Here is a 114978-nt window from a genome sequence, read left to right as displayed (position 1 = left end):
GATGATAGATCAAAAAGCAGTCGCTGTGGTGCGCGGCAGTTCCGTGGAAGAAGCAGAAATGGTTGCAGAAGGATCACTTAAAGGCGGTATTTCTATTCTGGAAATTACGTATACCGTTCCAGGTGCATCAGCCCTCATTTCTTCTTTGGCTGAGAAATTTCCGGATAAGGCAGTAATTGGAGCCGGTACTGTTCTCGATGAAGTCACTGCCAGAATTGCGATTCTGGCAGGAGCGGCCTTTATTGTATCACCCAGCTTTAATAAAGAAACAGCACTCTTATGCAATCGTTATAGTATTCCTTATATTCCCGGTTGCTATACAGTAAAGGAAGTAATAGAAGCGTTGGAATATGGATCGGATATTATTAAAATTTTTCCTGGAAATACAGTGAGTCCCTCGTTTATTTCTACAATAAATGGACCAGTACCCCAGGCGAAACTTATGCCATCCGGCGGGGTGAACGCTGAAAATGCGAAAGAATGGATCAATAAGGGTGCCGCGGCTATCAGCGTTGGAAGCAGTCTGTATAAATCTACGGTAGAAGAAGTGGAAGCAGAAGCACGTAAGGTAATGGAAAATATACAAGGAACCAATTGATAATAAATCTAACAAAAAAGCAAAAATCCTGTCTGTCAGGATTTTTGCTTTTTATATGTTTAATAACAGTGCCTGATCGTCCATTCATACATAAGCTGCACGGCCTGATCGATGTCCTCCCAGCGGGACAGTTCAGCCGGGTGATGGCTTTTGCCTCCGATGCTCGGCACGAACAGCATGACCGTTGGAATGAATTTGCTGATATGCATGGCGTCATGCCCGGCGCCGCTGAACATGGTGGTGTAGGAGAAGTTCTGCTCCCGGCAGATGGATTCCAGCTCTTCGAGAAAAGGTTCGTGGAATGTAACCGGAGGCATATAGGAGAGTGAAGTCTCCTCCCAGCTGCCCGGTTGCTGCTCCATTGTTTGTTCCACGAGTGCCATCATCTCGACAAGACGCTCGTCCAGCACCGTCTTATCCGGATGGCGGATATCGACGCTGAACACCGTTTTTCCCGGTATCACATTAATAGTAAACGGCTCTGTTTTAATCTGGCCGAAGGTGATGGTCGTCTGGTCTTCCAAATGGAGGACCCATTCATGAAGAGCAAGCATTACTTTCATAGCCATAATACCGGCGTCTGCCCGGGAGGCCATCGGTGAGGGTCCGGCATGATCGGCGTCTCCAACAATCGTGAATTCATTCCATGATAACCCCTGGATGCCTTTCACGATGCCGGTCTGCCTGCGTTTATCTTCGAGCACGGGCCCCTGCTCGATATGAAGCTCCAGAAAAGCATACGCCCGCTGCAGCCGGTTGGCTTTGTCCCCCTGCAGATCGAACCGCTTCAGCTCCTGCTCTATCGTCACGTGATTCTGGTCCGGCAGGTTCATCATTTTTTCGGTTGCATACGTGCCTGACAGTACCCCTGAGGAAATCATTGGTATAGGAAAACGGGCGCCTTCTTCGTTTGTAAAATTGACGAGCAGAAGAGAGCGCTTCGGCGTTTGGCCGGTGTCCCGCACAGACTGAAGTACTTCCAGTCCGGCGAGAACACCGATGACTCCGTCGAACGTACCGCCGTTTGGAACGGAGTCGAGATGGGAGCCGAGTACAATTGGATCGAGCGCAGGGTCGGTGCCGGGAAGAAGACCGTACATGTTGCCGAGGTCATCCTGCGTTATGTCCAGGTCGAGCTCCTCCATCCACTGATGCAATACGTCTCTTGCCTGTTTGTCTTCGTCACTCAGCGCCAGCCGGGATACTCCGCCGCCGGAAAGCGCTCCGATGCCGGCGATCTGGGCGTGACGGTCACGGACGCGGTCGATGCTGATACGATGTGTCATGACAGGTTCCCTTCCCGTTTTTTCAATCCGCACCAGTATGCCAGAAAAGCGGCGTATACTTTCGTTACCTGTTTCACGCTTTCCAGATCGACCCATTCATCGCCGCCGTGCATATTGCCGCCGATAGGGCCGTAGCAGGTAGCCGGTATATCATAGTACAACGTGTAAAACCTGGTGTCAGTCGTCGCCGTGATCGGCTGGAAAGAAAGAGCGTCCTCATGTATCGTTTCGTGAGCCCGTCCGAGCGTCTGCATCATCGGGGAGTCTTCCTCTACGGAAGCGCCTTCGGCATGAAAACCGAAAAAATAAACGTCAGGCGGATGGGAAGCGAGCCACTCGTCTTCTTTTACGTACTCGAGAACCCAGGCTTTGAGTTCTTCTTTTATCTCAGCGGGATCCTGACCCGGAAACAGTCCAGCCCTTCCTTCAATAACGGTTTCGGCCGGGACGCTCGAAGGCCAGTCGCCGGATTGAATCGTGCCTATATTAATGTTCAACGGATGGGGATGATCTTTATAGGCATCCGGCCGCTCACGTTTGTTGATCATCTGTTCGTAGCTTTTCAGCGCTTCAATCACTTTATAAGATTTTTCAATCGCATTGACGGCTTCGCTTGCCCGCTCCGTATGGGCGCCGGCGCCGAGGACCGTAATGCGGAACCAGACGACGCCTACCTGAGAGGTGGAGGCTTTCATGCCGAAGGGCTCCGGGATCAGCACGGCATCGGAGTGCCAGCCTCTGTCAAGCGCGGCGAGCGCTCCGTTGCCGGTGCATTCTTCTTCAATCACCGTCTGCAGCATAAAAGGAGCATCCGGCTCGTAGCCTGCCTCCCGAATGGCGCGGTAGGCAAAAATCATTGCCGAAGCGCCGGATTTCATATCCTGCATGCCCCGGCCGTATAGTTTATTGCCCCGCTGGACGGGGTCCCACGGATTGGTTGACCAAAATCGGAGTGCCCCGGGAGGAACTACATCAATGTGGCTCTGGAACAGCAGACTTTGGCCGCTGCTGCCGTGGTCTTTGGAAACGGCCGCGACGACTTCCCGTCCATCATACGGGTGCTCCGGGATAGAGAAGCCCGGATGGGAGGAAAGCTTTTTCACATCCGGTGTGAAACGATCGACTTCCATGTCGAGCGTTTTTTCCAGGTAATCGGCGATATAGGACTGGAGCGGCTGTTCATTGCCAAGCGTGGAAGGGTAGCGTCCGATTTCTTTCAAAAAATCAAGCTGTTCTTCCCAGTGGTTATCAATGGCTTGATGAATATCAGTAAGAGCGGTCTGTAAATGAGGCATAGAACATATCTCCTTTTATAGTGGGATTTAAAAGCCGAGCATCATCAGGAAGTAGCCCCAGACAATCGCAGCGATAAACACAAAGCTGATGCAGATGATCATGGTTTGTTTGTACTGCTTTTTCAACTGGGCCAGGCCATCCGGACGGCTGGCAAAGTCTTTAATCGTGATTGCAGACATGCTCGTCTGCTTCATTTTTTTGTAAAAAGCCTGTTCGTGGGCGGAAGGACGCGTCGAGAAGCCGACAATAAACAGCGTCAGCACGCCGACCGCAAAGGCTACCATTAAGGAGTCAATGTGAACCGGAAGGGTAATAACCGCCCTTCGCACAAGTTCATCTACAAGAATAAAAGCGCTCGTTCCGGCGAGCATACTGCCAATAGCAGCCTGACTGTTCATGCGTTTCCACTCGAGCCCCCCTACGACAGTAGGCAGCCAGCCGACACCGAAAATCGCGCCGGCATAAATGGAAATCCAGTAAATCGCCGCCGGCTGCATAATCGCGATCACGCAGACGACCGCGGCTACAAGCACCTGGGCGTAGCGTCCGACACGAAGGCTGCGTTTTTCGCTCAGCTTTTTATCAAATAAATGTTCATATAAATCGCGCGCAAGCGCAAATCCTGTCAGAACAAACAGGGTGGAGGCCGTGGACATAATAGAAGCCATCAGACCGGCCAGGCCGAGTCCGCCCAGTGCTTCCGGTACATGGTTCATAAATCCAATAATCATCACGTTATCGGTTGTTTCAATACCAGGCTGAATTACCTGCATGCTGCCGGCTGCCAAAAAGACAATTACCTGCATAAAGGGCGCCAGAAACACGCCGATAACCGCAGCTTTTAAAATAACAAAATCGTTTTTGGCCGGGAACACCCGGGATACGAGTGCCGGTGTGCAGGAAAAAAACAAGATCCAGACGAGAAACTGTGAAATCGACCAGCCCAGCGGACGCTGCTCTGCCCCGCCGATCGTCCAGTAGAATGGAATGGTCTCGCTCAAGGCTTTCATGTTTTCAAAACCGGCCTGGCCGATTAACAATGGTGCAATCAGGCAGGAGATGGCAAGCATCGTGAACAGCATAATAGTGTCTGTTACGACCACGCCATACATGCCGCCGAGGGCACAGAACACAAGCAGAGCCAGCGTGAACAATACGATCATGAAAGGAAAAGAAATGCCGGTAACCTGGCTCAGCACAAGCCCCGCCCCAATCAGCTGAATTACACCGTAGCCAAGCAGCCCAACGATCATAATGATAAGCGCAATAATGCTGACTGTTTTGTTTTTAAAGCGCATTTCGAAAAAATCGGGCATCGTCATGCAGCCTAATGCTTTCATCTTACGGCCGATATAGACAACGGCAATCAAGGTGCCGATCCAGGCTCCGAAGGAACCAAGAGCTGCGATAACGAGCGGTCCTTCAGCATAGGACTGCCCGGCAATGCCGAGAAGCGTCACGGCACTTAAGTATGTAGCACCAAGCGTACCAACGATTAAAAGCGTGGAGCCTTTTTCCCCCATCACGTAGAAATCGGATTTGTTTTTCACGAGCCGGGCGACAAGACCCCCGGCCACTACATAAAAGATCAGTACAACAAAAAATATCGTAGTAGTCACTGGGTGCCGCTCCTCTCTGATTCAGGCTGCTGCCTGGATTTTTCCTGCTCCTGCTCCATCCGCCGGATAGCGGGAAGGTATTTTCTTCTTAAGATAATTACAACAATAACGGAAGAAATGAGTGTGGTTAAAAACGCATTTAAAAATAACACGAATACATCAATATTCATCACGTTCACCTCCTGATTCGTTTCTACCTATATACATAAGCAAAAAGCATGCCAACTTTTACCGGGCTTATCAGCTTCCAAAACCTGTTTTGACAGGTTATTAGGGAATCGGTACACTAAAAGAAAGATAACAATAGTCATATTCGGTTCGTTTGAACCGAATATGATTCGGCTGTGTAAACAATTTTGAAGCATTGAACCAATAACGACTCAAAATGAAAGAATAGTCTAAATATTAATGATTATCTGCAGGGAAGAGGAAAAAATGAAGCTGAAAACATTATTTGAGACACCAATGATTAAAGATCTATTCAATGCGCTGGAAGACGGCTTTTATTTTTCAAATGGAGAAGGAGAAACGCTCTGGAATAATGATGCGAGCGAAAAAATTCTCGGTTCGAAACGAGAGGACCTGAAAGGAAGGAGTGTATGGGAGCTCGAAGGCAGAGGGATTATGAATCCTTCGATAACAAAAATGGTGCTTGAAGCAGGCGAATCGGTGAGCTCTGTGCAGACGACGCAGCAGGGCCGTCAGTATTTCGTGAGCGGCTATATTATTCCGTGGGAGCAGGAAAAGCTGGTCGTTGTGCTCTCCCGTGATATTACAAAAGACATGCAGACGACCAAGCAGCTCGAGCAGGCGGAAAACCTGCTTCGTTTTTACAGCCAGGAAGTCCGGGGCATCCGCCTGCAGCGCAACAAGGAAAAAGGCGGGCAGTTTACCGGGAAAAGCAAAGCCTTTACCAATACGCTCGACCTGTTGAAAAAAGTAGCAGCAGTAGACACGACCGTGCTGCTGTCCGGCGAAACAGGAGTAGGAAAAAGCTCGGCTGCCGGTAAAATTCACGAATTCAGCGATCGGCATGAAGGGCCATTTATTTCAATCAACTGCGGATCGATTCCGGAATCATTAATGGAGTCTGAGCTGTTCGGCTTTAAAAAGGGATCATTTACAGGCGCTTACCAGGGAGGGAAAGTCGGGCTTGTGGAACTGGCTGATAAAGGAACATTGTTTCTGGACGAAATTGGAGAAGTGCCAATGCACATTCAGTCCAAGCTTCTGCAGCTCGTGCAGCACAAGACGTATCTGCCGATTGGGGAAACGGCGCCGCGGACCGTCGATGCCCGTATCGTAACGGCAACAAATAAAAATTTAAAAGAGATGATTGCCCGCAAAGCCTTCCGCGAGGATTTGTACTACCGGCTGAACGTGCTACCTGTTCATCTGCCGGCGCTGCGCCACCGCCAGGAAGATATTTATCCGCTCCTGCAGGTGGCCCTGGATCGTTTTAATACGCAGCATGCCAAACAGCGCCACTTTACTTCCGGTGTGCTGAAACTGCTTCAGGACTACTCGTGGCCCGGGAATATCCGCGAGCTGGAGAATGTTGTGGAGCGGATGGTCATTACAGCAGAGACGGACAACATGAATACGAGCGACCTGCCCGATGATATTATCCGGGAGGTATCGCGAGGAGAGAGTGCGTTTGCCTATGGATTAAACCGGACTCTCGCGGAGGCCGTCGAAGAGCTGGAGCAGAAGCTGATTCTGGAAGCCGAGGCGAAGTATTCCTCCACCCGTAAGGCCGCTGCCGCACTAGGTTTGTCGCAATCCTCCTATATGCGGCGAAAAAAGAAATACATCACGGATTGAACCTTCTTTTCTTTTTGGCAGAAGCGTATAATAAAAGAAAGAGTATGTTTCTCCAAACAGAACGTAAAGGCGGGTAAAAGATGAGACATAATATGTGTTGGATCGTTCCGGTCGCGATTATTGTCGGCGCCAATTTCTTATCTTCTCAAGCCGGCATTAGTCTGGGGTTTCTAATCTGGCCGACCATTGCTTTTGGACTGGCCTATTATTTTTATAAGGGAGGATCGGGCTGGCTTTCCTTATTGTTTATCGGGCTTGCGGTTATTCATCTGGCCCGTCATCTGGAAGGAACATTTTTCGTGCTCGTCATGGCAGTTATACTTGCAGCCGCGGCGGTGGCAGGAGGCATGTTTATTTACTCAAGACGCAATCCGGTTGTTGATATTGACCGGGATCTGCCGGGAGGACGCACGGAAAAAGAAGAAGAACCGGCCGATATTCCACTCTCAGCAGGGATGAAACAAAAAAAGATGCTGCTTGGGGAAATCAAATGGACGAAAATCCCATTCAAACTTCCGCCGACAGCCATTCAGTTTTTCATTGGGGAAGTGACGATTGATCTGTCCAAGGCAGACGTTCAGGAAAAGGATGTGCACCTGCACATTAAAGGAGCCGTCGGCGGGATCAAGATTTTTCTTCCCGACACGTGGGATGCGGATGTTTATACAAAAGTAGGGATAGGTGAAGTAAACATGCTCAAGCAGAAAGAAGGCGGCATGTTTTCCAACTCCCACTTTGAACACCATACGCCTATGGATCCGGAGCATAAGCTTTATCTTCAGGCCGATATCGGCGTTGGAGAAATTGTCATTAAGAAATCCAGGTGGTAGCCATGAAACGGCAAACACCCTCCAGCTTATCTAAGCTGGAGGGTGTTTATTAGTACATTAAGTGCATAAAGAAGGCAATCACAGGGATGGCGATTAGTGTTCTTTGGAAAAAGCATACAACCAATTCCCAAAGCTTGATAGGAAGCCGCGTGGCATTGATCACAACAATAGATTCAGAGAAGAAAATAATTTGCACTAAAGACAATGTCGTTACAAAATAAATAGCTCCCGGTTCCAGAATACTCAGTTCTCCGGCTATTAAAAGCACAGGAAGAAACATTTCTGCAATTCCTACCGGTATGGAAGGCGCAATGAGCTCAGCATTTGGTACATTTAATAATTCGAGTAAAGGAATAAAGGGAAGACCGAGCCAGTTGAATACAGGTGTGTATTCCGCCACAATCAAACCAGTTATACCAATGGAAGCAAGCATGGCCAGCACTTTTGGAAGAACAGCCAATGCTCCTTTTAAACTAACCTTCATTTCATGAAGCAGGGAGTCAGCCGAATAAGCTCTTTTAGCTGCTCTTGAAATCCCTCTTGGAAGAACAGCCAGTTCAAACTTTGCTTCATTGGATCTTTCTTCTTCCGACTGCATGCTGCCGTCATAGTAACGGTCGGACTGCCTGGAAAGAGGCGGAATCCGGATCATGAAGAATGAAACAATAAATGCGATCAGAAGTGCGGTGAAATAGATTTGAATAAAATCACTGCCCATTTCAGCAGTGTTAATAACTAAAATAGCGAACCCGACGCTTACTGCACTAAAGCTTGTAGCGATAGCAACTGCTTCTCTTTTTGTGTAAATATTCATTTTGTAGAGATTGCTTGTAATAAGGATAGCCACAGAAGAAGAGCTGATAAAACTGGCAATAGCATCAATGGCGCTTTTCCCGGGTACTTTAAACAATGGCCGCATAATCGGCTCCAGGATAGAACCGACAAAATCGAGTGCTCCGTAGTTAAGGAGCAGGGGCATTAAAATCGCAGCTACTGGTATAATCCAGGCAACCGTCAATACAATCGAAGGAATAACGGTGCCACCGGTTCCCTCTCCGACTATCCATTCCGGTGCAGAAAATCCTGCCCAGCCTGTATGAAGCACGTAAACGTTGATATAGAAAGCACCTAGTAAATAAAAAAACGTATGAATAACAGAATCCTCTTCATAATACGTCCGAAGCGTTTTGTTCTTAAAGGAACCAAAATGAGCATACGTGCTGAAGAGAGAGTGCACCGTTACAAGCAGAGCCGCTCCCCATAAGCTGAAAGGGCCTGACAGAGTAAGTAAAAAATTATACATATAACCAAAAACGACATCAACCTGTCCATCTATAGTGATAGGAACAAAAAAGCAAATAACAGCAATTAATGAATAAAGAATAGATTTTCTTAATCCCGTGCGGAACATTTTCTTATCCATTTCTAATTGATCCAGGTCTTTTCCATCAGTGGAGCTTTTAATAGAGTGTTTATCAAAATTCAGTTTTTCTCTAGTCTCTACTGTTTGTTGTTTCATGAGCTTCCTCCTCTTATTTTGTAAAAAATAAATAACGAGGAATAACAGAAGCTCTCCTACATGCTCTCTCTTACTTTAGTTTTCTATAGGCGATCATGGACATGAATTCAAAGCATACATTAGCACCCAGATAAGCAGTAATTTCTGCATGATCATAAGCGGGGAGGACCTCTACCATATCGAATCCGACAAAATCTATGTCCTTTACTTTGCGAATAAGATCCAGGGCTTCAAACGAAGTGAAGCCTCCAACTTCCGGCGTGCCGGTACCCGGTGCATAAGCAGGATCAACAAAATCAATATCAAAACTAAAAAATGCTTTATGGTCACCGACACGTTCTCGAATCATCTGGCCTACTTTTTCAAAACCAAGCTCTCTTACTTCGTGAGCCGGGATCAGCTTTAAACCAAGCTTGGCAGCTTCTTCGAATTCATCAGCAAAATAAAGGGAGCCCCTCATTCCAATCTGAATAGAACGGGAAGGGTCAATTAGTCCTTCCTCAATGGCACGTCGGAAAGGGGTGCCGTGATTATGCTTTTCTCCAAAGACCGTGTCATTAATGTCTGCATGAGCATCATAATGCACCAAAGCGACTGGACCATGTTTTTTTGCAATCGCCCGAAGTTCGGGAAGAACGATAGAATGATCGCCGCCTATGGTGATAGGTACAGAATCGTGGCTCAGTATGGTATCTAATTCCTTTTCAATGTTTTGGAATGTCGGCTCCATATACCCTGGAACGATTGGAATATCACCGTAATCTCCTCCTTTTAGGTGATCGAGCACGTTTACCTTCAGCTGAACGTTATTAGGCTTGATCATTGCAGAAATAGTACGGACGGCATTGGGGCCAAAGCGTGAGCCTGTCCGAAAGGAGGAGGCGGTATCGAAAGGGATTCCTACTACAACAAAATCCGTATTCTCAGCAGTCGTTATGTGAGGCATTCTCATAAAGTTGCCGGTGTTGGAAAATCTGGGAGAGGTCAATCCATTTGTCGTTGAGTTGTTCATATCTCATCCTCCTTTGATTAACAAATAGTTATTGCAATTACCGTGCCACTATTAAATCCCGTTAAATAAAGGCAATTTATAAAAAAAGGAGGCAGAACTGCCTTCCAAATATTTCAATGAATCTTTTCCCCTGATAGATAAGGGAATTAGAAAAGAAGGCAAAAAAGCCTCTGCAGGATTTTCTGCCTTCTAGTTATTTCCTTTTTCGGGAAAAGGAATGGCATGTTTTTTGAATTTTCGTCGTATGGTGCTTCTATCCAGGCCGAGCCAGTCCGCAGCTTCTTTCGTATCTCCTGAGACAGAAGCTATTTTTGTTAGTATATTTTTTTCATGGCGCTCCATCAATTTTTTAAGCGGGAGCGGTTCATGCAGAAGCAGCTGCGTATCTTCAGGGTCTTCCGAAGTGAGGAGAAGATCAGGCAGTTCTTCTTTGCTGATGAGGTTTTCTTTAGACGTAACGACTAATCGTTCAATAATATTTTGAAGTTCTCTAATATTTCCGGGCCAGTCGTAGCTGGTGAAATAGGGAAGTGCTTCCTGCTGAATTTCTTTTTTCAAATGGTACCGTTTATTGAATTGTTCTAAATAATAAAATACAAGAGGAAGAATTTCTTCTGTACGCTCCTTTAAAGGAGGAATGAGAAAAGGCACCACGTTTAAACGGTAATATAAATCCTCCCGGAAGGTTCCTTCCTTTATCATTTCTTCGAGGTTGCGGTGGGTTGCCGCTATGACACGAATATTAATAGGCTGCGGGGACTGTCCGCCTACAGGAATAAAGGTTCTTTCCTGAATGAGCCGCAGCAATTTAGGCTGAAGCTGAATAGGAAGTTCGCCAATCTCATCCAAAAACAAAGTACCGTTTTCGGCCAGCGCTACCAAGCCTGGTTTGCCTTCAGAGGCTGCTCCGGTAAAGGCCCCTTTAACATAACCGAACAACTCGGACTCCAATAAGTTTTCAGGAATGGCAGATACATCTATTTTTATAAAAGGTCCATCCGCACGTTTGCTGTTCTTATGAATATATTTGGCGACAACCCCCTTACCTACACCGGATTCTCCAAACAACAAAATATTGGAATCGACGCCTGCCACCCGGGAGGCTATGGAAAAGATGTTCTGCATTTCTTTATTTTTAATAATAGTATCGGGAAGATTGAGTGTTTTGTTTCGCAGTATCTGAAGCTCTTCTTTAATGTATTCTACTTTTTTCACTTCGTTACGCAGTTTATTTAATTCCGTAATATCGCGGGCGTTTACTACTACTCTATACAGCCGGCCATCTTTAAAGAAAGGCGTGCCGGTAGCCAATATTTCTTTATCATTATTTACAGACTGTGTTATCGTAACAGGCTTTTGCAGTTTAAGAACTTCCATAGCCGCTGATTTCGAATATAAAGACTGATCCACCATTTCTTTCATACTTTTACCTAAAAGCTGCGAAGGGGAGAGCCCGTCAATCGTTTCACTCGATCGGCTCATTCTTAATGTAGTTCCTTTTTCATTCGTTACCTGCACCACATCATGGGAGGTTTCCAAAATCATTTCATATTCTTCATTGATTTCTTCCAAATGTTTCTGCTTGTAATGAAACAATTGAGTGATCTGAATAATCTGCTGAAGGTGAGATAGAGATATAAATCCAATATATGTACCATCTTTACTAATTACAGGAAGGATTGGCTGTGTAAGGTCAGCGTATGTTTCCAGCAGGTCTTCAGGATGTGCAGAAATGACAGCAGCAGATGAAGCTTGAACAGAAATAGTCGAATGACCGCTGTTTTCTATATCGGATAGAGAAAGCAGATTGACCAATTTATTCTTTTCCACTACAGGAAGCGTAAACGACTCATTATGATAATAATATGTTTTCAGTGTTGAAAAGGGCATGCTGCCGGTGGGGAGATATCCTTCATTCAATACAATATCGCTGAGATGCATGACAGCCTCCTAAGTTTTATGGTTAGATCTATTATAGTATGGGAAGAAAAGAAGAGTGTAGACAAAGTGCTTGAAAATTCTAATAAAAAAGGAGAACTTGGACCGATACTAAACATTCTGAATATATGCTTTAATAGAGAGACGGATAAAAGGAGGGTTTTTCAGATGAAAAAAGCAGGTACTGGTTTGGCAGCCGCTCTTACTGCGGTGGTTCTGGCATGGCCGCAGGCGGCAGAAGCTCAGGAGAACTATGGAGATACGGCAATGGAGCATATGCGCTATTTATCCCAGGATATCGGGGAACGTCTGGCAGGAACAGAAGGTGAACAAGAAGCGAAAGCATACATAGAGACAGCGCTTGAAGACATGGGGTATGAAACCCAAACGGAGGCATTTACATTTACAAGAGACGGCGAAGAGCTTGAATCCGAGAACCTCTCTGTCGTGAAGCCGGGAAAGTTTAAAAAGGAAATTATTGTTGGTGCCCACTACGACACCGTAGCAGATGTAGAAGGCATTGACGATAATGCATCCGGCGTCGGCGTAATGCTTGAAACCGCTGAGCGCCTGGAGGACATAGACGTTCCCTTCACGGTTCGGTTTGTTGCCTTTGGTGCAGAGGAAGGCGGCTTACATGGATCGGAACAGTATGTAGAAAACATGTCCAATAAAGAAAAAAACAATACGCTGGCGATGATTAATCTCGACAGTTTGGCTGCGGGCGATCATATGTATATACATGGAGGCGAAGGAAGAAGCGGATGGTACCGGAATTTTGCCCAGCAGCTGGCTGAAGATGCCGACATTGATATGAAGATCAACCCCGGCCTGAATCCTGAGTACCCGGAAGGCACGACCGGGCTGTGGAGTGATCATGCCCCATTCCAGGAAGCGGGTATGGATATCGGCTATTTCGAAGCAACCAACTGGGAAATCGGGGAACTGGACGGCTATACCCAGACAGAAAAGCATGGCTCGATCTGGCATGAGCCGGAAAAAGACAATCTGGCATTCATCGAATCCGAATTTCCCGGCCGGATGGAAACGAATATTTCCGGATTTTCTGAAGTACTGACCGAATCGTTAACCGAAATGGAGCCACGCACGAAAGCCCACTACCAGCAGTGGAAATAAGACAGCGGCACCAGCAGAGATGCTGGTGTTTTTTTATGCATAAAGAAAAAAGGAATTGTCGAAAAGAAGAGAACGAGGTATGTTTAAAACAAAGGTATTCCGTTGGAAAAAAAGCTGGATGGTATTGTCTGTCTATTGATCGTTTATCAAAAAAAATAAAGAGTGGAGTGCTGCGAAATGCATACGAAACATGTATACCTTTATGTCTTTGACACGATGGCCGACTGGGAATATGGATACGTTACGGCGGAGCTGAACTCGGGACGGTGCTTCAAAAAAGAGGTGGCACCTTTAAAAGTAATCACAGCAGGAGCTGACAAAAAAATGGTTACGACGATGGGGGGCGTGAGCATCCAGCCGGAAATTTCTATGGAGGAATGCTCGACTGCGAAGGAAAGCCTGTTCATCCTGCCCGGAGGAGATACGTGGGGAGAAGGAATTCACGAACCAGTCCTGCAAAAAATCGGGGAAGCGATTCAGAACGAAGCTGTCGTTGCTGCGATCTGCGGGGCGACGGTGGGCCTTGCCCAATCGGGATACCTCGATACGAGAAGGCATACAAGCAATGATCTGGAATATCTTAAAATGGTCTGCCCGGATTATAAAGGGGAACCGTTATACGAAACAGAGCCCGCCGTAACTGCTGGAAATGTCATTACGGCAACAGGAATAGCCCCCTTGGAATTTGCGAGGGAAGTGCTGAAGGCATTGGATGTATTTACACCAGATGCGCTGCATGCGTGGTATCACTTGAATAAAACGCATAAACCTGAATACTACCATCAGTTAATGAATGCGACGAGTTGAATGGGAACACAACCTTTTTTGCATAAAAGACTTAATTTTCCGAATATTGGGAGTATAATGATGATGTAGCATTGTAGAAAAATATAATAGAGAGGTTGGTGTAATGATGAGTAAGACAGCGGTAATCACAGGTTCAGGTCAGGGTATCGGACGGGGCATCGCTCATCGGCTGGCGGGCGACGGATTTAACATCGTTATTAGTGATATTGACGAAAACAAAGCAGAAGATGTTGTTCAGGAAATTCAAAACAATGGCGGCAAGGCCGTGGCAGTTAAAGCGAATGTGACGAGCAAAACGGATATTCATCATCTTGTGCAGCAGAGCGTGCAGAAGTTTGGAAGTGTGGATGTGTTTGTGAATAACGCCGGCATTGACCAGGTCGCGCCTCTATTACATGCAACAGAAGAAGACATTAATACGATTTTCAATGTGAATGTGAACGGAACAATATATGGCATTCAGGAAGCCGCGGAACAAATGAAAAAACAGGGGGGAGGCAAGATTATTAACGCCTGCAGTATCGCCGGCCACAAAGGATTTGCCCTGCTCGGTGTGTATTCAGCCACTAAATTTGCGGTGCGGGGGTTAACCCAGGCGGCGGCCCAGGAGCTGGCACCGGAAAAAATTACGGTTAACGCCTACTGCCCTGGCGTGGTCGGAACCTCGATGTGGGAACGAATCGATGCCAGACTGGTAGAAGAAATGGGACTTGCTCATTCCGGGGATGCCTTCAAAAAATTCACCGAAGGCATTGCACTTGGACGGGCCCAGACGCCGGAGGATGTGGCGAACTTCGTATCCTATCTCGCCTCACCGGATTCTGATTATATGACCGGACAGTGCGTGCTCATTGATGGCGGCATTTTGTACAACTAACAGAAAAAAGCGCGGATCGATTTAACTATCGATCCGTGCTTTTTTTATGACATAGATACATCGTGACATTAAGCTGCTGTCCGGCATGCTTCTGCACAATCAAAGCAGGCTTTGGCACACTGCTGACAGTGGTCATCATCATGCTTTTCGCATTCTGTGGCGCAGGCTTCGCAGATGGTCGCACAGACAGAAGCCAATTCTTTAACAAATGGGCTTTTTCTTGTAATCGCCTGTTCCAGATAACCACACATATCAGCGGATTCTCTCGCCAGACGGATACATTCGGCCATCATTTTGACGTCGTCCTCCTGCAGGCATTCGCTGAAGCAGTTGTTGGCGGCCGTCATGCTGTCATGCAGTGTGCGGAGCAGATCTTCGTATTTTTCATGAGCCATATCGCATTCACTCCTTTATATCCAGTGTTCTATTGTTACTATTACCGGATAAAAGGAAGATAAAACTACTTTACAATCCCATCGAAAGATACTTGGTTTCTAAATATGGAGCAATCCCTTCGCTGCCGCCTTCACGGCCAAGCCCGCTTTCTTTCATGCCGCCAAATGGCGCTTCCGCAGCTGACGGGGCGCCGTCGTTCCACCCAACAATACCGTAATGAAGGCGCTCGTGCAGATAATGGCCGGTACGGTAGTTTTCCGTGAAAAAGTAAGCCGCAAGACCAAATGGAGTATCGTTGGCCATGTCGATTGCTTCGTCCAGAGTGGAAAAAGACACGATAGGAGCCACGGGTCCGAAGGTTTCCACATGCATAATGTCCATGGAGCGGTCGACGTTGGTGAGTACCGTTGGGTAAACAAAGTAGGTGCCTGCTTCTGCATCTTCCTCGTAGCGGCCCCCTGTAAGCACAGACGCCCCTTTTGCTTTTGCATCTTCAATCTGGCCTTTTACTTTTTCAAATCCCTGGGCGTTAATAAGCGGGCCGATATCGGTTCCTTCTTCGAGTCCGTTTCCAACCTGAAGCGCTTCTGCTTTTGCAGCAAGCTTAGCGGCATACTCTTCGAGCACGTTCTCCTGCACGAAAATACGATTGGCGCAGACGCACGTCTGGCCGGCGTTGCGGAATTTAGAAGCCATCGTATGCTCTACAGCGAGATCGATGTCGGCGTCTTCTGCTACGATCAGCGGCGCGTGTCCGCCAAGCTCCATCGACACATGCTTGACTGTGTCTGCACTGTTTTTAATTAACAGTTTGCCAACCGGAGTGGAGCCGGTGAAAGTAATCTTTCGGATAAGCGGACTACTCGTAAACACGTCGCCGATCTCCGCACCGTCGCCGTTTACAAACTGAAGCACATCTTCCGGAATACCGGCTTCATGGCCGAGGCGCACAAGCTCCATGGCCGTCAGCGGGGTATTCGGGGCGGGCTTAATAACAAAGGTGCAGCCTGCCGCAAGGGCTGGTGCCGCTTTCCTCGTAATCATAGCTGCCGGGAAGTTCCACGGAGTAATCGCTGCAACCGGGCCGACCGCTTCTTTTGTAACGTATAACCGTTTATTGGCGGCTCCCGGAAGCGTTTTGCCGAACACCCGCCGTGCTTCTTCGGCGTAGTATTCAATATAGTTTGCTGCATATATCACTTCGCCGCGTGCTTCCTTTAACGGCTTTCCGTTTTCCTTCGTAATAAGAGAAGCAAGCATGTCCTGATTTTCCAGAATAAGCTGGTGCCATTTTTTCAACAAACCGGCGCGGTGGGAAGCAGCCTGGCGGGACCAGGCAGGGAACGCTTCGTGCAGACGTGTAACAGCCGCTTCCACCTCTTTTTTGGAATGAAGTGGAACGTTTTGGATTGCTTCTCCGGTAGCTGGGTTTTTAATCGTAACAGTCGATGACATACATAACTCCTCCTTCTTCTTTGTACCTTTTATTATCCTGTTATTTGGTTGGATAAAAAGAACCAAAATGAAAATATTTATGGTACCAGAAAAAGCCGCCGGCTGACAGACCGACGGAGCAGGATAACGATTTTTATTTGTTGGATTGATTATAGGCCTCCAGATCGGACTGCCGGAGTGAAAATCCCTGAAACCCAAAGGGTGGACGCGGATCGGTAAACACCCGGCCTTCGTCGGAGCTGGTTTCGTCTACAATTAATTCCCATGTCCGGTTGTTGGATTCAAAGGACACTTCAGCAAGCTGGGGAAAGCGCTCGAGCACGCGCAGGCCGATGTAATAAATCAGGCTCTGGATGCTCGGGGAATTCAATTCGTGAAAGAGCGTGCGGGCAATGCCTGCGACCTGTTCGGAGCTGACATAGCTGTTCAGGTCATCACGGCTGTCTTTATAGATCCAGTTAATATCAAGGTAAATAAAGAGGGGGCGGTCCGTCGTTTCCGGAAGGGTCGTGTATTCGTCTTTAATATATCCCTGAAACGAACTGCCCTTTACTTTAATCAAATGAAGGTCTTTCACGCCGCTCTGCCGGGAAACAATCGCATAGTCGTTATCTGCGGTGCGCTCTGTTTCAAGCGAAGCGACCGGCAGCTCCCGTTCTTTTTCTTCAAACACGAGCGGACTTTTCCGGAGACCGGATTCATCACCAATGGCAGCTTCAGTAAACAGCTTCTGCACAGCGGATACGACGATACCGTCAATATGGCTGTATGTTTCATAAAAACGTTCGCTGATATATTCCAGAAACCCTTCCATCGTGGCGCCTTCAAAGCTGCCGGCATGGCGAAGAATAAAGTTTTTCATCGAATCGGTCGCAATCACTTTGGAGTTGTCGCCTTCTGAAAAGGAACTGAAAAAGGCATCTCCTTTTAAAGCGATTTGAATATCCATCGCAAAGATAATGTTACTGCGCCCTTCAAAAGAAGATTCAGGGATCGGCTGGATGTTTTCAAGTGGAGTGGCATAGGTCCGGTAGACAAACACATCTCCCTTTCCGTAATACATCGTGCGGCTTTGTTCGTTTTGATGCTTCACTGCTTCTGTTTTTTTTATTTTCGTTTCCATGTTGTATCCCATCCTTTTTTAAGAATTAAGTGCGCGGTGGTAAGGGGGCTGGTAATAATTTTCTCAAGCGTAATAAAAAAAGCCGCAGAAAAAGCCTGTAATGAAACTTACAGAGTCTTCGCTGCGGCTTCGGCCTCCCGTCAGGTGCTGCGTCATGACGCAGCACCTGACAGCGGCCAGATTATGTATGAAGCAGAATACCCGTACAGGAGGTGTTCGTGCCCTGATCAAAATCTTTGTAAATAGCTTTTGCCGCCAGGTCAAATTCGCTGACAGAAGTAAAAATGGTAATCCGGCGTTCGGAAATCTCAACTTTCCGGCTCTTTACGCCTTGCTGGTATCATTCTTTATTCATTTCATTGTAGTGGAGGGCCCGTTCTTTTTTGGAAATCTTAAGCACGAGGCTCACCTGCTTTGCTGCAATTCATGGAAGTATCGTATCACGGGGGAAAAAATCGTTCAGCGGAGTTGTAAGATAACGTGACACGTTTTTTAGAGACAATGAAAAAAATCATAAAAAAACAGAAGCTATGTAACACACTCCTGTTTCGTGTGCTTATTTCTCAAAGTAATTCACTGCATTATGAAGCGCCTGATCAGCAAAACGTTCGAGCACTTCATAGGTGACGTAGCCGATGTGAGGCGTAAGAATGACGTTGTCGCAGTCGTGAAAGGCGTGTTCCCGGACAGGTTCTTCCTGAAACACGTCCAGCCCGGCGCCTGATAAATGACGGGTGCGTAGAAGGTGGGCGAGAGCGGTCTCATCTACAAAAGCACCGCGCGATGTATTAATAAAAATAGCACCCTTTTTCATTAACGTCAGCTTTTCTTTGGTTAAGAATCCTTTCCATTCCGGAGCAAGGCGCATGTGAAGGCTGATTACATTGGAAGAGCGTAGAATATCCTCAAGGGACATCTGCTCAATGCCAAGTTCCTTTTCGGAGCCATCTCCGCCGGTAGGGCGCCACACTTTAACGTTCATTCCCAATGCCTGGGCAACGCGTGCGGTTTCCCTGCCGATAGCTCCAAAGCCTAGTATCCCAAGCTGCTTGCCATGCAGTTCGGTTCCGGTATGCTGAATCCATTGATTTCGGCCAAACGCTTCCTGATGAGCCGGGAACTGCCTGGCAGCCCCGATCATCATGCCAATCGTTAATTCGACAACGGACGGCCTGGAACCGCCGGGCGTTGTCGCAATATCGATTCCCTTTTTTTCAAGTGCCCTCATATCTATGTGGGCGACACCTTTTCCGGTTTGGGAGATCAACTGCACATCGTGAAGCTGATTAATCACCGCAGCCGCTAGAGGCGTGCGCTCCCTGACAAGAATAATGGCTTTTTTGCCTTCCGCAAGCGAAGGGATCTGTTCCGGTTTGACCGGAATGGTAACAGCCTCCACGTTCCAGCCCTTTTGATGGAGCAGGCGGGCGGCGGGGGAGGAGGAATAAATATTTTCATAATCACCAAGCACGAGAATATTCAAGAAAATCCCTCCTTATTCGGCGGGCCGCAGCCTGTACCGATTCCAATTTAAAAGATAGTTGTATAGTCTTAGATTCCCTTTTTAAACGATCCGTAACCGCAGCCATCTTCCATAAAAAGGGAGGGGATATAATTAATTTTCCAAATATGGTATGATGTTCTTAATAAAGTATATGGGGTTCGATATGAGAGGATGCTGACGGGTGATTAATTTATACTCTAAAATCGTTCTGGAAAAGCAGGAGCTGCAAGAGCCCTGGGCGGAAAGCCTGGGAATTGCTGAACGAGCCGTGCGAAACGGCATTACGAGTTTTGTGAATGCTCCGCCTTTTTTCATGCGGGGAAATGGACATCCGACCGGCCTGACGGTGGAAGATCAGCAGGAGCTGCAAGAGCTTCTGGAAGAAAAAAGCCTGAAGCTGACGGTGCTTTCCGGCCATTGTATCCGTTCGCGCAGACGTATTTCGGAAGAAAAGAAAGAACAGAAGCTTTTGACCGTAAACAAAACGTCGTATGTGTATGTGGATTTAAGCGGGTTTTCGTCTGCTGTTTTTGCAAAAACGCTTTTGGACCGGCTGCAGAAAAAGAACTATCGCCCGGTTCTGGTATTTCCTGAATTTGTACCAATGTTCATCAGCAATCCGGGTTTTCTGCATTATTTTGTCAATCGCGGTGCCGTCAGCATTCTATCAGCTGAATCGATCCTGCGCATTCACGGAAGAGATACCCAGCAGCTTGCGATAAAGTTTCTGCAGGGAAACCTTTCCCATGCTCTTTCTTCTTCCCCACGTTCGGCTCAGGAGCCTTTCCGTTTGAAACAGGCCTATGACCATATGGATCTGGAGTTCGGCACGGACTGGACCGAATTCCTGCAGACGAATGCCGGGCATATTATCGCGGATCAGCCGGTCGTCACGTATGAACCCCAACCTATGTCAAAAAGCAAAAGGCTTTTTCCGTGGGGCAGGGGATAGAATGCCCGCAAGCTTTCTCTATAAAAGAGGAAGCAATATTTTTTTATTTTATGTCATCCGGTTGACATAAAGGAAAACCGGTAATATACTAAGATCAGAAAACGCTTACAAATAGGGAGTGATGAAGTTGAGAGTTTTGGTAGCAGGAATGGTTTCCACTGCTTTACTGCTGTCTGCCTGCGGGAATCAAGCAGAAAGTGATGGGAACGATAATGAAATCAGTCTATGGGTGCAGACATCGAGTGAAAGTCCCGAAGGACAGGCTATGCAGGGATCGGTGGAACAATTTAATGAAAAATTTAAGGGGACGTATACTGCTGATATAGAATTTATCCCACGCGGCGGAGGCGGCGGAGGATACGAAGACAAAGTAAATGCCGCGGTTTCCACTGGAACACTGCCGGATGTACTGACGCTGGATGGGCCAAATACAGCAGCTTATGCAGAAGCGGAAATTATTGCTCCGCTGGATAACTTAATATCCGATAAAGACGATTTGCTGCCCAGTATTGTAGAACAGGGCACATACGACGAGGAGTTGTATGCCGTTGGGTATTCTGAATCCAGCGTGGGCATCTATTACAACAAGGATATGCTCCAAGAAGCGGGTGTTGACCTGGATACGCTGCCTACTGTAGATAATCCGTGGACATGGGATGAATTTATAGAGCTTTCCGATAAACTCAACGCTTATTATGAACGACCTGCTATAGATATGGGACTCAATGATAATAGTGAGTGGTTAATGTACGCCTTTTCCCCATTTATATGGTCGCAGGGAGGCGAAATTGTTTCGGAGGATGGCAGACAGGCAGAAACCGTATTTAATAGTGAAGCCAATCTGAAGGCGATGTCTTTTCTGCAGCATATGCTCAATAACGGTTATACAACCATCTCTCCTGCTGAGAACGGATTTGAAACCGGTCAGTATCCCATGAAAATGAGCGGATCATGGACGATGGAACAGCTGGATACGAACTATCAGGACATAGATTACGATATTATGCCGTATCCTGTTTCACCGGATACTGGTGAATTAGTAACCCCTACCGGCAGCTGGCAGTATGCCATGTCCACGGCAACGCAGAACCAGGAGGGAGCCGGCGAATTAATTGACTTTCTAACCTCCACAGAAGCGGTCGTGGATGTCAGCCTGGCAAACAGTGTGCTGCCATCAAGGTATTCGGCTATTGAAGAAATCGAAGATGAAGTATCGCCGCAGATGAATACCCTGATTGAACAAAATGAAGCTTCTGGAAAAGCGAGACCGGTACTGCCGGAGTATCCGCAGATTACCCGTTCCTTTCAGCAGACCATAAGCGGTCTTCCTTATTACGAAGATCAAGCAGGCCTGCAGGAGCTGCTGGATGAAAAATCACAAGAGATGCAGACTTCATTAGAAAGAAGGGAATAACATGGATCTTACAAAAAAACAGACACGCTTAAAGCGCTGGGAAGGATGGAAATCCAGTTCCCTCGCGTTTCAGGCCCAGCCTTTTTATTTTCTGCTTCCGGCTATTATACTTCTTGGCTTGTTTCTTTTTCTTCCGGCCCTTTTAACTATTTATTATGCGTTTACCGATTACTATTTATTAACGCCCGATCAGCGTCAGTTTGTTGGGTTAAGAAACTTCACGCAGATATTCGGGGATCCGGTATTTTTAAGAAGTCTGCAGAACATCACTATTTTTGTTGTAGGCATTATCATTTTTCAAGTAGGAATGTCACTGGGACTTGCCTTACTCATTAACAAGCAGCGAAGAGGAAACATATTTTTAAAAGTAGCCTTTTTCTCTCCTGTTGTAATGTCTCTGGTTGTTATTTCTGTTCTTTGGCTTTATTTGTTAAATCCAACAGATGGATTGGTAAACTCGATGCTGTTATCCGTTGGAATTGACGCTCAGCCATTTTTGACCAGTCCCAACCAGGCTATTTACGCTATTATTCTTGTTTCTGTCTGGCAGGGAGCAGGGTATCAGATGCTTATTTTTCTGGCAGGCCTTCAGAATATTCCGGGTGATGTGTATGAAGCAGCCCGAATAGATGGAGCCGGCAAATGGAAAAGTTTTCTGCATGTAACGATACCCCTGCTGCGTCCTACAACGACCTTGATTGTGTTTACGACCTTGATTGCCGCGTTTAAATTGATTATTCAACCAATGATCATGACGCAGGGCGGACCGTTAAATTCAACCATGACGCCGATTTATTATATTTACCAGACGGGCTTTACCGATCGGCTGGTCGGGTACTCAAGCGCCATGACCGTAGTGTTTGGACTATTGATTGTAATCGTAACGTTTGTGCAGCGCAGATTTGCAAAGGAGGATTTATAAATGAGGAATGTAAAAAAATTAGTAGAATACATCCTGCTTACGCTGCTGGCATTCTTCTTTATTTTTCCGCTTTTGTGGATGGTGTCTTCTTCCCTGAAATCAGAAGAAAGCATCTATCAGGATTTGAACTCCGTACAGGCGCTTCTGCCGTCTTTTCAGATTACCGAATGGCTGTCGACCTATACGGAGCTGTTCAGCCGATTTGATATTGGCACTTATTTATTTAACAGCGTTTTTTATGCCCTGTTAGTTACGGCAGGAGCGATCGTCGTAAATGCGATGGCAGGATATGCATTTGCTAAATTCCGCTTCCGTGGAAAAAATATCATGTTCAGCCTGCTGCTTGCCATGCTGATTATTCCGGTGGAAACCATTATTATTACCCAGTTTACTATCATCCATAATTTAGGGCTTGTTGATAACCGGCTGGCCGTAATTATTCCCCTGATAGCGAATGCGTTCTTCATCTATCTGTTCCGGAATTTCTTTATCGCGGTCCCGGATTCCGTCATTGAGTCGGCAAAGATGGAAGGCGCCGGCCACTGGACAATCTTTTGGAGAATTATGCTGCCAATGTCCAAGCCGGCAGTAGCTACAGTCGGCACGCTTGCGTTTATTGGAAGCTGGAATGACTATATCTGGCCTTTGATGATTTTAACGGACTCTGATAAATACCCGCTGCAGGTTGCTATAACAAGCATTAACGCGACAGAGCCGGTCTTTATTAATCAAGTAATGGCCATACTTACCATTTCAACAATTCCATTAATTATTGTGTATATCGTAGCGCAGAAATACCTGCTTCAGGGACTAAGCAGTTCCGGATCAGGACAGAAATAATCAAAAATTAAACCAATTAGTTAGGAGCTTCTTACTATGCAGAAAACAACATACAATCACGAGCAGATGCTTAAAAAAGGACAGGCCGCCTTGGAGCAAAATACAGAGCAGTTAAAAAACACGGCGTACCGGCTTGATTATCATTTCATGGCACCGTCAGGCTGGCTGAATGATCCCAACGGCTTGATTCAGCACAAAGGAATGTATCATTTATTTTATCAGCATCATCCGTACAGCGAAGATTGGGGGCCGATGCACTGGGGGCATGCGATCAGTAAAGATCTGATCACATGGCAGCATGAGCCGCTCGCTCTGGCTCCTTCCGAAGCCTATGAGTACGAATCCGGAAAAACGGAAGTCGGCTGTTTCTCAGGAAGTGCTGTAACAAACGGGGAAGAACTGGTATTGATTTATACGGGTCATGTAGAAGGCGGCGAGCCTAAGGAAGTGCAGGCATCCGCCGCATCGTCAGACGGCATTCATTTTACAAAAAATGAACAAAACCCTATTATATCTGGTCCCCCGTCGGAATTATCCGATGATTTCCGGGATCCAAAAGTATGGAAGCATGAAGATACATGGTATATGGTGGTCGGAACGAGTAAAGGGACAAACGGGGCAGCGGCCTTATTTTCTTCAAAAGACTTAGAGGATTGGGACTATGCAGGTACGGTTCTGGAAGGTGATGGGACGCAGGGGGACATGTGGGAATGTCCGGATTTGTTTCCGATCGGGGAGAAACATGCGTTAATTGTTTCCCCAATGAATATGGAGAACGGGAAAAATATCATTATCGTTGGCGAGATGGATTATCCATCGGGCACATTCATACCGGAAACCCAGCAAGAGATAGACGAAGGCATTGATTTTTATGCCGCCCAGACGTTTGCCGATGAGAAAGGAAGACGAATACTTATTGCCTGGATGGATACGTGGGATACCGATTTCCCTACCAAACAGGAAGGGTGGGCAGGGGCGATGACCATTCCAAGAGAAATCACCTTGGACAGCAGGAATCATCCTGTTTTTCTCCCCGTACCGGAGATGAAAGAACTGCGGACGGAACATGAAAGCCATCAAAGCGGAATGCTTAAAGCGGACAGCGTGTGGAATATTAATGCGGATAAAAACCTTACAAACAGCTTCGAGATACAAGCCGATATGAAGTGGAATAAAGCAGAAGGGAAAGGACAGGTTGGATTTAAACTGAGGGCTTCAAGCGAGAATGAAGAGCAGACTTTGGTCTACTATGACATAGAAAAGCAACGGCTCGTGGTGGATACGACGCGGGCAGGAGAAAGCGCTCCTGCTGCCCCTTGTGAAGTAAGTCTGAAGAGAGAAGACAGCCTGTCGCTTCGGATCTTTATCGATACTTCGTCAATTGAAGTGTTTACCGGAGAAGGGGATGCAGTAATAACGAATAGAATTTATCCAAACCCTTCGCATACAGAAGCTGCTCTTTTCACCACGGAGACAGACGTCACTGTGACAACAATGGATACGTGGAAATTGAAAAAAATTATCGACTAATCTAAACCCCATCAATAAAAATTGATGGGGTTTTATTATACGGTGGATCCTTTATAGTAAGATACCGGATGGCGTGTTTCACTTCTTTCCAAAGGCAGCCGGTCTGTTATCTGCTGCTGAAGCATAGCAACAGCAGACTCGGCAATGGTAGAAATAGGCTGGCAGATGGTGGAAAGGTGAGGGGCGGCGGTGCGTATGGTTTCTGTTCCATCATAGCCGATGATTTTCAGTTTTTCAGGTATGGAAATACCCCTTTTGTAGGCCTCGCGCAGTACGTTAAGCGCTAACAAATCATCGCTTGCAAATATGCCGTCTGCATTAGGATGCTCATCAAGGATTTGACAGATAATGCTGTCCTGCTCCACCTGGTCAAACACACCGGTAATTTCATAAGTAATCGGTGCCAGGCCGCGTTGATTCATCGTATCTTCGTACGCTTTTCTTCTGTAATTTGCAGGAGTCTCCAATTCCCCCGGTCCGTTAATATGTATAATATAGCGGCAGCCGCTCTCCAGAAGTTTCTCTGTAGCAAGTTGTCCTCCCTGGTAATTATCCGAACCAATCACGGGAATGTTTTTAGATAAATAATGGTCGATTGCGACCGTCGGGAGCTGATGCTGGTCGTAATTAAGGATGCCCCGGTTATAGGTGCCGACAATTACGCCATCCACCTGATTGCGGCGCAGCATGTCCCAGTACTTTCTTTCTTTTTCAATGTTATTTAAGCTGTTGCATATAAGCATTTTATAGCCTCTGTTGGAACAGTGATTTTCAATTTCTGCGGTGATTTCCCCGAAAAAAGGGTTCTTGGTAGTAGGAACGATTAAACCAATAATGTTGGTTTTTTTATTATAAAGCGAACGCGCCAGATCATTTGGTATGTAATTGATATCTGTCATAGCCTGATATACTTTGTTTTTTGTGTTCTCGCTGATATAGCCCCTGTTATTTAGGACACGGGACACAGTAGTGGGAGAGACACCGGCAGCCTTGGCCACATCTTCTATTTTAGGTTTCATCGAAAGCCCCCTTAATGCTGTGGTAACGTACATTTGTAATAGGATGCAAAAAATAAAATACGAGACGGCGGCTTTAGTAGACCGGCCTCCGCCTGTATAAAGGGTGGGATATATTTATCTTTTCTCTTGTATTTCCGCGTCCAGAATCAGTTCGGCTATTTCTTCACAGCTGCGGATGAATTCCCGTCCTGTGTAATAAGAAAGGCCGAAACCGGCTGTCATACTGCCGACGATAGGAACGACTTTTGTAATGTTGGTTACGCGGCGCTGGCCTTTAAATTTGGCCATATATTCCAGCACCATCTGCTCGCTGATGTCGTTTTCAGATGACAGAGCGGCAATCTGGTCGAAGTCTTCCACTTCTTCCTGGTCTTCCTGCATCATCTTCTGCAGCCGTTCTTCCGTTAGGCCGAACTGGTCCGACACCGTTTCTATCATTTCGGTGACAACGTCCACATCCACGGCTGTATCGAGCACATCTTCGTATTCCGCCCCTTTGCCGGCGGCGAGGAACGAATACTTAAACACAAGCCGGTGGGCCGCTTTGGATTTGCGCTTTAAAAAAGATTCGGAGTAGGCTTTTGCATTGCGGTAAAAGATGTCCTGCTTTTTAGCATCGAGCCGTTCGGTTACAGCGTCATGAAGTTTACCGATGCCAAGCTTCGTCTTCGAGCTCGTGAATACAAGCCGGCTGTCGCGTCCGAACACGTCATAAATTAAATGACGGCGGATTTCCCGTTTCAGCTCGCGCCGGCTTTTGTAAGGATCATACAAATTGTCGCTTTTCGTGCGCACAAAAATAACCTGGATGCCGTATTCTTTGGCTTCCTTAAAAAATGCTTCATCATCCCGGTTCAGCTTTGTCTCAAAGCAGCAGAGAAGCACATCAAAAGACTCAATGTCATAGTTGACCCAGTAGTCATCGACCGTATGCTCTTCGACCAGGCCTCCGTATCCGGGCAGATCGACAAACAGCATCGTATCGTCTTCGCCCCAAATATGAGTCGTTACGTTCGTGCCGGGCGTAGTCTTTGTGTCCGTCTTTCGTTCGCCGATCATTGCATTCATCAGCGCGGACTTTCCACTGCCGGGCGAACCAAAAAAGCCGATTTTCAGCGACGTGCTGAGTTCTGATTCCACCCGCTCGGCAATAACCTCCACCGGTGTATCCTCTTCTACCTGCAGCTCCTGAAACAGCTGCTCTAATTCCTTATCCCATTGATTTCTTCGTTTCACACCCACCATCCATAACCCCCTTGTTCTCTTTCCCTATGATGGCTTACGTTCTTTTTTTATGAATTTCTGCTTCAAGAATTTCAGAAGCAATTTCCCGGCAGCCTTCAATGGCTTCCCGGCCTGTGTAATACGTTAATCCGAATCCCAGTCCGGCTCCGCCTACAATTGGTACGAGCTTGGAGAAGTTTTTTGTGGCTTCTTTTGCGGCGTTTTTCGAAAGCCAGCTTGTCATGATTTTCTGGTTGGAGCCTTTTGCCATAAAGCGGATCAGCTGTTCATACATTCTTAGCTTGTCTTCCTGTTCAGAAGTAAGCTGGCGCAGGCGTCTTTCGGTGATGCCGAACTGGCGACCGATCTGGTTGGTCATGCGCATAACGGCAGGAATATCAATGGCTGCTCCTAAGAATGGAACCGGTACTGCACCGCTTCCGGCGGATATAAAGGAATAATACATCACAACCCGGTGGGCGGCTTTTGCTTTTTCCTCCAGAAACAAATCCGAATAGGCTCTGGCATTACGGTAGTACTTCGCTTTTTTGTCGGTGTCCAGGTGATCGATAATGGCGAAATTCAGCTTATCAATTCCAAGTTTCGTGCGGGCGCTCGTAAAGACAAGCACGCTGTCACTGCCGAACACGTCATAAATCAGGTGCTGGCGGATTTCCCGCTTGAGCTCGCGTTTGCTTTTTTCTTCATCATGAAGGGTATCTGTTTTCGTGCGGACAAAGATAACCTGAATGCCTTCAGCGATTGCTTCTTTAAAAAAGTTCTCGTCGTCCTTATTGAGCTTCGTTTCAAAACAGCAGAGGAGGGCATCAAAGGAGTCAATGTCAAAGTTATCCCAGTATTCGCTGACCGTATGATCCTCGTCGAGGCCGCCGTATCCGGGAAGGTCCACAAACATAATCGAGTCATTTTCTCCCCACGTGTGGGTAGTAACATTCGTGCCGGGTGTTACGCCGGTATCGGTTTTCTGTTCACCGATCAGTGTGTCCATCAGCGCGGATTTTCCGCAGCCGGGTGAGCCGAAAAAGCCGATCTTAAGCGGACTGTTTAAATCAGCCTCCAGCTTTTGGGCAATTACATCCACAGCTACAGAGCTGTTGGTTTCCACCGATTTCAAGTAATGATCGAGTTCCTTGTTCCAACGTCTTTCGACTTTATTTTTAGCCATAAGAACCTCCCGAAGTCTAGTGTTGTCGATTTATTTTCAAGCCTGCAGTCAGGCAGGATCATAAAGAGACATATTAAATCAAATTTTCCCTAAAGCGGAGCGGCTTAAACCTGTCTAGAAAAAGAGCTGTTCCTTAATCGGCTATAACACCGGGAACAGCTCTTTACCTATTATTATATCATTACTTTGCACATATCATTGGTAAAGGCGACAGGATCTTCGACGGAAAGCCCTTCAATAAGAAGCGCCTGGTTGTATAGAAGATTGGTATAAAGCGCCAGTTTTTCTTTATCCTGCGTGTAGGCATCTTTTAAAGACTGGTACACGTCATGATTGATGTTGATCTCGAGTACTTTGTCTGCCTGCACCTGCTGGTTATAGTCCGGCATTTGCTGCAGGATCTTTTCCATTTCAATTGAAACGTCACCATCGGCAGACAGGCAGACAGGGTGGGTCTTCAAGCGTTTGGAAGCCCGCACGTCTTTTACTTTGCCGGAGAGGAGGTTTTTAATTTCTGTGAACAGTTCTTCGTTCTCTTTTTCTTCGGATTCTTCTTTTTCCTTTTCTTCCTCGGATTCAATGCCAAGATCTCCGGCAGCTACTGATTTAAATTCTTTGTCTTCGTAGCTTGTGAGCGTCTTAATGGCAAATTCATCAATGTCCTCTGTAAAGTAGAGAATCTCGTAGCCTTTGTCGAGAACCATTTCTGTCTGCGGAAGTTTTTCAATACGGTTGTAGGATTCACCCGTCGCATAATAAATATACTTCTGTTCTTCCGGCATTCTTTCCACGTATTCAGCTAATGTAACGAGCTTTTTCTCTTTAGAAGAGTGGAACAGCAGAAGGTCTTTCAAATCGTCTTTGTTTGCGCCGAAATCCATTTGAATGCCGAATTTAAGCTGGCGGCCGAACGCCTGGAAGAACGTTTCGTACTTGTCCCGGTCTTCTTTAAGCAGCGTTTTCAGCTGGGTTTTGATTTTGTTTTTGATGTTTTTGGCAATCAGCTTCAGCTGTCTGTCGTGCTGGAGCATCTCTCTGGAAATATTTAAGGAAAGATCCTCTGAATCCACAATTCCCTTCACAAAGCCAAAGTAGTCGGGAAGCAGGTCTCCGCATTTTTCCATAATGAGTACACCGTTGGAATAAAGCTCCAGGCCTTTTTCGTATTCTTTCGTGTAGTAATCAAACGGCGTATTTTCCGGCAGGAAAAGAATCGCCTGGTAGCGGACGGCGCCGTCTACACTCAGATGAATATGGGTTAGCGGTTTGTCAAAACCGTAGTGCTTTTCCTGATAAAACGCTTCATAGTCTGCGTCGGTCAGCTCATTTTTATTTTTTCTCCAGATTGGAATCATGCTGTTAACAATCTGTTCTTCCTGTACTTCTTCTGTTTCTTCTTCATTGTCTGCTTTTGGCTGGTGGACGGACACATCCATTTTAATTGGATAGCGGATGTAGTCGGAGTATTTCTTCACAATGGATTTAAGCTTGTGCTCATCCAAGTACTCATCGTAGTTCTCATCTTCTGTGTTTTCGCGCAGCTTAATGATCACTTCTGAGCCGACGGTGTCTTTTTCAGCAGGTTCAATCGTATAGCCGTCCGCTCCGTTGGACTCCCATTTAAAAGCCTGGCTGCTGTCGGCTGATTTCGTATAGACTGTTACGTGTTCAGCGGCCATGAAAGCAGAGTAGAAGCCTACACCGAACTGGCCGATAATGTCATGACCGTCTTTAATTTCATTTTCTTTCTTAAACGCATGCGAGCCGCTTTTGGCAATCGTGCCGAGGTTGGCCTCGAGCTCTTCTTCGGTCATGCCGATACCGGTGTCTGTAATAGTCAGCTCACGCTTTTCCTGATCGGTGCTGAGTTTAATGTAGTAATCATCCTGATTAAACGTCAGGGAATCATCGGTAAGGGCACGGTAGTACATTTTATCAATGGCGTCACTTGCGTTGGAAATCAATTCACGGATAAAAATTTCTTTCTGTGAATAAATGGAATTAATCATCATTTCCAATAAACGCTTCGATTCGGCCTGAAATGGCTTAGTAGTCATAGATTATCGTCACCTCGTCTGTATATTTGGCACTCCTTATGTTCGAGTGCTAAAAAGTCTCCTCTTATATTGTACATGTCATGGAAAACGTGTCAACACTCTATTGCCATCGATTTCCTGTTAAAATAAAAAGAAAGTATGGTAATTAAAAAAGATTGCATTAGCTTAACAATTATGAAAAAAAGGAGGCAGTGATATGAGAAAAGATCCGCTGGCTTCAGCCTATTTGTCTTCGAAAAGCCGAATGAACGCAATGATCGGTGCGGTATTTCTAATGGCGACTTCTGCGATAGGCCCGGGATTTCTAACACAGACGGCCGTTTTTACTGAGCAGCTGCTGGCAAGCTTCGCCTTCGTAATCCTTGTGTCGATTATTTTGGATATCGGCGCCCAAATCAATATCTGGCGCATTATCGCCGTTGCGAAAATGAGAGGGCAGGACATAGCAAACGCGGTTTTCCCGGGGCTCGGCTACGTAGTGGCCTTTTTTATTATTTTAGGGGGCCTTGCCTTTAATATAGGAAATGTAGGAGGGGGCGGGCTCGGCGCCAATGCCCTGCTTGGCGTGGATCCGACAATTGGTGCCATTTTGACCGGTATTATCTGTATTGTGATTTTTCTATTAAAAGAAGCCCATGCGGCAATGGATCAGATTGTCCGTTATTTAGGTATTGTTATGATCGGATTTACCGCCTACATTATGATTGTCAGTAACCCGCCTTACGCGGAAGCGGCCTTTCGTACGGTCGCTCCGCTCGAAGTGGACTTTCTGATTATTATTACGATCGTAGGCGGTACGGTAGGCGGATATATTACGTTTGCCGGCGGTCATCGTCTGTTGGAAGCAGGCATTACCGGCAGAGAGAATTTAACATATGTCACAAGAACGGCGGTATCGGGAATTATTGTTGCTTCTGTTATGCGGACCCTCCTGTTTCTTGCTATCCTGGGAGTAGTAGCCGCTGGATATTCGTTGAATGCGGACAACCCGACGGCCTCGGCCTTTCAAATAGCAGCGGGCGACATCGGCTACCGGATTTTCGGACTCGTGCTCTGGTGCGCAGGAATTACGTCTGTCATTGGGGCGGCGTTTACGTCGGTGTCATTTTTAACTACGTTTCACAAAAGCGTGGAACGGTATAAAAACTACTGGACGGTAGCTTTTATTGTGTTATCAACGACCATTCTGGCCATTATAGGAGAGCCGGTGATGCTGCTCGTCCTGGCAGGCGCGGTAAACGGGCTGATTCTGCCATTGACGCTCGGTTCGATTCTGCTCGCTGCTCACCGTGTCAGTATTGTTAAAGACTACAAGCATCCGATCTGGATGACCATATTCGGGGCGGTCGTTGTAGGTTTAACGGCGTATCTCGGTATTTATACAATGATAAATATGCTTCCACAGTTGTTTTAAAGGAGGAACACGATGGCGTACCATATTGATTTGAACTGTGATTTAGGAGAAAGCTTTGGAACCTATGTATTAGGGAATGACGAAGAAGTGTTAAAAGAAATTACTTCTGCCAATATTGCCTGCGGGTATCATGCAGGTGACCACCAGGTAATGGCGCAGACGGTAAAACGGGCGAAAGCCGCCGGTGTTTCTGTAGGGGCGCATCCGGGGTTTCAGGATCTGCAGGGGTTTGGACGCAGAGAAATCCAGACGACGCCGGAAGACGTCTATCAATTGATAGTGTACCAGGTCAGCGCGCTGCAGGGCTTCTGCCGGATCGGAGGAACATCCGTGCAGCACGTGAAGCCGCACGGCGCATTGTATAATATGGCAGGGAGAGATCCGTTGCTGGCTGAAGCAGTAGCCGCAGCGGTTCGTGACGTGGATAAAAATATTATTCTGTTTGGTCTTTTCGGCAGCGAACTGTTGGCCGCAGGCGAAAAACAGGGGCTGCGTGTCGCAAAAGAAGCCTTTGCGGACCGGACCTACCAGGCGGATGGCTCTTTGACCCCGCGCGGACGGGACGATGCCTCCATTCATGACGTAGCGGAAGCGGTCCGTCACGTAGAACAGATGATTCTGGAAAAAACCTGTACTGCCGTGGATGGCACGATTATCCCAATGGAAGTGGATACACTCTGCGTTCACGGAGACAACCCGCAGGCACTCAGCTTTACCAGATCGATGCGGCAGATGCTGCTGGAAGAAGGCATTCAAATTCGTTCTTTCTCTTAAAAAAACAAGGCTGTCCCAAACGTACAGTTGGAAAATAGCGGAAGCTTTCGGCAGGTCATGCTTCAGCTAAAGAGGAAAAGGTCGACCTCTTTATCTTCACCGATGGCTGGTCTGCCTGAGCATTCCTGTCGGAAAAGAAAGGCTCTATTAAAAGGACCATCACGGTATGTAAACCCCCTCGTATTCTTTCCAAAAGGAATACGAGGGGGTTTCGTCTGGCATCTCTTATTTATTAGTAAAACGAAGAATACAATCTACAGAGCAGGTTTTAGGACAGCCCCGTTTTCTACGTCCAAATACTTCTCAGCTCCCATGTCGTAATAGTGAAGGGGGATTCTTCAAAAGGATGAAGGGAAAGTTCCCGAGACTCTTTTGAAGGGAAGATTCGGGAAGTGAAGACATGCTCCCCGTTGTTAATAAAAATTTCTATAGAAGAAGTATCTAAAAAGATATGAAGGTTTTTCAATTTTTTAACAGAAGTTTTTCTTTCTTCTTTTTGACTGCTTTTAAGGCTGGTACGCTTAAAAATAAATGTCTGCTGAAAAGCATCATAGTGAATGTCAGCTGTGTTTCGAATGTTAATCGCAAATGAAGCAGGGGGACATTCCAGAAACATCTCTAATGTCTTTTCTTCAGATAAAGAAAGATGAACTCCTTCAGTAGAAAGAGAGGAGTAATGATACGTCTGCTGTTTATTGCGTAATAATTTTAATTCTTCCGCAGGAATCTGCTGAAGGGAACCATTCACCAGCTTGAGTTCCCTGGGAATCGTCATCGCATGAATCCAATTGTTCACAAGGGTAGGGTGGTGTTTTTCTGTTTCATCCGGCATGCCCATCCACGCGATCAAGAGTCTTCTCCCTTTACTGTCCAGCATAGTCTGGGGAGCATAAAAGTCAAATCCATGATCCAACTCAGTGAATCCTCCATGCTTGTAGGTTTTATTCTCGTAATTTAGAGTTCCTGTAAAATAACCGGACTGAAACAGGTTATTGTAACGGTCTCCCTCCGCTTCCATTCCCTGCGGAGATACTAGGAGAATATCTTCCCCCTCCAAATAGAACAAATCCGGACACTCCCACATGTAGCCAAAATAGCCTAATCCGTTAACAAACGAGCCGGCAATAGAACCATGATGGGACCAATGGGTAAAATCTGTGCTGCTGAAAAAAGCCACTTTTCCTGTATAGTCTTTTCCTTGAGCGCCGATGACCATATACCAGACTCCATTTCGTTTCCACACTTTTGGATCTCTAAAGTGAGAAGTATAGTCGGAAGGCAGATTAAGAACCGGGCCTTCTTTGTTAAAGGTTTTTCCATCTGAAGACATGGCCCGGCATTGATAGGTAGAGCGTCTGCCTTCCTCGTCTTTAACGTTTCCGGTATAAAAAAGAAAAAGGGAACGATCAACTACGATGGCACTACCGGAATAACAGCCATTTTGATCATACCAGCTGTTAGGGGAAAGAGCCGGCGTCTGTCTCTCCCAGTGAGCCAAATCTTTAGACGTATAATGTCCCCAGTGTTTTCTTTCATGGGTAGGAGCAAACGGATTCCACTGATAAAAAAGATGATACGTTCCATCATACTCAACAAAACCATTTGGATCGTTCAAAAGCCCTTGAGAAGGAGTGAGGTGAAATTGAAGACGGTAATCATCGGAAAGGGGTTCCTGGCTGTTTGAAATCAAAGGGTAGTCTCCTTTCTTTATAAAATTATGGAGTCTTGGATTCCTTTTGGCTGAGGTGCTTCTTATCGGAAAACCCAAAGAACCAGGTTAAAACGAAGGCTACGGCAATCGCCACGATGTTAACTAAAATATAAGAGAAAATTTGTTCATTTAAATAAAGCAGTGCACCGGGAAGCACAGTAATAGCCATCCCTGTTCCTTGAAGATTTAATACGGAAGCCAGAAATCCGCCGGCGCCGCCTCCAATAAGTCCCATAATAAACGGTGTACCATAACGAAGGTTTACCCCGAAAATAGCCGGTTCTGTAATACCTAAGAGAGCAGAAAATGAAGAAGGATAGGCTAGGGCTTTTAATTTCTTTGAACTGGTCTTCGCTGCCACCGCAAGAGCTGCCCCGCCTTGTGCCGCTACTGAGGCTGTAACGATGGCGTTATAAGGATTGCTTCCTGTAGCTTCCAGCATTTGAATTTCCAATAAATTAAATACGTGATGAACACCTGTTATAACGATGATCTGATTGAAAAAACCAATCAATAATCCGGCAATGCCAAATGGCCAGTCCAAAACAGCCAGGGTGCCGGCTAAAATTACATTTTCTAAAGCGTGAAGGCTGGGGCCCAGAATAAAAAGAGCCAGAGATATCATGATCAGCAAAGTAATAAATGGTGTAACAATAAGATCCAATGCTTCGGGCATTTTTTTTCGAATCTGTTTTTCAAGCTTTGCCCCTACCAATCCAGTAATAAAAGCGGGCAGGACAGAACCTTGATACCCGGTGACCGGAAGAAAATTAAAAAACATAATAGGTTCTGCTTCATTGCCGGCTACTTCCCAGGCATTAGGCAGGGCAGGGCTGACAAGCATTAAACCGAGAACTAAACCAATTATAGGACTCCCGCCGAATACACGGAAGGCTGACCACGCAACTAATGCCGGCAGAAAGACAAAAGCCGTATCGGTAAGAATTTCTGTAAATAATAAAAAGTTGGCAGGAATTTCGTCAGGGGTCATGCCAAACCAGGCCAGAATTTGTTCCTGCAGTACTAATCCCCGCAGTCCCATAAAAAGACCGGTGGCAACAAGGGCAGGGATGATAGGAACAAACACGTCACCAAAGGAACGGATAGCACGTTGGAAAAAATTCCCTTGATTCTCATTTTCCTGTTTCTGCTGTGATTTCGTAGATTCAGGAGTTCCAAGCTGCACGACTTCTTCATAGATTTTGTTAACGGTGCCGGTGCCTAATATAATTTGATACTGTCCGGAATTATAGAACGCCCCTTTAACTTTATCTGTGTTTTCGACTTTTTCCTGGTCAATTTTTTCTTTGTCCTTTACCATGATCCGCAGCCTGGTTGCACAATGCGATACCGAAGAAATGTTTTCCTGTCCACCTACAGCATCAATAATTTGAGCAGCGATCGCCTTATTCATTCAAAACCCTCCTTATGTGTAAAGAAACCTGTCCTTTCAGTATGTGTAATCGATTACACATACAAAAAAATAATATAGTACATGCACATAAACGTTCCTAAAGGATATGTTATCGATTACACATTAATTTTAATGTGTAATCGGTTACATGTTACGATCATACGCTATCTCTAATTAAAAGTCTATAGCCTAAAACCATTTTTTGGATAGTATGATCTTTGGTTCGGATTTTATTTAGTATTAATTTTGCTGCTTCCCGGCCGGCTTCTTCGTTTTTGAAATCTATTGTCGTTAAAGGAGGGTCAACGTTTTCAGAGATTTCAGAAGCACCGATGCCGGCAACGGCTATATCTTTTGGAATGGAATAGCCTTCTTTTTTTAAATAACGCATCGCTCCGACGGCTAGACGATCTGTCACTGCCAGGACTGCTGTCGGTTTGACATCGGAACATTGAATAATGGACTGCATCGCCTCGAACCCCGGCTGAATGCCAAAGGAAGCTTCTTTCATTAATCCGGTTTCTAAACGGAGTCCGCTTTCTTTCATGGCGTCTTCGTATCCTTTTTTTCTAAGAGAGCCAACTGCTTCATCTTTTTCATTCACGCCAATAAATGCAATGTTTTTATGGCCTTTTTTTATTAAATACAAAGTTAATTCTTTTGAAGCGTTATAGTTGTCATAAACAACATAGGACTCTTCGGCAAATTTCTGCCCTACGACGACGAAAGGAATATTGATTCTTTTCACTTCTTTCATTAACAAGGGGTCTACGTTAGTGGCATTTAGTATGATGCCCTCGACCTGCCTGCTGCGCAGAAGTTTTAATAACTCAATTTCTTTTTGAGGATCCAGGTTGGAGGCAGTTAAAATAATTTGATAACCATGTGCTGCAAGCTCCACATTAATACCATCCACTACCCGGCTCCCGGATTCTGTGCTGAGCTTTGGTATGATCACACCGATTACTTTTGTTTGTTTTGTTCTTAGAGACTTAGCGTGCTCACTTGGTATGTAGTGATGCTCTTCTATTATTTTCAAAACTCTTGATCGTACCTCTTCACTGACGTAGCCGGAATTATTTAGAACTCTTGATACTGTCGCGCCGGAAACATTGGCTAAGGATGCAATCTCTTTTATAGTAATCAATGTAGGAACTCCTTCTGGAAAATACTAATACATCTTCCTATTATACAAAAATAAACAATTCCCGTCCTCTATTAAGAAGGAGAATTGTTTATAAACAGATAGGGACTATCAGATGACAAGTGCAGATGGCATCATGTAATAGGAAATAATAGAAGATTTACTGGAATGCGGTGTGGTATCGATAGCAGTTACTTTCGTCTCATAGGCACCAATGTTAAATTCTTCCCCAAGTTCAAAGCCGTCCCACTCATTGAGACTCTCATCGAGTATTGGAGAGGTTCGCAGGGCTTCTACAGTATCGAAAAACAAAATCTGCTGCTTTGTTTTTGGGTCAGCGGGAACATAAATGAACTGAATCACGGTGTCATTGGAAAGATTCAATCGATAACCACCTTCTTTTTATAGTATGGAAAGTTCTTTATAAAGAATTATATACGAAATTATCGATCTGTCAATAAGTACCAGAAAAAAATCTGTATTCTTCACGAATTCTTCATACATGTACGATAAGCTGTAACCATACAGAGAAATTAGAAAAGAGAGGGAGGCACCTTACCGATGAAAAAAATCACAGCAGGAAGTACGTTGCTGGCAGTCGTTTTAGCTTTAGGAGCCTGCGGGAACGAGGAAGAGCCGACAAATATGATGGATGAGGATACGATGATGGACGAAGATATGTCGGAGCAGGAGATGATGGACGAGGAGTCAGAAGGCCACATGAACCATTCCAGTTCCGGAGAAGTACCGGATGACCTCCAGGAAGCAGACAATCCTGAATATGAGGAAGGCAGCCGTGTCATGATTGAAACAGGTCATATGGAAGGAATGGAGGAAGCGGAAGCCGTCATTGAAGGCGCGTATGACACGACGGCCTATGCTGTCTCTTATACCCCGGAAAACGGCGGTGATCCTGTAGAGAACCATAAATGGGTCGTTCATGAGGAATTGGAAGACCCAGGAGAGGATCCTCTTCAATCCGGTGACACTGCCGTGATGAACACAGACCATATGGAAGGTATGATGGGAACAGAAGCTGAAATAGATTCAGCCGAAGATACGACGGTTTATATGATTACTTTTACCCCGACAGATGGCGGGGAAGAAGTATCCAATCACAAATGGGTTACCGGCGATGAATTGTCTGAAATAAACTAATCAACAGGGGTCTTCCTTTTAAAAAGGAAGACCTTTTTTGTATTTTCCGATAATTTTTATTTCTTTTTTTCCAAATAAAGGGCTACACCTGGCAGGAGGGAACAGGTATGCTTGTAGAAGAAAAAAAGATGTTATGAATAGAAAGGTGTTCAACGTATATGATACAAAACCCGCAGGGCAGGCAGCGGCTCGGGCTCGCAGTGCTTCTGAGCCTGCTTGCTATTCTTGGGCCGCTTAATATTGATATGTACCTGCCCAGCTTTCCAAACATTGCCGAAGAGTTGAACGCCAGTGCATCCATGGTCCAGCTCAGCTTAACCACCTGTTTAATCGGACTTGCCGTCGGACAGATTGTGGTCGGTCCGATCAGTGATGCGAAAGGAAGAAGAAGACCGCTGATCATTTCTTTAATTTTATTTGCGGTCGCCTCGTTTCTCTGTGCGGTTGCGCCGAATATTACGACATTGATCATCGGGCGTTTTCTGCAGGGGTTCACCGCAGCTGCAGGTGTCGTTTTATCCCGGGCGGTCGTCCGGGATATATTCAGCGGGCGTGAGCTCACGAAGTTTTTCTCGCTTCTGATGGTCATCAATGCTACAGCACCGATGGCAGCTCCGATTGCCGGCGGTGCTATCCTGCTTCTGCCTTTCGCCAACTGGTCGACTATTTTTATTTTTCTTGGCCTGCTTGGTCTGATCATTGTTATTATTATCAGTCTCCGGCTGGAAGAAACCCTTCCTATGGAAAAAAGAATGCCGAGCACGCTCAAGCAGTCTGTCGGTACGCTTTTTGATTTAACGAAAGACAAAGCCTTTATTGGCTACGCGCTTACCCTTGGATTTGTGCATGGAGGAAGCTTTTCTTATGTTTCCGGTACGCCGTTTGTGTACCAGGGCATTTATAACGTATCGCCGCAGGTATTCAGCGTGCTGTTTGGTATTAACGGTATTGCTATTATTATCGGAAGTTTCCTGATCGGGCGTCTTTCCGGCATCGTGACGGAACGAACACTTTTGCGGACGGCGGTTCTGATTGCGTCGGCAGCCACAGCGTTTCTTCTCATGATGACGATCATAGAAGGGCCGCTGGCGCTCATTGTTATTCCTATCTTTGTTTACATGACGGCGATGGGGATGATATTAACGAGCTCCTTTACGCTGGCGATTGCCAAACAGGGCCACCGGGCCGGCAGCGCAAGTGCTCTGCTGGGAATGCTGCCGCTGATGATCGGATCGATTGTTTCTCCACTTGCCGGAATTGATGAAACGACGGCGGTTCCGATGGGAGCGATTATGTTCAGCACGACGATACTTGGAATGATTGCCTTTTTCCTGCTGACCGAAAAGAAAACGGATATTGTGTAATAAAAAAAGACCGGAGGGCATGAGCCCTTCGGTCTTTCGTATGGATTACTGGAAAAACGGCATGATAAGTGAATATCCGATAATGACAGCAAACAGCAGTGTCATATGGTTCAAGGAAAAAATAAACATGGTTTTTGCCCATTTTTCCGGTGCCATTTTTTTGTAGGAAGCAATGCTTGTGATCAGCCAGGCGGCGCTTAAAATAAAAGCGACAGCCACAATAAAAGAGCTGAGCTGGATGAAAAGAAAGCTGGAAAGCACAAGCGCGATAAGATAAACATTAGTCTGAATATACGTCCGGCGGTTGCCTTTCACGACAGGAAGCATCGGAATACCGGCTGCTTTGTACTCATCGTGGCGGCGTATCGCAATCGCATAGAAATGCGGCATCTGCCAGATAACCATAACGATGAAAAGACCTAATACTTCTAAATGCATAAAATTATTCGTAATAGCGGCCCAGCCGATTAACGGCGGTACTGCCCCGCTGATACTGCCTACTTCTGTGTTATAAATGGTGCGGCGCTTTGTCCACATTGTATAGGGCACAACATAAAGAAAGAGTCCCAGAAATCCCATAAGAGCGGCAAGTGGTGAAGCGAAGGCTAAAAAGCCGATACCGGACAGCGACATGACGGTGCCGAGAATAAGAGCATTCCGGGAATTCATACGCCCGGTTACAGTCGGCCGGTTTTTTGTACGGTCCATGATTTTATCAATGTCCCGGTCATATACGTTGTTGAACGTTCCTGCTGCGCCAATAACAAGTGCCGATCCTATGATCGCAAGAATGATTGTACCTATTTGATCAAAAAAAGAAATACCATTTATAAATAGTGCAAGGCTGATCCCCGCGAACATGACAATTAAATTGGATTTAATGATTCCGGTTTTTATCGTCTCAGCAAGTACTTTACGGAGTGCCTGCTGCGGAACGAGGAGAGAGTCCTGTTGAGCGTTATGCTCGATATTTTCACTTCTCATCTGCGTCTCCTTCCCCCTTGAGTTGAAATGTTATGTAACCAATGTATCATATTAATACTACCAAATCCCGAAATCAAGAAAGAGTTCGGGATGTTGTCAATAATATGTGAACGCTTTTTGACTAATATCAGATAGTTCACACAGCTTTCGTACAAAAACGCTACCACTTATTATACCTTATACGCTTACATTTTACGAGAACTTAAATAGGACTAAACACTCAAAAATGGATTAAACAATAAAATAAAGGTTTGAACACGCAATCGACGTGTTTGAGTTATAAGCTTTAATAAAAATAAGAGTACGGTTGAATAAACCAGGTTGTCGTTCTTTTTCAAAAAACAAAAGAGCATTCAGTAAATAAATAAGCCCGGAGGCACTGGACAGAGCGGGGAAAGACACTTAATATAAAAAGAAAAAGAACAAACTTTCGGGAGGTAACTATATGGACAATCAATGGATGCTTGCAGCAGCAATGGGTTTTGCCATAGGTACATCCGGCGTGCTTCCTGCCCAGGCGGCAGGAACGGCTGAGCAGTCTTCTGCTTCCGTAGAAGAAAAAGCAGAAGATGACACCATCGCTTCTCAGTGGCAGACAGCGCTGAAGCAGATTGCCTCCCAATATGATATCGATATACAAAACAAAGCAAGACTTGATGTGATTGAAGAAATCGAAGACGCTGTGTTGAAAGAAGCCGCCCTTCAGTACAACATACCGACAGCGCAGAAAGAACCGGTAGAGGTTATAAAAGATATTCAATCAGTGCAGCTAAAGCAGGCTGCGGACGTTCTAAATATAGATGTAAACGGCAAAACGCAGGATGACATTGTTGGAGAGATACTGGATAAACACGAAATAGAAGCAGAAATGAAAGGGTTATTTCCTTTTATTTCCTACTTTGCTGTGTAAATTCAGGGTAAAAAAAAGAGCCGGAGCGGCTCTTTTTTTTGTTTTCAGGAAAGCAAATGTTAAAAGAGGCATCATTTCGGGAATTGATAGTAATAGTGAACAAAAATTACAGTCCAATAGTTATATAGAATAGTGATAATGTCATTATAAGGAGGACCGGTCATGCAGTACACCCAAGAAGAACTAGTCCAACGTTTACAAACAAACGCTGTCGTTCATTATAATGGTATGGAGAAAATAGAAAAAAGTATTCCTTTTCAAGAGAATGAAAAAGGGATGGACCCAAGAGTAAAGCAGCTTATTCTCGATGAAGAAAGCACGAATTTTAAAAAGCCGATTGAACTGGCGGATCTGGAAGAAATCCGCAGCAGCAGCGGTTTTAAAAATAATGATTTAAGCCGGGGTATCCGCGTGGAACACAGAAATATCTTTCTGGAAGATAGATCACTGCATATCCGGCTGTATAACCGCGGAGAGGAATCAAAACCGGCCATTATGTATTACCACGGTGGAGGCTTTTTTCAAGGGGATATGGACGCAGCGGAAAATCCATGTAAACTTCTCGCCGAGGAGACGGGAGCCGTCGTTATTTCCGTGGAATACAGGCTGGCACCGGAGTTCCCTTATGCCGCCGGACTGACCGATTGCCTGGAAGCGCTCCGCTATATATATGACACTGCGGAAGAATTGTCTATAGACCGCGATGCCATCGGATTGGTTGGTGACAGCGTTGGAGGAAACCTGGCACTTGGGGTCAATCATTTGAGTACGAATGAGCCATGGATTATTTCTCATTTAGGCCTGCTGTACCCACTCGTCGATCTGTCGGATTTTTCAGGGAAGAAATGGAATATGGCCGCATATGACTTCTCGGAAGATGAAGCATTGATTCGAAGAGAACTCATTAACATGAGGCAGTCTCTTTTTTTTATCCAGTCTCTTTATTTGAACGATCTCGAACAGGCGATGTCGCCTCTCGTATCACCGGTGCTGAGCGAAGTAAAGCAGAATATTCCGCCTGTGACCATTGTTACGGCTGAATTCGATTATTTAAAAATTCAGGGAGCCGAATTTGCCAGGCAGATGGCCGATGCTGCGGTTCCTGTCCGCCATATTGAATACAAAGGGATGAATCATGCTTTTGTAGAGAAACTGGGCCGGTATCCTCAGGCGGCCGATGCCATTGCAGAAATCTCCCGTCACTTTAAAGAAACCATATAACGCTTTTCTTAAGCCGCCTGCTTATTGTAGAGGCGGTTTTTGTGTGAAGAAAAATTCACTATTGCTGATTAAAAATAAATGGTTACGGGAAAGGGACAGAAGAACTATAAAGAACGGCATCAGTTATATACAATTAGAAGAGTCGGGTTGGAAGGCACAAGCCACTGCAGCGAGCTCTTTTTAGGAGATGAATATTATGGCAGGGCACGATCAGCTGAAAAAGCAGATGCGGGAAAAAGAAACGCGCCGGATCCAGGGAAATATGGAGAAAATCATCAAGCATATTCCGGACCAGGAAGAGACCGGCGGACTGGATCCTAGAGTGAAGGACTGGATGCTGACAGCAGAGCCTGACAAAACAAGAAGGCCTTTGGAAGTAGACGATTTGGAAGAAATCCGGGAGCATGAAGGCTTTCCAAATACAGATATAGCTCCATCCGTTTCCAGCCGCGAGCTGACGATTGACCTGAAAGATCGGAGCATTCCTATCCGCATTTACAACGAAGGCGGCGGAAAAAAACCGGTAATGCTTTATTTTCACGGCGGTGGATTTTTCAGTGGCAATATCGCCATGGTGGAAAACCCGTGCAAGTGGCTTGCACAGGAATCAGAAGCGATTGTCATTTCAGTTGGCTACCGTCTCGCGCCGGAGCATCCGTTTTCCGATGGACTAAATGACTGCCTTGAAGGAACAAGATGGGTGTGGGAACAGGCAGAACATCTGCAGATAGACACTGACAACATCAGCCTGGCAGGAGAAAGCGCCGGAGCTAATCTTGCTCTTGGTGTAAGCGAGCTGAGCCTTAATGAAAAGTGGAATATTAAGCATATAGCTCTTCTTTATCCGCTTGTCGACCTGGCAGATTTTATCGGAGAACAGTGGAAAATAGACCAGTACAAATTTTACAACGACGAAGCATTGATCCGGGAAGAGCTGACGAGTATGCAGCAGGCGACTGTATTTATTCAATCCTTGTACCTTCAGGATTTAAATGAGGCCAATTCGCCGCTCGTATCCCCTATTGTCAGTGAAAACAAACACAGACTGCCGCCGATGGCTATCGTAACGTCTGAGTATGATTACTTGAAAATACAAGGACAGGAATATGCCAGGCAGGTAGCAGCAGCTGGTGTTCCTGTGAGCCTGTGGGAATACAAAGGAATGGACCATGCTTTTGTAGATAAACTTGGATACTATCCGCAGGCGGCTGATGCATTAACGGAAATAGCCGGTCATTTTCAAGCAGTCACAGCAGGAAAAACCGCAGCAGAATGGAAAAAAGGTTCATAATGTTCATAAAAAAACCGGTGAAATTAACAAGTATTCTCATAAATGGATAGAATAAAAGCACGGAGTTGTTTAAAATATCCTTATGGCTGTAAATAATGCAATTCTTAAGACATGGGATGGTGAATACGATGGATGGAAGTTCTTTATGCAAAGGGCTGATATCATTAAAGGGACACAAGCTTCGTCTGGTATATGCTCTTTTGCAGAGAACAAATACCATTGATTTGTTGATTTCAAGAGGACGGGAAGCTCTTTCTCCTGAAAGTGAAGATGCTTTTGGTTCGCATTTAGAAAGAGAAATCAGCCAGCTGGAGCAGGAAGACGATATTTTGCTGCAGCTGGATATCTTTTCAGAGCTTGGCCGGCTGATGAATGTGATTCAGCCTCCGCTTACGAGTGAGGCCGTACTTAAAACGCAATCAGACAATATTCTGGAGCATGCTTATTTATACTTGGAAAAGCAGAATAAAGTGTTTAAACAGTTTGCCGAAGTCCAGAAAAGCGGGACGAAGCTCGATCATATGATTCATTTTATTATGCTGTCCCTGCTGGACATTGTTGATACGGAATCAAGAGAATATTCGGAAGAAGAACTGGAAGAAACGGCTGAAGCGCTTCATGGCTGTCTTGAAAAACTTCCGGATGAATCAAAACAAAAACTGGCCTACCAGATTGGAAAGCCTGTAACGACTATGGCCGAAGTGAAGCGGATTATCCGCCGGTCTGAGCTCAGCAAACTGTTCTCTGCCGCAGCAGAAATTGAAGGATTATCTTCTTATCTCGAAGTTAACAAGCTGCTGGCGGTGCTGTTAAAGCGAAAAGGAGTAAAAGTACCGTTTGCTGAGCAGACGGACACCTCTTATTTAACGGCAGCGTTTGCCTCTCCTTTCTTTTTTCTGCCGGTAATTCTGGGAAACAGTTTTTTCTCTCAGGGCGCCCAGCATTTTTATTTCAAAAAACTGCTCGTGCCAAGCACGATTGTGTACATTTCGCTGCTGTCTTCCCTTACAGAGGAAGAAGAAACCTATGAGCCATTACTGGAAGCGTGGAAAAAAAGGACGGCTTTTTATAAAAAGGAATTAGAGCATGCGGAACAATTGAAAAATAAAATATCCTCCCAGGAATCAGTGATTCGTTCCAAGGAGCAGAAAGTCCAGGCACTAAAACAGGAAATGGATCGAAGCATGTCCATTCTTGATGAAGCGAAGAACGATATCTGGCTGTCTTTGTATACGAACGGTTTAAAGGAATGGGACATCAATGAGACGTTTGCTTCCTACCGCCGGGAATACAAGGAAGCGATGAACCGTTTAAATGAAATCGAACGCCAGCGCCGGAAGCATAATCCCCGTGCCGGTTTTCGGAGCATAATGAACCGCACGGCAGCGCATGTAACAACGTATATGGATGAAAAGAAAGAAAAGCGAGAAGCCAACGAAGCGATGCGGAAAATGGTGGATGAATTCATTGAGGCAGAACACGCCTATGAGCCATATAAAAAAACGGCAGCGCTGGAAAAGAAGAAAAAGGTAGAGGAACTCCAGAACGCCAAACAGGAGGCAGAATACCAGAAAGAACAAGAACGCCGGCGCTGGAAGGATTATAAAGAACAATATAAAGAGAGCCTTGCCACAATCAGGGCGCTGGAACGCGACAACGCTTCAATTACGAAATAAGAAAAGCACGATCCTCTCTTGAGGATCGTGCTTTTAGTATAATGAGGCGCTGGGTTATTCGTCCGCGCTGTCTTCAAGACTTTCGACTACAAAGTCAAGCTGGCTTTCAAGAGATACAGGATCATTAAAGAAAGAGGCAGCCGTATCGAGCTCGTAAACATTATCTTCCTCAACGGCAGGAAGGTTCTGCCAGACATTACTTTCATAGACTTCATCGGCTGAGCCTGTTTCCGATTCCTGCCATGGGCTCGTGAAAATGATATCTCCGGCATACTCGTCCAATGCTTCCAGCGAGACGTTCACAAATCCTTCTCCACTGTCGATAGCATCTTCCTGTACTGCTTCCGGCGCGGCCAGGCCGAATTCATCGTAAATAATCTCGCCGCCGCGGGCAAACGTATTACCAAACACGTAAACGCCTTTTTCAAACGGCTGAATTAGAGAGATCGTACGGTCTCCTACGCTTTCTTCTACAGAAGCCCGGTTTTCTTCAATGGATTTATCCCACTCCGTAATCCATTCTTCGGCGGCTTCTTCTTCGCCGGTCATCGTACCGAATTCCTGGAGCTGTTCTTTAAAGGGAAGCTGGCCGTAATCGATAGTGACAGTAAGAGCGACATCCTGAAGCTGTTCGAGGTTTTCATCCGAGCTCAATGTCACAATAAGGTCGGGTTCGAGGGCCAGCACTTGTTCTACAGAAGTGCCATCGCCTAAATCTTCAATGCCTTCTGTCATTTCTTCGTCAAAATAGGGATTTTCCAGAGCCTGGGTGGTGGCACCGATTGGCTTTTCATCAAGCGCAAGGAAATATCCCACATAAGAAGGGGCGAGCACTACTATGTTCTGCGGGTCTTCTGGTATATCAAAGGAACCGTTGGGTCCTTCATAGGTCACGGTCTCACCGGAGCTTTCCTCCTGTGTTTCTTCTGCAGAGGATTCTGTATCCTCTGTCTCTTCCTGGCTGTCTGCTCCGCCGCCGCACGCCGCCAAAAGCGTTACTGCTGCCGCGGAGGCAGTAAACATGCTTCGATGAATCCACTTTTGCATGATGTATCTCCTTTTAAGTTATAATTGATAAAGATTATCATTATCATATAGTTTTTTCGTTCGTTTTGCAACGTATTTATTATGAGGAAACACCTAGACATTTACTGTAGTTATTGCTAAGCTTTTTATGATTGAAAATGATTCTCAATCAAAACAATAAAAAAACAATGAGGGTTACATATGAAAGATAAACAAGCAGAAAAGGTAAAGCGCAAACCGCTTTCCGCGGCTTTCCTTTTTATTATTGGAACGCCGCTTTTGTTTTTAATGTTCATGCTCTCCATTTCTGTCGGAGCCGCAGATATTGATCTGCAGACCGTATGGGCTTCGCTTTTTTCCTTTGACGCTTCCAATAACCAGCATGTGATTATCCAGGAGCTGCGTCTGCCGCGCTCTACGGCTGATGTGGTGGTCGGCGCCGGATTTGCAGTAGCCGGGGCGGTTCTTCAGGGAATGACGCGCAATCCGCTGGCAGAGACCGGAATTTTTGGTATTAACGCCGGTTCAATCTTTATGGTAGCGATATGTTTTGCTTTTTTTCCGGGGCTTTCCTACAGCAATCTTATTTTATTTTCCTTTGCAGGAGCTGCGATGAGTCTCGGGCTGATATTTGGCATTGGAGCGATGACAAAAGGCGGTCTTTCCCCGGTCCGGCTTGTTCTGGCAGGAGCCGCCATCAGTGCTCTGTTTACCGCATTAAGTGAAGGAATAGCTATTTATTATAATTTAAGCCAGGATCTGGCTTTTTGGTACGCAGGCGGAGTGGCAGGCGTAAGGTGGGAGCAATTGCTGCCGGCGCTGCCTTGGCTCGCAGTCGGACTTGGTATGGCTGTAGTGCTGTCGCGTTCGATTACGCTGCTCAGCCTCGGAGAGGATATTGCTGCAGGTCTGGGAGCGAGAGTCCGCTGGATCAAGCTGTGCTGCGTGATAGCCGTACTTATTTTGGGAGGGCTGTCCGTTTCTATTGTCGGTCCGGTTGCTTTTGTAGGTCTTGTGATCCCTCATATTGTCCGCTACTTTGTCGGTGCCGATTACCAGCTGATTATTCCAGGCTCTATTATTGTTGGAGGTATCTTTATGACATTGGCTGATATCGGTGCCCGGATGATCAATCCTCCGTATGAAACCCCGATAGGCGCCCTGTTTGCACTGATCGGCGTTCCGTTCTTTCTTTATATAGCCCGTAAAGAAAGGAGAGAAAGTTTATGAAATCAACCGTTCAGGAACGGCTGCGGAAAAAACAGCTGTTTTTCTTTGCCGTTATTATCCTGCTCATTATGGCCGTCTTTTTTTACAGTATGAACACAGGCTTTACGAGCCTGTCTCCAATAGAAGTAATTCAGACCTTTATCGGGAGGGGGGACACTCAGAGCAGTTTGATTTTGTTTGAATTTCGTCTCCCCCGGATTGTCCTCGCTCTGCTCGTAGGAGCCTGTCTGGCGATTTCCGGCTGTATTTTGCAGGGAGTATCGCGTAACAGCCTGGCAGATCCCGGTATTCTAGGCATTACAACAGGTGCCGGATTGTTTGTCGTGTTGTATATTTCCTATGCGTCTTCTTTTGAAGCGGCTTCCGCTTTTACGCTGCCTTTTCTTGCCCTGATCGGCGGGTCTATAACCGCTTTTCTTATTTACGTCTTATCCTATGAAAAAAATGTCGGGCTGTTGCCGTACCGGATGATATTGAACGGAATTGCTATTGCAGCCGGCATCAGCGCGTTAATGACGATACTCATGCTCCGCCTCGCCCCGGAGCAGTACAGCTTTGTAGCCATCTGGCTGGCCGGACGCATCAGCGGTTCCACCTGGAATGAAGTGCTGTCGCTCCTGCCGTGGCTTGTTATTTTGTTTATTGTCATTATGTTTCGGGCGAGAGACCTGGATGCGCTCGCCTTCGGCGATAAAATGGCGACCGGTCTCGGCGTCACGGTGGAAAAAGAACGGCTTATTCTTACAGGGTCCGCCGTAGCTCTGGCGGCCGCCGGGGTGTCTGTCAGCGGCGGTATTGGATTTGTCGGCCTGATCGCTCCGCATTTAGCACGGAGACTGGTCGGAAGCCGGCATGTAATGGTGCTGCCCGCCTCAGCTCTTCTTGGCGGGCTGCTGCTCTTAACGGCAGATACGATCGGCCGCTCGATTATTGAGCCGTCCGAAATTCCGGCAGGCGTGGTCGTAGCCGTAATCGGCGCTCCTTATTTTCTTTACCTCCTCGCCAGGCAGAAAGCCTAGGTTTAACAAGAAGAGTATCTCAATGTATACTGGAAGCAGTAAGGAGAGGAAGTGATCAGTCTGTATCCTATTCCGTTAACCATTGTGTATGCTGCCATTATCATTTTAATAGCCTGCAGCATTTATATGATGTATCGAAAAAAAGTTCTGAAAGGTTTTAAAAGCATGGTGACTCCTATCTGCTTTCTGCTTGTCCCAATCATGAATCTGATTGTACTCTGGATGGGATGGTCGTCAATTGTCAGCTGGACAGCGTTTACCGTACTGCTGCTGCTCGGTGCTTATTTTATGAAGTACCTGCCAAAGCCTGGACCGGAACAAAATATGTCTGAAAAATAGTTCTCCAGAGACCGGAAACCAGTTTACGCTGGTTTCTTTTTTTGTATAAACATCTGTAATATTTTAAACGGGAAAAAAGCCGCTGCCTGCGCTGTTTAGCAAATAAAGGAAGTACGGAATTAGAGATATATTACATAAAAGAAGCGGCGGTATCGTTCGCTGCTGGGGCATTCCGTAGTGCCCTTCCAGTGAATTGGATGCTTAAATTACAAAGTGTTACATATTTAACGAGATAATGACGAGATTTCATTTATGATTACACTCTTCTAACAAGCATCGATAATCTATTGTGTTAACAGATTTGGCTGTCTATACTTCAACTAGTCAAACAGACACTATTGCCATTCAGTGAAACACAAAAATAAACTCAGGAGGTGAACGAGCGTTACTCAAGAAAGCCGCAAAAAGAAATACATAGATTAATCGAGTTATGGGGATTCGGAACTATGTTGTATTAACGGCCAATTGAACAATAACGCTTCGTACATTTATGAAAAAATTTATTCTAACTTCAATCGTGGGCACAGCCCTTTTAGCAGGACCTATTGCAGGAGCAGATGCTTCTGTAGGCGATCAGACACTTCGTGACGGAATGAATCATTCAGACGTAGCCGAACTTCAGGAGTGGTTGAATGAAAACGGCCATGACGCAGGTTCTGTAGACGGCGTCTTCGGACCAAATACAAAATCCGGTGTGAAATCTCTTCAGTCTTCTGAAGGATTAAGCGTAGATGGTATTGCCGGCAACAACACATTCGGTGCGATGGACCTGGAAGCATCTGCAAACACTAATTCAAGTGCTTCTTCTGAAAAAGTAGCAGGAGCTTCAACGGAAGCTTCTCAGTCCACTGGATTTAGTAATCCTACAAGCGGACCGGTAAGTTCTGAATTCGGGCCCCGCAATGGCAGCATGCATAACGGTATTGATATTGCTTCCGGCGGTCAGTCCAATATTTCAGTTAACGCGTCTGCATCAGGTACAGTGAAGCAGGCAACAACGATGAGCGGATACGGTAACACGGTTATTGTGGAACACACAGTAAACGGACAGACATTCGAAACGCTTTATGCTCACCTGGCTTCTATTAATGTATCTGCCGGCGACAGCGTTGGTCAGGGCGAATCTATTGGAATTATGGGTAACACTGGACAATCTACCGGTACACACCTTCACTTTGAAATTCACGAAGGTGCCTGGAACGGTGCTAAATCCAATGCCGTGGATCCAAGAAACTACGTAAGCTTCTAAATCATACTAAGTAAGCCTGTTCCCAAGCGGAACGGGCTTTTTTTATATTTTTATTTAATTAGTTATTTGAAAATTGAAAAATTAATGTTTAGAGCGTATAATAAATGGATATAGTATGTACAACTATTGTTTAATAGTTGGTTGTACATTTTCCGTCCCTCAGACACGTATCTTAATAGAAAGAAGGGAAAGGTATGAAAAAGTTTGCTGGATCGATGTTAACAGGTGTGCTGGCGTTTGGGTTGATTGGTGGAGGCACGGCTTTGGCCGACAGTCATGACATGGATGATGGTTCATCTGAAGATAACGGAATGGTAAGAATTGTTCATGCATCTCCTGATGCACCGGAAGTGGATGTGTATGTGGATGGAGAAGCAGTGGTCGAAGGGGCGGCATTTAAGGATGCAACGGACTATTTAGATGTACCGGAAGGAGAACGTGAAGTAGAGATTTTTGCGGCAGGAGAAGAGGGTGAAGGAGACCCGGTTCTGGCAGGCACGCTTGATGTGGAAAGTGGAGAAGCGTATACAGCTGCAGCTACCAACACACTTGATGAGCTTGAGCTGACAGTACTCGAAGACAAGCAGGACACAGCGGAAGGTATGTCAGATATTAGAGTGGCACACTTCTCACCTGATGCACCAAATGTTGATGTCGCGGTAACAGATGGAGATATACTGTTTGAAGATGCACCATTTACCGGCGTAACGGACTATCTTGAGGTAGAAGCAGGTTCCTACGATCTGGAAGTACGGCCTACAGGCACAGAGGATGTAGTACTTGATCTTGCCGGCACCGAGCTGGAAGGCGGCACAAGCTATTCTGTCCTGGCTGTTGGTTTTGCAGAAGGGGATCCTGCCCTTGATGCTATTGTTCTCGCTACACCATCCAGTGACAGCATGCCATCTGAAATGCCGCAGACTGGTGCAGGCGGAACGGATAACACAATGATGTATGTATTGGCCGGACTGCTGGCAGCTGGTCTTGGAGCTGGATACTATGTACGCCGCCGCGCGGACGCTTCTTCATAGTATTGTCCTCGCGTTCCTGATTCTTTTTTTAACCGGCAGTTCCGAAGAACTTATGGAAGCGGAAACAAAATTTACAGAAACGGCAGTAGAAGAGGTGGAAGCGGTAGAAACAGCAGAACCTGAGCATCAGATGGAGACGGTATCTGTTCCCCGTAGTGCGTCTGTGGCTCCTGCAGAAATAAAAATAGACGCGATTAACCTGGAAGCAGCCGTGGATGAGATGGGGTATACAGAAAGTGGAGGAATGGAAGTGCCGGATAACGGAGAGGAAACCGGCTGGTTTTCGCCGGGATTCAAACCGGGACAGCAGGGAAATGCCGTCATAGCCGGCCATGTAAATGACCGGTCGGGGCCTGCTGTATTTTACCATCTGGATAAACTAAATCCGGGGGACCTGATTGAAGTAAACGGTACGAATGGAGAAACAATTGCGTTTGAAATGGAATCTTCTGCGTCTTATCCGTACGATGATGCACCGATCCAGCAGATTTTCGGGGCATCGAATGACAGAAAGCTGCAGTTGATTACATGTACGGGAGAGTTTGACAATGAGGCCGGGACCCACCGGGAACGATTAGTGGTTACCGCATCAGCTGTAGAATACTAAAAGAGAGCCGGCTCCTGCAGCCGGTTTTTTTTTGCAGAAAAATTGGTTGAAGCGCTGTCATAGAAGGGATCAGGCGCACTTTAGCTTGCATGCTTATGAGAAGGGGCGTACAATCTGTTAAGTGATGCCGGCTGCCTGAACTTGAAAAAGCCTGTTTAATAGAAAGGATTTATATTTTATGCTGCAGTTAATGACACCTGTTTTTGTGATGGCGACCATCGTGCTGGTCGGCTTTTTCATTACAAAAAAAATGGATATATCGATTCAGACCCGCAAGTTTTTATCGTTTACCGTGATCAATTTTGCCCTTCCGGCAGTGATTGCGAACAGTATTTTTCAAACCCCGCTGGACCGGGAGATGTGGAATAACTTTGCCGTTATTTACATATTCGGATTAGTTTTAAGCAGTATAGGAATGACAGCTGGTTATTTTGCAGCCAAAAGCATGGGGTACGACAGCAGCTCCAGGCGCCAGCTTGCGATATTGGCCGGCTGCGGAAACACTGGATTTATTGGGATTCCTGTTGCTTATATGATCTTTGGCTCAACGATCGGCGTCTATGCTGCTATTTACGACGCTTCAACGATGACGCTCGTATTTACAGTGGGCGTACTGCTGTTAAAAGGAGAGCGCTTTTCTTTTAGACAGCTGCGCTCATTAGTAAATGCCCCGTTTATAACGCTTGTTGTCAGCCTGCTCATTGTCTCCACCGGAGTGGAGATCCCGATGTACTTTACGGAACTCGCCGGCACACTTGCCGGGATTTCCGCACCGCTTGCCATGATATACCTGGGTCTGCTTATCCCGACGATCCCTTCCTCGAGCTACAAGGCAGTCCGGGACTCTTACAAGCGCTTTATCGGCACGGCGGTTTCCATTAAAGTGCTTCTGCTTCCGGCTATTGCCTTTACGGCGCTTTTATTTCTGCCGATCGAAGGGGAACTGGCTTACATTATTGTGATCCAGGCTTCCATGCCGACGTTTATTCTGGCCATTGTTTTGTTTGAACGGTATCTAGGCGATGGTTCGCAGAATTTAGGTATTACGGCTATATTACTGTCGTCCCTTTTGAGTCTGCTCGTGCTTCCGCTCGCGATCTTTTTGGGCACGACGTATTTATAAAGCATAGGAAAACCCCTCCGGTTTTATAAACGGAGGGGTTTTTGGTCAGCTGTTTGTGTTATCCAGTACATATTCATTGGAACGTATCACTGTCAGCATGTAGTGCTGCTGCAGACTGATGAGAGCTGCGGCAGCTTTAGCCAGCGCTTCGTCATCGGAATAACTCGAGATATTCTGGAAGGTTTTCTTTTTAAATGTGTCTTTGCCGGCACTGTTCGTACCTGTATAAAATTCGATTACCAATCGGGATTGTTGTATATCAGTCATTGAGAAAAATCTCCTTTCACGAATGGGGATGAGGGGGAAGGGCGGGGTTCAGAATGGGATGCGGGACGAGGCGGAGTCTGATGAACGGTATAAATCAGCATATCCAGCTTTTTTTCCATGCGGTGCAGCAGATAAAAAGCAATAGCTGCTGAAATGCCGTGATCGCTCACTACTTGAATCCATAGATCTGCATTCACAACGGTATCTCCTTTACATCTGAATAAATAAGAGGGAAGCCGGGTGCTGCCCGGCTATTACATCAAACCTATGCTTCAAAAATAACATCAACACTGCGGTCCACAATACGGGCATCCCGCTTTCCGACGAAAAGTCCGCCGGAAGAGGTGAACGCGGCAGATGCAATAACAGCATCCATTGCGGCTTCTACAGCAATTGGGTCAGCTGGTTCAATAGGCTGCTCCAAAGTGATTGTTACTAGTTTTCCTTCTTCGTTTTCAAAGCGCAGTTCAAGTCGTTTATTCATTATAGGGGACAGCTCCTTTAGGTGATTGGTATAGTTTTTTTATGCAAGGTGGTGAAGGCTGTATTCATTGGTACGGACAATAGTGGAAACCGGAAGGGATTGAAGAGAAGCGAGAGCCTGGGCAGCTTCGTAAAGCGGAGCGCTGTCTGCGCGGTTGCGGATCTGTTGAAATGATTTGGAAACAAATGATTCTTTTCCATCTTCTGTAAGCCCTGCGTAAAACTCAATCGTCAGCTTGGATTTAATGGCCTGGTTCATCGTGCGTCACCTCCTTTCACTCTCTATATAGAGCGGAAGGGGAGAAAAGGGGGAGGCGCTGCATTCTTTTTTTAATTTTTGCAGTGCCATTTTACGCCACGACTTTACCGTAGAAGAAGAGACCCCGTACCGCTGGGATATCTGCTGAATCGTCCGGCCGTATATGATGGCTTCGATCACCCAGGTTTTTTCCCTGTTGGAAAGAAAATGCAGATAGTCTTCAATGGATTTTTCTGCCGCGAGGGGTGTTTCAGTAAAGTCAGAGACGATGCCTTCTGCCGCTTCATCCGTCAGCCATATGTGCTGCTGGTCGTAAGTCGACTCCCGGCGCAGGTGGGTGAGCATTTCGCCGCGAACATAGCTGAAAGCAAAGGTTGAAAAGGTGCCTTTTGACTCGTTGAAGTTCTGCCGGGCTTTCCATAGGGCGATGCGCCCGACTTGAATAAACTCTTCTTTGTTTTTATGAATATGAAGCCGTTTGACCATTCCTCCAATAAGAGGCATGTATTCTTCCATTAGTTGTTCAAATGTAGTCTCCTGCATCGTAAACCTTCTGTGGAGCGGCGCGCCTTCCGTTTATTCCATGGTAGGCCTATCATACTGCGGCCCGGCTGCCTTGGACGAACCGCTCATTATAATGCTGGGCTCTCCATTCTTCACCGGACGCCGCTTCGTTTGTTTCTGCAAGACGGTACAGATGAAAAATACGGCAAAAAGTCTTCCTCTGTTAAGGAAGACTCTGGATTAATATATATGTTCTTATTAGGCCTGCATAAGACTGGCCCCTTTTATAGAAGGTTCTTTTAGTTGGAGCGTAACGTTGTCACCGGGGGAAAGGCTTTGAAGCATATCAGCATGAACGATAAGGTCTGTTTCCTGAACGGTAACCGTACAGCGGATATAAGTCCCTTGAAACTGCACGTTTTTTATGACCCCCTGCAGGGCGCTCTCATTAGGTTCTGTTGATAAAAGAAGTTCATCAGGGCGGGCAGGAAAAATAGATTTTTTTTGAAAAAGCGGAGCGGTTTTTGGCTTTTCCCAAAAAGTGCCGTGCTGATTAAAAGGGTGAAACGTGGAGTGATTCCAGGTCCCGGGTATAATATTCGCTTTACTGACAAACGTAGCAGCAAAAGCAGTGGCTGGATAATAGTAAACCCCTCTTGGCGTGCCCACCTGTTCAATCCGCCCATCTTTCATAACGACGATACGGTCAGCCATAGCAAGAGCTTCTTCCTGATCGTGCGTAACATAAACAATAGTCGCACCAGAGTGTTGATGAATGCGCTGGATTTCCTGGCGCATTGTACTGCGGAGCTCTGCATCGAGACTGCTTAAGGGCTCATCCATTAATAGCAGGGAAGGGGAAGCGACGATAGCACGGGCCAGAGCGACCCGCTGTTTCTGTCCGCCGGAGAGCTGATGGGGCATACGGTTCGCAAATACCGTCATACCGGTCAGTGCAAGAACTTCTTTGACACGCTCTTGTTTATCGTGTCGACTCATTTTTTTAGAAGAACGATGCTGCAAGGGGAACATGATCTGCTCTTCAACCCGCATATGGGGCCAAAGGGCGAATGATTGAAAGACCATTCCAATGGAACGTTTTTCCGGAGGCAGAGCGTGGGAAGCGTCGGCTGCCATCGTTCCGCCAATCGTTATCTCTCCGGAGGAGGGCCGGTCAAATCCTGCCAGCAGCCGAAGAAGCGTAGACTTTCCACAGCCGGAAGGACCTACAATAGCAACAAATTCTCCTTCTTTTACTTCTAAGCTGATATTTTTTAGTGCATCTAATTCTCCAAAAGATTTGGTGACACTGTGCAGACATGTGCTCATACGGTGATCCCTCTTTTCTCCATCCTTTTTTTAAGCAGCAGCAATCCAACTCCTGCAACAGCCATTCCTCCGACGATAAGGGAGGAAAAAGCCGTGGAATGCGTGGTATATCCAGCCTGCTCAAACTGGAAAATCATAACGCCGATCGTTTCGTTTCCGGAAGACCAAAGCAGGGCGGAAACAGTCAGTTCTGCCAGGGCGGAAAGAAAAACAAGGAAAGCACCGCCTGCAAGGCCGGATACCATAAGAGGCACCATGATTTTTCTCCAGAGAGAAAAGAACCCTGCCCCGCTGCTTCGTGCGGCTTCCTGCATAGGTTGTCCAATCTGCATAAAAGCTGTAGCGCTGGCGCGTCCCTGTAATATCGTAAAGCGGGTAATATAAGCAATAATTAAGATCCATATACTGCCGTATATACCAGGATTCCAGCCGGGCACCGGCTGCATCCAGGTGAAGATCAGCGCGAGGGCAAGAACCGTTCCGGGCAGGGCATACGGAAGAGCAATACTCAGCTCGGCACTTCTGGAGAACACCGAGGGGCGGTACACCCGGAAATAGGCAATAGCCGTGCCAATTATTAGTGCAGCAAAGGTAGTAATCAAAGCTAACGTAAGGCTGTTCGTTAACGCCCCCTGCACCTGGCTGTTTCCTGTCAGTAAAAAGTTATAATGCTGCAAGGTTATCGTATCGAGTCGGAAAGGGGCTCCAAAAGCAGGAGACAGCGAAGCTGCTGCCATAGCAGCTAATGGAATAACGCTGATAATGAATAGAAAAGACCAAATGACAGCTTCGACCGTTTTTCTGTACTTTCCAAAAGTAAAACGGGGAGCTTTGTCTTCATAAGATGTTTCATGATTCTGTGATTTTTTGATCAGCAGCCATTGGAAGAGCGTGCCGGCCAGTGCAGCTGCTCCAAGAAGAGACGCCAGGACAGCAGCACGTGAAAAAGCCTGTGGTCCAAATCCTGCTATTTCCTGATAAATAGCGGTGCTCAGCACAGGAATGTTGGCTGGAATTCCGAGAAAAGCAGGAATTCCAAAGTTGTCGAGACTTGCTAAGAAGGCAAGCAGTCCGCCGCCGGCCAGTCCGGGAAGTGCGAGCGGCCAGTATACGGTACGAAATGTTCTCCACTTCCCTGCACCGGAAACTCTGGCAGCTGCATCGAGTTCTCTTGGAATACGACGCAGGACACTTACGGTGAGCAGGTAAACTAAAGGAAAGTGGGAGATGCTTAATACAAAAATGATGCCTCCCATACTGTACAAATTAACAGGAGAGATATCACCGGGCAGCCGTTCCAGAAAAGCCGCTGCCCAGCCATTACTGCTGAAAAGCTGGGTCCATGCCAGCGTAATAATATAAGAAGGAATGACAAACGGCAGCAGAATAAAGAGGTGCATAGCCGTCTTGCCGCGGACATCACTATAAGCAACAATGATCGCTGCCAACAGTCCTCCTCCGGCGGAAAGTAAGGTGGAAGCCCCAACGATTACTACCGTATTCCAGAGAGTGGTCCAGGTGGAGGACTCCCGCCAGACTTCCTGGTAAACGGAAAAAGTAAACCCTTCTTCTCCTGAAAAGCTGAGTTCAACGAGCCGAAAAAGCGGAAGTACAAAAAAGATAAATATTAATAGAAGAGCCGTGCCGCCAAACAGTCTGCGCTTTGTCAAAACAGATAGGGGAAAAGAGAGGGGTGATGTTCCCCTCTCTTTTCTGAAAACAGTAGAACCGGACATAGGACAGCACCTTTCTTGTCTGAAAATAAAAACTGCTTGTTTTAATACGGTCTACTGCGCTCCTGTTACATCGCTGAAGGTCGATTTGTCTTCTTCCCGGGAGTCGAGCAGTGTACTCACATCTTCAGACATGATCTGCAGGTCATCCATTGTTTTCAGACCTTCCGGAACCTCCACTTCATCACGAAGCGGTGTATATCCCATATCCGCGGCAAGTGTCTGCCCTTCTTCAGAGAGAATAAAGTCAACAAACGTCTGGGAAGCTTCTACGTTATCGGACGCGGCTGTGATGCCGACCGGTTCCGTAATGACCGGGACGCCCTCTTCCGGATAAACAAGCTCAACAGGGGAGCCTTCTGCTTTTGCGTTAGCAGCGATAAAGTCAACGACCATCGCATATGATTTCTCACCGGATGCTACAGATTGAAGAGCACCGCCATTACCCTGAACAATCGTTACGTCGTTATCGGAAAGACCTTCAAAATACTCCCATCCGAGGCTGTCTTCCCGGCTCATTACGCCTGCATTATAGGCAGCAGCCCCGGAGTATAGGGGACTCGGCATAACGGTCTGCCCGTCAGCTTCACCGGCGGCGAGGTCTTTCCAGGAATCAGGCAGGTCATCCACTTCGTTTGTATTAACAGCAAGTATCGTAGCCATTGCTTTAGTGCCAAAATACATATGGTCCGGATCTACGAACTCTTCAGGTAGGTCTGCTGCTTCCGGAGACTCATAGGCTTGAAGGAGCTCCTGTTCTTTCAGGCTTTCAAATGTAACACTGTCCGCAAGAAGGAGAACATCAGCCTCTACGGAACCGGCCTGATCCTCCGCCTGCACTTTACTTACTACTTCCTCTGTTCCGGAACGGTACAGGCTGACATTGATATCGGGATACTCTTCATTAAAGGCTTCAACCAATGCATTAGCATCTTCATCCGGCTGGGAAGTATAAAAAGATATATCTCCTGCCGCCCCGCTATCACCGCTGTCAGCTTCTGAATCGGCACTGCCGCCACAGGCAGCAAGTGTTAAAAGAGCGGCCCCGGCTGTAAATGTAAAAAGAACTTTCTTCATATGTATAACCTCCTCGTTTATATTCATCATAAATGTGGAATATGTAGAGAAGGTTACGTTGATGTAAGGATTCATAAAGTTCACGTAAATATATAAAAATAAAAGAAGGTGCTAGGGGGCTGGATTCATGTTTGATCGATTTAAAGGCAAAAAGGAGAAAGACTTGAATAAAGAAGATTACCAAAAAGGATATAAGAAGTTCGAAGGGGAAGCAGAGGAATACTACGAAGATAAAAAGAAATCAAAAGGGCTTTTGAAAAAAGCAAAAAATAAGGCAGAGGACAAAAAGGAAGAAAGAAATCTGTCCGATGTCTGGGAAGATCTTCAGCTTATGCTGCAGATGTTTCGTGCCTGGATCAAAGGCGACTATAAAGAGCTTGATAAAAAATCCATTATTATGGTGATCGCGGGTATCCTGTATTTTGTGTCCCCGATTGATTTAATACCGGACTTTATTCCGGTTATCGGCTTCTTCGATGACGCAGCGGTTATTGGATTTATCATTAACCGCCTGACCGACGAAGTAGATCACTTCCGCCTGTGGAAACAAAAGCAGAAAAAATAAACAAAAAAGAACGCGGAGACATGTCTCCGCGTTCTTTTTTGTACTGAGACTAAGAGGATACAAAAGAGCGGCGGTGTTCCGGAAGAACGTGCAGGCCTGACTTTTGCAGGTAGTCCAGGTGTTTGTACAGTAAATCGTTGTTTTCAGATTGATCAAGTCCTTCCAGAACAACAGGAAGATTTGTTCTGGACAAAATGCTGAGCATATCCGGAAGGTGAAGTCTTCCTTCCCCGAGCGCGACATGGTATTTATCAAGCGACGTATCGCTGAGGTGTATTTTGTTGACCCGTTCTAATTTTTTTAAATAATCATAAGGGTTAATCGTTAAGGGAACATGAGCGGTATCAAATGTTATTTTCACTTCTTCGGGAAGGAAATGGCTTAAGGCATTCATCTGTTCGGGTTCACAGAACAGTTCCTTTGGCGTTTCCTCCATTTGCTCCAAAGAAAGCGTGCAGCCATGTTCTGCTGCTTTCATGGCAAGCTCTATATAGACGTTCAGGCTGTGATTCATCAGGCCGGGAGTGCTCTGGCGGCCGGGATGGACGGTCACATTGTGCGCGCCCAGCTGCTTAGCCAGAACAAAGGATTTGGAAATCTCACGAACGGACTGTTCCCGGATTCCTTTATTGATTGAATGAATGTTAATATCCCAGCTGCAGGCGTGCAGTGTTAATTCCAGGCCGAGTTCCTGTTTAAGGGAAAGGATATGAGCGGGTGATTCCTGCTGCAGCCAAAACTGTTCTGCCCAGATTTCAACCCCTTCCATACCGAGATAGGAAGCTTCCTGAAGAATGTTCGCGAATGGTTTACCCCACATTAATGAAGATGAAAAATAACATTTCATTCTTTTCCTCCTCCAACTCTAGTCTATCTTTCTAAAGCAATCATACAACGTAAATATCAAGCTGGTATGAAGAGGAGGTAAGGAAATATGAAGAGTTTGTAAAGGTATCAGCTGACGATATCGCGCGTATTGTCATACTGTTTATGTGCTTCTGTGCTCATGATGTTTTCCAATATCGTAATGGTGTGCCAAACGTCTTCGAAAGAAGTATACAGCGCAACTGGAGCCAGGCGGATGCCGTTAGGCATGCGGAAATCCGGGATCACGCCTTCATTTTTCAGAGCTTTGCAGATACCTGCAGCCTGCGGGTGTTCAATAAAAAGATGGGCACCGCGTCGTTTGTGTTCAGACGGGCTGACGATGGAAAAGTTACGGCCGGCCAGCTTTTCTTCTATCAAGCGGCTCATGTAATCTGTCAGCTGAAGAGACTTTTTCCGGATGGCATGAATGCCCGCCTCTTCTGTCACTTCAAGAGAACCAAGCAGCGGAGCCAGGCTTAATACGTGCGGCGTTCCAATCTGGTACGCTCCTGCGTCAAGTGCAGGCGTCATCGTATGCTCCATATCGAACTGCTTTTCTTTAGCGGATCCAAACCATCCGGATAGTCCGGGCATACGGCCGCTGTGTTTTTCATGAACAAATAGGGCACCGACACTTCCCGGTCCGCCGTTTAAGTGCTTATACGTGCACCAAAATGCAAAGTCAGCTCCCCAGTCATGCAGCTGATGAGGCACTGCGCCGGCAGAATGGCTGAGATCCCAGCCGATAATAATATCTTTTTCCCTGGCGGCTGCAGTAATTCTTGACATATCAAGCACCTGACCGCTCCGGTATAGTACTCCCGGCAGAATGACCACGGCTGTTTCGTCGGTCATTGCATCAATAATGTCCTTTTCCTCCAAAGTGAATCCATCCCGGCTCTCTATGAGAATAAGCTCATCTTCCACCGCCAAGCCTTTCTGCTCAATTTGGCTTTGGATCGCGTAAATATCAGAAGGGAAAGTGAGAGAGTCTGCCAGTATTTTTGTTTTCCGGCCTGCCGGTTTATAAAAAGAAGCGAGCAGCTGATGGAGGTTGACAGTTGTTGACCCGGTAGCAATAACTTCGTCTGGAAGTGCACCGACCAGGCCTGCCATCTGCCGGCCCAGCTTTTCGGATAAATAAAACCAGGCATGATCGCCTGAAGTCCATCCGTTAATTCCCCGTGTTTTCCAGCTTTCCATCAGCTTCAGCGTTTTTATTTCCGCTCGTTTAGACATCAGGCCAAGTGAATTGCCGTCCATATACAAGACGCTGGGCTGAAGATAAAATTCATCCCTGAACGAATGCAGAGGGTCCCGGCTATCCATTTTTTTCGCATAGTCGAGGCTTAGATCCATCGAATCTTCCTTTCGGGTGCAAGTTGGTTTCAGTATAGCAGGAAACAGGCAGAGCAACACAAAAAACCCCTCTTTTCCAAGAGGAGAAGAGGGGCTGACAGCTATTCTGCGTTCAAGTGTTCATTTAATTCAGTAGAAATTTCCTGCACGGTTTCATCTGGGATTTCCATATAATATATGCCGTCAATGGTTGCATCTTCTCCACGCATCTGCGTTTCTTCAAGATTGTGGCGTGCAGCTCTGTAGTTGGATTGAACTTGTCTCATTTCTTCAAAAGTGAAGCTTGTTTTCGCGTTATCTCCCAGAATATCAAGGAAATTATCCACTTTAGTGATGTTGGAAATCTGTGCACCTTCGTTAATAACAGCATCAATGACCTGGCGCTGGCGTTCATTGCGTCCGGCATCGCCCTGCGGATCTTCATAGCGCATTCTTACAAAAGCAAGTGCTTCTTCCCCGCTGAGTTGAATTTCTCCTTCAGGAAACGTAAAGCCGCCGTATTCAAAGGATAGTCCGTTATTTACGGTTACACCATCTACCATATCAACTGTGTCGATAAAACTTTCCATATTTACCGTGGCATAGTAATCGATCGGAACATCGAGGAAATTCTCAACGGTATCCATAGCAAGCTCCGCACCGCCGAATGCATAGGCGTGATTAATTTTATCCTGTCCGCGGCCTTCGATCTCCACGCGGCTGTCGCGGGGGATACTGACCATTTTAATCGACTCCAGCTCCGGATTGATCGTCATGACGATCATCGTATCGGAGCGGCCCGTGGTGCTTTCTTCCGAGTCAATCCCCAACAGCAGCAGGGAGATGGGATCTCCATTACTAAGGTCGGGTTCTCCTTCACGCAGTTCGCTTGATCTTCCAATAGGGTCATGCATCTGCTCGGCCGTATCGGCCGTTGATTGAAATAAATAAAAGAGGTAGGCTGCAATGCCAATGACAACAACACCAAATATAACAGCAGTAATAATTAAGAATTTTTTCATACGTTTCTCCTATTCGCTGATTTTTACCTGCTTTATTTCTATCATAATCTTTTAGGCACATTTTTCAATATGTTTCCAGAAATGCAAAGAAAATATTAAAGTTCCAAATGTTCCCGTAATTCATCGGATACCTGGTTTTTCAACTGCTCATCGAGCTCCAGATAGTAGATATCATCGCGCATTATGCCTTCTCCTTCGAGTTCGAGCGTATTAATCTCGTGACGGGCGTCCCTGTAATCAGACTGCAGCTCCCGCATGTCAGCAAAGGTCAAGCTGGTGCGTACGTTATCTTCTACGACAGTCAGATAGTCCTGAATACGTGTGACAGAGGAGATTTGGGCGCCTTCCTGAATAACGGCATCGAGTACCTGCCGCTGACGCTCCGTTCGTCCAAGGTCTCCCTGTGGATCTTCATAGCGCATGCGCACAAACGAAAGAGCTTCTTCTCCATCCAACGTAATTTCGCCTTCCGGATAAGAATGATTATCCTGTTCAAAGGCAAGATTATTGTCAACGGTCACTCCGCCCAGAATATCAACAATATCTTCGAAGCTCTGCATATTTACGGTGGCAAAATGATCCACTGGTACATCGAGCAGTTCTTCGACGCTGTCCATCGCCATTTCGGCGCCGCCGAATGCATACGCATGATTGATCTTATCGTCGGTGCCGCGGCCAACCATTTCAGTCAGCGTATCTCTTGGGATGCTGACCATTTTAATAGATTCTTTTCCGGGATTAACGGTCAGCAGAATCATCGTGTCGGAACGCCCGCTTGTGGATTCATGATCATCAATGCCCATAATAAGAAATGACAGCGGCTGCGGATCCCCCTCACTGTCTTCTGAGGAAGCAGCGTCTCCGGTATCAGTGCTGTCTGCAGACTGCTCTCTGCGCTCGCTTTCCCGTGTTACCGGTTCATGAATATCATCAGCTGTTGTACTCAGCTGATCGTACAAATAAAGAGCATATCCGCCGCCGGCAAGCAGCAGCATCGCGAATATGCTTCCAAAGATAACCATAGGTCTGCTCATATGTAGTAATTACGCTCCAATCTGAAAATATACAATAAAGGCAAGTATAATCTACTTTGTACTTAATGAAAAGATACGGCAAAGGTAAATAAAAGTTTCAATATATGGAAGGAACAGTAATCTGTACCTATATAATATTTCTCATATAACGGTTTCCGGTAGAAAGTGGAAAATAAATGTATATAGATTAAAGCGGTTTCCTATTAAACTATACATAAGAAAAGCGGTTATATTATGGATGATTTCGGGAGGTGTCTATATGAAAAGAGGGTTGAAAATAGCCGTAATTGGCGGGGGGTCAAGCTATACCCCTGAATTGGTGGAAGGGATGATTAAGCGGCACCATGAACTGCCGGTTCGGGAGCTGTGGCTTGTAGATGTACCGGAAGGAGAAAGGAAATTAAATATCGTGGGAGCTCTTGCCAAACGGATGGTAAAAAAAGAGGACATGGCTATGGATATTTATTTGACGCTGGATCGAAGGCAGGCGCTGAGCGGTGCCGATTTTGTTACGACCCAGTTTCGGACAGGGCAGCTGGCTGCCCGCCGGAAAGATGAAGCGATTCCGTTGAAATATAGCGTAATCGGTCAGGAAACCAATGGACCGGGCGGCCTTTTAAAAGGCCTTCGTACGATTCCGGTCGTATTGGAGATTACAAAAGAGATGGAAGAGCTGTGCCCGGACGCCTGGCTTGTCAATTTCACCAATCCTGCCGGAATGATAACAGAAGCAGTTCTGCGCCATTCCAATATAAAAAAAGTGGTCGGCTTGTGTAATGTTCCGATAGGAATGAAAATGGGACTTGCTGAAGTACTTGAAGTAGAACCAGACAGGCTCGATATACAATTTGCCGGCTTAAATCATATGGTGTACGGACTCGATATTTTCCTGGATGGCGTCAGCATAAAAGACGAAGCGCTGGCCGCAGCGGCAGACCCGGATAAGCAGGCGACAATGAAAAATATTGCCGCACTCGGGTGGGAGCCTGATTTTATTAAAGGACTTGGGGTGCTTCCCTGTCCTTACCACCGCTATTATTATAAGACTGATGAAATGCTGGCAGAAGAACTCGAGGCGTCCAGAACGACCGGGACACGGGCGGATGTGGTTAAAGGAGTAGAGTCCGAGCTTTTTGATCTGTATCAAAATGTGGAGCTGGAAACAAAACCAGAGCAGCTTGAAAAACGCGGTGGTGCCTATTACAGTGAAGCCGCCTGCAGCTTAATCAACTCCATCTACAACAACAAACAGGATATTCAGCCGGTAAACACGAAAAACGCCGGAGCCATTTCCGGGATTCCCTACGATTCGGCAGTAGAAGTAAATTGTGTTATTACGAAAGACGGGCCTAAACCAATAGCTGTCGGAGATCTGCCTGCAGCAGTTAATGGACTCGTCCAACAGATAAAATCATTTGAAAGAACGGCAGTGGAAGCGGCCGTAACAGGGGATTACTATACAGCACTGGCTGCGATGACAATTAATCCGCTTGTTCCGTCAGACACGATTGCCAAACGTCTTCTGGATGAAATGCTCGAAGCCCATAAAGAATACCTTCCGGCTTTTTTTCATTCGGAAAAAGCATAAGAAAGCCCTCATAACTGGTGGGGGCTTTTTTGTTGATTATACGTGCTGCCTTTTCAAAAAGAGAGTAGGCGGATAAATAGAAAAGAAGATTAACCTGGTGTAAACCTTCAGCGGCGTGATGTTTATTTTTCATAAGCAACGGTAATGAGGAGAAAAGATTGTTTTATAAAATAAAGGAGGAAACAAAATTGAAACACGATATAAAAGGAAAAATAGGACTAGGTACTGCTCCACTTGGAAACATGTACCGCAAGATCTCTGAAGAAGAAGCGGCTGCCACAATAGAATCGGCCTGGAACCAGGGAATCCGCTATTACGACACCGCTCCGTTCTACGGTGCCGGCCTTTCAGAAAGCCGGTTAGGGGATGCATTAGCTGCGCATAAGCGCGAAGACTACATGCTGAGTACGAAAGTAGGCCGTGTTATCTCTGATGAAACAGAAGAGAAAAGCGGGTTGTTTGAGCTTGGCAATCCAAATAAAATCATTACAGACTTCAGTGAAGATGCCACGCTTCGTTCGATTGAGCAAAGCCTGGAGCGTCTGAAAACCGATAGATTGGACTTTGTGTATGTACACGACGTATCTCCGGATTTTCTCGGTGATGATTGGAAGGAACACTTTGAGACAGCCAAAACGGGTGCATTTAAAGTTTTGACCCAGCTTCGTAAAGAGGGTGTCATTACTTCATGGGGACTTGGCGTTAATACAACAGAGCCTATTGAAATGGCTCTGGAACTTGAAGATACGCTTCCTGATTTATGTCTGCAGGCGACGCAGTATACGCTGCTAAATCATGATGGGGCTCTAGAGCGCCTGATGCCTGCGGCTGAAGAAAAAGAGGTGGGTATTGTAGTTGGAGCGCCTTATAATTCAGGTGCCCTTGTTGGAGGATCCCACTATAATTATCAGCAGATAACGCCCGACATTAAAAAGAAAGTCGAGCAGATGCAGGAAATAGCAAACCATCATAAAGTAGATCTGAAAGCAGCTGCTCTGCAGTTCTCCCTGGCTCATCCGGTAACAAAAGCAGTTATCCCGGGTTCAAGCCGGCCGGATCGTATGGCTGAAGATATTAAAGCAACAAAAGAAGAGATTCCGGCTTCTTTCTGGTCCGACTTAAAGGACCGCGGTCTTGTCTCTGAAAAAGCACCGCTCCCAGCTGGTAAATAAAAAATAGTATCCGGCTGATCATAGGAAAAAGCCGTCCCGTTCAAAACAACGGGACGGCTTTTTTTTGATGGATATCTTTCCTGGTGCTTCTTATCTTGATCTGGCAGCATCGATCAACAGAATACAGCCGGTGATAATATGCATTACCATGCCGACAAAAGGAATAACGGCAATGATAGAAGTGACAATACCAAATATGCTGCCCGTCGTACTGGTCATTTCTCTTCTGGCCAGCAGCAGGGTAATAATGTGAAGAATCAGCATAATGCCCAATGGGCTGTATCCGAATCCCAGAACGATCGAAGCTCCAAGTAAGGGGATTCCCAGCAGAAGCTCAAACGCTCCTGTCAGCCATTTCATCGTGTTAGATAAATCCAATATACTCACCGCCTCTTTTTTCTCTTACATGCAGTGTACTATTTTTTGTATAATGAGAACACTGCAGACACTTGCTTCCTCTGTTATTAAGAGTTTCTTTAAACTAAACGTCTCTTTTGTTAAATAGTTACGTCAAATGTGACAGAAACGTTTCAGTAAGCAGGATTTAGGGAAAGAAAAACTAGTTATCTATTAAGGGGGATGAAAGATGGAAACAAACAAGAATCGATGGCTGATTGCTTTATCAGCAGTAGCTATCCACCTGTCTATCGGATCGGTGTATGCATACAGCGTCTATCAGAATCCACTGAATGACACTGTGGGCTGGGCGATATCCGATGTGAGCCTGGCATTTACAGTAGCTATTTTCTTTTTAGGGATGTCCGCTGCATTTTTAGGATTTTTCGTAGAAAAATATGGCCCGAGAATATCAGGTTTTGTGGCAGCAACTTTATTTGGAATTGGAACCCTGGGAGCCGGCTGGAGTATTCAGCTTGAAAGTCTTCCTATGTTTATTGCTTTTTATGGCGTGATTGGTGGAATCGGATTAGGTATTGGATACATAACTCCTGTTTCAACATTAGTAAAATGGTTTCCGGATAGAAGAGGGCTTGCAACCGGTATGGCCGTCCTTGGTTTTGGTGCCGGTTCGCTTATTACAAGCCCGATAGCCGAGTTTTTAATGGGAGCCGTCAGCATTCCGGGCACCTTTTATATCCTTGGTATTGCCTACATCATTATGATGGTAGCCGGTGCCAGCTATCTGAAAAGACCGCCGGAAGGCTGGAAGCCGGCAGCAATGATTGAAAAAGAGAAACAGCAGAAAGAAGACAGCAAAGACGATACAGAAGAAGAAAAGAAAGAAAAGAAAAAGGCCGAACCTGCGGGAGATTTATCGCAGCTTAAAGCAAATGAAGCGATTAAGACGCTCCGGTTTTACCTCTTGTGGCTGATTATGTTTATTAATATATCAGCTGGTATCATGCTTTTAGCTGTTGCATCGAGCATGACGCAGGAAATAACCGGATCGACAGCCGCCACGGCAGCGACAATAGTAGGTATTATGGGTCTCTTTAATGGCCTGGGCCGGATCGTCTGGGCTTCTGCATCGGACTATCTGGGACGAACGAACGTATTTACTATATTCTTTGCGATACAAGTAGCCGCATTTTTCGTGCTGCCTCTCGTGACGAATGTCGTTTTATTCGCTATCCTGCTTTGTATTATCATTTCTTGTTATGGGGGCGGGTTTGCCTGTCTGCCGGCATATATCGGAGACTTATTCGGTACAAAGCAGCTTGGAGCCATTCATGGTTACCTGCTTACTGCATGGGCGATGGCCGGTATTGCCGGACCAACCATTGTATCTACAGTAGTGGAAGCAACCGATAGTTACGCTATCTCCTTTTATATTGTCAACATCATGCTTATTGTCGCCTTAGTATGTGCGATACTTCTACGCTTTAATGTGAAGAAAGTACGCCGCCAAAGCCAGGCAGAAGCAGCATAATATTCAGATACAGCGCCGGGTCTCTTATGACCCGGTGTTTTTTTTATACGCTTAGAAAGAGGAGTTCAAAACATGAGTTATTTTTCTCAAAGGAAAAATCCCCCGTGGTACAATAGAAGCATTATATTAGCAGAGGTGCGATAGATATGCTGCGTAAACCAAATGAAAGAAGACCCCTTCCGTTAACCACCTGGATTACGTTTCTTGTACTGGCGGTTTTAATATTATCTTTAAGTGTGACAAGTGTCCTGGTGGCAGTAGAAGCTGCCTCTACTACGAGAGAAGACCAGGCAGCGCAGGCTACGAACCTGGCCATTTCTGTATCGCGGTCGCCTCTTACAGTCGAAGCGCTTGTTTCCGGACAGGAAGAACATGCTGACTTGCAGCAGTATACAGTGGATGTACAGGAAGCGGCTGGAGTAGAGTACATAGTAGTAATGGATATGGAGCATATCCGTCTGACGCATCCAAATGAAAGCCGTATTGGAGAGCGGTTTGTGGGCAATGATGAAGATGCTTCCTTTAACGGGGAAACCTACACCTCAATTGCCGAGGGAACGCTTGGAGAATCGATGCGTGCTTTCGTTCCCGTCTGGGATGGAAGTACTCAGGTTGGAGTCGTAAGCGTAGGGATTTTAATGGATAATATTAACAGCGAAGTTCTTTCAAGCCAGCGTGACATTTATATTGGAAGCGGAGCAGGCCTCTTAATAGGCATAGCCGGAGCAGTATGGCTGGCCCGGAGAATAAAAAAGACCATGCACGGCATGGAGCCTGCGGAAATTTCCCAGTTGGTGGAAGAGCGTGAGTCGATGCTTGCATCTGTAAGGGAAGGCATTATTGCGATTGACCAGGACGCCACTATTATCTTAGCCAACCGGGCAGCAGCGACCATGTTTAAAAAAGCAGGCATCTACGGGGAGCCGGTCGGACGTCAGGTCAAAGAATTTCTTCCAAAATCGAGATTACATGAAGTGCTGGAACACGGGCATTCAGAATTTGATGAAGCACAGGATTTAAACGGCATGGACATTGTCGTTAACCGGGTTCCTGTTTATGCAGAGGGCCGGCTGGCAGGTGCTCTGGCAACGTTTCGGGATAAGTCAGAACTTACCGCTGTCATTAAGCAGCTAAGCGGCGCAAAAGCTTACGCGGAAACACTCCGGGCTCAGACACACGAATTTATGAATAAGCTCCATGTGATGTCTGCTATGATTTTTACAGAATCGTATGAAGAATTAAAAGGGTATATTGAACAGATTTCCCATACGTATCAGACAGAAGTAGGCTGGGTTACCAGGTATATCAGCGATCCCGTGATTGCCGGATATTTGATGAACAAGCTGAACTACTTTCAGGAAACCGGCGTGATCGTTTCGATGGAAGGAGATCAGCCATGGCCGCTGCTCGAAGAACCGGAATATCTTGATACGGTTATTACCGTTATCGGAAATCTCACGGACAATGCGTATGAAGCAGTAAAAGGAGTAGAAGAAGGAGAGATCGTTATAGAAATAGACTACCAGAAAGACGTGCTCCATTTTTCTATAGAAGACAATGGTCCGGGAATTGAAGAAGAAGAGCTTGATGATTTATTTGTAAGGGGCTTTTCTACGAAGGGAACCGATAGAGGGTACGGGTTGTATTTGTTAAAAAATGCGCTGGATACTGTAGGGGGCACATTGGATGTTACTTCTGAGCCGGGTCAGGGATCTGTATTTCATGTGACAATACCATTTAAGGAGGCAGCTGTATGATTCAGGTCCTGATTATTGAAGATGACCCGATGGTAGCAAAGTTTAATAGAATCTACACAGAAAAAATACCGGGTTTTCAAGTGGCTGCCGAGGCTTCCGGCATCGAGCAGGGCTGGAAAGCCCTGGAGGAGCATGCCATTGACCTGCTGCTTTTGGATGTATACATGCCGGGGGGGAATGGTATCGACATGCTTGTCAGTCTGAGAAAAAAAGAGGTGCCCGTCGACGTGATTGTGGTTAGTTCCGCCAACGACCGGTCCTCTATTCAGCGGGCTCTCCGTTACGGAGCGTCGGATTACTTAATAAAGCCATTCGACTTTGACCGTTTCAAAACAGCTCTCGTCCGCTACAAAGAAAAAACGGCCTGGATGAAAGAGGCGGCTTCCCTGGAACAGGAAGCACTGGATCATTTCATTATTAATCAGAAAAATAAAAATAAGGACTCCCAGATGCTTCCAAAGGGCTTGACAAAAGTTACTTTTCAGCGAATTATAAAACAGATAGAGAATAAAAGCGGAGACTGGTTTTCCACTGCGGAACTTGCAGAGGATACCGGTATTTCCAGAGTGTCTCTCCGGAAATATCTGCAGTATTTAGAAAGCATGGAGGTGCTGCTTACTGATGCAAGCTATGAGGGGACGGGACGTCCACTCCGCCGGTATAAGGCAAATCCGGATAAAGAATCCTTTTTTAACGACTCGAAGGAAAAGTAAGAATATTTGCGCACTGTTGAAGAAAAGCGGAAGTTCTTCCGGTCAGACAGCAGAATGCAGGCATTCTTTGCAGCCCGTCCAGAATCCGGGAAACAGGACGCCTTCTTCCACTTTTCTTTGTCCAGCTGCGTCCTTTACCTGCTGAGGATTTTTCAAGGACTACTTGAAAAGTAGACTTTTCTGCAAGTCCTTTCCAAAATCCGGCGCAGGTGATCGAAAGGACTCGCTTTTCTTGCTTACTTTAGTTACATAAGGGTTCGTTTAGTTACATAAGGTATACAAAGAGGATGCTATCCGGTAGATTTAAAGAAAACGTTTACATTTTGCAGAGAGAGGGTGGGTACCATGATTGAATCAGTACAATCCGTGTGGAGAAGTCTTTGGAAATCGCATCACCAGACGAAGCGGCTTTTGAAGTTCTCCCAGGTTGATAAAGCAGGAGAAATAGCAGGTTCTACAGACAGAAAAGATGGATCGTCAGCGCCGGCAGGTACAGGGGGGCCGGACGGGAATAACCCGAAATCTGCCTACACTAGAGCACAGCTCGTCGGCCTTATGCTTGGTCCTTTATTATTTTTAATGGCTATGTTTTTCTTTAACCCTGCCGATCTGGCTTATGAAGGCCGCGCAGTTTTAGCGGTAACGCTGTGGGTGGCAACATGGTGGATTACAGAAGCGATTCCAATTCCGGCAACATCGTTACTGCCTATTATTCTACTTCCGATTATTGGGGCAATGGACAATGAGACAGTCGTTTCCGCTTATGGTAATGATATTATATTCCTTTTTCTCGGCGGTTTCTTTATTGCTACAGCAATGGAAAAATGGAACCTTCATAAACGTATTGCACTTTTCATTATCAACTTAATCGGTGTCAGCACAAACCGTATTATTCTCGGGTTTATGCTTGCTACAGGGTTCTTATCCATGTGGGTATCCAATACGGCTGCTGTTATGATGATGGTGCCGATCGGTCTTGCCATCGTGTATCAGGTAACAGAAGCATTAAAGCATGAAGAAGGCCATGATAGTGACTTAAAGAAGTTTGAGAAAGCCATTATATTTGGTATCGGTTATGCCGGTACGATCGGTGGACTTGGTACGTTGATTGGTACGCCGCCGAACAGCATTCTTGCGGGTACCGTTAATGAGTTATACGGGGTGCAGATTTCATTTGCAGGCTTTATGGCATTTGCTGCACCACTCGCTGTTATTATGATGTTTGGAACATGGGTATACTTAACCAAAGTGGTTTATAAAATTCAGCTGAAGCAGCTTCCAGGCGGACGTGAACTCGTTCACTCTGAAATTAAAAAGCTCGGACAGACAGCGTATGAAGAGAAAGCTGTGCTCTCCGTATTTATCTTCGCCGCCTTTATGTGGATTACACGCTCCTTTTTGTGGGACGGTCTTCTTCCGGAGCTGACAGACGGCATGGTAGCTATGATAGCGACTATACTGCTGTTCACGATTCCGGCGTCAAAGAAAAACGAAAGCAGAATTCTGGAATGGAAAGACTCCAAAGAAATTCCATGGGGCATCCTGCTTCTGTTCGGTGGTGGTCTTGCGCTGGCAGCCGGTTTCAGCGGCACCGGCCTTTCCGAATGGATCGGGGAGCAGCTCACTGTTCTTGAAGGAGCTAACCTGCTGTTAATCATCTTTGTTTCTGCTACGTTGGTGCTTTTCTTAACAGAAATCACTTCCAATACAGCAACAGCAACAATGATTCTTCCAGTAGTAGCCGCACTTTCAGTAGCATTGGGTGTTCACCCATATGCATTGATGGTTCCATGTGCGCTTGCTGCAAACTGCGCCTTTATGCTTCCTGTAGGAACCCCGCCGAACGCGATTATATTCGGTACCGGAAAGCTAACGATTCTCGAGATGGTGAAAAACGGTTTCTGGATCAACATCGTTGCCGTTATCATTATTACGCTGGCCGTTATGTTCCTGCTTCCACTAATGTGGGGCATTGATTTATCAACGATTCCGTCAGAATTTCAATAATCTAAACTAAAAAAGAAGACGCCCTGGGGTGTCTTCTTTTTTTCAAACCAGGAGGATTTGCAGACAACCTGCCTGTAGAAAATGGATACGTGGCGCTTCCTGATACTCCCGGTATTGGCTTTGAGGAAAAGGCCAATCTATATGAACTGCTTCAGTCCATTGCAAAGTAGAATGTTTTTTATTATGGCAAACAGGGTAATTAGATTTAATACGTAACGTATGATTTATAATGGAGGGTTTATTATGGCACGAGTACTTGCAGTATTATCAAGTGGACACAAAGATGAAGCAAATAATTACGAAACAGGCTGGTGGGCAGAAGAACTATTTGCCCCGCTTGAGCTTTTGGAAAAAGCAGGGCATACCGTCGAGATTGCCTCCCCGTTAGGCGGGAAGCCGGTATTGGATAAAGTAAGCTTATTGGAAGATTATGATCCGGAAGGAAAATATAAAAAAATGTATGAATCCGGACGGGCGGACGACACGATGAAGCTATCCGATGTTGATCCCTCTTCCTATGATGCTGTTCTTATTGTAGGCGGTCACGGAGCCATGTATGATCTGGCCAAGGACGAATCTCTGCATGATGTTATTACGAGCATTCACAGCAATAAAGGCATTATTGCAGCAGAGTGCCACGGCCCCGCTCCGCTCATTTGGGCGAAGAAAGCGGATGGCACCAGCTTGATAGATGGCAAAACCGTCACGGGCTATCCTGATGAAATTGAACCGGAAGGCCTGCTCGACATCCTGCCGTTCAGTTTGGAGCAGGAGCTGACGAAAACAGCAAACTATGACAAAGGCAGCCTTGAAAAGAAAGCCCACGCTGTCTGGGCGGACGAGCAGATTGTAACAAGCCGTGATCCCTTTTCATCTGAACTGATGGGGGAAGAATTGGTAAAAGCACTCAAATAAACAGAGAAAAAGCCATTCCCTTTAGTTAGGGAATGGCTTTTTGTGTGTTAATAAACAACTGTTAAATTATGAAGACTTTAACTCTGGAAAAATGCTGTTGTCCGGCTGAAGTGCTTCGTAAGCAGCTAAAATACGCTTAATGATAACTAGACGCTGTTCCGGATCGATGTGATCCTGACCCAAAATAGCATTCGATAGTTCAATATAGCTCGTAGTCGGATTTTCCGAAGAGCGAAGTAGTTCTTCATACAATGATTGTTGATTTAACAATTGTTTATTACCCCCTTAATAGTATATGTCTGTGTGTTATGCCTGATTTAATAAATATATCTTATCATGGTATTTATATGGAAAAATGTGCTAATAGTCGCGATTGTTTTTACTGAAATAAGTGAAAAAAGGGGATAATACGTATAATATTCACCCAATAAGTAGAAAGTACCCACTATAAAGAACAAATATTTTGAACAAAAAACGGTATTTTTTATAGTAATAAATGGTTTTGCTGCCTATTAATCATGTTCTTCTGATACACTGTTTTGTGATTCGATTTGTTTAACTACTTTATGTATCAGGGTTTTAAATCCAATTAGCTGGCTTATTTGAATGAAAAGAGGGTTCTTGTATGGATGAAATGAAGCCCGATTCAATAGTTTATAAAAGAAAATTAGTTCTATTTGCCCTGTTTTTAAACGTCCTCATTATGGTGATGAACACTTCCATGTTTACGGTAGCTGTTCCGGTTATTACGGAAGACTTTCAAATTAATACGGCAGCAGCTTCATGGATTGTAACCAGCTACTCTGTCTTTTTTGCCATTGGGGTGGTGATTTACGGCAGACTTGGTACGAATGCCGCGATTCCTTTTTTACTGACGGTCGGACTGCTGCTTTTAGGAGCGGGCTCCATTCTTGGCATGGTTGCACAAACATACCCGATGCTGATTCTTGCCCGGGTCATTCAGGCGGCAGGCACCTCCTCCGTCTCGGCTTTGGGCATGCAGATGATCACACGCTATTTTCCCGTGCATGAGAAAGCAAAAGCAATGTCTATCTATGCCTCGGCCTCTACACTCGGTTTCGGGCTGGGTCCGCTTGTCGGGGGGCTGCTGACAGAGTACTTTGGCTGGAGTTTTTTATTTATGATAAGCGTGCTGGGGGCATTAATGATCCCTATTTACCGGAAAAACGTACCTGCTGAAGTACCGGGTGGATCATTGTTTGATATTCCCGGCTTTCTGCTGTTAAGCACAGCAGCAGTCAGTGCGCTTCTGTTTGTCTCGACAGGAAGCCTGTTTTTCCTGGGAGGCGCGGCGGCGTTCGTTCTTTTTTTAATTCATATTAATAGGGTGAACGATCCTTTTATCGCGCCGGCTCTGCTTAAACAGAGTATTTACATGTTGAGTCTTGCTATTGGTTTTTCTGTCTTTTTTATTCATTTTGCTATTTTATTTATCACTCCTTTACTGCTTGCTGATATTTACAGCTTAAATACAGCAGCGATAGGGTGGATTATTTTTCCCGGCGCTGCAGGATCCGCCGTGCTGATGATTCTGATCGGCAGAATGGCCGAAAAAACAGGCATTCTTTTCATTATTGGTGCCGGGACTGTATGTGTGACGGTCGCTTCTGTTTTGTATGCCGGCTTTGGCGGTCATGCCCCTTGGCTGATGGGATTCTTCTTTTTGATTTCCAGTCTCGGATTTTCCTGCATTACGATGGGGGTGCCGAATTATTTATCCGGGAAATTGAACCCGGCCGCATTTTCGTCGGGTTTTGGGCTGCTTCAATTAACTCAGTTTATTGGTGGTGCTTTCGGTGTAGCTGTTTCCGGCAAGCTGCTCGGCTGGAGCCGCATGGATGAGAATCCTCTCTTACCGGTATGGAGCGGGGAGGGTGCCGCCTACAGCAACAGCTACGCTTTTCTTATTGCTATGGCCCTGCTGTCTGTCGTTTGTTTCTACTTCTTCTACAGACAGGCTGGACGGTTTCGGTCAGAAACGTTTTAATTTCGGGGCACGTGGTATATATACTAGAGCACTCTTATAAGAAGTAAGCAGCTGACGAACAAAAACAATACTGGGAGGTATTTATTAGTATGGACGTAACATACCAGCATTATATCAATGGAGAATGGGTTCCATCTGAACACAGCGACACTATAGATGTAATAAATCCAGCAACAGAAGAAGTTATTTCCACCATCCCATCCGGCACAAAAGAAGAAACCGAAAAAGCAGTAGCAGCCGCAGATGAAGCATTTGACAGCTGGGCCGCGACTCCGGTAGCGGAAAGAGCCCAGTACTTGTTAAAAATTGCGGATAAGCTCGAGTCCCAGAAAGACCACTTTATTAAAACCCTGACAGAAGAAAACGGAAAAACAATGGACACGTCAGAAGCAGAATTAACCGTGGCTATTGAGTACTTCCGTTATATGGCGGGCTGGGCCCGTAAATACGAAGGCGAAATTCTTGAGAGTGACCGCCCAAATGAAAATATCATGGTATTTAAAAAACCGATCGGTGTAGTCGGCGGCATTATCCCGTGGAATTTCCCTGTGTTTATTCTGGCGCGTAAAGTAGCACCTGCTTTATTAACAGGGTGTACGATTGTTATTAAGCCGGGCCAGGCGACACCAAACACAGCCGGTGAATTTGCTAAGCTTATCCACGAACTGGATCTGCCTAAAGGTGTATTTAATATTGTGCACGGCAAAGGGTCTACAGTAGGAAATACGCTTGCCTCTCATCCAAGAATAGGCATGATTTCCATGACAGGAAGCTTTACGGCAGGATCTGCTGTAATGGAAGCAGCGGCAAAGGGCATTACGAAAGTAAACCTTGAGCTCGGCGGTAAGGCCCCGGCTATCGTATCCAAGCATGCCGATGTGGATCTGGCAGTGGAAAACGTGTACGCGTCCCGTACAATAAATAACGGACAAGCGTGTACCAACGCAGAGCGCGTATATGTGCATGAAGATGTGGCAGAAGAATTCACCCGTAAAATTACGGAAAAAATGAAAAATGCCAAAGTCGGTAATTCCATGAAAGAAAAGAATATCGATGTAGGTCCGCTTGTGAATCAGGATCAGGTTGATTCAGTAAGCGAAATGGTGGAAAATGCGGTGAAAGCCGGAGCGAAAGTAGAAACCGGCGGCAGCCGTACAGATTCCGATAAAGGCTTTTACTATCAGCCAACTGTTTTAACCGCTGTAAAGCAGGATATGGAAATTATCCAGGAAGAAATCTTCGGACCTGTTCTTCCAATTATGACGTATAAGAATTTTGATGATGCAATCAAGATGGCCAACGATACCGTATTCGGCCTGTCGTCTTCTATTTTCAGTGAAAATATTCATGAAATTATGAGAGCAGCCAATGAATTGAAGTTCGGTGAAACATTTGTAAACCGTGAAAACTTCGAAGCAATTCAAGGTTTCCACGCCGGCCGGAAACAGTCCGGACTGGGTGGAGCTGACGGAAAGCACGGATTGGAAGAACACTTGGAAACGCATGTTGTCTACATGCAGTACAAAAACGACATTAACTAATCAAACAACAAGCAAAAGCCGTTTCTCTAAAAAGAGAAGCGGCTTTTTTACGTGTCCGGAAATTGTTTAAAGCTGTGTTTCTACACTCATTGCTTTTTTAATGAATCGAAACAGAAGAGTGGAAAATTAATACGCGGTGACTCCGCCTGGATAATCCTTTAGCATAAACATACGGATCCATGCTCTATTTACCTGCCTGGATTAAGCTTCCATAAACCGTAGGTCCAGTACAAATCATACAAAACCCATAGCACATAAAGAAAAAATAAAAAGGCAGAAAGGTTGTCAACACGCAGGAGGGCAATTAACAAAATAATGCAGGGCACAAGGTAAATAACGATACCCGCAAACCCGTTAAATGTGCTTTTAGGTTTGAAAAAAGCAATGTTCCATACTTCATTTAAGACCAAAATAATGATGGAAAACAAAACAATAAACGTATTTGACGCATCGAGGGCTCTATACAAAATGATCCCCATTACCATGTAATACAGTATTCCGACAATCATGAAAAGCTTTAGGGAGGCATTAAAAAATTTTGGTCTTTTTAACTGCTCAAACCATGAGAATTCCTGTTTGCCAATCAATAAATTTCCCAGTACGGCTGTAATGACAATGATGAAAAAGGTGAATATTAGAATTCCATAATTCATAAACACTTCCCTCCTTATTCCTGCTAATGAAGTAAATGATAGGCTGAGGAAAAGCTGTCGTAATACTGGTTACTAATAATATACCCGCATTATCTGGTTTCATACAAAAATTATTTTTAATTGCTTATTTAATAGATAATGCGAAAAAAGACCTATAGATATCTTTTAGTAATCCATATAAAATCATATAAACCCTATAAGAATAATAGGGATTAATCCAAAAATAGAATAGGAGTGCAGGACGTTGCGTAAATTAATTATCTTTTCCATTGTAGGTTTTCTGGCCCAGCTTATAGATGGGGCGCTCGGTATGTCGTACGGCGCAACGTCCACTACGCTTCTGCTTACGTTCGGTATGGCACCTGCCATTGTATCAGCTACTGTTCATCTTTCGGAAATAGCAACGACTGCGGCCTCAGGAGCATCGCATTTGTATTTTAAGAATGTGGATAAGGAAATGCTGTTCAAGCTTATTCTGCCGGGAGTGGGAGGAGCTTTTGCCGGTGCCGCTCTTCTCAGCAGCATTCCAGGGGACGTTATAAAGCCTTTTATTTCTATTTTCTTATTGTCGCTTGGTGTTTATATTATGTACCGGTTTCTTTTTAAAATGAATAAAGCGGTAACGGTAAAGCCGGGCCGGAACAAAACGGTATTTCTGCTGCCTCTTGGAGCGGTCGCCGGTTTCTTCGATGCTGTTGGAGGCGGGGGGTGGGGGCCTATTAATACGCCGGTTCTATTATCCCAGCGCGGGCTTACCCCGCGAAAAATAATTGGTACGGTCGATACGAGCGAATTTTTCATCGCTGTTTCTGCCTCTCTTGGTTTTCTTATCTTTCTAGGCTGGTCCCAGCTGAACTGGGCGCTGATCGGTGCTTTTGTTATCGGAGGCGTCATTGCCGCTCCGATTGCCGCCTACCTGGTGCGAATTGTACCGGCTCATCTGCTGGGAGTACTTGTAGGAGGGTTCATTATTTTGACAAATGCCCGTACGCTGTTAACGACCGTTCATGTGTCGGAAGAATGGAGTGTGGTGATTCATCTGGCCATTCTGGCTTTCTGGATCGGGGCAATTGCCGTGACCGTCAAAAAAGCAGGAAGTGGGAATCCAGGCGAGCCCAAAACAGTATAAAATAAACCCGGCGCACCCAATGCGCCGGGTTTTGCTGTTAATCGATAAGTTGATGAAGCACGCGGGCCACGCCGTGTTCGTCGTTGCTTCGCGTCACTTCTGTGCTGATATGCTTTACTTCTTCAAGTGCGTTGGCCATCGCAAAGCCCCGCCCGGCTGCAGTGAGCATCGATACATCATTCAGACTGTCTCCGATAGCGGTGGTCTGCTCCATAGGCACTCCGAGCTCCAGCGCAAGGCGCTTCAGCATTTTTCCTTTAGAGGCAGTATGATGTTCCAATTCAAAATTATGTTTGGAGGAACTTACCAGAGTGAGTTCCTTCCGGTCTTCAAACTCTTTCCAGCCTAGTTCAAGTTTCTGCGGCTCAAAAGAAAAGGCAAGAATATTGAACAGGTCAATGGATTCGTCAGCGAGCTCCCTGTGGCTGTCAATGAAGGAAAAACCAAACTGACTGTACTGTTTGCGTGCCGACTTTAGAAGGGCATCCTTCTGTATTCCGGGGTTGGCACTGGCAATGCGGTCCATTTCAATTGTTAAAATATCGCGGCTGTCCTGCGCCGTGTAAATAGCATTATTGCTGAATACTTCATAGTAGAAACGATTTTTTTCCAGCCAGTCGAGCGCAGAGAGCGCTTCCTGCTTATCGAGCGGGATTTTTATATGCTCAGTATAATCAGGAGTGTGAAGGGTGGCGCCGTTGGCTGCAATAATCCATGTGTTAATGCCTGTGCCTTCAAACAAGTACTTTACGTCAAAATGGGCCCGGCCGGTTGCAATAACTACTTCTATATTGTTCTGCTGGGCTTTGCGGATGGCGTCCAGGTTTTCCGAACTGATCCTGCTGGCACTGTTTAAAAGCGTTCCATCTAAATCAACAGCAACTAATTTTTTCATTGGTTGTCTTTCCTTTCTTCACTGACAAGCAGTTCCACCCGGTTTTGGCTGAGAAGCTTTTGAAAAGCCGGAGAAGGGGGCCTGTCGGTAATCAATACGTCCATTTCAGAGAGATCGGCAAATTTGTAATAAGACGTTACCCCTATTTTTGAATGGTCGGCAAGCGCAATCCGGCGCTTCGCCTGTTTGATCATTTTGCGCTTCACCATGCCGTCCTCTTCATGTGCAATAGTCAGGCCGTTTTCAGAAATGCCGACAACTCCAAGAAATGCCGTATCGGTGAAATACTCACTTAACTTATCCGTGACAGATTCGCCATGCAGAAACTGCTGCTCCTTGTGCAGCTCTCCTCCCAAAATCTGAATGCGGACATTCGGTTTTAACGAAAGGATAGCTGCCTGGTGGGTGGAATTTGTAATAACCGTGCAGGACTGATCGCTTATATACTCTGCGCATGCCTGCACCGTAGTGGAAGCGTCCAGAATCACCTTGTCTTCATCGTATACAAGAGAAGCAGCGATGCGTCCAATGTTCTTTTTTTCAGTAGACACTGTCTGCAGGCGCTGCTGGTAGTCGCCTACCTGGTTATGCCTGCTCGGGAGAATAGCGCCTCCCCGTGTACGGATAATGCGTTTTTCTTCTTCTAAGCGGACAAGGTCACGTCGGGCGGTATCTTTAGATACGTCGAATAAATCGCAGATAACTGCTGCCGACACACGCTCATGCTCTTCAAGGTAATCTATAATCGCAATCAGTCTTTCTTCTTGATACATGGCTGCCTCCTGGATAAGTGAAAGTAAGTGATACACTGATAATATCACAAGTTTTATTAAGTGGGTATAAGCATTTGTAATGATTTTTAACTATGAAAAAAGAAGCTCATCTAATAAGAAAAGGATTGCTACAATAAGAATAGAACATGTATACATAAAAAATGAGGAGCATGCCTGAAATGCAGACATTTACCATTCCACCTTTTAACAAAGAAGCCGCAGAAAAAGCATACACCTATATACAAACGTTAACGAAGCCGCCGGGAAGCTTGGGAAAGCTGGAAGATATAGCCGTTCAGCTTGCCGGTATTACAGGAACACACGGGGCGTCCGTAAAAAAAGCAGGCGTACTCGTGTTTGCAGCTGATCACGGCATCACCGAAGAAGGGGTGTCTGCTTTTCCGCAGAGCATTACCGGCCAGATGGCTAAGAACTTTCAGCACGAAGGAGCGGCCGTTAACGCCTTTGCCAGGGATAAAAACGCTGCGTTTCAGCTGGTTGATATTGGCATGGCGGCGGAACTCGATCCTCATTTCATCGGCATCAGCCGCAAAGCAGGGAATGGCACGAAAAATTTCAGGAAAGAATCTGCAATGACAAAACAGCAGGCAGAAGCTGCAGTCCAGATTGGCAGAGAGGAAGCCGCTGTTTTTATAGAAGCGAATGACCTGGAATGCTTCATTACCGGAGAAATGGGAATAGGAAATACCACGTCAAGCAGCGCGGTGCTGGCCGCTTTGTATCAGGTTGATCCGTCAGAAGTCACCGGTGCAGGAACAGGGTTGGATGACAAAGGCATTGCACAAAAGGAAACGATTATCCGTGAGTCACTGGCTGAAAGAAAACCGGACCCGGCTGACATATGGAGCGTTCTGGCTGAGGTAGGCGGCTATGAAATAGCAGGAATGACAGGGGCTATGCTGGAAGCAGCGCAAAGGAGGGTTCCGGTCATTGTGGATGGATTCATTAACACGACGGCTGCACTGGCCGCTGTGAAATTATGTCCGGACATCAAACCTTATTTATTTTCAGGACACCGTTCTGCGGAAAAAGGCCATGATTTTGCTATTGAAAAGCTGGGGCTGGAGCCGATTTTGGACCTTGGAATGAGGCTGGGGGAAGGAACAGGAGCGCTGCTTGCCCACGCTGTGCTGGAAGCTTCGGCAGCAATGATAAGAGACATGGCAACTTTTGATGATTTAGCCGGGTACTAAAAAAGACCGCCCTCAAAGGCGGTCTTTACAGGCTGTTGAAAAGAGAGTAAGTGCTTATATTATTCAAAAAAATGATATCGGCGGACGCTTTCGACAGGCCATGCCTCAGCTAAAGAGGAAAGAACGATCTCTTTATCTTCACCGATGGCTGGTCTGTCTGAGTCGTCGCCGAACTACTTTCTTATACGTATCATTTAATCCCTACTAAAAAGATACTGACATAATGTATAGATATACAAAATGGAATAACTTTCTCGAGAAGCTCAAAAGACCGCCCTCAAAGGCAGTCTTTTGCTTTATTATTCAATAACGCCGCAGGCAATGCGGTCTCCTGCATCACCAGCAGGCTGTGTTTCATAGTCGTCTTCATTTTCATGGATCACAAGGGCTGTATTGCCATCGTCAAATAAGGAATTATCTTCTTGACGATCTACAATAATATCATTAGAGGCATCAAGCTCCGTCGTTACTTCGCCATTCTCATCGGTTTCGATGTTTGGAAGGTCTCCTGCGTGAGGGCCGCCTTCTGATTCCGTGCCGTGCTCGGCATCAGTTGGATTGAAATGATCACCCGCTGATTCAAAATCCGGTGCTGTACATTCGCCGGTTTCATGGATATGAATACCGTGCGTACTATCAGCTGGAAGACCGGAAAGGTCCAGCTGAACGGTTACATTTCCATCTTCCGACTGTACAATTTCTGCCGTACCGGCATCCGCTTCGTCACTGGTCATTACGTTAACTGATGCCGTATACTGTCCGCCTTCTGATGCAATTTCATCCTGTTCATCTTCTGCTCCGCTGTTTCCGCAGGCAGCAAGAATAAAAATGAACGCTGCTGCAAAAAGAAACAGCATGTTTTTTCTCCACATGTTTTTCTCCCCTTTATAAGTATTCCTATGTTTATGTTTTCACTTAAATGGAGAGGTTTAAACGACAATTCACAAATATGCCATAACTTACAAGCATATCGCTTTTAAAGCTTCAGGCCGGCTCTGCTTTTGAATCGTCTTAAAAGGATATGGCTTTCCACGCGGGTGATGCCTTCGAGTGCATAGAGCTCTTCGTTTATAAATAATTCGAGCCGTTTAAAATCGTCGACGAGTACATGCATGTGCAGGGTGCTTGGCCCGGTCATTTGGTAACAGCTGGCAACATTTGGGTTGTCTACGAGCGTTTCTGCTACTTCCACGAGCGATGCGGGTTCACAGTCCACTTCAAAAAAAGCTGAGACCGTTTTTCCGATTTTTTCCGAATTGACTACTACGCTGAACCGTTCGATAATGCCTTTTTCTTTTAGCTGCTGGACCCGGTCTCTTACGGACACACGCGAAATATTTAAACGTCTGCCAATTTCCACATAGGACATGCGGCCGTCTTCGACTAAACAATCAATGATTCCCTGATCTAATTTGTCGAGCATGAGAACACTCCTTCTTTTTGCATACTATTATTGTTCATTTTAACATAAAGTAAATAAATAATATAAAAATCAAACAAAAAGAAGTTATGATTGGATAGAATACAGCCGTTAGTTATTCTGTGTTAAGATAATGAAAACAAAAGTAAGGGAGGTAGTTATATGCAGTGGCGGATATTTTTAGCTTTTTTTCGTGTAGGGATGCTTGGGTACGGCGGCGGCCCGGCCTCTATTCCTTTAGTACATAAAGAGGTAGTCGAGCATTATAAATGGATGACCGATGAAGAATTCGGGGATGTGCTTGCGCTTGGCAATACGCTGCCGGGACCGATCGTGACAAAGCTTGCCGGTTACATCGGCTATAAAAAGGGCGGAGCACTTGGCGCCGTGAATGGGGTTATCGCTATTGTAGGACCGACTGCTGTGTTGATGATTGCCCTGTTTGCTGTATTGGCCAACTTTCAGGATGCTGCCTGGGTGAACGGCATTACAAATGGGGTACTTCCGGTCGTTACCGTCATGATGGGCGTGCTTACGTGGAGCTTTATTCAAAAATCCACGAAAGACCTGGGCTGGGTGCGGGTGTTGTTTTTTATTCTATTCGGCCTGCTTATTATTAGTGTCCTTAATGTTCATCCTGCAATCGTTATCATTCTTTTGATTGCTGCAGCCTTGTTTCAAAAGGATAAAAAGAAGGAGGGGACCGCGTGATCATTTACTGGGAAATCTTTGTAGCTTTTTTTCTGCCGGGTATTCTTGGATATGGCGGCGGGCCGGCTTCGATTCCGCTGATTCAATATGAAGTTGTAGAGCGGTATGGATGGATGAGCGTAGGAGAATTCAGTGAAGTGCTTGCCATCGGAAATGCGCTGCCGGGACCTATTGCCACAAAAATGGCGGCTTATATCGGTTATGAAGCAGGAGGCGTGTTCGGGGCCGCTGTAGCTCTATTTGCAACGATTGCACCTTCACTTATTTTAATGCTGCTTCTAATGGGGCTGCTGTACGCGTACCGGCAGTCACCGAAAGTGAAAAGGCTGACAACCTATGTACGGCCGATTATCGCTGTGCTGCTCGGTATTTTGACATTTCAGTTTCTGGAAAGTGCGCTGGACGGAGCCGGTACGGTGCAGACTATTCTTTTAATTATAGGCAGCTACCTGCTGATGGAGAAGTGGAAAGTGCATCCCGCTTTCGTTATCATTCTTTCTATTTTGTACGGTATTTTATTTCTGGGCAGCTAAAAATATAAATCTTTTTTTATTCGACATACACCGGACACATTAAGCCTTTATATTATATTCATACCCCCTTTTAAATAATATATAAGAGAGAGTCTCCGAACGCCATCGGAGGCTCTCTCTTTATATCTGCGTTCATTTAAAGAAAATTTTGATTTTACCCCGTTTATTTTTTACGTGTATAAAAAAGTTGGTATACTGGAAAAAAGTGAGGGGACCTATATGGAAAAAATACTTATAGTAGAAGACGAAGCTTCGATCAGCCAAGTATTAAAAGCCTACCTGCAAAAAGCCGGGTTCGAAACCGAACAGGTTTATCATGGGGATGAGGCCGTAAAAGCTTTTGATCATAAACGACCGGATCTGGCTCTGGTTGATGTGATGCTTCCGGGTCGTGACGGCTGGGAGATTCTTAAACATATAAGAGAAAAAAGCGCCTGTCCTGTGATTATGCTGACGGCACTGGGAGATATGGATTACCGCTTGAAGGGACTCGATGAAGGGGCGGATGATTACATACCAAAGCCGTTTGACGGAAAAGAAGTAGTAGCCCGTGTGAAAGCCGTTCTCAGGCGCTCAGGCACCACGTTGTCTGAAGAAGACGTTCAGCATTTCGGGAGCCTGACGGTCTATACGAAAGCACACCGCGTTACATTAAATGGGGTGGATATAACGTTTTCCCCGCGGGATTTATCGTTATTTTTATTTTTGGCCGATCATCCGAATCAAACGATGGAACGCGAGCAGATTATCTACCACGTATGGGGCATGGATTATGAAGGCAGCGACCGGGCCGTCGACCTTTCTATTAAAAGAATCCGCCAATCCTTAAAACACTGGCCTTCTTCAGAAGGAGAAATAAAGACACTGCGGGGATTGGGGTATCAGTTCTGTGTTTATGAATAAAAACCGGAAAGTGTCCATTCTCCGCTACTGGACGACTCTCTATTTACTGACCCTGCTAATCGGACTGCTTATTATTGCAGCGCTTTCTTTATTCTGGATCCGCCAGACGACCGTAGATCACCGGCTTAACGTAACGCAGCTGGTAGCTCAGGAAATGGCAGACCGTGTGGCGACCGAGGGGGACGAAAGCGGGACACTCCCGAGGGAGGAAGTCCCTGATTTTTTTCAGGACAGGCAGAGCGTACTTAATATTGAAACCAACCCGCTTATTTATATTGTAGATAACAACGGGGATTCGATTACCAGCAACGCTATCCGGGGATTTGAACCGGAGCTTGCTTTTCCCGCCAGCGTTCTTGAAAAAGAGGATTCGATCCAGCGGTTAAATATTGATATGATAGGAAACTCTTTTTTAGTAAAAGCACCGATTATTCAAGATGGCACGAATATCGGCTGGGTCGTTATTATTCAGCCGGTAAATGAAGTGGCTCAGTTAAATCAGGAATACGGCCTGGTAGCTATTATGGTTGTAGCGCTCGCTCTATTGGGCTGGCTGACCATATATATTCTATCACGCAGGCTGTCTTACCCTGTAAAGCGGGTCTCGGGTGCCGCGAAGCTCGTAAAGGAACAGAATTACAACTTTACGCTGCCGGAAAATATCCGGGAAAAAGAAATCCATGACCTGGTCGATTCTTTTAAAGAAATGTCTGCCAGGCTGCAGCGCCTCGAAAAGCTGCGGACAGAACTGCTGGCAGGGGTGACTCATGAGTTGAAAACCCCGGTTACTTCCATCAGCGGCCTTCTGCAGGCTGTAAAAGATGACGTAGTAACGGATGAAGAAGCTGTGGAATTCATTGATATTTCATTGAAAGAAACAGAACGGATGAAAACGATGGTGGCAGATCTTCTCGCTTTTAATACTTTTAGTGCCAATGGCGTCAACGTGGTAATGGAAGAAAGAGAGATGGGGGCTCTGGTACAGGAGGTCATCCATCAATGGAATATTACAAACAAAGAGAGCCGGACAACACTTCAATTAGATGTGCCGAAGGAGAATATATACGTTCAGATTGACTCTGCCAGGCTTCAGCAGATTATGATTAACCTGCTGAATAACGCGCAGCAGTCCTTTGGACCGGAAGTGGAAGGTACGATTCACGTAAATGTGAAACAAGAAAACGGGCAGGCCTATATTGAAGTAACAGACAGCGGCAAAGGAATAGAAGAAAAAGAGAAAGAATATATTTTCGAACGGTTTTTCCGTGGAGAAAATAAAAAATATGAGACACATGGACTTGGCCTTGGGCTTGCTTTCAGCTTGATGATTGCCCAAAGTTTAAATGGAGATTTGATGCTGAAAAGCAGCCGGCCGGGGGAAACTATTTTTGTGCTGCGTTTTCCAACTGAATAAGATATAACAAAAAAATCTGCATTAGTATGTACAAAAGGACGGTCCAGTTTTTATGGACCGTCCTTTTGTATAGATGAAAAAATAAGAACATTTATTCATGAGCTTGAGACAATGTTTTGAGCTTTCTCTTTGTCGAAGAAGTCCTGAATAACCTGCAGTTCATCGTAAGGAACCTGCTCGCCATTGACATGCTGATAACCGCCGAAGCCTAAGCCGGTTATCAGTACGAGATCCCCTTCTTCTGAAAGCGAAAGGGAGCGGTGAATCGCATGTTCGCGGAGGGGCTCTTTGTAAACATTCGCAGCATGAGGGTCGCTGAAGCCGGATACTACATCATCAGCTACTTTTTCCCGGTCTGTAAAGCCGGGGTGATCAACGCTGACCACAAAAGCATCTGCTTTTCCCTCCGCGGCCTTTGCCATTTTAGGTCTTTTTAGAGGATCTCTTAGACCAATGCCGGTCAACATTAGGATAAGCCTGCGGTGTTTAAGCTTCTTAGCGGCTTCTATAACAAGTTCAAGTGCATCCGGGGTGTGGGCATAATCGAGAATTATTTTGTAGCGCGGGTAATGATCGATTATCTGGAACCGTCCTTCCGGGCCTTCAATGAAAGGAAGCTGGGCAATAATCTGCTCTTCTTCCATTCCTAAGTGCATACAGGCGCAGACAGAGGACAGCAGATTGGAAATATTGTAAGCACCAAAAACAGGAACATGAATGTCATACCGGTTGTTCCCGGTCACTACTGTCAACGATGTACCGGTTTCATTTGGTACAATATGCTCGGCATAGACATCAGCTTTCTTTTCGATGCTGTATGTTAGCAGCGGACCTTTAAATACAGCAAGAATATCATCAGCCATGCCCTCGTCATCAAGGTTTACTACAGCTTGTTTGGACTGTTTGAACAATTTAAGCTTGGACTGCTTATATTGATTCATCGTGTTGTGAAAATCAAGATGCTCGGGTGACAGGTTGGTATGAATACCGACATCAAACATAATACCGTGAAGACGCTGTTGTTCGATAGCAATAGACGTTGCTTCAAGTGAAACCGCTTTTGCCCCATTTTGGTATATTCTTTCAAATATCGCGTGCAGATCAGGTGACTCCGGCGTTGTAGGTGTGTTCTGCTTGAAAGTGAGTTTGCTCTGATGGTCCCACATACCTGCTGTTCCCATAATGCCGGTAGGTACGGCTAAACGGTTAAGAAGAGTACGTGTATAGGCAGTTACAGTCGTTTTTCCATTTGTACCTGTAACGCCTATTGTTTTCAAGGAATGATGAACAAAATTATGGAAAAATATTGAAAATTCTGCCATTGCAACTTTCGAATCAGCTACGTGCAAAAACGTAACTGATGGATAAATATTAGTTAATTTTTCCAAGAATGATCCGTTTGAACCGACAATTATCGATGCGCCATTGTTGATGGCTTCCCGTGCATACTCATGTCCGTCCGCCTGAGAGCCGATAATACAAAAGAAGGCAGAATTTGTTTCAGCCTCTGAAGAGTTGTAGCACAGGGAGTCGACCTCCGTCTGTTCTGGTCCCCATATAGACGTAATGGATAGGTGCTGCTGTGCAGTAGTTAGTGAGAAAAACATAGTCACGACTCCTTTTATGAATTAACGTGCCTTTTAAGCACTTTCCTGGTGTATAAATAACGTATACGAAAATAAAGAGCGATCGGATCACTTATTATGTATAAATTGTTTTTACTATACTGAATACCCTGTCCTGCACCTGTAAAAACGTTTTAGAAAGGTTATACAAAAAAACAGGACGTTAGACCGACACACGCTCAACATAAACCAGCTTTTCTAAGTATAAACGCTATCCCTTTAATAATCCAATGATTAAAAGTAAGGATTTTCGGCCTGTTGGATAAACTTTTCTCACATAAAGTTTACAAAAGAACGGGACTCAGGTATAAAAAGAACATACTGATACGATAAGGATAAGAAAATACCCGCTCATTTATCTGGAAAAGCCGTTCTTGTCTCGATTGTTTTTCTGCGGCTGGCCCGGATATCTATTTGTATATAGTAAAAAGCAGCAGTCCATTCGGGAAAAGGAGGCTGCTGCGAAGTAATGTCTATTAGGAGAAGGTGGACGTATCCAGGTCATACTGCTTGTGAATCTGTTCCAGCTCTTCGAGTACATCATGGATGGAAAGCAGTACATACAAAATAATAACTTCCCCGGAAAAGTGATGGTGGTAGGCGGATTCGTTTGTTTCCGGCCATTCGAGCTGCACCTGGCGGAACGTCCGGTCCAGCTGTTCGATAATCGTATAGTGCGCCGCTGGTATGTTTCTGCTTTTCTGCTCGAGGACGTTGGCAATCGAGTGTACGGCCCGGTTGACAACTTCCTGTTTTTCCGGAAATAGAGTAAATTCATCGTCTTTAACCATAAATAAACTGTGCGTATGGTAAATAATCCGTTCGAGCGCATAGAGCTGCTCTTTTTGATACGTGAAAAACATCATGTCCCGGTCGCTGTAACGGTGGTATTTCCATTCTTTTTTCTGATGGGAAATCAGTTCAATGGAAGCACTCAGCTGCCTCTGCATATCAGAAAAACGTTTTCTGGTGTAATTTTTAGATTCGCTGCTTTCAACAATTTCAGCTGTTTTCTCAAGGAGAAGCCGCCCGGACTGCGAAAACAGCACTTCATTTTTCTCGGCGACCATTCTTGAAAAGTGGGGTGGGAGAATCATAAGATTAACAATCGTGGAAACACTGATTCCAATAAGCGTTGTGCCGGCCCGTTGAATAAATTCAATGAGATATGGCGCTTCTGCGACAGGTATCATTAATACAGCTGTAAGAGTAGCAACAAGAATTCCGGCTTCGAGGCGGAGCTTATAGCATATGTAAATGGTCAGTACAGCAGCCAGAGTAAATGCAAGAGCCGTCTGGCCGAATAAAAACAAAGAACCAAGCGACAGCGCGGTACCGATTAAAGTAGCGGGAAAGCGCTGCAGTCCTTTTTGAACGCTGTCAGCCGCGGTTGGTTCCAACGTGACTATGGCCGCAATAACAGCAAAAGCCGGCGGGAGGTCAAAGAGCCGGCAGATAAGAACAGTGAAAAAAACGGCAAGTGCTGTTTTTATCATCCGCTCCCCTCGTATTTTGGAAACCCATTTTTTTATCATTGTAAAACGCCTTCCTGCACGAATATCTTTTTTCAGTATAAAGGAAAAAAATAAAGATGTCCCGTCGCTTTAAGGAAAACGGTTTCGGAATGTTCTTAAGTAAGGTACTCTAAAACATAAGAAAAGAATTGTTCCAGCAAATTTACTTAGATGGAGGGACAGCTATGAAAGCAGTAGGTTTTTATCAATATCTTCCTATAGAAGAAAAAGACAGTTTTCTAAATGTGGAGGTGCCGGACCCGGTACCGGGGACCCATGATCTGGTTGTACGTATAAAAGCAGTTTCCATAAATCCTGTAGACGCAAAAACACGAATGTCGAAAGGACCGGACGTTAAAGAAGAGGAGCCGCAGATTATTGGATGGGATGCATCAGGTGTCGTAGAAGCTGTCGGAGAGCACTGCCAGATTTTTAAGCCGGGCGATGAAGTGTTCTACGCCGGAGATAAGTCACGGTCCGGAGCCTATGGAGAAAAACATATAGTGGATGAGCGTATCGTCGGCAAAAAGCCAAGGCAGCTCAGTTTTGCCGAAAGTGCGGCCGTTCCGCTTACTGCAATCACTGCCTGGGAAGGCATGTTCACCCGGCTTGGCATTGATTCGGAGAAAGACCAGTATAAGTCCATCTTAATTATCGGCGGAGCAGGCGGAGTCGGATCCATTGCGATCCAGCTGGCCAAATGGGCCGGAATGCAGGTTATTGCGACTGCTTCCAGGCCGGAATCAGTAGAGTGGTGCAGAAAAATGGGCGCGGATGAGGTCATCAATCATCGGGAGCCGCTTCTGCCCCAGCTGGAAGCCCTCGATTTGGAAAGTGTGCCTTATATTTTCTGCCTGAATGATACCGCCTATCATTGGAAGAACATGGTGGACTCGATCGCGCCGCAGGGGAAAATATGCTCTATCGTTGGAACGAAGGAAGCGCTCGACCTTTCCCAGCTTCAGCATAAAAGCGTAACGTTTGCCTGGGAGTATATGTTCACCAGGCCGATGCATCAGACAGACGATATGATTGCCCAGCACCGGCTCCTTACAGAAGTCAGCGAACTTCTCGATAAAGAAGCCCTGCAGACCACGTTGACAGAAACGCTGTCTCCGCTGAAGGCTGATACAGTGAAAGAAGCGCATAAGAAAATAGAGTCTGGAAAAATGATCGGAAAGCTTGTTATAGAAGTACAGTAAAAGGGGACCGCGGCATTGATTATGCTGCGGTTTTTTCTATGTGTGAACTTTATGTGAAAACATTCACAAATGCTTGCAGAACAAATAAAGGCGTACTATACTAAGGTTACAAATAAATGTGAATAAATTCACAATCGCATGTGAAAACATTCACAACAGGAGGAACTACAATGAAAATAGCAGTTATTGGCTGCACCCATGCGGGTACGGCAGCCATTACCAATATGATCGAAATGTATCCGGAAGCCGACATTCATGTATTCGAGAAAAATGATAATATATCCTTTCTATCCTGCGGCATCGCTTTATACGTTGGTGGAGTGGTGAATGACCCGGACGGATTATTTTATGCCTCTCCTAAAGGAATGGAAGACCTCGGTGTTCATATGCATCTTGAGCATGAAGTGCTCGACACGGATACCATAAATAAAACGCTGCTGGCCAAAAACCTGCAGACAAACGAAACAACAGAATATCAGTTTGATAAGCTTGTAATTACGACAGGATCATGGCCGATCACCCCGTCGATTCCGGGCCGGGAGCTGGATAACATTATGCTCTGCAAAAACTTCAATCATGCCCGGCATATTATTAAACAAGCAGAGTATGCAGAGCATATTACAATCGTTGGGGCCGGATATATTGGTATTGAGCTCGTGGAAGCATTTGAAGAAGCCGGCAAAAAGGTTACTCTGATTGACGGGGAAACGAGAATTTTAAATAAATACCTTGATCCGGAATTTACTGCCCCGGTACAGGAGTCTTTGGACGCACGCGGCGTAAATATGGTGCTCGGGGAAACGGTCCGCGAATTCAAAGGAGAAGAAGGAACGGTCCGGAAAGTAGTAACGACGAACGGAGAATACGAGACGGATATGGTTGTTATGTGCATCGGCTTTCGTCCCAACACGGATTTATTCCGCGGGGAAGTGGACATGCTCGACAATGGGGCAATTATTGTAGATAAGTATATGCAGACAAGCCAGCCGGATGTGTTTGCGGCAGGAGACTGCTGCACTGTTCCGTATAACCCAACCGGGGGCAATGCGTACATTCCGCTTGCTACAAATGCCGTCCGTATGGGAACGCTTGTCGCGCACAACCTGGAAGGTCCTGTGCTGGCACATCCCGGTACTCAGGGAACTTCCGGTTTAAAGATCTATGAGCACCAAATGGCATCCACCGGAATGACAGAGATGGCAGCCAGACAGGCTGGCTTCCATACCGGAGCGGCAGTAGTGGAAGATGATTACCGGCCGGCGTTTATGCCCGATAACGCAGTGATTAAGCTGAAAATCGTGTATGACATGGAAACGCACCGGCTGCTTGGCGCCCAGGTTATTTCCGAAGCAGACTTTACCCAGTCCATTAATACGCTGAGCGTGGCTGTTCAGCAGCAGATGACAGTAGAGCAGCTTGCAATGAATGACTTCTTTTTCCAGCCCCATTTTAACAAGCCCTGGAACTATTTAAATATGGCGGGTCTGCAGGCGATGAAAGATCTAAAGACGCAGGCATCCTTCCAAAAAACGGCGCAGGCCGCATTATAAGCACCTGTATTAAAATAAAGATAAAAAAGCACGGCTTCCGGCCGTGCTTTTATTTATGTCTAAATAAAGGCAGTATAAAAATTCATACTGTAAAGAATAGTCATTAAGGTTTCAACGTCCAGGAAAAAAGGTAAATTATTTAAGATGAACGAATGAAACAAATTGGAAATGCGCACAAGAGAAAGGATGTACATCATGAATGCAGTTGGATTTTTTGAATCTCTTCCTATCAATAACGATGATAGCTTACAAAATATAACAAAAGATAAACCGAAAGCCGAGGATCATGATATCCTCGTACGAATAAAAGCAGTATCTGTTAATCCGGTGGACACCAAAGTCAGAATGTCAAATGAAGAAAAAACCAGAGAGGCACAGGTACTTGGTTTTGATGCGGCTGGTATAGTGGAAGAAGTAGGCGAACGCTGCCAGCTTTTTAAACCGGGCGATGAAGTATATTACGCTGGAGATGTGAGCAGGCCCGGCACTAACAGCGAATTTCATCTGGTGGATGAACGAATTGTCGGCAGAAAGCCGAAAAGCCTAAGCTTTGCAGAGAGTGCGGCGATGCCTCTTACAACGCTTACGGCCTGGGAAGGCCTGTTTGAACGGATGGGCATCTCAAGTGAAACAGATAAGCGCCAGCCGGTACTGATTCTTGGAGGGGCCGGCGGTGTAGGTTCTGTAGCCATCCAGCTGGCCAAGCTTGCCGGACTGGAAGTGATCGCTACTGCTTCCCGGCAGCCATCCGCAGACTGGTGCAGAGAATTAGGCGCAGATCACATCATTAATCATAAAGAAGAGCTGCTTCCACAGCTCCAGCAGGCAGGTTTTCCGGACGTACCTTATATTTTCTGCCTGAACGATACAGCCGGTCATTGGGAAAGCATGGCAGAAATTGTGAGTCCGCAGGGAGTGATCTGCTCGATTGTGGAAACAGAAGAAAAGCTTGACCTTACACTGCTTCAGCATAAAAGCGCAGCTTTTGTCTGGGAGTTTATGTTTACGCGCTCCTCTTATATGACAGATGATGTACGGGAGCAGCACCGTATTTTAAACGAAGCTGGTGAAATGATGGATAAAGGAGTGCTTCGCTCGACCCTGTCGGAAACCCTTTCTCCTATAGACGCTGAACAAATCAGAGAAGGCCACCAAAAAGTAGAATCAGGAAGAATGATTGGAAAAGTAGTGATAGCAGAAGACTAGAAGGAGGGTGCAGGACATGAAAGCCATCGTAATTGAGCAGTATGGAAGTGAAAATGAATTTAAAGAAGTAGAGATGGATAGACCGGTGCCTAAAGCCGATCAGGTATTAATTGAAGTAAAAGCGGCTTCTGTCAATCCAATTGATTGGAAAGTAAGAGAAGGATATTTAAAAGACAGGCTTCCTCTTCGATTTCCAGTCATTTTAGGATGGGACGCAGCCGGAGTGATTGTGGAGACAGGAAGCGGCGTATCTGCTTTCAAAAAAGGCGATGCCGTGTTTGCGAAGACAGAAATGAATGAAAATGGAGCGTACGCAGATTATACGTGCATAGAAGAAGAAAAGCTGGCTAAAATTCCGGAGCGGCTGAGTTTCTCGGAAGCCGCTTCTGTACCGCTTGCCTGCCTTACCGCATGGCAGGTGCTGAATGATGTGGCGGATGTACAGGATGGCGATAACGTATTAATTCTCGGTGGAGCCGGGGGCGTAGGAAGCTTTGCCGTGCAGATTGCCAAGCATAAAGGCGCGTATGTAGCCGCGACGGCCGGCGGGGAAAACCAGGGATTTTTAAAATCAATAGGGGCAGACCGTCCCATTGATTACAAAAAGGATAACCCGGCTGACCTGCTCAATGAGGTGGATTTAATATTTGATCTTGTAGGCGGTCCGACAGCAGAAAAGGCCCTTCCTGCTTTAAAAGAAGGCGGGATGATTGTTTCTGTGATAGGAAATCCGGATACGGAAGCCGCCCGGAACAGAAACATCCGCACCGCGTATCATTCTATTCAAGCCAGCGGAAAACAGCTGCAGGAAATTGCCGCACTGCTTCAGCTTGATATGATTGTTCCGGTCGTAACAGAAGTGCTGCCGCTGACCGCTGAGGGAGTAAAACAGGCTCATCAGTCCAGTCAGGACGGTCATGTCCGCGGCAAGCTCGTCCTCAACAACCAGAAGTAAATTGTGTTACCACAACTAGGAGGGATTCCATGTTTGGACTAGATAAGAACAAAAACGCAGAAGGTGTTATTGCATGCAGTTTTCCGTTTGTTAAACCAAAAGCAAAAAAAGAAATGGACGGGCAGGTTCGGGTAAATTATGTCCCTGTTGAGGTCCGCATTGGAGAAGATTACACCATAGATGAAGATGCCAGCCTGGAAGTGTATTTTTCGGAAGACGATGACCAAAAATCAATTGAAGATATGATTGAAGTGCTGTCCACCTGCGTGTACAACAGCATTATTAAACAAATGTATGTAAACGAAGAGCTTCCGGCGCAGGAGCATATTAAGTTTTTTGAAAAGCATACAGACAATACAATCGATACGAAAAAGGTCGTCAATGAAATAAAAATGTCATGGAACGAAGCAGAACAATGTTACGGTCCCGAGGGTGAAGTAGAAAAAAAGGTACGCGAAGACATGATGAAATAAGCATGAACCAGGCAGAATCCGTATCGCGGGTTCTGCCTTTTTTACGAAGAAATAAACCGCAGGTCTCTGCTTTTGAGGGATGCGAACGGGTATGGTAAAATACTTAGACACTCGAAGAGAATAAACAACAGAAGGGAGGAAGAAAAGTGCGCAGGATCCTGACGTTTTTAAAGCCTTATAAAATAGGCGTGGCCATTGCTTTATTTGTCATGCTTGTGGAATTGTCCGTGGAGCTGCTGCAGCCGTTTATTATAGCCAGGATTATTGACGAAGGCGTCATGCAGGAAGATCTGGGAGTCGTCTTTCAACTCGGGGCGCTTCTCGTCGGGATGTCCATGGTCGCTTTTGCGGGCGGGATTATCAGTTCTTTTTACGCCGCTCATATCAGCCAGAGCGCGGGCCTTGATATTCGAAGCCGCGTGTACCATAAAGTCCAGGCCTTTTCTTTCTCCCACTTTGCAGCTTTTCAGACATCAACGCTTTTAACGAGAATGACCAATGACGTTACTTCCATCCAGCAGACGATCTTTATGAGCCTGCGCTTTTTTCTTCGTGCCCCGCTTCTTGTAGCGGGAAGTGTCGTCATGGCGCTGGTCGTAAACTGGCAGCTGGGACTGCTTTTTTTAATTACGGTTCCGATCATTCTGGGATTTCTTTTCTGGGTAATGAAGCGGGCGGACAAGATGTTCCGTTCGGTCCAGGCGAAGCTTGATACCGTAAACCGGGTGATGCAGGATAACCTGTCCCGTATCCGCCTGATCCGTGTCTTTTTAAGACAGAATGTCGAAAAAGGCCATTTCACCAAATCCGCTGAAGACCTGCGTTTTCAAACCGTATCGGCGCTGCGGATGGCTGAATTGACGATGCCGGTCATTCTGCTGATTATGAATGCCACCATTATCGGTGTCCTCTGGTTTGGAAATATGCAGGTTCAGGCCGGCGGAGCGACTACCGGAGAAATTGTCGCTTTAGTTAACTACGCGACAAGAATGACGGGCGCTCTTTCCATTTTCGGCTGGATCATTATGATGGTATCCAGAGCAAGAGCCTCTTCGGTGCGGATTGGGGAAGTACTCGATACCGAAACGAAGCCTTTTGCGGATACGAAACGAACGTCAGCTCCTGCTGCCGTCAGCGGAAGGCTTACTTTTGAAAATGTCTGGTTTCATTATCCGGAGACAGCGGTTCCCGTTCTTGAAGATGTGAATTTTGACATAAAAGCCGGTGAGAGGATAGCGATTCTCGGCGCCACCGGTTCCGGCAAAACGTCTTTGTTTCAGCTGATTCCGAAGCTGTATGAAGCTGATTCCGGCACGATACGCCTGGACGGCAAAGACATCCGTGAGATAGACACGGCCGATCTGCGCCAGCACGTCGGCTACGTCCCGCAGGAGCCGTTTTTATTTACCGGCACGATGAGGGAAAACATCGAGTGGGGCAAAGAAAATGCCACCGATGAAGAAATCGAAACAGCGGCAAAGCGGGCCCAGATTCACGAGATGATCGCAGATCTGCCGGATGGATATCAAACGCGGGTCGGGCAGAAAGGCGTCAATTTATCAGGAGGTCAGAAACAGCGGGTTTCAATTGCGCGGGCATTTGTCCGGGAGCCGGCGATCCTCCTGCTGGACGACAGCACAAGCGCACTTGATGCGGGTACGGAAAAAAAGCTCGTCGGAGCGCTTCAGGAATATGCCTGTACGACGCTGCTTATTACGCAGAAAATCAGTACAGCCATGAATGCAGACAGGGTGTTTCTGCTGGAGGATGGCACCATCTCCGCGCAGGGGACGCACAAAGAACTGTTACAGGAATCCGAACTGTACCGTAAAATCACAGAGTCGCAGCTTGGAAAGGGGTCGGTGTCTTATGTTTAAGCAGGTAAAGGACCCGTTTACCTACTCCAGGAAAAAGCTCGGAGCCATGTACGAGGAATATGCCCCGCGGGCCGACCGCCCCAAAGTGCAGAACTGGCGGCAGACACTCAAAAGATTATGGTCCTACTTAACGTATAAAAAGTGGAAGCTGGTCGTTATTATTATAATGATTGCCTTAAGCTCCGCTCTGGCCCTGCTCGGGCCGCTTCTTGTCGGAATCGGTATTGACCGGTTCATAGTTTCGCAGGATGCCTCAGTCGTGGGCGTGTTTCTACTGACGCTTGCTGTTGTTTACATTCTGCATTCCGTCACGGTGCTGATTCAGCAGTTTATGATGATAAGCGTGGCGCAGGAGGCCGTGTTTCAAATGAGACAGGATCTGTTTCACCATCTGCATGATCTGCCGATTCCATTTTTTGATAATAGGCAGCACGGGGATTTAATGAGCCGTGTGACCAATGACATGGATAATATCAGCACGACGCTGAACAGTTCCATTATACAAGTGTTTACGAGCCTGTTGACGTTGATCGGCACGCTCGTCGTTATGATCTGGCTTAGTCCGCTGTTGACGGTTATTACGCTTACCATTGTTCCATTAATGGCACTCGGACTGAAGTGGATTACAAAACGCACACGGATTTTATTTAAAGCGCAGCAGCGCCGGCTCGGTGACCTTAATGGATATATTCAGGAAACAATGTCCGGCCAGCGTATGATCAAGTCTTTTTCCCAGGAACCGAGAGTGCTGGAGGAATTTCATCATAAAAGTACGGAGTTAAAGCAGGCCGGCTTTTGGGCACAGACGATTTCCGGATTCATTCCGAAGCTGATGAACACGCTGAACAATGTCAGTTTTGCGCTTATAGCCGGTGCCGGCGGTTTCCTGGCTGTACAGGGTGTTATTACGATAGGGGTTATCGTCGTGTTCGTCGAATATGCGCGCCAATTTACGCGTCCGCTGAGTGACCTGGCCAACCAGTTTAATACGATTTTGTCTGCGCTTGCCGGCGCAGAACGGGTGTTTGATATTATGGATGAAGAAAAAGAGGAAGAACCGGCAGGAGAATCGCCGTGGAAGACGATCCGGGGAGAAGTAGCCTTTTCTCATGTCAGCTTTGCCTATAACAAAGAAAGCGGCCAGACGATCAAAGATATCAGCCTGCAGGCGCGGCCGGGGGAAACGGTAGCGTTTGTCGGGCCGACCGGAGCAGGGAAAACGACCCTTATCCAGCTGCTTTCCCGTTTTTATGAACCGGGGCAGGGGCAGATTACGCTGGATGGAGTCGATATTAACAAAGCCTCCCGGATTCACCTCAGGCAGCAGATGGGGTTTGTACTTCAGGAAGCTTTCTTGTTTCAGGGATCGCTTCGGGACAATATCCGCTACGGTCGTCTTGATGCCACCGATGAAGAGGTGGAAAAAGCCGCAAGAGAAGCGAATGCCCACAGCTTTATTCAGCGGCTTCCGAATCAGTACGACACGATTCTGCAGCAGGACGGAGCTGGAATCAGCCAGGGGCAGAAACAGCTGATTTCGATTGCACGGGCGCTGCTGGCTGATCCAAAAATTCTCGTGCTTGATGAGGCAACGAGCAATGTGGATACTATTACAGAAGTAAAAATCCAGGAAGCACTGGAGCGTCTGTTGAAAGGCAGAACAAGTTTCGTGATTGCCCACCGGCTGAATACGATCCAGCAGGCAGACCAGATTATTGTTCTTCAGGACGGGTCCATCGCCGAAAAAGGGTCACACGAAGAGCTGATGAAACAAAAAGGTTTTTACCAGAAGCTGCAGGCTAGTCAAATGGAACATTATGTAAGCTGAAAACCCGGAAGCGCATATAAGCGTTCCGGGTTTTTTGGTTATTCGGATAAGCCGAATGCCTCGGCCAGAAGCGTATACGAACGCAGCCGGGCTTCGTGGTCGTAAATGTTGGTAATAATAAGGGCCTCGTCCGCCTGATATTGTTCGGCCAGTTTTTCAAGCTTTACTTTGACGAATGACGGAGTGCCTACAATCGTCCGGGCCCGGTTTTCCCTGATCCGTTTTTTATCCTCTTCGGATAAACGCTGCTGGAACAGTTCGTCCGGGGAAGGGAGCTTCGTGCTCGTCCCTTTTTCTACGTTTAGAAGCCATCTGTCCTGGCTCAATGCGAGCTTGTCAGCTTCATCCTGCGTAGGAGCACATACGACAAAAATGCAGAAATTAACCGCTGGGGAAGGAAGCCGTTCGCTTGGAACAAAGCTTTCCATATAAGCTTCCGCCGCCTCCCGGCCCTGGGTTGGATTAATAAAATGGCCGTATGTAAAGCCGGCGCTGTTCTTTGCTGCGTGTTTGGCTCCACGGGTGGAAAGACCTAGCACCCAGGTTTCCGGAAGAAACGTGGTCATGGGAGAAGCTTTAATCGATGCGTAAGGGTGCCCGCTTGGCAGGCTGCTGTCGATAAATCCCTGCAGATCCGCCAAAAGGCGCGGGAATTCAATTAAATTTTTCTTCACGCCGTCGGTCAAAGCCAGACGGATCGTCTGTCCGCCTCCCGGTGACCGGCCGACCCCAAGGTCGATGCGGCCGGGAAATAAGGCTTCCAGCATTTTAAAGTTTTCGGCAACTTTATATGGACTGTACTGCGGAAGCAGAACGCCGCCCGAGCCGACCCGGATACGGCTCGTACAGGAAGCCAGGTGGGAAATTAATATTTCCGGCGAGGTGCTGGCAAGCCCGCTTGTACTATGGTGTTCTGCGACCCAGAAGCGGGTATAGCCGAGTGCTTCTGCATGACGGGCCAGTTCTTTCGTGTTGCAGAGAGCTTCATGAGCGTCAGAGCCGGAGGGGATGGGTGACTGGTCTAATACACTTAGTTTCAAACAAACGCAACCTTTCTATCCTAATTTGCTTCCGTTATTGATTGGTTTATCGGGCTGTATCAGTACGACGCCGTCTTCTGAATATAATCCTAATACGAGTACTTCAGAACGGAACCCGGCGATCCGGCGGACAGGGAAATTAACGACCGCCAGCACCTGTTTTCCGATAAGCTCTTTTTTTGTATAAAGGTCTGTCAGCTGGGCACTGGATTGTTTCCGGCCCAGTTCTTCACCGAAATCGATCCATAATTGATAAGCAGGTTTTACTGCTTCGGGAAAATCCTCTGACGCAGTGATCGTGCCGGCACGTATATCGAGCGCATTGAAGTCCTCTATAGACGCCATAGGTATCTCCTCCTGGAAAAAGTATAGCATGAGCCGGAGTAGATTTTTAGAAAAAAAGCATGAATCCGGAATAAAATGGGAATAAGAGGCAGGACGACCAAAACGGGAGGCAGACATTATTATGATAAAACAAAAAGAACTTGGCACATATTCAGGAAAAACGTTAACAGAAATAGAACTCACAAATGACAGCGGACTCCGCGTTACGGCATTAAACCTGGGGTGCCGGATCAACGGCATTTATTTAAAAAATGAAAAAGGGGAAGAAGAGAACCTGGTTCTTGCTTATGAAGATCCGGCTGATTATGTCACCGACGGCAATGCGCTCGGAGCTGTAGTCGGACGCGTAGCGGGGAGAATACCCAACGCCGAGGCAGAAATAGAAGGGCAGAAGTACCCGCTTACGAAGAACCATGGGGATCATCACCTGCACGGCGGAGACACAGGATTTGCCCACGTATGCTGGGACGTGGAAATTCAGGATGATGAGAAGAGGCCGGCTGTTGTATTTTCCTATACATCCGAGGACGGCGAAGAAGGATACCCGGGCCGGCTGGATGTAACGGTCACGTACACATTGGAACAGGACATGCTCACCATTGACTATAAAGCGTCCAGCGATCAAGCGACGCTTGTCAGCTTAACGAACCACAGCTATTTTAATTTGAGCGGAGACGTGCAGAGCTCTGTGCTGAATCAGACGCTCAAAGGCCCGGCTGAAGGGATGCTCGAGCTGGACGGGGAAATGATCCCGACAGGCGAGGTACTTCCGGCAGCGGACATCTTTCCGATGCAGCAGGGAGAAGCGATCAACGCCGTGAAAAAAAATGATCACCCGCAGCTTCTTTTAGCCGGCAGCGGACTGGACCATTTCTTTATCTGGGGAAATAAAAAAGAGGATATCGTGTTTACAGGCGATACCGGAATCAAAATGACGGTGCAGACAACAGAGCCCGGGGCGGTTATTTTCTCCGCTGCCCAGATGGGTGATGATCTGAAGCTCAAAACCGGCGCCTCGTTTCCGTTTGCCGGTCTTTGTATTGAAACACAGCGCCTTCCTGTCGGCTTTTCCAGCCAGGGGAAAACCTGCGAATTGAAAAAAGGGGAAACGTATCAGGCATCTACGAGCTTTCACTTTGCTCCCCGGCTGAAATAAGAAAAACCGGGACTGTCCCACTTACTTTTGTTATGATCCTTACCCTTATTAACAGCGAAATGAGAAAATAGACGATCAACCTCTTTTTTAACAAACTGAAACCGCAGCTCCCTTAACGGAGGCTGCGGTTTTTTTGCGTTATTTTACAATGGTTCAAGAAGGACGGCGCGGCACCCAGTCAAATATTTTACCGCTTTCAAAGATGAGAATCACTTCATCGAGCCATTCGTAGTATTCTACAGCTCCTTCGAGCTTATCTATATCCATATGTATCATCTCGACGTGCTCATCCAGCTCGCAGGAAAGCAGCAGCGTACGCAGTTCCTTCAGCGCCTGAAGCGCTGCCCGGTGGTTATTATCCGTCGCTTCCCTCCAACGTGTGACAAACACAGAAGTGAATGATTTGTACCAGTCCTGTTCCGTCTGGTATAAATCCTTGCGGACTCCTTTTTCCCATACTCTTTCTACCATAGAAGCTTCCATCAGTGACCGAATACCCGTGCTCATACTCATTTTGCTCATACTGAGGGCGTCGCTCATTTCATCAAGCGTCATCGGCCGCTCGGCAAAAAGAACGGTCCCATAGAGGCGGCCATTGGTTTCCGATACATTATATAATCCCATGTTCTGGGCAATGACCGAGATGAACTGGTGTCTGATCTGCTCCAGCTGCGTTACTGCCGGCAGCTCCCCTTTTTTATCCATACGCACACTCCCTGATTAAACTGCACATTACGTTCAGAATAGCAGATAAGCAGTAAGCGGGATAATGAGATATAGGCAGGCAAAAGCAGGATACAGCGATTATCTATGTGAAAAGACAGCTGTAAAGAGCGTACAGTATATATTTTATAAAGAATACGCGCTTATATACGCGATTATCCGATTTGCGCCATTTTTCCCATAATTGTATAGTAATAGAGAAGCATGAAAAAGGGCGCAGGCTTGTATGGAAAGAGGGAAAGACGATGGCAGTGAAGATTAAAGTAGAAGAAATCACGAAGATCTTCGGGAAAAAGCCGAAAAAGGCACTGGAACTTCTAAACCAGAACGTGTCTAAAGATGACATTTTAAAAGCTACGGGAAATACCGTAGGGGTAAACAAAGCCTCTTTTGAAGTAGAAGAAGGAGAGATTTTTGTTATTATGGGACTTTCCGGAAGCGGGAAATCCACCCTAGTACGGCTATTCAACCGATTAATTGAACCAACAGCCGGCAGTGTCTGGATTGATGGAGAAGACCTGGCAAAGATGGATGAAAAAACGCTGCGTGATGCACGACGCAAAAAAATGAGCATGGTTTTCCAAAAATTCGGTCTTTTTCCATTCCGGACGATTCAAAGCAATGTGGAATATGGTCTTGAAATTCAAGGTATGGATCCGGCCGAACGAAAAGAAAAAGCATGGAAATCGTTAGAACTTGTAGGCCTGCAGGGATATGAGAACATGCATCCGGACGAGTTGTCCGGCGGGATGCAGCAGCGGGTAGGACTGGCACGTGCACTGGCCAACGACCCGGATGTGCTGCTGATGGACGAAGCGTTTTCGGCGCTTGACCCTCTTATTCGAAAAGATATGCAGGACGAGCTTCTTGATCTGCAGGGGAAAATGCAAAAAACGATTATCTTTATTACACATGACCTGGACGAGGCTCTCCGCATCGGTGATCGTATTATGATCATGAAAGATGGAGCGGTGATCCAGACGGGAACACCGGAGCAGATTCTGATGCACCCAAAAGATGACTATGTAGAAAAATTCGTAGAAGACGTGGACCGCTCGAAAGTGTTCACAGTAGAGCACGTGATGTCCCGGGCTGAAGCAATAAACATAGAAAAAGAAGGACCACGCGTTGCGCTGCAGCGTATGAAAGAAGGCAACATTTCCAGTATTTTTGTTACAAACCGTCAGAAAGACCTGCTCGGTGTTGTACACTCAGCTGACGTTTCCCGCCTGGTGCAAGAAGGAAAAGACAGCGTAGAGGAAGTTATTGAAAGGAATGTGCCAACTGTTGAAAAAGGAACCGTACTTAAAGAAATGATGAATCTGCTTACGTATACAAACATTCCTCTTGCGGTCGTAGAGGATAATAAATTAAAAGGTATAGTGTTCCGGGGTTCGGTTATGGCGGCACTATCAGGCGGGGAGGTAATCGAGCATGGAGCTTCTTCCGAAACTGCCGTTGGCAGCATGGATTGATGCATTTGTTGAATGGCTGACAAATGCAGAGTTTTTCTTTGATTCTCTGACAAACGGCATCGGCTGGATTATCAGTTCGATTGAAGGTATATTCAGCTTTCCGCCGGCCTGGCTGCTTATGATTATTATTGTCCTGCTTACTTATTTCCTGGCAGGAAGGAAAATAGGGTTAACGCTTTTTGTGCTGCTGGGACTGTTCTTAATAGATAACCTCGGCTTCTGGAACGATATGATATTAACGCTTTCGATTGTTCTGACCGCGTCTATTATCTCGATTGTCATTGGGGTGCCTATCGGCATTTGGATGGCAAAAAAGGGATTAGTGGAAAATATAGTAAAACCTGTTCTTGACTTTATGCAGACAATGCCCGCATTTGTTTACCTTATTCCAGCGGTAGCATTCTTTGGAATTGGTATGGTACCGGGGGTTGTGGCCTCTGTTATTTTCGCCATGCCACCGACGATCCGCTTTACGAATCTCGGTATCCGTCAGGTTTCTACAGAAGTCATTGAGGCGGCGGATGCGTTTGGTTCCACCGGCTCCCAAAAGCTGTTTAAAGTCCAGCTTCCAATGGCTAAAGCAACGATCATGGCCGGTATTAACCAGACGATTATGCTTGCACTGTCGATGGTTGTTATTGCTTCCATGATTGGGGCCCAGGGTCTTGGAACGGCTGTCTATTTTGCCGTAGGACGTAACGATGCAGGCGGCGGTTTTGAAGCCGGTATTGCGATTGTAGTGCTTGCAATCATTCTTGACCGATTGACGCAAAGCTTTGGAGCGAAAGCAAAACAGTAGTTTACCTCCGTTTGTTGGAGTAAACATATATTAAAACAAAAAGGGAGCGGATGAAGGTATGAAAAAGAACTTTAAGTATGTTGGCTTAACAGCAGGTCTATCCTTTACGATAGCCTTAGCTGCGTGCGGAGGCGGCGGCTCTGACGATGCAGAAGAGCAGGACGCTGAATCAGAAGGCGGAGAAGAAACGAGCGAAGAAAACGCTGAAGAAAGCGATGAAGAGAGCGCAGGCGGCAACGTTGGCGAAGAAATGGATTATACAATTACCGGTATTGATGCCGGAGCGGGCGTAATGGCCGCAGCCGATCAGGCAATAGAAGATTACGGCCTTGATGACTGGAATCTGCAGTCAAGCTCAGACGCAGCAATGACAAGTGCGCTCGACGATGCGATTTCCAATGAAGAGCCAATTGTTATTACAGGCTGGAATCCACACTGGATGTTCTCTGTACATGACTTGAAATACTTAGAGGATCCGGAAGGTTCCTTTGGGGAAGCAGAGGATATTCATACCATCGCACGTGAAGGATTGGAAGAAGATGCACCGGAAGCCTATGAAGTTCTTGATAACTTCGAGTGGGAAGGCGCACAGATGGAAGAAGTAATGCTCGAGATTTATGAAGGAGCCGATCCGGAAGAAGCAGCCAGAGCCTGGGTGGATGAAAACGAAGACCAGGTAGGCACATGGACAGAAGGCGTTGAAGAAGTAGACGGCGAGCCGTTAAACCTTGCTTTCGTAGCCTGGGATTCCGAAATTGCCTCGACCAATGTAATCGCGCAGGTATTAATGGATCAAGGTTATGAAGTAGAGACGACACCGATGGAAGCAAACATTATGTTCCAGGCTGTGGCACAGGGAGAGCAGGATGCTATGGTAGCAGCGTGGCTCCCGGCTACACACGAACAGTATTTTAGTGATTACGAAGATCAATTTACCGATCTCGGAGCTAACCTGGAAGGCGCCAGAATTGGCCTTGTTGTTCCGGAATATGTAGAAGCAGACTCTATTGAAGACTTAGCATCAGAATAACAACAAAAAAGGCAGAACCCGATTACACGGGGTTCTGCCTTTTTTTTAGGACGTTTACGTAAGATTTACGCGAGCGAGTATCCGCCGTCGACGACCAGATTGTGTCCATTAATATAGGATGCTTTATCGGAGGAAAGGAAGTAGACGACTTCAGCAATTTCTTTTGGATCGGCCGCTTCCCCGCGGGGGTGTTTTTTCGAGGCTTCGTCAAAGTTGCTTTCTCCTCCATACAGGCGGTGGGCCAGACTTGTGTTGACCGGTCCCGGCGAAATGGCATTAAAGCGCATTTTTTGTTTGGCATGCCTCACAGCAAGTGATTTTGTCATAGCCACCACCCCAGCCTTGGCGCTTGCATAAGCAGGCAGAGCCGAAGGGTATTTTCCATTTCCTACGATCGCTGCGTTGTTAATAATAGAAGCGCCGGCTTTTTTGTCAAAAAGCGGGGTGGCATGCTTGATCATAAGGTAAACACTTTTCAGGTTAGCATCAAACAATGCATTCCAGTCTTCTTCTTTTACACGCTGCAGAGGGCCCAGCGCAAATTCGACCGTGCCGGCGTTGTTAAACAGTACGTCCACTGTTTTATCGGCATCGGCCAGCTCTTGAAAAAACGCTTCGACGTCTTTTTCGCTGCCGGCATCAGCCTGGTGGTAAGTAATGGAGAGATCGCTGTGCTCCTTTTCAAAAGCACTGCCTTTTTCTGCATTCCGGCCGAGTACATGTACCTCGTATCCTTTTTCCGCAAATAGAACGGCGGTGGCACTGCCTATTCCTGAGGTTCCTCCTGAAATGACTGCTAGCATGGTTATCCATCCCTTCCCGTATTTGTATAGTATGTATATACCTTTTGTACAGGAATTGAAAACCTGGCTGATCGATAAACACAAAAAATCCCCCGGCAGGGCCGGAGGATTTTCTGCTGTAGCACAATTACGGATGCAGATAATGTATCTGATCTATAATCGAGGTATGGGGTGGGTAATAATAGTATTCCCACTTTTCAAGAAATTAATCCTTTTTTTATCATATTCTCACATTTGTTTTACGTCGTTCCGTAGAATTCTTTTGCTTTTTCAAGAAAAGACTCTGTAGCGGGAGTCAGCTCATCTTCCTCCACAATGGCATCTACTGGACAGACAACAATACAGGCTCCGCAGTCGATGCAGACATCCGGGTCAATAAAGTACTGGTCCGGACCTTCTTCAATACAGTCTACCGGGCAGACATCGACGCAGTCGCCGGCTTTTTCACCAATACACGGGTCGAGAATAACGAAAGCCATTTTTCCACCCCCTTCATTGATCTTATTGTAACATGGAACATTACTATTTTATGCTATCTATATACCCTTTAACGGATAAAAACCATCTTCTTGTTTATTAGGTGATTTTTCTTTTCCACCCGGTTAAAGGGTTCTTTACATTTAGGGACGGAAAGGTATAATGATGGATACATTGTTAAATGCACAATACATATAAAATTACTTGGTTATTAACAAAAAAGGAGCTTAACGGCATGACCTGGGAAATAATCGCGCTTGCCCTGATCATCATCGTTATGATGGGGGCTCTCATAAAAGAATTAGCTCCTCCTGAAGTGATTTTGCTGCTTGCACTCAGTGTGCTTGTCCTAAGCGGCATTCTTTCTTTGCCTGACGCGTTAACCGGTTTTACGAACCAGGGCATGCTGACCGTAGGACTGCTTTGTATCGTGGCAGGCTCGGTGCAGCGAAGCGGTCTGGTCGAATCCTTTATTAACCGGATTTTAAGCAAAGGGGAAACGCAGCGGCAGTCTCTTCTCCGTATATTGATTCCGTCTTCTATTTTGTCCGGTTTTTTAAATAATACGCCCATTGTGGCAACTTTTTCCCCACTTGTAAGGCAGTGGTGTGAGCGCCATGACGTATCTCCTTCGAAGTTTCTGCTGCCGCTGTCCTATGCGACAATTACAGGTGGTACGATGACACTCATTGGAACATCTACAAATTTAGTCGTGCACGGCATGCTCGTAGAAAGAGGGTATGACGGGTTTTCTTTTTTTCAGCTCAGTATTATCGGTATTCCTATTACGATTGCTTTAATCATTTTTATTGTGCTGCTGGGACCCGTGCTTCTTCCGAACAGGGTGCCGCCTTCTGATTTTCTTAAAGATGACCGCAAGCGTTTTATGATGGAGTTTATCGTAGAGAATACGGAAACGTATCACTTGAAAACGATCCGTTCGTCCGGGTTATGGACGGAAAAATCCATCGAAATAAAAGATATTTACCGGAAAAACAAACGCCAGCTGCATTGGGATGAGCAGTTTATCCTGCAGGAAGGGGACCGCCTCTGGATCAGAGGCACCCTGGATGCTCTGGCTGCAATGGAACGAAAAGAAGGCATCCGCCATTATTCTTCCGAACAGTACGGCATCGACAAACTAAGGGACGGGGAAAACCGCCTGCTTGAAGTAGTCGTGACCCACTATTCGTCGCTGCTTTTTCAGTCGATCGGATCGATTTCGTTTGCGGAACGGTTTGATGCGCAAGTGGCCGGCGTCCACCGCCACCAGGATGTACAGGAAAGCAGCCTGAATGATATTTCCGTAAAACCGGGAGACACTCTGCTGCTGCTGGCGGGGCCTCAGTTTGAAGAAAAAACCCTTCATCATAATGAATTTACCGTGCTTCTGAAAAAAGAGAACCCTTTTTTTACACTGCCTTCCTGGAAAGCGATCCTCCCGGTCATCCTGATGACTGGAATGGTGATGCTTTCCGCCCTGCAGCTCGTGCCTATTTTCTATGCCGCTCTCGCTGTAACAGGCATTCTGCTGCTGCTGCGCGTCATGACGGTTAAAGAAGCTGTGGATTATATTCCCATTCCGATTCTGCTGGTGATTTCTGCTGCATTTGGAGTGGGGGAAGCGATGCTGCAGACAGGAGCCGCCGCATTCGGAGCGGGGCAGCTGATTAACTGGATTCAGCCGTTTGGGATCATCGGCATCTTTATCGTGATTTATATTATTACCAATCTGTTTACTGAAATGATCACCAATAACGCCGCCGCTATCATTATGCTGCCGATTTCGATAGAAGCCGCAGGGCTTCTCGGCATTGACATTCTGCCGTTGGCAGTCATTGTGGCAATTGCCGCATCGGCCAGTTTTATAACGCCGATCGGCTATCAGACGAACCTGTTTGTATACCACCAGGCCGGATACCGGTTTACCGATTTTATGAGGCTCGGTATTCCCGTCAGCTTTTTTGTTATGTTGATCACGGTAACAATTACGTGGATTGTATGGGTGTAGTACAATAGAAGAACTAGACAAAAAGGAGACTTCATCCATGGCAAGACATCGTACCCTTGAAAAAGAACGGCTTTTCGAAGAAACAGAAAAGCTGCTGCTTGAAGAGGGTTATCATTCCTTTCATTTTCAGGCGCTCTCCAAACGGCTCGGTGTGGCACGAAGTACTATTTATAATTATTATTCAAAAAAAGAAGAGCTGGTCACCGAGTACATGATGTATGTTATTGACCAGATTATGCAGCGCATGGAAAAAGCAGCTGTTATAGAACCTTTCGAAGAAAAGCTCAAAGCCTTTCTCGCCGTATGGATTGATTATGCGGATATTCACCAATCCCTGCAGATTTTACCCGTAATGGACCATCATGCTTCTCCTTTAGTGGAAAGAAATGTAGAACGGCTGTTCAGCTTTTTCGGTACGCTGAACCGCCATGTGCAACTGCTGATTGAAGAGGGAAAAGCGAGCGGACATATCGACCGGGAACTCTCCGGAACGGCACTGAATGCTATTATTATGTCTCTTGTGAGAGCCCCAAATGCCAGGCTGACCCGGGACGTATGGGTAGATACGATATATGCAGTACTTACAAAAGGAATGAGCCCGGGATAAAATAGTTTCCGCGGCTTCCTTTTTATGTTATAAATGACACAAGCGTCATATTTAAGCAGTCAAAGCGGCTGTTTTCTTTTTTGGAAAAAGGTGACACATGTGTCATTTAAAAGGCACCGCGGATAGAGGATCCGCAGTGCACTAATAATATGTGAGTGTATTGGGATGATAGTAGAGGGGGAATGTCGAAGATATATAGAGGGATTGCTGTCCAGATTTAGATAGGCACTCACATAGAAGACAGCAGAAGAATATCTGTTTAGCTGATGGTTAAGAAAAAACCGGATCTTCCATTGGTTCATCTTCATCTGCCGCAAAGTTATGCAGGACAGACGTTTCTTTTTGAGGCTGTAGTTTTAAAAACCGGACCTGTTCGGCATTTACTTCCACGACGTGTACGCGCTGCTGGTCTTTATTGTCATAGGAACGGGTATGTATCCGTCCTGTTACACCGACAGTGTCACCTTTATGGCAGTAGGATGCTGTGTTTTCTGCCTGCTTTCTCCAGACGGTAACGGGAACAAAGTCAGCTCCATATTCTCCCTGCTGGTTTTTAAAATGGCGCTGAACGGCCAGGGTGAAACGGCAGACGGCAACTCCTTCTTTTGTATACAATAATTCCGGGTCCTTCGTGAAACGTCCAACCATCGTGACTTGATTAAACATACATAGCTCCTTTATGAAAGTATAGGGTGTTCTGCGTACTTAGATGAACGGATAAGGCAGCGGGTGGGTTCAAAGCTTTAATACTAAAGGGGATAAAATACAGGTGGCGTCCTGCTGGGGTAATACTTGAAGGGGTGGTGCATAGAAACTGCGGGCGCAATAAGGGGGAGGCGTCCGGCAGTACGAACATCAAGCGATAAAGCGTTAACGACTCTCCTTTCTTTTTAAGTTGTCTTTAATATACCAGAAGTTTGGGTAAAAAGCACTACATATTTAATAAAAATTAGGAGGTTTTTTCATGATTGAACAAATCATCAAAAAGCGGAAGATTACTATCCTTTTTTTCATTATGCTCTGTCTTGTCGGGGGGCTGGCGTTTTTGCAGCTCCCGCAGAAAGAAATTCCCGCTATTGATCCACCGGTCGGGCAGATTAACACAGTGTATCCCGGTGCTTCCGCGGAAGCTGTGGAATCGAGCCTCACTAATCCACTGGAGGAAGCAACGGCGGACGTACAGGGCATTGCCGAAGTAACGTCTGTGTCGAGTCCGGGCTTTTCTTCCGTCACTCTGGAGCTGGAGGAAGGCCGCAGTGACACCAGCGAAATATGGACAGAAATTGAAAGAAACATAAACGAAACAGCGCGCAGCTTCCCGGAAGATGCGGAAGCACCGTCCTTCAGCAACAGCACCGGAGGGCAGGGGCTGGCTATTTACCAGGTGACGCTTGATGAAGAGGCTGACCTCGCAGAAGTGCAGCGCTATATCGAGAGCTGGGAACGAAGCTTTACGCAGCTCCCATCCATTACCGAAGTGGGAGTGGAGGGAGACCTGGAGCGCGAGGTTCGTTTTACGCTTAATCCTGAAGCGCTGGCAGACGAAAGCCTTTCTGCCGGACAGGTTATTGGAGCCGTGAGCGGGGAAATGTCGACAGTACCGCCCGGTGAATGGGAAATAGATGGCAGAAATCAACGCGTGGAGCTTCAGAGTGCTTCTACAGCAGACGAGCTTCAGGAGCTTATTATCGGTGCAGACGAAGAAGGAAACAATCTCCTGCTCTCCGATGTGGGAAGCGCAGCGGATACGCTTGTGCCGGCTGTATCGACTGTTTCTCATAATGGACAGCAGGCGTTGTCTTTAACTTATTTCCTGGCAGAAGATGCAAGCGTCCCTGCAGCGCAGGAGGAGCTTGATCCTGTAATGGATGATTTTGAAGCCGGACTTCCGGAGGGAGCAGCATTGGAGGAGCTTTACACCCAGGCGGATCTGGTGTCCGAATTATTTGCGGATCTGGCGCTTTCTTTTGCTTTGGCTTTTCTCTCTGTATTTCTTATCTGTGCGATTGGCCTTAATTTCAGTACGGCCGCCGCGGTGGGGATTTCTATTCCTGTATCGTTAACGATTGCAGCGATTGTGCTTCCTTTTGCCAACGTCGGACTGGATCAGATTTCCCTGATTGCCTTTATTATCTCGCTTGGTATTCTTGTAGATGATGCGATCGTCGTAAACGAAAACATAGACCGGCGCCTGCGGCTGGGGGATTCTCCTTTTCGGGCGGCCACGCTTGGGGTCAGGCAGGTAGCGGTGTCCGTTATCGTATCAACACTGACCGTAGTGTTCACATTTTTCCCGCTGCTGCTGCTGCCGGGATCGGCCGGAGCCTTTATCCGTCCGCTTCCTGTCGTGCTGATTGCGGCAATTATTGCGTCGACTATTGTAGCGTTGACGATTATGCCTTTGTTTCGCGCCGCACAGGAAGAGCGGGCCCTGCGGCGTCCGAAGAAGCGGAAAAAGTCTTCGTCCCCGGGTCTTCTCGGCTCATGGATTGATAAAGGGGCCGACATATACAGCGCGAACATACTAAAAAAAGTCGTCAAACGCCCGATATTGTTTTCAGCGGGAGGGCTTCTTCTCGGAACTGCGGCCTATGCGCTGATTCCGTTTACACCGATTGAATTTTTCCCGGACACGGATCGGGAAGAAGTATTTATCGAAGCGTCCCTGGAAGAAGGAACGACGCTTGCCGATACGGAGGAAAAAGCCGAAGAGATTGAAACGTGGCTGCTGGAGCAGGAAGAAATCCGCTCTGTCTCTTCCTATGCAGGAACCGAAGTGCCGAGAATATTTAATTCCGGCAACGGCGGCGGGGAACCCGGAGAAAATGATATGCAGTTTCTGGTGTATATTGATGGAAGCGAAGCGGCCGCCCGGGACGTAATGAATACCTGGAATAACGACTGGTCCGGGGAATTCGACGGTATTGTATCAACGAGGGGATCTATCGTAGAGTCCGGTCCTCCAATAGGGGCTCCGATTGCGGTGGAAGTCTCCGGGGAAAACATGGATGATATTCTGCAGACAGCCGAACAGATAGAGCAGATTCTGGCAGACGCAGACGGCGTGCAGGAAACAGAGGCAGACGCTAATAACAATCTTTCTGCTTTGTCCTACGAGGTCGATGAGGAGGCAGCCGCTGATGCCGGCATTGATAAAGAAGCCATCAGCCAGGAGCTCCTTCTGCTTGGAGAAGGAGTGCCGCTTGGCACCATTCAGCAGGGAAACCAGCAGGTGGATATGAGAATATCCTACAATACAGAAGGGACAGTCAGCGAAGAAGACCTGGAGAGCATTGAATTTCCTCCGCAGGCAGAAGGCCCGCCCGCAGACGATGGCGCAGACGCTGTTGCGCTTTCCGAGCTGATTTCCGGGGAGCAGGAAACGTCATTCAGCGCAGTGCCTCATATTGGAACGGAACGGACGGTAACGATTCGTGCCTATCCGGGCAATGAAAATGTAGAAGATGTGGAAGCTGCAGTGGAAGACCCTATTTTGGAAGCAGGGGAAGCGGCCCCGGGAGTAAACGTATCGATTGGCGGGGAAACATCGGAACGTACAGACGTCTTCATTGATATCGGGCAGATTTTTATTCTCGTCGTTTTCCTGATTTTTATTGTTATTGCGATCCCATTTTATTCACTTCTGCTGCCGCTTATCGTGTTAAGCGCGGTGTACCTGTCCACAGCCGGCGCGATTCTCGGCCTGTTTCTCACACAGACGGGCCTTGGATTTATGTCAATGATGGGGGCGGTAAGCCTGGCAGGGATTGTTATTAGAAACGGGCTCGTACTGATTGATTTTATCGAGCAGCGCCTCAAGCAGGGGCTTCCGATTGATCAGGCAGTGCAGCAGGCAGGAAAAGAGCGGTTCCGGCCAATACTGCTGACAAGCTTAACGACAGCGGTCGGCCTGCTTCCGATTGCGTTTGGAAACAACCCGCTGTTTCAGCCGCTTGGTATTGCAATTGTGTCAGGCCTGGTCTTTTCGACACTGCTGACGCTGCTTGTTGTGCCGGCGCTGTATATGATTAAGTACAAAGTTGGCAGCAAAAGAAAGAAAAAGCAGGTACCGGCAGCAGATTGAAATATTTCCAAAAAAAAGGTGGTCACTACCGTACGGAAAAAGATATAATACAGAAGAATGCCTCCAGGAATTCACCTGGAGGTTACATAATAGAAAGAAAAAGTAAAAAGGAGGCCTATTCATGAAAGTAAGAAAAGCGATTATACCGGCTGCCGGTCTGGGCACGAGATTTCTGCCAGCAACAAAGGCGCAGCCGAAGGAAATGCTTCCTATCGTAGATAAGCCGACTATTCAATATATCGTGGAAGAAGCGATTGAGTCCGGTATCGAAGACATTATTATTGTCAGCGGGCGCGGCAAGCGCGCAATCGAAGATCACTTTGACAAATCCTACGAATTGGAAGAAACATTGGCGAAAAAGCAGAAATGGGAGCAGCTTGAAGAGGTCCAGGGCATTTCCAATCTGGCCAACATTCACTACATCCGTCAGAAAGAACCTAAAGGCCTCGGCCATGCGATTGCATGTGCGAGCAGCTTCATCGGAGATGAGCCGTTCGCCGTGCTTCTCGGAGACGATATCGTTAAATCAGAGGAGCCCTGCCTTAAGCAGATGATTGAAGTGTATAATGAATACCAGTCTTCTGTAGTAGGTGTCCAGGAAGTAGAAGACAAAGACGTATCCAAATACGGTATTGTAGAGCCGAAAGGCAAAGAATACAAGCCGGGCATTCTTCCATTAGCCGATTTAAAAGAAAAGCCGAAGCTTGAGGATGCGCCGTCAAACTACGCTATTATGGGACGCTACATTCTGAACCCGGAGATTTTTGAGATATTAAAAAATCTGGCACCCGGCTCCGGTAATGAAATTCAACTGACCGATGCCATTAAAGAATTAAACAAAACGCAGGAAGTACTGGCTTATGAATTTACAGGCCAGCGCTACGACGTAGGGGATAAGTTCGGTTTTGTAAAAGCGACCGTTGACTTTGCGCTTGAGCGTGATGATTTGAAAGACGCGGTCCAGGAGTATCTGGAAAGTGTGATACCTGCCAGAAAATAAAACGAACCACCTTTTACCGGAAGCCGGTATAGACTAACCTAATAATTTGAGACAATATAAAACACCTTCGACATGGTACGATGTAAAAAAGTACGTACAATCGGAGGTGTTTTTGTGTGGGCAAAAATAGATATTCCAGTGAAGTGAAGTGGGCCGTCGTTCAAGCAAAATTGGCAGGTGAACTAACCACGGCAGAAATTATGGAGAAGTACGGGATTAAGAATAAGTCGCAAATTAAGACTTGGATGAAATGGTATAAACAAGGCTATATTTATCGGTTTGACCAACCGATCGGTAAGCAGTATACCTACGGGCTTGGTCCGCCGGACCAATCGGAAGACGATCGAAAAAACCGACAAATCGAGCATTTGAAGATAGAAAACGACATCTTAAAAAAGTATTTGGAGATCAAAAAGGAGGGGAAAAACAAGTAGTA

At 46.3% G+C, this 114978-nt stretch carries 105 protein-coding genes and 1 pseudogene (1 of these 106 only partly in view); 58 read left to right on the top strand and 48 right to left on the bottom strand.

The genetic code is table 11. The annotated features are described in order from the left end of the window. On the top strand, positions 1-598 hold the 3' portion of the coding sequence (locus AC5W14_RS12195) for a bifunctional 2-keto-4-hydroxyglutarate aldolase/2-keto-3-deoxy-6-phosphogluconate aldolase (RefSeq protein WP_496194546.1). The gene continues 29 nt to the left of window position 1, outside the view; the window shows 598 of its 627 coding nt (coding positions 30-627); the start codon falls outside the window, past its left edge; the stop codon is at positions 596-598. A gap of 59 nt (positions 599-657) precedes the next feature. Here AC5W14_RS12195 and AC5W14_RS12190 read toward each other — a convergent pair whose 3' ends face one another. Genes AC5W14_RS12190 through AC5W14_RS12175 form a run of 4 tightly spaced genes read right to left on the bottom strand, consistent with a single transcriptional unit; the run spans position 658 to position 4969 of the window. Further along, positions 658-1884 (bottom strand): Zn-dependent hydrolase, encoded by a 1227-nt coding sequence (locus AC5W14_RS12190; protein WP_496194545.1) that lies wholly within the window; start codon positions 1882-1884, stop codon positions 658-660. Then, the gene (locus AC5W14_RS12185) at positions 1881-3179 is read right to left on the bottom strand and encodes an ArgE/DapE family deacylase (protein ID WP_496194544.1); all 1299 of its coding nucleotides are present in this window, start codon (positions 3177-3179) and stop codon (positions 1881-1883) included. The genes AC5W14_RS12190 and AC5W14_RS12185 overlap by 4 nt, the downstream gene beginning before the upstream one ends. 27 nt (positions 3180-3206) lie before the next feature. Continuing rightward, positions 3207-4799, bottom strand: a complete 1593-nt coding sequence (locus AC5W14_RS12180) for a sodium:solute symporter family protein (RefSeq protein ID WP_496057627.1) — start codon at positions 4797-4799, stop codon at positions 3207-3209. After that, positions 4796-4969 (bottom strand): hypothetical protein, encoded by a 174-nt coding sequence (locus AC5W14_RS12175; RefSeq protein WP_496057626.1) that lies wholly within the window; start codon positions 4967-4969, stop codon positions 4796-4798. The genes AC5W14_RS12180 and AC5W14_RS12175 overlap by 4 nt, the downstream gene beginning before the upstream one ends. Before the next feature lie 265 nt (positions 4970-5234). Between AC5W14_RS12175 and AC5W14_RS12170 the strand changes: the two genes are divergently transcribed. Next, positions 5235-6623, top strand: coding sequence for a sigma-54 interaction domain-containing protein (locus tag AC5W14_RS12170; protein WP_496057625.1), 1389 nt, complete (start codon positions 5235-5237; stop codon positions 6621-6623). An 80-nt stretch (positions 6624-6703) separates the two neighbouring features. Further along, on the top strand, positions 6704-7453 hold the full coding sequence (locus AC5W14_RS12165; RefSeq protein ID WP_496194543.1) for a LiaF domain-containing protein: 750 nt from the start codon (positions 6704-6706) through the stop codon (positions 7451-7453). Between the two features lie 49 nt (positions 7454-7502). Here AC5W14_RS12165 and AC5W14_RS12160 read toward each other — a convergent pair whose 3' ends face one another. The 3 genes from AC5W14_RS12160 to AC5W14_RS12150 all read right to left on the bottom strand — a co-directional run bounded on the left by AC5W14_RS12160 (position 7503) and on the right by AC5W14_RS12150 (position 11925). Beyond that, a complete protein-coding gene (locus tag AC5W14_RS12160; RefSeq protein ID WP_496194542.1) occupies positions 7503-8972 on the bottom strand; it encodes a YjiH family protein in 1470 nt (489 codons plus the stop codon). A gap of 70 nt (positions 8973-9042) precedes the next feature. Beyond that, positions 9043-9984 carry an agmatinase gene (gene speB / locus AC5W14_RS12155; RefSeq protein WP_496194541.1) on the bottom strand — a complete coding sequence of 314 codons (942 nt, stop codon included), beginning with the start codon at positions 9982-9984 and terminating at the stop codon, positions 9043-9045. Positions 9985-10173: 189 nt separating this feature from the next. Then, entirely contained in the window at positions 10174-11925 is a 1752-nt protein-coding gene (locus AC5W14_RS12150; protein ID WP_496194540.1) for a sigma 54-interacting transcriptional regulator, read from the bottom strand. Positions 11926-12090: 165 nt separating this feature from the next. Between AC5W14_RS12150 and AC5W14_RS12145 the strand changes: the two genes are divergently transcribed. The 3 genes from AC5W14_RS12145 to AC5W14_RS12135 all read left to right on the top strand — a co-directional run bounded on the left by AC5W14_RS12145 (position 12091) and on the right by AC5W14_RS12135 (position 14743). Beyond that, entirely contained in the window at positions 12091-13059 is a 969-nt protein-coding gene (locus AC5W14_RS12145) for a M28 family peptidase (RefSeq protein WP_496194539.1), read from the top strand. Between the two features lie 177 nt (positions 13060-13236). Continuing rightward, entirely contained in the window at positions 13237-13866 is a 630-nt protein-coding gene (locus tag AC5W14_RS12140) for a type 1 glutamine amidotransferase family protein (RefSeq protein ID WP_496057622.1), read from the top strand. Between the two features lie 106 nt (positions 13867-13972). Further along, the gene (locus AC5W14_RS12135; protein WP_496058209.1) at positions 13973-14743 is read left to right on the top strand and encodes an acetoin reductase; all 771 of its coding nucleotides are present in this window, start codon (positions 13973-13975) and stop codon (positions 14741-14743) included. Positions 14744-14811: 68 nt separating this feature from the next. On the opposite strand, the gene AC5W14_RS12130 is transcribed toward AC5W14_RS12135, so the two are convergent. The 4 genes from AC5W14_RS12130 to AC5W14_RS12115 all read right to left on the bottom strand — a co-directional run bounded on the left by AC5W14_RS12130 (position 14812) and on the right by AC5W14_RS12115 (position 19200). Then, positions 14812-15138, bottom strand: a complete 327-nt coding sequence (locus AC5W14_RS12130) for a four-helix bundle copper-binding protein (protein WP_496194538.1) — start codon at positions 15136-15138, stop codon at positions 14812-14814. Positions 15139-15208: 70 nt separating this feature from the next. Further along, positions 15209-16594, bottom strand: coding sequence for an NAD-dependent succinate-semialdehyde dehydrogenase (locus AC5W14_RS12125; protein ID WP_496194537.1), 1386 nt, complete (start codon positions 16592-16594; stop codon positions 15209-15211). A 133-nt stretch (positions 16595-16727) separates the two neighbouring features. Next, positions 16728-17717, bottom strand: coding sequence for a factor-independent urate hydroxylase (pucL, locus tag AC5W14_RS12120; RefSeq protein WP_496194536.1), 990 nt, complete (start codon positions 17715-17717; stop codon positions 16728-16730). 556 nt (positions 17718-18273) lie between these two features. Further along, positions 18274-19200: an NAD(P)-dependent oxidoreductase gene (locus AC5W14_RS12115; protein WP_496057616.1), complete on the bottom strand. Its 927-nt coding sequence runs from the start codon at positions 19198-19200 to the stop codon at positions 18274-18276. A 202-nt stretch (positions 19201-19402) separates the two neighbouring features. On the opposite strand from AC5W14_RS12115, the gene AC5W14_RS12110 reads away from it, so the two are divergent. The 5 genes from AC5W14_RS12110 to AC5W14_RS12090 all read left to right on the top strand — a co-directional run bounded on the left by AC5W14_RS12110 (position 19403) and on the right by AC5W14_RS12090 (position 24879). Further along, positions 19403-20173 carry a CpsB/CapC family capsule biosynthesis tyrosine phosphatase gene (locus AC5W14_RS12110; RefSeq protein ID WP_496194535.1) on the top strand — a complete coding sequence of 257 codons (771 nt, stop codon included), beginning with the start codon at positions 19403-19405 and terminating at the stop codon, positions 20171-20173. 121 nt (positions 20174-20294) lie between these two features. After that, positions 20295-21587, top strand: coding sequence for an ABC transporter substrate-binding protein (locus AC5W14_RS12105; protein WP_496057614.1), 1293 nt, complete (start codon positions 20295-20297; stop codon positions 21585-21587). A 1-nt stretch (position 21588) separates the two neighbouring features. Continuing rightward, on the top strand, positions 21589-22509 hold the full coding sequence (locus AC5W14_RS12100; protein ID WP_496057613.1) for a carbohydrate ABC transporter permease: 921 nt from the start codon (positions 21589-21591) through the stop codon (positions 22507-22509). Further along, complete coding sequence (locus AC5W14_RS12095) at positions 22510-23349, top strand: carbohydrate ABC transporter permease (protein WP_496057612.1); 840 nt, start codon at positions 22510-22512, stop codon at positions 23347-23349. Positions 23350-23385: 36 nt separating this feature from the next. Next, positions 23386-24879 carry a glycoside hydrolase family 32 protein gene (locus AC5W14_RS12090; RefSeq protein WP_496194534.1) on the top strand — a complete coding sequence of 498 codons (1494 nt, stop codon included), beginning with the start codon at positions 23386-23388 and terminating at the stop codon, positions 24877-24879. A gap of 35 nt (positions 24880-24914) precedes the next feature. On the opposite strand, the gene AC5W14_RS12085 is transcribed toward AC5W14_RS12090, so the two are convergent. From AC5W14_RS12085 to htpG, 4 genes are all read right to left on the bottom strand, one after another. Continuing rightward, positions 24915-25898 carry a LacI family DNA-binding transcriptional regulator gene (locus AC5W14_RS12085; protein WP_496057610.1) on the bottom strand — a complete coding sequence of 328 codons (984 nt, stop codon included), beginning with the start codon at positions 25896-25898 and terminating at the stop codon, positions 24915-24917. A gap of 114 nt (positions 25899-26012) precedes the next feature. Beyond that, on the bottom strand, positions 26013-27143 hold the full coding sequence (locus tag AC5W14_RS12080) for a GTPase (RefSeq protein WP_496194533.1): 1131 nt from the start codon (positions 27141-27143) through the stop codon (positions 26013-26015). 34 nt (positions 27144-27177) lie between these two features. Continuing rightward, positions 27178-28308 (bottom strand): GTPase, encoded by a 1131-nt coding sequence (locus AC5W14_RS12075; RefSeq protein ID WP_496194532.1) that lies wholly within the window; start codon positions 28306-28308, stop codon positions 27178-27180. A gap of 173 nt (positions 28309-28481) precedes the next feature. Continuing rightward, positions 28482-30365: a molecular chaperone HtpG gene (gene htpG / locus AC5W14_RS12070; protein ID WP_496057607.1), complete on the bottom strand. Its 1884-nt coding sequence runs from the start codon at positions 30363-30365 to the stop codon at positions 28482-28484. A 196-nt stretch (positions 30366-30561) separates the two neighbouring features. On the opposite strand from htpG, the gene AC5W14_RS12065 reads away from it, so the two are divergent. Together AC5W14_RS12065 and AC5W14_RS12060 are read left to right on the top strand one after the other, a co-directional pair. Continuing rightward, a complete protein-coding gene (locus AC5W14_RS12065; RefSeq protein WP_496194531.1) occupies positions 30562-31779 on the top strand; it encodes an NRAMP family divalent metal transporter in 1218 nt (405 codons plus the stop codon). A gap of 12 nt (positions 31780-31791) precedes the next feature. Next, a complete protein-coding gene (locus AC5W14_RS12060; protein ID WP_496194530.1) occupies positions 31792-32553 on the top strand; it encodes a LamB/YcsF family protein in 762 nt (253 codons plus the stop codon). A 286-nt stretch (positions 32554-32839) separates the two neighbouring features. Here AC5W14_RS12060 and AC5W14_RS12055 read toward each other — a convergent pair whose 3' ends face one another. The 4 genes from AC5W14_RS12055 to AC5W14_RS12040 all read right to left on the bottom strand — a co-directional run bounded on the left by AC5W14_RS12055 (position 32840) and on the right by AC5W14_RS12040 (position 37206). Then, positions 32840-34243 (bottom strand): glycoside hydrolase family 32 protein, encoded by a 1404-nt coding sequence (locus AC5W14_RS12055; RefSeq protein ID WP_496194529.1) that lies wholly within the window; start codon positions 34241-34243, stop codon positions 32840-32842. 25 nt (positions 34244-34268) lie between these two features. Further along, a complete protein-coding gene (locus AC5W14_RS12050; RefSeq protein ID WP_496057600.1) occupies positions 34269-35678 on the bottom strand; it encodes a sucrose-specific PTS transporter subunit IIBC in 1410 nt (469 codons plus the stop codon). A 157-nt stretch (positions 35679-35835) separates the two neighbouring features. Beyond that, positions 35836-36825 (bottom strand): LacI family DNA-binding transcriptional regulator, encoded by a 990-nt coding sequence (locus AC5W14_RS12045; protein ID WP_496194528.1) that lies wholly within the window; start codon positions 36823-36825, stop codon positions 35836-35838. A 108-nt stretch (positions 36826-36933) separates the two neighbouring features. Further along, the gene (locus AC5W14_RS12040; RefSeq protein ID WP_496057598.1) at positions 36934-37206 is read right to left on the bottom strand and encodes a hypothetical protein; all 273 of its coding nucleotides are present in this window, start codon (positions 37204-37206) and stop codon (positions 36934-36936) included. Between the two features lie 177 nt (positions 37207-37383). On the opposite strand from AC5W14_RS12040, the gene AC5W14_RS12035 reads away from it, so the two are divergent. Together AC5W14_RS12035 and AC5W14_RS12030 are read left to right on the top strand one after the other, a co-directional pair. Then, the gene (locus AC5W14_RS12035) at positions 37384-37980 is read left to right on the top strand and encodes a YdhK family protein (protein ID WP_496194527.1); all 597 of its coding nucleotides are present in this window, start codon (positions 37384-37386) and stop codon (positions 37978-37980) included. 158 nt (positions 37981-38138) lie between these two features. Further along, positions 38139-39344 carry a Bcr/CflA family efflux MFS transporter gene (locus AC5W14_RS12030; RefSeq protein ID WP_496194526.1) on the top strand — a complete coding sequence of 402 codons (1206 nt, stop codon included), beginning with the start codon at positions 38139-38141 and terminating at the stop codon, positions 39342-39344. A gap of 45 nt (positions 39345-39389) precedes the next feature. On the opposite strand, the gene cyoE is transcribed toward AC5W14_RS12030, so the two are convergent. Continuing rightward, positions 39390-40328, bottom strand: coding sequence for a heme o synthase (gene cyoE / locus AC5W14_RS12025; RefSeq protein ID WP_496057595.1), 939 nt, complete (start codon positions 40326-40328; stop codon positions 39390-39392). Positions 40329-40773: 445 nt separating this feature from the next. Between cyoE and AC5W14_RS12020 the strand changes: the two genes are divergently transcribed. From AC5W14_RS12020 to AC5W14_RS12005, 4 genes are all read left to right on the top strand, one after another. After that, positions 40774-41238: a hypothetical protein gene (locus AC5W14_RS12020; RefSeq protein WP_496194525.1), complete on the top strand. Its 465-nt coding sequence runs from the start codon at positions 40774-40776 to the stop codon at positions 41236-41238. A 162-nt stretch (positions 41239-41400) separates the two neighbouring features. Then, the gene (locus AC5W14_RS12015; RefSeq protein ID WP_496194524.1) at positions 41401-42459 is read left to right on the top strand and encodes an alpha/beta hydrolase; all 1059 of its coding nucleotides are present in this window, start codon (positions 41401-41403) and stop codon (positions 42457-42459) included. Positions 42460-42655: 196 nt separating this feature from the next. Beyond that, positions 42656-43750, top strand: a complete 1095-nt coding sequence (locus AC5W14_RS12010; RefSeq protein WP_496194523.1) for an alpha/beta hydrolase — start codon at positions 42656-42658, stop codon at positions 43748-43750. A gap of 95 nt (positions 43751-43845) precedes the next feature. After that, complete coding sequence (locus tag AC5W14_RS12005) at positions 43846-45426, top strand: hypothetical protein (protein WP_496194522.1); 1581 nt, start codon at positions 43846-43848, stop codon at positions 45424-45426. A gap of 54 nt (positions 45427-45480) precedes the next feature. Here AC5W14_RS12005 and AC5W14_RS12000 read toward each other — a convergent pair whose 3' ends face one another. Then, a complete protein-coding gene (locus AC5W14_RS12000) occupies positions 45481-46473 on the bottom strand; it encodes an ABC transporter substrate-binding protein (protein ID WP_496194521.1) in 993 nt (330 codons plus the stop codon). 180 nt (positions 46474-46653) lie between these two features. On the opposite strand from AC5W14_RS12000, the gene AC5W14_RS11995 reads away from it, so the two are divergent. From AC5W14_RS11995 to AC5W14_RS11965, 7 genes are all read left to right on the top strand, one after another. Beyond that, the gene (locus AC5W14_RS11995) at positions 46654-47682 is read left to right on the top strand and encodes a FecCD family ABC transporter permease (RefSeq protein ID WP_496057589.1); all 1029 of its coding nucleotides are present in this window, start codon (positions 46654-46656) and stop codon (positions 47680-47682) included. Continuing rightward, positions 47679-48701: a FecCD family ABC transporter permease gene (locus AC5W14_RS11990; RefSeq protein WP_496057588.1), complete on the top strand. Its 1023-nt coding sequence runs from the start codon at positions 47679-47681 to the stop codon at positions 48699-48701. The genes AC5W14_RS11995 and AC5W14_RS11990 overlap by 4 nt, the downstream gene beginning before the upstream one ends. 51 nt (positions 48702-48752) lie before the next feature. Then, positions 48753-49040, top strand: coding sequence for a hypothetical protein (locus tag AC5W14_RS11985; protein WP_496057587.1), 288 nt, complete (start codon positions 48753-48755; stop codon positions 49038-49040). 490 nt (positions 49041-49530) lie between these two features. Continuing rightward, a complete protein-coding gene (locus tag AC5W14_RS11980) occupies positions 49531-50289 on the top strand; it encodes a peptidoglycan DD-metalloendopeptidase family protein (protein ID WP_496194520.1) in 759 nt (252 codons plus the stop codon). Positions 50290-50483: 194 nt separating this feature from the next. Beyond that, positions 50484-51320 carry a DUF4397 domain-containing protein gene (locus AC5W14_RS11975; RefSeq protein ID WP_496194519.1) on the top strand — a complete coding sequence of 279 codons (837 nt, stop codon included), beginning with the start codon at positions 50484-50486 and terminating at the stop codon, positions 51318-51320. Next, the gene (locus tag AC5W14_RS11970; protein ID WP_496194518.1) at positions 51289-51927 is read left to right on the top strand and encodes a class F sortase; all 639 of its coding nucleotides are present in this window, start codon (positions 51289-51291) and stop codon (positions 51925-51927) included. The genes AC5W14_RS11975 and AC5W14_RS11970 overlap by 32 nt, the downstream gene beginning before the upstream one ends. Positions 51928-52105: 178 nt before the next feature. Beyond that, the gene (locus tag AC5W14_RS11965; protein WP_496194517.1) at positions 52106-53050 is read left to right on the top strand and encodes an AEC family transporter; all 945 of its coding nucleotides are present in this window, start codon (positions 52106-52108) and stop codon (positions 53048-53050) included. Positions 53051-53095: 45 nt separating this feature from the next. Here AC5W14_RS11965 and AC5W14_RS11960 read toward each other — a convergent pair whose 3' ends face one another. The 8 genes from AC5W14_RS11960 to AC5W14_RS11925 all read right to left on the bottom strand — a co-directional run bounded on the left by AC5W14_RS11960 (position 53096) and on the right by AC5W14_RS11925 (position 58702). Further along, complete coding sequence (locus tag AC5W14_RS11960; RefSeq protein ID WP_496057582.1) at positions 53096-53317, bottom strand: DUF1659 domain-containing protein; 222 nt, start codon at positions 53315-53317, stop codon at positions 53096-53098. After that, positions 53314-53514 carry a YvrJ family protein gene (locus AC5W14_RS11955; protein ID WP_496057581.1) on the bottom strand — a complete coding sequence of 67 codons (201 nt, stop codon included), beginning with the start codon at positions 53512-53514 and terminating at the stop codon, positions 53314-53316. Before AC5W14_RS11955 ends, AC5W14_RS11960 begins: the two co-directional genes overlap by 4 nt. 68 nt (positions 53515-53582) lie before the next feature. Next, on the bottom strand, positions 53583-53801 hold the full coding sequence (locus AC5W14_RS11950) for a DUF2922 domain-containing protein (protein WP_252314205.1): 219 nt from the start codon (positions 53799-53801) through the stop codon (positions 53583-53585). A 39-nt stretch (positions 53802-53840) separates the two neighbouring features. After that, positions 53841-54059, bottom strand: a complete 219-nt coding sequence (locus AC5W14_RS11945; RefSeq protein ID WP_496057580.1) for a DUF1659 domain-containing protein — start codon at positions 54057-54059, stop codon at positions 53841-53843. A 6-nt stretch (positions 54060-54065) separates the two neighbouring features. Then, positions 54066-54602, bottom strand: coding sequence for a sigma-70 family RNA polymerase sigma factor (locus AC5W14_RS11940; RefSeq protein WP_496057579.1), 537 nt, complete (start codon positions 54600-54602; stop codon positions 54066-54068). A gap of 219 nt (positions 54603-54821) precedes the next feature. Beyond that, a complete protein-coding gene (locus AC5W14_RS11935) occupies positions 54822-55892 on the bottom strand; it encodes an ABC transporter ATP-binding protein (protein ID WP_496057578.1) in 1071 nt (356 codons plus the stop codon). After that, positions 55889-57562, bottom strand: a complete 1674-nt coding sequence (locus tag AC5W14_RS11930; RefSeq protein WP_496194516.1) for an ABC transporter permease — start codon at positions 57560-57562, stop codon at positions 55889-55891. The genes AC5W14_RS11935 and AC5W14_RS11930 overlap by 4 nt, the downstream gene beginning before the upstream one ends. Positions 57563-57679: 117 nt before the next feature. Then, complete coding sequence (locus tag AC5W14_RS11925) at positions 57680-58702, bottom strand: ABC transporter substrate-binding protein (protein ID WP_496057576.1); 1023 nt, start codon at positions 58700-58702, stop codon at positions 57680-57682. Between the two features lie 385 nt (positions 58703-59087). Here AC5W14_RS11925 and AC5W14_RS11920 point away from each other — a divergent pair. Beyond that, positions 59088-59195 (top strand): annotated as a pseudogene (locus AC5W14_RS11920) (YkvA family protein); the annotation flags it as partial. Positions 59196-59316: 121 nt separating this feature from the next. Here the strand turns inward: AC5W14_RS11920 and AC5W14_RS11915 are convergent. The 4 genes from AC5W14_RS11915 to AC5W14_RS11900 all read right to left on the bottom strand — a co-directional run bounded on the left by AC5W14_RS11915 (position 59317) and on the right by AC5W14_RS11900 (position 63528). Then, positions 59317-60114: a sugar phosphate isomerase/epimerase family protein gene (locus AC5W14_RS11915; protein WP_496194515.1), complete on the bottom strand. Its 798-nt coding sequence runs from the start codon at positions 60112-60114 to the stop codon at positions 59317-59319. A gap of 107 nt (positions 60115-60221) precedes the next feature. Beyond that, positions 60222-61493 carry a kynureninase gene (kynU, locus tag AC5W14_RS11910; protein ID WP_496194514.1) on the bottom strand — a complete coding sequence of 424 codons (1272 nt, stop codon included), beginning with the start codon at positions 61491-61493 and terminating at the stop codon, positions 60222-60224. Positions 61494-61594: 101 nt separating this feature from the next. Then, the gene (locus AC5W14_RS11905) at positions 61595-62494 is read right to left on the bottom strand and encodes an LCP family glycopolymer transferase (protein ID WP_496194513.1); all 900 of its coding nucleotides are present in this window, start codon (positions 62492-62494) and stop codon (positions 61595-61597) included. 95 nt (positions 62495-62589) lie between these two features. After that, entirely contained in the window at positions 62590-63528 is a 939-nt protein-coding gene (locus AC5W14_RS11900) for an LCP family glycopolymer transferase (RefSeq protein WP_496194512.1), read from the bottom strand. A gap of 259 nt (positions 63529-63787) precedes the next feature. Here AC5W14_RS11900 and AC5W14_RS11895 point away from each other — a divergent pair, with 259 nt between their 5' ends. Both AC5W14_RS11895 and AC5W14_RS11890 read left to right on the top strand, forming a co-directional pair. Beyond that, positions 63788-65116, top strand: coding sequence for a 6-phospho-beta-glucosidase (locus AC5W14_RS11895; RefSeq protein WP_496194511.1), 1329 nt, complete (start codon positions 63788-63790; stop codon positions 65114-65116). 188 nt (positions 65117-65304) lie between these two features. After that, complete coding sequence (locus AC5W14_RS11890) at positions 65305-66288, top strand: aldo/keto reductase (protein WP_496057570.1); 984 nt, start codon at positions 65305-65307, stop codon at positions 66286-66288. 90 nt (positions 66289-66378) lie between these two features. On the opposite strand, the gene AC5W14_RS11885 is transcribed toward AC5W14_RS11890, so the two are convergent. After that, a complete protein-coding gene (locus tag AC5W14_RS11885) occupies positions 66379-66648 on the bottom strand; it encodes a hypothetical protein (RefSeq protein WP_496194510.1) in 270 nt (89 codons plus the stop codon). A 226-nt stretch (positions 66649-66874) separates the two neighbouring features. Between AC5W14_RS11885 and AC5W14_RS11880 the strand changes: the two genes are divergently transcribed. The 5 genes from AC5W14_RS11880 (at position 66875) to AC5W14_RS11860 (ending at position 73568) form a co-directional block, all read left to right on the top strand. Further along, positions 66875-68176 (top strand): L-lactate MFS transporter, encoded by a 1302-nt coding sequence (locus AC5W14_RS11880; RefSeq protein ID WP_496057568.1) that lies wholly within the window; start codon positions 66875-66877, stop codon positions 68174-68176. A 146-nt stretch (positions 68177-68322) separates the two neighbouring features. Then, the gene (dcuS, locus tag AC5W14_RS11875) at positions 68323-69933 is read left to right on the top strand and encodes a DcuS/MalK family sensor histidine kinase (RefSeq protein WP_496057567.1); all 1611 of its coding nucleotides are present in this window, start codon (positions 68323-68325) and stop codon (positions 69931-69933) included. Continuing rightward, positions 69930-70646 (top strand): response regulator, encoded by a 717-nt coding sequence (locus tag AC5W14_RS11870; protein WP_496194509.1) that lies wholly within the window; start codon positions 69930-69932, stop codon positions 70644-70646. Before dcuS ends, AC5W14_RS11870 begins: the two co-directional genes overlap by 4 nt. A gap of 345 nt (positions 70647-70991) precedes the next feature. Further along, on the top strand, positions 70992-72653 hold the full coding sequence (locus tag AC5W14_RS11865) for an SLC13 family permease (RefSeq protein WP_496057565.1): 1662 nt from the start codon (positions 70992-70994) through the stop codon (positions 72651-72653). Positions 72654-72896: 243 nt separating this feature from the next. Beyond that, positions 72897-73568 (top strand): type 1 glutamine amidotransferase domain-containing protein, encoded by a 672-nt coding sequence (locus AC5W14_RS11860; protein ID WP_496194508.1) that lies wholly within the window; start codon positions 72897-72899, stop codon positions 73566-73568. A gap of 66 nt (positions 73569-73634) precedes the next feature. On the opposite strand, the gene AC5W14_RS11855 is transcribed toward AC5W14_RS11860, so the two are convergent. Continuing rightward, the gene (locus AC5W14_RS11855) at positions 73635-73838 is read right to left on the bottom strand and encodes a hypothetical protein (protein ID WP_496057563.1); all 204 of its coding nucleotides are present in this window, start codon (positions 73836-73838) and stop codon (positions 73635-73637) included. 355 nt (positions 73839-74193) lie between these two features. Between AC5W14_RS11855 and AC5W14_RS11850 the strand changes: the two genes are divergently transcribed. Next, complete coding sequence (locus tag AC5W14_RS11850) at positions 74194-75576, top strand: MFS transporter (protein ID WP_496194507.1); 1383 nt, start codon at positions 74194-74196, stop codon at positions 75574-75576. A gap of 89 nt (positions 75577-75665) precedes the next feature. Next, positions 75666-77117: an aldehyde dehydrogenase gene (gene aldA, locus AC5W14_RS11845; protein WP_496057561.1), complete on the top strand. Its 1452-nt coding sequence runs from the start codon at positions 75666-75668 to the stop codon at positions 77115-77117. 188 nt (positions 77118-77305) lie between these two features. On the opposite strand, the gene AC5W14_RS11840 is transcribed toward aldA, so the two are convergent. Next, entirely contained in the window at positions 77306-77770 is a 465-nt protein-coding gene (locus tag AC5W14_RS11840; RefSeq protein ID WP_496194506.1) for a tryptophan-rich sensory protein, read from the bottom strand. 244 nt (positions 77771-78014) lie between these two features. On the opposite strand from AC5W14_RS11840, the gene AC5W14_RS11835 reads away from it, so the two are divergent. Beyond that, the gene (locus tag AC5W14_RS11835) at positions 78015-78899 is read left to right on the top strand and encodes a sulfite exporter TauE/SafE family protein (RefSeq protein ID WP_496057559.1); all 885 of its coding nucleotides are present in this window, start codon (positions 78015-78017) and stop codon (positions 78897-78899) included. Between the two features lie 37 nt (positions 78900-78936). Here the strand turns inward: AC5W14_RS11835 and AC5W14_RS11830 are convergent, their stop codons facing one another. Together AC5W14_RS11830 and AC5W14_RS11825 are read right to left on the bottom strand one after the other, a co-directional pair. After that, complete coding sequence (locus AC5W14_RS11830) at positions 78937-79794, bottom strand: Cof-type HAD-IIB family hydrolase (protein WP_496194505.1); 858 nt, start codon at positions 79792-79794, stop codon at positions 78937-78939. Further along, entirely contained in the window at positions 79791-80567 is a 777-nt protein-coding gene (locus tag AC5W14_RS11825) for a DeoR/GlpR family DNA-binding transcription regulator (protein ID WP_496194504.1), read from the bottom strand. Before AC5W14_RS11825 ends, AC5W14_RS11830 begins: the two co-directional genes overlap by 4 nt. A gap of 179 nt (positions 80568-80746) precedes the next feature. Here AC5W14_RS11825 and cobT point away from each other — a divergent pair, with 179 nt between their 5' ends. Continuing rightward, on the top strand, positions 80747-81781 hold the full coding sequence (cobT, locus tag AC5W14_RS11820; RefSeq protein WP_496057556.1) for a nicotinate-nucleotide--dimethylbenzimidazole phosphoribosyltransferase: 1035 nt from the start codon (positions 80747-80749) through the stop codon (positions 81779-81781). 299 nt (positions 81782-82080) lie between these two features. Here cobT and AC5W14_RS11815 read toward each other — a convergent pair whose 3' ends face one another. Beyond that, positions 82081-82653, bottom strand: a complete 573-nt coding sequence (locus AC5W14_RS11815) for a superoxide dismutase family protein (protein ID WP_496194503.1) — start codon at positions 82651-82653, stop codon at positions 82081-82083. A 104-nt stretch (positions 82654-82757) separates the two neighbouring features. Continuing rightward, complete coding sequence (locus AC5W14_RS11810) at positions 82758-83204, bottom strand: Lrp/AsnC family transcriptional regulator (protein ID WP_496194502.1); 447 nt, start codon at positions 83202-83204, stop codon at positions 82758-82760. Positions 83205-83363: 159 nt separating this feature from the next. On the opposite strand from AC5W14_RS11810, the gene AC5W14_RS11805 reads away from it, so the two are divergent. The 4 genes from AC5W14_RS11805 (at position 83364) to AC5W14_RS11790 (ending at position 86762) form a co-directional block, all read left to right on the top strand. Beyond that, positions 83364-83912 carry a chromate transporter gene (locus AC5W14_RS11805; protein ID WP_496057553.1) on the top strand — a complete coding sequence of 183 codons (549 nt, stop codon included), beginning with the start codon at positions 83364-83366 and terminating at the stop codon, positions 83910-83912. Then, a complete protein-coding gene (locus AC5W14_RS11800) occupies positions 83912-84445 on the top strand; it encodes a chromate transporter (RefSeq protein ID WP_496058208.1) in 534 nt (177 codons plus the stop codon). Before AC5W14_RS11805 ends, AC5W14_RS11800 begins: the two co-directional genes overlap by 1 nt. 219 nt (positions 84446-84664) lie before the next feature. Then, complete coding sequence (locus AC5W14_RS11795) at positions 84665-85348, top strand: response regulator transcription factor (RefSeq protein WP_496057552.1); 684 nt, start codon at positions 84665-84667, stop codon at positions 85346-85348. Beyond that, positions 85341-86762 carry a HAMP domain-containing sensor histidine kinase gene (locus AC5W14_RS11790; protein WP_496194501.1) on the top strand — a complete coding sequence of 474 codons (1422 nt, stop codon included), beginning with the start codon at positions 85341-85343 and terminating at the stop codon, positions 86760-86762. Before AC5W14_RS11795 ends, AC5W14_RS11790 begins: the two co-directional genes overlap by 8 nt. Before the next feature lie 95 nt (positions 86763-86857). On the opposite strand, the gene AC5W14_RS11785 is transcribed toward AC5W14_RS11790, so the two are convergent. Beyond that, positions 86858-88369: a UDP-N-acetylmuramoyl-L-alanyl-D-glutamate--2,6-diaminopimelate ligase gene (locus tag AC5W14_RS11785; RefSeq protein ID WP_496194500.1), complete on the bottom strand. Its 1512-nt coding sequence runs from the start codon at positions 88367-88369 to the stop codon at positions 86858-86860. A gap of 494 nt (positions 88370-88863) precedes the next feature. Then, the gene (locus AC5W14_RS11780; protein WP_496057549.1) at positions 88864-89922 is read right to left on the bottom strand and encodes an FUSC family protein; all 1059 of its coding nucleotides are present in this window, start codon (positions 89920-89922) and stop codon (positions 88864-88866) included. A gap of 164 nt (positions 89923-90086) precedes the next feature. Here AC5W14_RS11780 and AC5W14_RS11775 point away from each other — a divergent pair, with 164 nt between their 5' ends. From AC5W14_RS11775 to AC5W14_RS11745, 7 genes are all read left to right on the top strand, one after another. After that, a complete protein-coding gene (locus AC5W14_RS11775; RefSeq protein ID WP_496194499.1) occupies positions 90087-91103 on the top strand; it encodes a zinc-binding alcohol dehydrogenase family protein in 1017 nt (338 codons plus the stop codon). Between the two features lie 170 nt (positions 91104-91273). Beyond that, positions 91274-92653, top strand: a complete 1380-nt coding sequence (locus tag AC5W14_RS11770) for an FAD-dependent oxidoreductase (RefSeq protein WP_496194498.1) — start codon at positions 91274-91276, stop codon at positions 92651-92653. Between the two features lie 195 nt (positions 92654-92848). After that, positions 92849-93859, top strand: coding sequence for a zinc-binding alcohol dehydrogenase family protein (locus tag AC5W14_RS11765; protein ID WP_496194497.1), 1011 nt, complete (start codon positions 92849-92851; stop codon positions 93857-93859). A 16-nt stretch (positions 93860-93875) separates the two neighbouring features. Continuing rightward, positions 93876-94814 (top strand): NADP-dependent oxidoreductase, encoded by a 939-nt coding sequence (locus AC5W14_RS11760; RefSeq protein WP_496057545.1) that lies wholly within the window; start codon positions 93876-93878, stop codon positions 94812-94814. Positions 94815-94843: 29 nt separating this feature from the next. Next, positions 94844-95287, top strand: coding sequence for a hypothetical protein (locus AC5W14_RS11755; protein ID WP_496194496.1), 444 nt, complete (start codon positions 94844-94846; stop codon positions 95285-95287). A 146-nt stretch (positions 95288-95433) separates the two neighbouring features. Beyond that, a complete protein-coding gene (locus AC5W14_RS11750; RefSeq protein WP_496194495.1) occupies positions 95434-97164 on the top strand; it encodes an ABC transporter ATP-binding protein in 1731 nt (576 codons plus the stop codon). Then, the gene (locus AC5W14_RS11745) at positions 97157-98992 is read left to right on the top strand and encodes an ABC transporter ATP-binding protein (protein WP_496194494.1); all 1836 of its coding nucleotides are present in this window, start codon (positions 97157-97159) and stop codon (positions 98990-98992) included. Before AC5W14_RS11750 ends, AC5W14_RS11745 begins: the two co-directional genes overlap by 8 nt. 38 nt (positions 98993-99030) lie before the next feature. Here the strand turns inward: AC5W14_RS11745 and AC5W14_RS11740 are convergent, their stop codons facing one another. Beyond that, positions 99031-100032: an LLM class flavin-dependent oxidoreductase gene (locus AC5W14_RS11740; protein WP_496194493.1), complete on the bottom strand. Its 1002-nt coding sequence runs from the start codon at positions 100030-100032 to the stop codon at positions 99031-99033. Between the two features lie 15 nt (positions 100033-100047). Further along, positions 100048-100377, bottom strand: coding sequence for a tRNA-binding protein (locus AC5W14_RS11735; protein WP_496057540.1), 330 nt, complete (start codon positions 100375-100377; stop codon positions 100048-100050). 121 nt (positions 100378-100498) lie between these two features. On the opposite strand from AC5W14_RS11735, the gene AC5W14_RS11730 reads away from it, so the two are divergent. Next, positions 100499-101533 (top strand): aldose epimerase family protein, encoded by a 1035-nt coding sequence (locus AC5W14_RS11730; protein WP_496194492.1) that lies wholly within the window; start codon positions 100499-100501, stop codon positions 101531-101533. Between the two features lie 153 nt (positions 101534-101686). On the opposite strand, the gene AC5W14_RS11725 is transcribed toward AC5W14_RS11730, so the two are convergent. Further along, on the bottom strand, positions 101687-102238 hold the full coding sequence (locus AC5W14_RS11725) for a GbsR/MarR family transcriptional regulator (protein ID WP_496057538.1): 552 nt from the start codon (positions 102236-102238) through the stop codon (positions 101687-101689). Between the two features lie 263 nt (positions 102239-102501). Between AC5W14_RS11725 and AC5W14_RS11720 the strand changes: the two genes are divergently transcribed. From AC5W14_RS11720 to AC5W14_RS11710, 3 genes are read left to right on the top strand one after another with little or no spacing between them, the layout of a single operon-like run. Then, a complete protein-coding gene (locus AC5W14_RS11720; protein WP_496057537.1) occupies positions 102502-103731 on the top strand; it encodes a quaternary amine ABC transporter ATP-binding protein in 1230 nt (409 codons plus the stop codon). Continuing rightward, positions 103691-104530: an ABC transporter permease gene (locus AC5W14_RS11715; protein WP_496057536.1), complete on the top strand. Its 840-nt coding sequence runs from the start codon at positions 103691-103693 to the stop codon at positions 104528-104530. The genes AC5W14_RS11720 and AC5W14_RS11715 overlap by 41 nt, the downstream gene beginning before the upstream one ends. 58 nt (positions 104531-104588) lie before the next feature. After that, a complete protein-coding gene (locus AC5W14_RS11710) occupies positions 104589-105560 on the top strand; it encodes a glycine betaine ABC transporter substrate-binding protein (RefSeq protein ID WP_496057535.1) in 972 nt (323 codons plus the stop codon). Positions 105561-105625: 65 nt separating this feature from the next. On the opposite strand, the gene AC5W14_RS11705 is transcribed toward AC5W14_RS11710, so the two are convergent. Then, the gene (locus AC5W14_RS11705; RefSeq protein ID WP_496194491.1) at positions 105626-106363 is read right to left on the bottom strand and encodes an SDR family NAD(P)-dependent oxidoreductase; all 738 of its coding nucleotides are present in this window, start codon (positions 106361-106363) and stop codon (positions 105626-105628) included. Positions 106364-106602: 239 nt separating this feature from the next. Continuing rightward, entirely contained in the window at positions 106603-106842 is a 240-nt protein-coding gene (gene fdxA / locus AC5W14_RS11700; protein ID WP_496057533.1) for a 4Fe-4S ferredoxin, read from the bottom strand. A gap of 233 nt (positions 106843-107075) precedes the next feature. Here fdxA and AC5W14_RS11695 point away from each other — a divergent pair, with 233 nt between their 5' ends. After that, entirely contained in the window at positions 107076-108851 is a 1776-nt protein-coding gene (locus tag AC5W14_RS11695) for an SLC13 family permease (protein ID WP_496194490.1), read from the top strand. Positions 108852-108888: 37 nt separating this feature from the next. Then, positions 108889-109458 (top strand): TetR/AcrR family transcriptional regulator, encoded by a 570-nt coding sequence (locus AC5W14_RS11690; protein WP_496194489.1) that lies wholly within the window; start codon positions 108889-108891, stop codon positions 109456-109458. Positions 109459-109728: 270 nt separating this feature from the next. Here AC5W14_RS11690 and AC5W14_RS11685 read toward each other — a convergent pair whose 3' ends face one another. Next, a complete protein-coding gene (locus AC5W14_RS11685; protein WP_496057530.1) occupies positions 109729-110124 on the bottom strand; it encodes a single-stranded DNA-binding protein in 396 nt (131 codons plus the stop codon). Positions 110125-110422: 298 nt separating this feature from the next. On the opposite strand from AC5W14_RS11685, the gene AC5W14_RS11680 reads away from it, so the two are divergent. From AC5W14_RS11680 to AC5W14_RS11670, 3 genes are all read left to right on the top strand, one after another. After that, positions 110423-113542 (top strand): efflux RND transporter permease subunit, encoded by a 3120-nt coding sequence (locus AC5W14_RS11680; RefSeq protein WP_496194488.1) that lies wholly within the window; start codon positions 110423-110425, stop codon positions 113540-113542. Positions 113543-113663: 121 nt separating this feature from the next. After that, positions 113664-114542: a UTP--glucose-1-phosphate uridylyltransferase GalU gene (gene galU, locus AC5W14_RS11675; RefSeq protein WP_496194487.1), complete on the top strand. Its 879-nt coding sequence runs from the start codon at positions 113664-113666 to the stop codon at positions 114540-114542. Between the two features lie 116 nt (positions 114543-114658). Further along, complete coding sequence (locus AC5W14_RS11670; protein ID WP_496194486.1) at positions 114659-114976, top strand: transposase; 318 nt, start codon at positions 114659-114661, stop codon at positions 114974-114976. Positions 114977-114978 lie beyond the last annotated feature (2 nt).

This window comes from Sinobaca sp. TMA16-18 (assembly GCF_059510535.1).
The sequence above is the reverse complement of the archived record's forward strand: the minus strand, read 5'-3'. Positions and strand labels throughout refer to the sequence as shown.

What these genes read in the sequence shown, in the direction of transcription:
- AC5W14_RS12190 (WP_496194545.1), bottom strand. Translation starts at nt 1,884, where the DNA reads ATGACACATCGTATCAGCATCGACCGCGTCCGTGACCGTCACGCCCAG.
- AC5W14_RS12185 (WP_496194544.1), bottom strand. Translation starts at nt 3,179, where the DNA reads ATGCCTCATTTACAGACCGCTCTTACTGATATTCATCAAGCCATTGAT.
- AC5W14_RS12175 (WP_496057626.1), bottom strand. Translation starts at nt 4,969, where the DNA reads ATGAATATTGATGTATTCGTGTTATTTTTAAATGCGTTTTTAACCACA.
- AC5W14_RS12170 (WP_496057625.1), top strand. Translation starts at nt 5,235, where the DNA reads ATGAAGCTGAAAACATTATTTGAGACACCAATGATTAAAGATCTATTC.
- AC5W14_RS12165 (WP_496194543.1), top strand. Translation starts at nt 6,704, where the DNA reads ATGAGACATAATATGTGTTGGATCGTTCCGGTCGCGATTATTGTCGGC.
- AC5W14_RS12160 (WP_496194542.1), bottom strand. Translation starts at nt 8,972, where the DNA reads ATGAAACAACAAACAGTAGAGACTAGAGAAAAACTGAATTTTGATAAA.
- speB (WP_496194541.1), bottom strand. Translation starts at nt 9,984, where the DNA reads ATGAACAACTCAACGACAAATGGATTGACCTCTCCCAGATTTTCCAAC.
- AC5W14_RS12150 (WP_496194540.1), bottom strand. Translation starts at nt 11,925, where the DNA reads ATGCATCTCAGCGATATTGTATTGAATGAAGGATATCTCCCCACCGGC.
- AC5W14_RS12145 (WP_496194539.1), top strand. Translation starts at nt 12,091, where the DNA reads ATGAAAAAAGCAGGTACTGGTTTGGCAGCCGCTCTTACTGCGGTGGTT.
- AC5W14_RS12140 (WP_496057622.1), top strand. Translation starts at nt 13,237, where the DNA reads ATGCATACGAAACATGTATACCTTTATGTCTTTGACACGATGGCCGAC.
- AC5W14_RS12135 (WP_496058209.1), top strand. Translation starts at nt 13,973, where the DNA reads ATGAGTAAGACAGCGGTAATCACAGGTTCAGGTCAGGGTATCGGACGG.
- AC5W14_RS12130 (WP_496194538.1), bottom strand. Translation starts at nt 15,138, where the DNA reads ATGGCTCATGAAAAATACGAAGATCTGCTCCGCACACTGCATGACAGC.
- AC5W14_RS12125 (WP_496194537.1), bottom strand. Translation starts at nt 16,594, where the DNA reads ATGTCATCGACTGTTACGATTAAAAACCCAGCTACCGGAGAAGCAATC.
- pucL (WP_496194536.1), bottom strand. Translation starts at nt 17,717, where the DNA reads ATGGAAACGAAAATAAAAAAAACAGAAGCAGTGAAGCATCAAAACGAA.
- AC5W14_RS12105 (WP_496057614.1), top strand. Translation starts at nt 20,295, where the DNA reads ATGAAGTTGAGAGTTTTGGTAGCAGGAATGGTTTCCACTGCTTTACTG.
- AC5W14_RS12100 (WP_496057613.1), top strand. Translation starts at nt 21,589, where the DNA reads ATGGATCTTACAAAAAAACAGACACGCTTAAAGCGCTGGGAAGGATGG.
- AC5W14_RS12095 (WP_496057612.1), top strand. Translation starts at nt 22,510, where the DNA reads ATGAGGAATGTAAAAAAATTAGTAGAATACATCCTGCTTACGCTGCTG.
- AC5W14_RS12090 (WP_496194534.1), top strand. Translation starts at nt 23,386, where the DNA reads ATGCAGAAAACAACATACAATCACGAGCAGATGCTTAAAAAAGGACAG.
- AC5W14_RS12085 (WP_496057610.1), bottom strand. Translation starts at nt 25,898, where the DNA reads ATGAAACCTAAAATAGAAGATGTGGCCAAGGCTGCCGGTGTCTCTCCC.
- AC5W14_RS12080 (WP_496194533.1), bottom strand. Translation starts at nt 27,143, where the DNA reads ATGGTGGGTGTGAAACGAAGAAATCAATGGGATAAGGAATTAGAGCAG.
- AC5W14_RS12075 (WP_496194532.1), bottom strand. Translation starts at nt 28,308, where the DNA reads ATGGCTAAAAATAAAGTCGAAAGACGTTGGAACAAGGAACTCGATCAT.
- htpG (WP_496057607.1), bottom strand. Translation starts at nt 30,365, where the DNA reads ATGACTACTAAGCCATTTCAGGCCGAATCGAAGCGTTTATTGGAAATG.
- AC5W14_RS12065 (WP_496194531.1), top strand. Translation starts at nt 30,562, where the DNA reads ATGAGAAAAGATCCGCTGGCTTCAGCCTATTTGTCTTCGAAAAGCCGA.
- AC5W14_RS12060 (WP_496194530.1), top strand. Translation starts at nt 31,792, where the DNA reads ATGGCGTACCATATTGATTTGAACTGTGATTTAGGAGAAAGCTTTGGA.
- AC5W14_RS12050 (WP_496057600.1), bottom strand. Translation starts at nt 35,678, where the DNA reads ATGAATAAGGCGATCGCTGCTCAAATTATTGATGCTGTAGGTGGACAG.
- AC5W14_RS12035 (WP_496194527.1), top strand. Translation starts at nt 37,384, where the DNA reads ATGAAAAAAATCACAGCAGGAAGTACGTTGCTGGCAGTCGTTTTAGCT.
- AC5W14_RS12030 (WP_496194526.1), top strand. Translation starts at nt 38,139, where the DNA reads ATGATACAAAACCCGCAGGGCAGGCAGCGGCTCGGGCTCGCAGTGCTT.
- cyoE (WP_496057595.1), bottom strand. Translation starts at nt 40,328, where the DNA reads ATGAGAAGTGAAAATATCGAGCATAACGCTCAACAGGACTCTCTCCTC.
- AC5W14_RS12020 (WP_496194525.1), top strand. Translation starts at nt 40,774, where the DNA reads ATGGACAATCAATGGATGCTTGCAGCAGCAATGGGTTTTGCCATAGGT.
- AC5W14_RS12015 (WP_496194524.1), top strand. Translation starts at nt 41,401, where the DNA reads ATGCAGTACACCCAAGAAGAACTAGTCCAACGTTTACAAACAAACGCT.
- AC5W14_RS12010 (WP_496194523.1), top strand. Translation starts at nt 42,656, where the DNA reads ATGGCAGGGCACGATCAGCTGAAAAAGCAGATGCGGGAAAAAGAAACG.
- AC5W14_RS12005 (WP_496194522.1), top strand. Translation starts at nt 43,846, where the DNA reads ATGCAATTCTTAAGACATGGGATGGTGAATACGATGGATGGAAGTTCT.
- AC5W14_RS12000 (WP_496194521.1), bottom strand. Translation starts at nt 46,473, where the DNA reads ATGCAAAAGTGGATTCATCGAAGCATGTTTACTGCCTCCGCGGCAGCA.
- AC5W14_RS11995 (WP_496057589.1), top strand. Translation starts at nt 46,654, where the DNA reads ATGAAAGATAAACAAGCAGAAAAGGTAAAGCGCAAACCGCTTTCCGCG.
- AC5W14_RS11990 (WP_496057588.1), top strand. Translation starts at nt 47,679, where the DNA reads ATGAAATCAACCGTTCAGGAACGGCTGCGGAAAAAACAGCTGTTTTTC.
- AC5W14_RS11980 (WP_496194520.1), top strand. Translation starts at nt 49,531, where the DNA reads ATGAAAAAATTTATTCTAACTTCAATCGTGGGCACAGCCCTTTTAGCA.
- AC5W14_RS11975 (WP_496194519.1), top strand. Translation starts at nt 50,484, where the DNA reads ATGAAAAAGTTTGCTGGATCGATGTTAACAGGTGTGCTGGCGTTTGGG.
- AC5W14_RS11970 (WP_496194518.1), top strand. Translation starts at nt 51,289, where the DNA reads ATGTACGCCGCCGCGCGGACGCTTCTTCATAGTATTGTCCTCGCGTTC.
- AC5W14_RS11965 (WP_496194517.1), top strand. Translation starts at nt 52,106, where the DNA reads ATGCTGCAGTTAATGACACCTGTTTTTGTGATGGCGACCATCGTGCTG.
- AC5W14_RS11960 (WP_496057582.1), bottom strand. Translation starts at nt 53,317, where the DNA reads ATGACTGATATACAACAATCCCGATTGGTAATCGAATTTTATACAGGT.
- AC5W14_RS11950 (WP_252314205.1), bottom strand. Translation starts at nt 53,801, where the DNA reads ATGAATAAACGACTTGAACTGCGCTTTGAAAACGAAGAAGGAAAACTA.
- AC5W14_RS11945 (WP_496057580.1), bottom strand. Translation starts at nt 54,059, where the DNA reads ATGAACCAGGCCATTAAATCCAAGCTGACGATTGAGTTTTACGCAGGG.
- AC5W14_RS11940 (WP_496057579.1), bottom strand. Translation starts at nt 54,602, where the DNA reads ATGCAGGAGACTACATTTGAACAACTAATGGAAGAATACATGCCTCTT.
- AC5W14_RS11935 (WP_496057578.1), bottom strand. Translation starts at nt 55,892, where the DNA reads ATGAGCACATGTCTGCACAGTGTCACCAAATCTTTTGGAGAATTAGAT.
- AC5W14_RS11925 (WP_496057576.1), bottom strand. Translation starts at nt 58,702, where the DNA reads ATGAAGAAAGTTCTTTTTACATTTACAGCCGGGGCCGCTCTTTTAACA.
- AC5W14_RS11915 (WP_496194515.1), bottom strand. Translation starts at nt 60,114, where the DNA reads ATGAAATGTTATTTTTCATCTTCATTAATGTGGGGTAAACCATTCGCG.
- kynU (WP_496194514.1), bottom strand. Translation starts at nt 61,493, where the DNA reads ATGGATCTAAGCCTCGACTATGCGAAAAAAATGGATAGCCGGGACCCT.
- AC5W14_RS11905 (WP_496194513.1), bottom strand. Translation starts at nt 62,494, where the DNA reads ATGAAAAAATTCTTAATTATTACTGCTGTTATATTTGGTGTTGTTGTC.
- AC5W14_RS11900 (WP_496194512.1), bottom strand. Translation starts at nt 63,528, where the DNA reads ATGAGCAGACCTATGGTTATCTTTGGAAGCATATTCGCGATGCTGCTG.
- AC5W14_RS11895 (WP_496194511.1), top strand. Translation starts at nt 63,788, where the DNA reads ATGAAAAGAGGGTTGAAAATAGCCGTAATTGGCGGGGGGTCAAGCTAT.
- AC5W14_RS11885 (WP_496194510.1), bottom strand. Translation starts at nt 66,648, where the DNA reads ATGAAATGGCTGACAGGAGCGTTTGAGCTTCTGCTGGGAATCCCCTTA.
- AC5W14_RS11880 (WP_496057568.1), top strand. Translation starts at nt 66,875, where the DNA reads ATGGAAACAAACAAGAATCGATGGCTGATTGCTTTATCAGCAGTAGCT.
- dcuS (WP_496057567.1), top strand. Translation starts at nt 68,323, where the DNA reads ATGCTGCGTAAACCAAATGAAAGAAGACCCCTTCCGTTAACCACCTGG.
- AC5W14_RS11870 (WP_496194509.1), top strand. Translation starts at nt 69,930, where the DNA reads ATGATTCAGGTCCTGATTATTGAAGATGACCCGATGGTAGCAAAGTTT.
- AC5W14_RS11865 (WP_496057565.1), top strand. Translation starts at nt 70,992, where the DNA reads ATGATTGAATCAGTACAATCCGTGTGGAGAAGTCTTTGGAAATCGCAT.
- AC5W14_RS11860 (WP_496194508.1), top strand. Translation starts at nt 72,897, where the DNA reads ATGGCACGAGTACTTGCAGTATTATCAAGTGGACACAAAGATGAAGCA.
- AC5W14_RS11850 (WP_496194507.1), top strand. Translation starts at nt 74,194, where the DNA reads ATGGATGAAATGAAGCCCGATTCAATAGTTTATAAAAGAAAATTAGTT.
- aldA (WP_496057561.1), top strand. Translation starts at nt 75,666, where the DNA reads ATGGACGTAACATACCAGCATTATATCAATGGAGAATGGGTTCCATCT.
- AC5W14_RS11840 (WP_496194506.1), bottom strand. Translation starts at nt 77,770, where the DNA reads ATGAATTATGGAATTCTAATATTCACCTTTTTCATCATTGTCATTACA.
- AC5W14_RS11830 (WP_496194505.1), bottom strand. Translation starts at nt 79,794, where the DNA reads ATGAAAAAATTAGTTGCTGTTGATTTAGATGGAACGCTTTTAAACAGT.
- AC5W14_RS11825 (WP_496194504.1), bottom strand. Translation starts at nt 80,567, where the DNA reads ATGTATCAAGAAGAAAGACTGATTGCGATTATAGATTACCTTGAAGAG.
- cobT (WP_496057556.1), top strand. Translation starts at nt 80,747, where the DNA reads ATGCAGACATTTACCATTCCACCTTTTAACAAAGAAGCCGCAGAAAAA.
- AC5W14_RS11815 (WP_496194503.1), bottom strand. Translation starts at nt 82,653, where the DNA reads ATGTGGAGAAAAAACATGCTGTTTCTTTTTGCAGCAGCGTTCATTTTT.
- AC5W14_RS11810 (WP_496194502.1), bottom strand. Translation starts at nt 83,204, where the DNA reads ATGCTCGACAAATTAGATCAGGGAATCATTGATTGTTTAGTCGAAGAC.
- AC5W14_RS11805 (WP_496057553.1), top strand. Translation starts at nt 83,364, where the DNA reads ATGCAGTGGCGGATATTTTTAGCTTTTTTTCGTGTAGGGATGCTTGGG.
- AC5W14_RS11795 (WP_496057552.1), top strand. Translation starts at nt 84,665, where the DNA reads ATGGAAAAAATACTTATAGTAGAAGACGAAGCTTCGATCAGCCAAGTA.
- AC5W14_RS11790 (WP_496194501.1), top strand. Translation starts at nt 85,341, where the DNA reads ATGAATAAAAACCGGAAAGTGTCCATTCTCCGCTACTGGACGACTCTC.
- AC5W14_RS11785 (WP_496194500.1), bottom strand. Translation starts at nt 88,369, where the DNA reads ATGTTTTTCTCACTAACTACTGCACAGCAGCACCTATCCATTACGTCT.
- AC5W14_RS11780 (WP_496057549.1), bottom strand. Translation starts at nt 89,922, where the DNA reads ATGATAAAAAAATGGGTTTCCAAAATACGAGGGGAGCGGATGATAAAA.
- AC5W14_RS11775 (WP_496194499.1), top strand. Translation starts at nt 90,087, where the DNA reads ATGAAAGCAGTAGGTTTTTATCAATATCTTCCTATAGAAGAAAAAGAC.
- AC5W14_RS11770 (WP_496194498.1), top strand. Translation starts at nt 91,274, where the DNA reads ATGAAAATAGCAGTTATTGGCTGCACCCATGCGGGTACGGCAGCCATT.
- AC5W14_RS11765 (WP_496194497.1), top strand. Translation starts at nt 92,849, where the DNA reads ATGAATGCAGTTGGATTTTTTGAATCTCTTCCTATCAATAACGATGAT.
- AC5W14_RS11760 (WP_496057545.1), top strand. Translation starts at nt 93,876, where the DNA reads ATGAAAGCCATCGTAATTGAGCAGTATGGAAGTGAAAATGAATTTAAA.
- AC5W14_RS11755 (WP_496194496.1), top strand. Translation starts at nt 94,844, where the DNA reads ATGTTTGGACTAGATAAGAACAAAAACGCAGAAGGTGTTATTGCATGC.
- AC5W14_RS11745 (WP_496194494.1), top strand. Translation starts at nt 97,157, where the DNA reads ATGTTTAAGCAGGTAAAGGACCCGTTTACCTACTCCAGGAAAAAGCTC.
- AC5W14_RS11735 (WP_496057540.1), bottom strand. Translation starts at nt 100,377, where the DNA reads ATGGCGTCTATAGAGGACTTCAATGCGCTCGATATACGTGCCGGCACG.
- AC5W14_RS11730 (WP_496194492.1), top strand. Translation starts at nt 100,499, where the DNA reads ATGATAAAACAAAAAGAACTTGGCACATATTCAGGAAAAACGTTAACA.
- AC5W14_RS11725 (WP_496057538.1), bottom strand. Translation starts at nt 102,238, where the DNA reads ATGGATAAAAAAGGGGAGCTGCCGGCAGTAACGCAGCTGGAGCAGATC.
- AC5W14_RS11720 (WP_496057537.1), top strand. Translation starts at nt 102,502, where the DNA reads ATGGCAGTGAAGATTAAAGTAGAAGAAATCACGAAGATCTTCGGGAAA.
- AC5W14_RS11715 (WP_496057536.1), top strand. Translation starts at nt 103,691, where the DNA reads ATGGAGCTTCTTCCGAAACTGCCGTTGGCAGCATGGATTGATGCATTT.
- AC5W14_RS11710 (WP_496057535.1), top strand. Translation starts at nt 104,589, where the DNA reads ATGAAAAAGAACTTTAAGTATGTTGGCTTAACAGCAGGTCTATCCTTT.
- AC5W14_RS11705 (WP_496194491.1), bottom strand. Translation starts at nt 106,363, where the DNA reads ATGCTAGCAGTCATTTCAGGAGGAACCTCAGGAATAGGCAGTGCCACC.
- fdxA (WP_496057533.1), bottom strand. Translation starts at nt 106,842, where the DNA reads ATGGCTTTCGTTATTCTCGACCCGTGTATTGGTGAAAAAGCCGGCGAC.
- AC5W14_RS11695 (WP_496194490.1), top strand. Translation starts at nt 107,076, where the DNA reads ATGACCTGGGAAATAATCGCGCTTGCCCTGATCATCATCGTTATGATG.
- AC5W14_RS11690 (WP_496194489.1), top strand. Translation starts at nt 108,889, where the DNA reads ATGGCAAGACATCGTACCCTTGAAAAAGAACGGCTTTTCGAAGAAACA.
- AC5W14_RS11685 (WP_496057530.1), bottom strand. Translation starts at nt 110,124, where the DNA reads ATGTTTAATCAAGTCACGATGGTTGGACGTTTCACGAAGGACCCGGAA.
- AC5W14_RS11680 (WP_496194488.1), top strand. Translation starts at nt 110,423, where the DNA reads ATGATTGAACAAATCATCAAAAAGCGGAAGATTACTATCCTTTTTTTC.
- galU (WP_496194487.1), top strand. Translation starts at nt 113,664, where the DNA reads ATGAAAGTAAGAAAAGCGATTATACCGGCTGCCGGTCTGGGCACGAGA.